This is a genomic window from Salmonella sp. SJTUF15591, assembly GCF_043356435.1.
Taxonomy (GTDB): Bacteria; Pseudomonadota; Gammaproteobacteria; order Enterobacterales; family Enterobacteriaceae; genus Salmonella; species Salmonella enterica.
In genome coordinates this window covers 1-115,343 of record NZ_JBEUJO010000004.1, presented here as the reverse complement: position 1 = coordinate 115,343, position 115,343 = coordinate 1, and the positions used below count along the sequence as shown (strand labels likewise).

At 51.1% G+C, this 115,343-nt stretch carries 97 protein-coding genes, 3 tRNA genes, 2 rRNA genes and 15 pseudogenes (1 of these 117 running past the window's edge); 30 read left to right on the top strand and 87 right to left on the bottom strand.

What is annotated here, in order from left to right; genetic code table 11:
- A protein-coding gene (gene yahO / locus ABVM99_RS10640; protein ID WP_000848026.1) for a DUF1471 family periplasmic protein YahO crosses the window boundary here: on the bottom strand, positions 1–221 show its 5' portion. The gene continues 55 nt to the left of window position 1, outside the view; only the first 221 of its 276 coding nucleotides appear in the window; it begins with the start codon at positions 219–221; its stop codon lies beyond the left edge, outside the window.
- 231 nt (positions 222–452) lie between these two features.
- On the opposite strand from yahO, the gene ABVM99_RS10635 reads away from it, so the two are divergent.
- The gene (locus ABVM99_RS10635; protein WP_000433131.1) at positions 453–1,085 is read left to right on the top strand and encodes a LysE family transporter; all 633 of its coding nucleotides are present in this window, start codon (positions 453–455) and stop codon (positions 1,083–1,085) included.
- Positions 1,086–1,125: 40 nt separating this feature from the next.
- Here ABVM99_RS10635 and foxA read toward each other — a convergent pair whose 3' ends face one another.
- The 13 genes and pseudogenes from foxA to golT form a co-directional block, all read right to left on the bottom strand.
- On the bottom strand, positions 1,126–3,234 hold the full coding sequence (gene foxA / locus ABVM99_RS10630; RefSeq protein WP_102136488.1) for a ferrioxamine B receptor FoxA: 2,109 nt from the start codon (positions 3,232–3,234) through the stop codon (positions 1,126–1,128).
- A 145-nt stretch (positions 3,235–3,379) separates the two neighbouring features.
- Complete coding sequence (gene foxR / locus ABVM99_RS10625) at positions 3,380–4,384, bottom strand: ferrioxamine uptake transcriptional regulator FoxR (protein WP_000074609.1); 1,005 nt, start codon at positions 4,382–4,384, stop codon at positions 3,380–3,382.
- 95 nt (positions 4,385–4,479) lie between these two features.
- Positions 4,480–4,672 (bottom strand): annotated as a pseudogene (locus ABVM99_RS10620) (hypothetical protein).
- Positions 4,651–4,722 (bottom strand): annotated as a pseudogene (locus ABVM99_RS10615) (DUF2474 family protein); the annotation flags it as partial. The pseudogenes ABVM99_RS10620 and ABVM99_RS10615, both read right to left, overlap by 22 nt.
- Positions 4,722–5,732, bottom strand: a complete 1,011-nt coding sequence (gene cydB / locus ABVM99_RS10610) for a cytochrome d ubiquinol oxidase subunit II (protein ID WP_000151047.1) — start codon at positions 5,730–5,732, stop codon at positions 4,722–4,724. The pseudogene ABVM99_RS10615 and the gene cydB, both read right to left, overlap by 1 nt.
- Entirely contained in the window at positions 5,729–7,132 is a 1,404-nt protein-coding gene (locus ABVM99_RS10605) for a cytochrome ubiquinol oxidase subunit I (RefSeq protein ID WP_000393711.1), read from the bottom strand. The genes cydB and ABVM99_RS10605 overlap by 4 nt, the downstream gene beginning before the upstream one ends.
- A gap of 116 nt (positions 7,133–7,248) precedes the next feature.
- Positions 7,249–7,350, bottom strand: coding sequence for a small effector SsaA (gene ssaA / locus ABVM99_RS10600; protein WP_000934834.1), 102 nt, complete (start codon positions 7,348–7,350; stop codon positions 7,249–7,251).
- A gap of 276 nt (positions 7,351–7,626) precedes the next feature.
- Entirely contained in the window at positions 7,627–10,599 is a 2,973-nt protein-coding gene (locus tag ABVM99_RS10595) for a type III restriction-modification system endonuclease (protein ID WP_077684068.1), read from the bottom strand.
- Positions 10,600–10,608: 9 nt separating this feature from the next.
- Positions 10,609–12,567: a site-specific DNA-methyltransferase gene (locus ABVM99_RS10590; RefSeq protein ID WP_023205548.1), complete on the bottom strand. Its 1,959-nt coding sequence runs from the start codon at positions 12,565–12,567 to the stop codon at positions 10,609–10,611.
- Between the two features lie 188 nt (positions 12,568–12,755).
- The gene (locus ABVM99_RS10585) at positions 12,756–14,009 is read right to left on the bottom strand and encodes an MFS transporter (RefSeq protein WP_000288503.1); all 1,254 of its coding nucleotides are present in this window, start codon (positions 14,007–14,009) and stop codon (positions 12,756–12,758) included.
- 291 nt (positions 14,010–14,300) lie between these two features.
- Positions 14,301–14,495, bottom strand: coding sequence for a gold resistance metallochaperone GolB (gene golB, locus ABVM99_RS10580; RefSeq protein ID WP_001159470.1), 195 nt, complete (start codon positions 14,493–14,495; stop codon positions 14,301–14,303).
- A gap of 77 nt (positions 14,496–14,572) precedes the next feature.
- Positions 14,573–15,037 carry an Au(I) sensor transcriptional regulator GolS gene (gene golS / locus ABVM99_RS10575; RefSeq protein ID WP_001020583.1) on the bottom strand — a complete coding sequence of 155 codons (465 nt, stop codon included), beginning with the start codon at positions 15,035–15,037 and terminating at the stop codon, positions 14,573–14,575.
- A gap of 11 nt (positions 15,038–15,048) precedes the next feature.
- Positions 15,049–17,337, bottom strand: coding sequence for a gold/copper-translocating P-type ATPase GolT (golT, locus tag ABVM99_RS10570; protein ID WP_000083312.1), 2,289 nt, complete (start codon positions 17,335–17,337; stop codon positions 15,049–15,051).
- A 276-nt stretch (positions 17,338–17,613) separates the two neighbouring features.
- On the opposite strand from golT, the gene mdsA reads away from it, so the two are divergent.
- The 3 genes from mdsA to mdsC are packed head-to-tail and all read left to right on the top strand — an operon-like array spanning position 17,614 to position 23,478.
- Positions 17,614–18,840 (top strand): multidrug efflux RND transporter periplasmic adaptor subunit MdsA, encoded by a 1,227-nt coding sequence (gene mdsA, locus ABVM99_RS10565; RefSeq protein WP_052938264.1) that lies wholly within the window; start codon positions 17,614–17,616, stop codon positions 18,838–18,840.
- Entirely contained in the window at positions 18,837–22,004 is a 3,168-nt protein-coding gene (gene mdsB / locus ABVM99_RS10560) for a multidrug efflux RND transporter permease subunit MdsB (protein WP_000673152.1), read from the top strand. Before mdsA ends, mdsB begins: the two co-directional genes overlap by 4 nt.
- Before the next feature lie 16 nt (positions 22,005–22,020).
- Complete coding sequence (mdsC, locus tag ABVM99_RS10555; protein WP_023195652.1) at positions 22,021–23,478, top strand: multidrug efflux transporter outer membrane subunit MdsC; 1,458 nt, start codon at positions 22,021–22,023, stop codon at positions 23,476–23,478.
- Positions 23,479–23,547: 69 nt separating this feature from the next.
- On the opposite strand, the gene ABVM99_RS10550 is transcribed toward mdsC, so the two are convergent.
- From ABVM99_RS10550 to ABVM99_RS10510, 9 genes and pseudogenes are all read right to left on the bottom strand, one after another.
- Positions 23,548–23,907 carry a DUF4156 domain-containing protein gene (locus ABVM99_RS10550; protein WP_000722978.1) on the bottom strand — a complete coding sequence of 120 codons (360 nt, stop codon included), beginning with the start codon at positions 23,905–23,907 and terminating at the stop codon, positions 23,548–23,550.
- Positions 23,908–23,964: 57 nt separating this feature from the next.
- Positions 23,965–24,189, bottom strand: coding sequence for a membrane protein (locus tag ABVM99_RS10545; protein WP_000737124.1), 225 nt, complete (start codon positions 24,187–24,189; stop codon positions 23,965–23,967).
- Positions 24,190–24,199: 10 nt separating this feature from the next.
- Positions 24,200–24,841 (bottom strand): helix-turn-helix transcriptional regulator, encoded by a 642-nt coding sequence (locus ABVM99_RS10540; protein WP_000610824.1) that lies wholly within the window; start codon positions 24,839–24,841, stop codon positions 24,200–24,202.
- 143 nt (positions 24,842–24,984) lie between these two features.
- Entirely contained in the window at positions 24,985–25,509 is a 525-nt protein-coding gene (locus ABVM99_RS10535) for an Ail/Lom family outer membrane beta-barrel protein (RefSeq protein ID WP_000830237.1), read from the bottom strand.
- Between the two features lie 401 nt (positions 25,510–25,910).
- Complete coding sequence (locus tag ABVM99_RS10530; RefSeq protein ID WP_023195651.1) at positions 25,911–26,399, bottom strand: hypothetical protein; 489 nt, start codon at positions 26,397–26,399, stop codon at positions 25,911–25,913.
- On the bottom strand, positions 26,372–27,115 hold the full coding sequence (locus ABVM99_RS10525) for a transcriptional regulator (RefSeq protein ID WP_000081365.1): 744 nt from the start codon (positions 27,113–27,115) through the stop codon (positions 26,372–26,374). The genes ABVM99_RS10530 and ABVM99_RS10525 overlap by 28 nt, the downstream gene beginning before the upstream one ends.
- 99 nt (positions 27,116–27,214) lie before the next feature.
- Entirely contained in the window at positions 27,215–28,789 is a 1,575-nt protein-coding gene (locus tag ABVM99_RS10520) for an EAL domain-containing protein (protein WP_072101849.1), read from the bottom strand.
- Between the two features lie 501 nt (positions 28,790–29,290).
- Positions 29,291–29,591, bottom strand: a pseudogene (locus ABVM99_RS10515) (hypothetical protein).
- Positions 29,564–30,298, bottom strand: coding sequence for a hypothetical protein (locus ABVM99_RS10510; protein WP_023195648.1), 735 nt, complete (start codon positions 30,296–30,298; stop codon positions 29,564–29,566). Before ABVM99_RS10510 ends, ABVM99_RS10515 begins: the two are co-directional and overlap by 28 nt.
- A 663-nt stretch (positions 30,299–30,961) precedes the next feature.
- Here ABVM99_RS10510 and ABVM99_RS10505 point away from each other — a divergent pair.
- From ABVM99_RS10505 to stbE, 5 genes are all read left to right on the top strand, one after another.
- Positions 30,962–31,498, top strand: a complete 537-nt coding sequence (locus ABVM99_RS10505; RefSeq protein ID WP_393926916.1) for a fimbrial protein — start codon at positions 30,962–30,964, stop codon at positions 31,496–31,498.
- Between the two features lie 61 nt (positions 31,499–31,559).
- Positions 31,560–32,321 carry a fimbrial biogenesis chaperone StbB gene (stbB, locus tag ABVM99_RS10500; protein WP_000781492.1) on the top strand — a complete coding sequence of 254 codons (762 nt, stop codon included), beginning with the start codon at positions 31,560–31,562 and terminating at the stop codon, positions 32,319–32,321.
- A complete protein-coding gene (locus tag ABVM99_RS10495; RefSeq protein WP_023195647.1) occupies positions 32,305–34,866 on the top strand; it encodes a fimbrial outer membrane usher protein in 2,562 nt (853 codons plus the stop codon). Before stbB ends, ABVM99_RS10495 begins: the two co-directional genes overlap by 17 nt.
- A gap of 4 nt (positions 34,867–34,870) precedes the next feature.
- Positions 34,871–36,196 carry a fimbrial usher protein StbD gene (gene stbD / locus ABVM99_RS10490; RefSeq protein ID WP_000899098.1) on the top strand — a complete coding sequence of 442 codons (1,326 nt, stop codon included), beginning with the start codon at positions 34,871–34,873 and terminating at the stop codon, positions 36,194–36,196.
- Entirely contained in the window at positions 36,162–36,920 is a 759-nt protein-coding gene (gene stbE, locus ABVM99_RS10485; protein WP_023195646.1) for a fimbrial biogenesis chaperone StbE, read from the top strand. The genes stbD and stbE overlap by 35 nt, the downstream gene beginning before the upstream one ends.
- Before the next feature lie 47 nt (positions 36,921–36,967).
- Here the strand turns inward: stbE and ABVM99_RS10480 are convergent.
- From ABVM99_RS10480 to proB, 4 genes and pseudogenes are all read right to left on the bottom strand, one after another.
- Positions 36,968–37,189, bottom strand: a pseudogene (locus tag ABVM99_RS10480) (hypothetical protein); the annotation flags it as partial.
- Positions 37,190–37,322: 133 nt separating this feature from the next.
- Positions 37,323–37,398 (bottom strand) — tRNA-Thr (locus ABVM99_RS10475).
- 115 nt (positions 37,399–37,513) lie between these two features.
- Entirely contained in the window at positions 37,514–38,764 is a 1,251-nt protein-coding gene (gene proA, locus ABVM99_RS10470; RefSeq protein WP_023195644.1) for a glutamate-5-semialdehyde dehydrogenase, read from the bottom strand.
- Positions 38,765–38,775: 11 nt separating this feature from the next.
- Positions 38,776–39,879, bottom strand: coding sequence for a glutamate 5-kinase (gene proB / locus ABVM99_RS10465; RefSeq protein WP_001285275.1), 1,104 nt, complete (start codon positions 39,877–39,879; stop codon positions 38,776–38,778).
- A gap of 282 nt (positions 39,880–40,161) precedes the next feature.
- On the opposite strand from proB, the gene phoE reads away from it, so the two are divergent.
- The gene (phoE, locus tag ABVM99_RS10460; RefSeq protein ID WP_052938263.1) at positions 40,162–41,214 is read left to right on the top strand and encodes a phosphoporin PhoE; all 1,053 of its coding nucleotides are present in this window, start codon (positions 40,162–40,164) and stop codon (positions 41,212–41,214) included.
- A gap of 50 nt (positions 41,215–41,264) precedes the next feature.
- On the opposite strand, the gene crl is transcribed toward phoE, so the two are convergent.
- The 3 genes from crl to gpt all read right to left on the bottom strand — a co-directional run bounded on the left by crl (position 41,265) and on the right by gpt (position 43,515).
- Positions 41,265–41,666, bottom strand: coding sequence for a sigma factor-binding protein Crl (gene crl / locus ABVM99_RS10455; protein WP_000174693.1), 402 nt, complete (start codon positions 41,664–41,666; stop codon positions 41,265–41,267).
- Between the two features lie 57 nt (positions 41,667–41,723).
- Entirely contained in the window at positions 41,724–42,968 is a 1,245-nt protein-coding gene (gene frsA, locus ABVM99_RS10450) for an esterase FrsA (protein WP_000189586.1), read from the bottom strand.
- An 88-nt stretch (positions 42,969–43,056) separates the two neighbouring features.
- On the bottom strand, positions 43,057–43,515 hold the full coding sequence (gene gpt / locus ABVM99_RS10445; RefSeq protein ID WP_001292018.1) for a xanthine phosphoribosyltransferase: 459 nt from the start codon (positions 43,513–43,515) through the stop codon (positions 43,057–43,059).
- 248 nt (positions 43,516–43,763) lie between these two features.
- Here gpt and pepD point away from each other — a divergent pair, with 248 nt between their 5' ends.
- Complete coding sequence (gene pepD / locus ABVM99_RS10440) at positions 43,764–45,221, top strand: cytosol nonspecific dipeptidase (RefSeq protein WP_001292977.1); 1,458 nt, start codon at positions 43,764–43,766, stop codon at positions 45,219–45,221.
- A 154-nt stretch (positions 45,222–45,375) separates the two neighbouring features.
- Here the strand turns inward: pepD and prfH are convergent, their stop codons facing one another.
- The 3 genes from prfH to dinB all read right to left on the bottom strand — a co-directional run bounded on the left by prfH (position 45,376) and on the right by dinB (position 48,400).
- Positions 45,376–45,990 (bottom strand): peptide chain release factor H, encoded by a 615-nt coding sequence (prfH, locus tag ABVM99_RS10435; protein WP_000602086.1) that lies wholly within the window; start codon positions 45,988–45,990, stop codon positions 45,376–45,378.
- The gene (locus ABVM99_RS10430; protein ID WP_000528898.1) at positions 45,987–47,126 is read right to left on the bottom strand and encodes an RNA ligase RtcB family protein; all 1,140 of its coding nucleotides are present in this window, start codon (positions 47,124–47,126) and stop codon (positions 45,987–45,989) included. The genes prfH and ABVM99_RS10430 overlap by 4 nt, the downstream gene beginning before the upstream one ends.
- A 218-nt stretch (positions 47,127–47,344) precedes the next feature.
- Positions 47,345–48,400, bottom strand: a complete 1,056-nt coding sequence (gene dinB / locus ABVM99_RS10425; protein ID WP_001226204.1) for a DNA polymerase IV — start codon at positions 48,398–48,400, stop codon at positions 47,345–47,347.
- Between the two features lie 249 nt (positions 48,401–48,649).
- Between dinB and dpaA the strand changes: the two genes are divergently transcribed.
- On the top strand, positions 48,650–49,390 hold the full coding sequence (dpaA, locus tag ABVM99_RS10420) for a peptidoglycan meso-diaminopimelic acid protein amidase (RefSeq protein WP_001225658.1): 741 nt from the start codon (positions 48,650–48,652) through the stop codon (positions 49,388–49,390).
- On the opposite strand, the gene ABVM99_RS10415 is transcribed toward dpaA, so the two are convergent.
- Both ABVM99_RS10415 and lpcA read right to left on the bottom strand, forming a co-directional pair.
- Positions 49,361–50,128: a class II glutamine amidotransferase gene (locus ABVM99_RS10415; RefSeq protein WP_000333387.1), complete on the bottom strand. Its 768-nt coding sequence runs from the start codon at positions 50,126–50,128 to the stop codon at positions 49,361–49,363. The genes dpaA and ABVM99_RS10415 overlap by 30 nt on opposite strands.
- 212 nt (positions 50,129–50,340) lie before the next feature.
- Positions 50,341–50,919, bottom strand: coding sequence for a D-sedoheptulose 7-phosphate isomerase (lpcA, locus tag ABVM99_RS10410; RefSeq protein WP_000284051.1), 579 nt, complete (start codon positions 50,917–50,919; stop codon positions 50,341–50,343).
- Between the two features lie 239 nt (positions 50,920–51,158).
- On the opposite strand from lpcA, the gene fadE reads away from it, so the two are divergent.
- From fadE to pagN, 4 genes are all read left to right on the top strand, one after another.
- Positions 51,159–53,603: an acyl-CoA dehydrogenase FadE gene (gene fadE, locus ABVM99_RS10405; RefSeq protein WP_000973043.1), complete on the top strand. Its 2,445-nt coding sequence runs from the start codon at positions 51,159–51,161 to the stop codon at positions 53,601–53,603.
- 108 nt (positions 53,604–53,711) lie between these two features.
- Positions 53,712–54,479 carry an amidohydrolase gene (locus ABVM99_RS10400; protein ID WP_000015789.1) on the top strand — a complete coding sequence of 256 codons (768 nt, stop codon included), beginning with the start codon at positions 53,712–53,714 and terminating at the stop codon, positions 54,477–54,479.
- Positions 54,480–54,788: 309 nt separating this feature from the next.
- On the top strand, positions 54,789–55,196 hold the full coding sequence (locus ABVM99_RS10395) for a Spy/CpxP family protein refolding chaperone (RefSeq protein WP_000788200.1): 408 nt from the start codon (positions 54,789–54,791) through the stop codon (positions 55,194–55,196).
- A 330-nt stretch (positions 55,197–55,526) separates the two neighbouring features.
- Positions 55,527–56,246, top strand: a complete 720-nt coding sequence (gene pagN / locus ABVM99_RS10390) for an adhesin/invasin protein PagN (RefSeq protein ID WP_023195642.1) — start codon at positions 55,527–55,529, stop codon at positions 56,244–56,246.
- A gap of 3 nt (positions 56,247–56,249) precedes the next feature.
- On the opposite strand, the gene ABVM99_RS10385 is transcribed toward pagN, so the two are convergent.
- Positions 56,250–56,438 (bottom strand): hypothetical protein, encoded by a 189-nt coding sequence (locus ABVM99_RS10385; protein ID WP_031603244.1) that lies wholly within the window; start codon positions 56,436–56,438, stop codon positions 56,250–56,252.
- Between the two features lie 56 nt (positions 56,439–56,494).
- Between ABVM99_RS10385 and ABVM99_RS10380 the strand changes: the two are divergent.
- A pseudogene (locus ABVM99_RS10380) lies at positions 56,495–56,607 on the top strand (hypothetical protein); the annotation flags it as partial.
- Positions 56,608–57,207: 600 nt separating this feature from the next.
- On the opposite strand, the gene tioA reads toward ABVM99_RS10380, so the two are convergent.
- From tioA to tcfA, 6 genes are all read right to left on the bottom strand, one after another.
- Positions 57,208–57,825: a protein TioA gene (gene tioA / locus ABVM99_RS10375; RefSeq protein WP_023195641.1), complete on the bottom strand. Its 618-nt coding sequence runs from the start codon at positions 57,823–57,825 to the stop codon at positions 57,208–57,210.
- 139 nt (positions 57,826–57,964) lie between these two features.
- Positions 57,965–58,420 carry an Lrp/AsnC family transcriptional regulator gene (locus ABVM99_RS10370; protein ID WP_000141547.1) on the bottom strand — a complete coding sequence of 152 codons (456 nt, stop codon included), beginning with the start codon at positions 58,418–58,420 and terminating at the stop codon, positions 57,965–57,967.
- Between the two features lie 132 nt (positions 58,421–58,552).
- Positions 58,553–59,620: a CfaE/CblD family pilus tip adhesin gene (locus ABVM99_RS10365; protein WP_023195640.1), complete on the bottom strand. Its 1,068-nt coding sequence runs from the start codon at positions 59,618–59,620 to the stop codon at positions 58,553–58,555.
- 22 nt (positions 59,621–59,642) lie between these two features.
- Entirely contained in the window at positions 59,643–62,330 is a 2,688-nt protein-coding gene (tcfC, locus tag ABVM99_RS10360) for a fimbrial outer membrane usher protein TcfC (protein WP_023195639.1), read from the bottom strand.
- Positions 62,331–62,438: 108 nt separating this feature from the next.
- Positions 62,439–62,993, bottom strand: a complete 555-nt coding sequence (gene tcfB / locus ABVM99_RS10355) for a fimbrial protein TcfB (RefSeq protein ID WP_223195309.1) — start codon at positions 62,991–62,993, stop codon at positions 62,439–62,441.
- 71 nt (positions 62,994–63,064) lie between these two features.
- A complete protein-coding gene (gene tcfA / locus ABVM99_RS10350; RefSeq protein ID WP_001009507.1) occupies positions 63,065–63,775 on the bottom strand; it encodes a fimbrial chaperone TcfA in 711 nt (236 codons plus the stop codon).
- Between the two features lie 1,005 nt (positions 63,776–64,780).
- Here tcfA and ABVM99_RS10345 point away from each other — a divergent pair.
- A pseudogene (locus tag ABVM99_RS10345) lies at positions 64,781–65,371 on the top strand (ATP-binding protein).
- 64 nt (positions 65,372–65,435) lie between these two features.
- On the opposite strand, the pseudogene ABVM99_RS10340 reads toward ABVM99_RS10345, so the two are convergent.
- Positions 65,436–65,597 (bottom strand): annotated as a pseudogene (locus ABVM99_RS10340) (transposase); the annotation flags it as partial.
- A gap of 52 nt (positions 65,598–65,649) precedes the next feature.
- Between ABVM99_RS10340 and ABVM99_RS10335 the strand changes: the two are divergent.
- Positions 65,650–65,892 (top strand): annotated as a pseudogene (locus ABVM99_RS10335) (SymE family type I addiction module toxin); the annotation flags it as partial.
- Positions 65,893–66,030: 138 nt separating this feature from the next.
- Here ABVM99_RS10335 and ABVM99_RS10330 read toward each other — a convergent pair.
- The 4 genes and pseudogenes from ABVM99_RS10330 to ABVM99_RS10315 all read right to left on the bottom strand — a co-directional run.
- Positions 66,031–66,309, bottom strand: coding sequence for a hypothetical protein (locus tag ABVM99_RS10330; RefSeq protein ID WP_077684064.1), 279 nt, complete (start codon positions 66,307–66,309; stop codon positions 66,031–66,033).
- A gap of 130 nt (positions 66,310–66,439) precedes the next feature.
- Positions 66,440–66,597: pseudogene (locus ABVM99_RS10325) on the bottom strand (RHS repeat-associated core domain-containing protein); the annotation flags it as partial.
- Positions 66,598–66,626: 29 nt separating this feature from the next.
- Positions 66,627–67,094, bottom strand: coding sequence for an exported pathogenicity island protein (locus tag ABVM99_RS10320; RefSeq protein WP_023195635.1), 468 nt, complete (start codon positions 67,092–67,094; stop codon positions 66,627–66,629).
- A gap of 1,135 nt (positions 67,095–68,229) precedes the next feature.
- Positions 68,230–68,403, bottom strand: a pseudogene (locus ABVM99_RS10315) (RHS repeat-associated core domain-containing protein); the annotation flags it as partial.
- A gap of 126 nt (positions 68,404–68,529) precedes the next feature.
- Between ABVM99_RS10315 and ABVM99_RS10310 the strand changes: the two are divergent.
- A complete protein-coding gene (locus ABVM99_RS10310; RefSeq protein ID WP_023195633.1) occupies positions 68,530–68,787 on the top strand; it encodes a SymE family type I addiction module toxin in 258 nt (85 codons plus the stop codon).
- Positions 68,788–68,853: 66 nt separating this feature from the next.
- Here the strand turns inward: ABVM99_RS10310 and ABVM99_RS10305 are convergent, their stop codons facing one another.
- The 30 genes and pseudogenes from ABVM99_RS10305 to tssH all read right to left on the bottom strand — a co-directional run bounded on the left by ABVM99_RS10305 (position 68,854) and on the right by tssH (position 98,602).
- A complete protein-coding gene (locus ABVM99_RS10305; RefSeq protein WP_023195632.1) occupies positions 68,854–69,210 on the bottom strand; it encodes a hypothetical protein in 357 nt (118 codons plus the stop codon).
- A gap of 35 nt (positions 69,211–69,245) precedes the next feature.
- Positions 69,246–70,370 (bottom strand): ISAs1 family transposase, encoded by a 1,125-nt coding sequence (locus ABVM99_RS10300; protein ID WP_023195631.1) that lies wholly within the window; start codon positions 70,368–70,370, stop codon positions 69,246–69,248.
- Positions 70,371–70,603: 233 nt separating this feature from the next.
- A pseudogene (locus tag ABVM99_RS10295) lies at positions 70,604–70,693 on the bottom strand (hypothetical protein); the annotation flags it as partial.
- A gap of 157 nt (positions 70,694–70,850) precedes the next feature.
- The gene (locus ABVM99_RS10290; RefSeq protein WP_023195630.1) at positions 70,851–71,300 is read right to left on the bottom strand and encodes a hypothetical protein; all 450 of its coding nucleotides are present in this window, start codon (positions 71,298–71,300) and stop codon (positions 70,851–70,853) included.
- Positions 71,287–75,783, bottom strand: a complete 4,497-nt coding sequence (locus tag ABVM99_RS10285) for an RHS repeat-associated core domain-containing protein (protein WP_223195304.1) — start codon at positions 75,781–75,783, stop codon at positions 71,287–71,289. The genes ABVM99_RS10290 and ABVM99_RS10285 overlap by 14 nt, the downstream gene beginning before the upstream one ends.
- 30 nt (positions 75,784–75,813) lie before the next feature.
- A complete protein-coding gene (locus ABVM99_RS10280) occupies positions 75,814–76,245 on the bottom strand; it encodes a DcrB-related protein (RefSeq protein WP_001199685.1) in 432 nt (143 codons plus the stop codon).
- 30 nt (positions 76,246–76,275) lie between these two features.
- Positions 76,276–78,480 (bottom strand): type VI secretion system Vgr family protein, encoded by a 2,205-nt coding sequence (locus ABVM99_RS10275; protein ID WP_023195628.1) that lies wholly within the window; start codon positions 78,478–78,480, stop codon positions 76,276–76,278.
- Positions 78,481–78,875: 395 nt separating this feature from the next.
- On the bottom strand, positions 78,876–79,397 hold the full coding sequence (locus ABVM99_RS10270; RefSeq protein WP_000968384.1) for a DUF2778 domain-containing protein: 522 nt from the start codon (positions 79,395–79,397) through the stop codon (positions 78,876–78,878).
- 23 nt (positions 79,398–79,420) lie between these two features.
- Complete coding sequence (locus ABVM99_RS10265) at positions 79,421–79,837, bottom strand: DUF2195 family protein (protein ID WP_000759645.1); 417 nt, start codon at positions 79,835–79,837, stop codon at positions 79,421–79,423.
- Positions 79,834–79,956: pseudogene (locus ABVM99_RS10260) on the bottom strand (cytoplasmic protein); the annotation flags it as partial. The gene ABVM99_RS10265 and the pseudogene ABVM99_RS10260, both read right to left, overlap by 4 nt.
- Before the next feature lie 8 nt (positions 79,957–79,964).
- Complete coding sequence (locus tag ABVM99_RS10255; protein ID WP_000491748.1) at positions 79,965–80,438, bottom strand: hypothetical protein; 474 nt, start codon at positions 80,436–80,438, stop codon at positions 79,965–79,967.
- Positions 80,423–80,892, bottom strand: a pseudogene (locus tag ABVM99_RS10250) (glucosaminidase domain-containing protein). The gene ABVM99_RS10255 and the pseudogene ABVM99_RS10250 overlap by 16 nt, the downstream one beginning before the upstream one ends.
- A gap of 42 nt (positions 80,893–80,934) precedes the next feature.
- Complete coding sequence (locus ABVM99_RS10245; protein ID WP_023195626.1) at positions 80,935–81,702, bottom strand: TagF domain-containing protein; 768 nt, start codon at positions 81,700–81,702, stop codon at positions 80,935–80,937.
- Entirely contained in the window at positions 81,702–85,571 is a 3,870-nt protein-coding gene (tssM, locus tag ABVM99_RS10240) for a type VI secretion system membrane subunit TssM (protein WP_052938261.1), read from the bottom strand. Before tssM ends, ABVM99_RS10245 begins: the two co-directional genes overlap by 1 nt.
- A gap of 33 nt (positions 85,572–85,604) precedes the next feature.
- Positions 85,605–86,036 carry a Shiga toxin A subunit gene (locus tag ABVM99_RS10235; protein WP_000227044.1) on the bottom strand — a complete coding sequence of 144 codons (432 nt, stop codon included), beginning with the start codon at positions 86,034–86,036 and terminating at the stop codon, positions 85,605–85,607.
- A 202-nt stretch (positions 86,037–86,238) separates the two neighbouring features.
- Positions 86,239–87,013 (bottom strand): annotated as a pseudogene (locus tag ABVM99_RS10230) (Rap1a/Tai family immunity protein).
- 4 nt (positions 87,014–87,017) lie between these two features.
- Positions 87,018–88,322 carry a type VI secretion system protein TssL, long form gene (tssL, locus tag ABVM99_RS10225; RefSeq protein ID WP_000132479.1) on the bottom strand — a complete coding sequence of 435 codons (1,305 nt, stop codon included), beginning with the start codon at positions 88,320–88,322 and terminating at the stop codon, positions 87,018–87,020.
- The gene (gene tssK, locus ABVM99_RS10220; RefSeq protein ID WP_023195623.1) at positions 88,319–89,662 is read right to left on the bottom strand and encodes a type VI secretion system baseplate subunit TssK; all 1,344 of its coding nucleotides are present in this window, start codon (positions 89,660–89,662) and stop codon (positions 88,319–88,321) included. The genes tssL and tssK overlap by 4 nt, the downstream gene beginning before the upstream one ends.
- Before the next feature lie 3 nt (positions 89,663–89,665).
- Entirely contained in the window at positions 89,666–90,202 is a 537-nt protein-coding gene (gene tssJ / locus ABVM99_RS10215) for a type VI secretion system lipoprotein TssJ (protein WP_001045935.1), read from the bottom strand.
- 66 nt (positions 90,203–90,268) lie between these two features.
- Positions 90,269–90,754, bottom strand: a complete 486-nt coding sequence (locus ABVM99_RS10210; protein WP_000119443.1) for an Hcp family type VI secretion system effector — start codon at positions 90,752–90,754, stop codon at positions 90,269–90,271.
- A 142-nt stretch (positions 90,755–90,896) separates the two neighbouring features.
- Entirely contained in the window at positions 90,897–91,280 is a 384-nt protein-coding gene (locus ABVM99_RS10205; protein ID WP_000379146.1) for a type VI secretion system amidase immunity protein Tai4, read from the bottom strand.
- Positions 91,265–91,750 (bottom strand): type VI secretion system amidase effector protein Tae4, encoded by a 486-nt coding sequence (locus ABVM99_RS10200; protein WP_023195622.1) that lies wholly within the window; start codon positions 91,748–91,750, stop codon positions 91,265–91,267. Before ABVM99_RS10200 ends, ABVM99_RS10205 begins: the two co-directional genes overlap by 16 nt.
- Before the next feature lie 42 nt (positions 91,751–91,792).
- A pseudogene (locus ABVM99_RS10195) lies at positions 91,793–91,987 on the bottom strand (type VI secretion system lipoprotein TssJ); the annotation flags it as partial.
- Between the two features lie 66 nt (positions 91,988–92,053).
- Positions 92,054–92,539 carry an Hcp family type VI secretion system effector gene (locus ABVM99_RS10190; protein WP_000312802.1) on the bottom strand — a complete coding sequence of 162 codons (486 nt, stop codon included), beginning with the start codon at positions 92,537–92,539 and terminating at the stop codon, positions 92,054–92,056.
- Between the two features lie 253 nt (positions 92,540–92,792).
- Positions 92,793–93,239 (bottom strand): STY0301 family protein, encoded by a 447-nt coding sequence (locus ABVM99_RS10185; protein ID WP_001662106.1) that lies wholly within the window; start codon positions 93,237–93,239, stop codon positions 92,793–92,795.
- 12 nt (positions 93,240–93,251) lie between these two features.
- Entirely contained in the window at positions 93,252–93,410 is a 159-nt protein-coding gene (locus tag ABVM99_RS10180) for a BPSL0067 family protein (protein ID WP_223228256.1), read from the bottom strand.
- Positions 93,411–93,424: 14 nt separating this feature from the next.
- The gene (tssC, locus tag ABVM99_RS10175) at positions 93,425–94,933 is read right to left on the bottom strand and encodes a type VI secretion system contractile sheath large subunit (protein ID WP_000013884.1); all 1,509 of its coding nucleotides are present in this window, start codon (positions 94,931–94,933) and stop codon (positions 93,425–93,427) included.
- A gap of 23 nt (positions 94,934–94,956) precedes the next feature.
- Entirely contained in the window at positions 94,957–95,499 is a 543-nt protein-coding gene (gene tssB / locus ABVM99_RS10170; RefSeq protein WP_023195620.1) for a type VI secretion system contractile sheath small subunit, read from the bottom strand.
- Positions 95,500–95,562: 63 nt separating this feature from the next.
- A complete protein-coding gene (locus ABVM99_RS10165) occupies positions 95,563–95,853 on the bottom strand; it encodes a hypothetical protein (RefSeq protein WP_023195619.1) in 291 nt (96 codons plus the stop codon).
- Between the two features lie 85 nt (positions 95,854–95,938).
- Positions 95,939–98,602: a type VI secretion system ATPase TssH gene (tssH, locus tag ABVM99_RS10160; RefSeq protein ID WP_023195618.1), complete on the bottom strand. Its 2,664-nt coding sequence runs from the start codon at positions 98,600–98,602 to the stop codon at positions 95,939–95,941.
- A 367-nt stretch (positions 98,603–98,969) separates the two neighbouring features.
- Between tssH and tagK the strand changes: the two genes are divergently transcribed.
- The 6 genes from tagK to ABVM99_RS10130 are packed head-to-tail and all read left to right on the top strand — an operon-like array spanning position 98,970 to position 105,131.
- On the top strand, positions 98,970–99,872 hold the full coding sequence (gene tagK / locus ABVM99_RS10155; RefSeq protein ID WP_001524811.1) for a type VI secretion system-associated protein TagK: 903 nt from the start codon (positions 98,970–98,972) through the stop codon (positions 99,870–99,872).
- Complete coding sequence (locus ABVM99_RS10150) at positions 99,859–100,683, top strand: type VI secretion system accessory protein TagJ (protein ID WP_023194953.1); 825 nt, start codon at positions 99,859–99,861, stop codon at positions 100,681–100,683. Before tagK ends, ABVM99_RS10150 begins: the two co-directional genes overlap by 14 nt.
- On the top strand, positions 100,680–101,174 hold the full coding sequence (gene tssE, locus ABVM99_RS10145; RefSeq protein WP_000108007.1) for a type VI secretion system baseplate subunit TssE: 495 nt from the start codon (positions 100,680–100,682) through the stop codon (positions 101,172–101,174). The genes ABVM99_RS10150 and tssE overlap by 4 nt, the downstream gene beginning before the upstream one ends.
- 15 nt (positions 101,175–101,189) lie before the next feature.
- On the top strand, positions 101,190–103,073 hold the full coding sequence (gene tssF / locus ABVM99_RS10140; protein ID WP_000371508.1) for a type VI secretion system baseplate subunit TssF: 1,884 nt from the start codon (positions 101,190–101,192) through the stop codon (positions 103,071–103,073).
- Complete coding sequence (tssG, locus tag ABVM99_RS10135) at positions 103,070–104,065, top strand: type VI secretion system baseplate subunit TssG (RefSeq protein ID WP_023194952.1); 996 nt, start codon at positions 103,070–103,072, stop codon at positions 104,063–104,065. Before tssF ends, tssG begins: the two co-directional genes overlap by 4 nt.
- Before the next feature lie 10 nt (positions 104,066–104,075).
- Entirely contained in the window at positions 104,076–105,131 is a 1,056-nt protein-coding gene (locus ABVM99_RS10130; RefSeq protein WP_023194951.1) for an ImpA family type VI secretion system protein, read from the top strand.
- 320 nt (positions 105,132–105,451) lie between these two features.
- On the opposite strand, the gene ABVM99_RS10125 is transcribed toward ABVM99_RS10130, so the two are convergent.
- Both ABVM99_RS10125 and dnaQ read right to left on the bottom strand, forming a co-directional pair.
- A tRNA-Asp gene (locus tag ABVM99_RS10125) sits at positions 105,452–105,528 on the bottom strand.
- A 133-nt stretch (positions 105,529–105,661) separates the two neighbouring features.
- A complete protein-coding gene (dnaQ, locus tag ABVM99_RS10120) occupies positions 105,662–106,393 on the bottom strand; it encodes a DNA polymerase III subunit epsilon (protein ID WP_001670675.1) in 732 nt (243 codons plus the stop codon).
- Between the two features lie 63 nt (positions 106,394–106,456).
- Here dnaQ and rnhA point away from each other — a divergent pair, with 63 nt between their 5' ends.
- Positions 106,457–106,924 carry a ribonuclease HI gene (gene rnhA / locus ABVM99_RS10115; protein ID WP_000917872.1) on the top strand — a complete coding sequence of 156 codons (468 nt, stop codon included), beginning with the start codon at positions 106,457–106,459 and terminating at the stop codon, positions 106,922–106,924.
- Here rnhA and ABVM99_RS10110 read toward each other — a convergent pair.
- Positions 106,921–107,643: a class I SAM-dependent methyltransferase gene (locus ABVM99_RS10110; protein WP_000801242.1), complete on the bottom strand. Its 723-nt coding sequence runs from the start codon at positions 107,641–107,643 to the stop codon at positions 106,921–106,923. The two genes, rnhA and ABVM99_RS10110, sit on opposite strands and share 4 nt — an antisense overlap.
- 34 nt (positions 107,644–107,677) lie before the next feature.
- Here ABVM99_RS10110 and gloB point away from each other — a divergent pair, with 34 nt between their 5' ends.
- A complete protein-coding gene (gloB, locus tag ABVM99_RS10105; protein WP_001052773.1) occupies positions 107,678–108,433 on the top strand; it encodes a hydroxyacylglutathione hydrolase in 756 nt (251 codons plus the stop codon).
- A 71-nt stretch (positions 108,434–108,504) separates the two neighbouring features.
- Positions 108,505–109,872: a murein transglycosylase D gene (gene mltD, locus ABVM99_RS10100; protein ID WP_000644706.1), complete on the top strand. Its 1,368-nt coding sequence runs from the start codon at positions 108,505–108,507 to the stop codon at positions 109,870–109,872.
- A gap of 55 nt (positions 109,873–109,927) precedes the next feature.
- Here mltD and ABVM99_RS10095 read toward each other — a convergent pair whose 3' ends face one another.
- The 3 genes from ABVM99_RS10095 to ABVM99_RS10085 form a co-directional block, all read right to left on the bottom strand.
- A complete protein-coding gene (locus tag ABVM99_RS10095; protein WP_000207236.1) occupies positions 109,928–110,698 on the bottom strand; it encodes a class I SAM-dependent methyltransferase in 771 nt (256 codons plus the stop codon).
- Positions 110,699–110,775: 77 nt separating this feature from the next.
- Positions 110,776–111,576: an endonuclease/exonuclease/phosphatase family protein gene (locus ABVM99_RS10090; protein ID WP_001230970.1), complete on the bottom strand. Its 801-nt coding sequence runs from the start codon at positions 111,574–111,576 to the stop codon at positions 110,776–110,778.
- A 131-nt stretch (positions 111,577–111,707) separates the two neighbouring features.
- Positions 111,708–112,883, bottom strand: a complete 1,176-nt coding sequence (locus tag ABVM99_RS10085) for an MFS transporter (RefSeq protein WP_001127535.1) — start codon at positions 112,881–112,883, stop codon at positions 111,708–111,710.
- Positions 112,884–112,987: 104 nt separating this feature from the next.
- On the opposite strand from ABVM99_RS10085, the gene yafC reads away from it, so the two are divergent.
- Positions 112,988–113,902 (top strand): DNA-binding transcriptional regulator YafC, encoded by a 915-nt coding sequence (gene yafC, locus ABVM99_RS10080; RefSeq protein WP_000648536.1) that lies wholly within the window; start codon positions 112,988–112,990, stop codon positions 113,900–113,902.
- 20 nt (positions 113,903–113,922) lie between these two features.
- On the opposite strand, the gene dkgB is transcribed toward yafC, so the two are convergent.
- The 4 genes from dkgB to ABVM99_RS10060 all read right to left on the bottom strand — a co-directional run.
- On the bottom strand, positions 113,923–114,726 hold the full coding sequence (gene dkgB, locus ABVM99_RS10075) for a 2,5-didehydrogluconate reductase DkgB (protein WP_023195781.1): 804 nt from the start codon (positions 114,724–114,726) through the stop codon (positions 113,923–113,925).
- Positions 114,727–114,890: 164 nt separating this feature from the next.
- Positions 114,891–114,967: transfer RNA gene (locus ABVM99_RS10070), tRNA-Asp, on the bottom strand.
- 54 nt (positions 114,968–115,021) lie between these two features.
- Positions 115,022–115,137 (bottom strand): 5S ribosomal RNA (gene rrf / locus ABVM99_RS10065).
- 103 nt (positions 115,138–115,240) lie between these two features.
- A 23S ribosomal RNA gene (locus ABVM99_RS10060) occupies positions 115,241–115,343 on the bottom strand; the annotation flags it as partial.

Sequence of the window (115,343 nt, the reverse complement as noted above, 5' to 3'; positions counted from 1 at the left end):
GACGTCAGCACCACCACATCCGCCCCTTTTTCATCCGCCTTTTTGATTAAATCTTCTCTGGCGTCCAGCGGCGACATTTCCCCGGTGGTGGAAATCGTGCCAATTTTCGTGTATTCGGAGGCGACTTTATCAAAGTCCGTTTTTTTCATGATTTCTGCGGCATAAACGTTTGTCACGACAAATGCTAATGCGCCAAGCATAACCTTGTAGCCAGTTTTCATAGCAAAACCCTCGTTTTATTATTACGCCATCATCGCTTTATCAGAACAAAAAGGCCGTTCGGACTGATTAAATAAGTAGTGTAGATTGCTGGAAAAATCCAGTCAGCCCCCGCTCTGTCGGCGTAACAACGCGGATTAAAACGCCCCTGCTTTGTGATCTCACTCGCAATCATCTGGTTTGACTATTAATAAGATGAACGTTATTTCTTGAGGCTAAGAGAAGAGTTGCCTATGGAGCCGTTTCATGCCGTTGTGCTTACCGTCAGTCTGTTTGTGTTAACCTTTTTTAATCCCGGCGCGAATCTGTTTGTGGTGGTGCAAACCAGCCTCGCATCAGGACGCCGGGCGGGAGTCATCACCGGCCTGGGCGTCGCCACGGGAGACGCCTTTTATTCCGGGCTGGGGCTTTTCGGTCTGGCGACGCTCATTACGCAATGCGAAGCGGTATTTTCTCTTATCAAAATTGTCGGCGGCGCCTATTTATTATGGTTCGCCTGGAACAGTATTCGCCACCAGGCGACGCCGCAAATGAGCACGCTCCAGACGCCGATTGCCGCCCCGTGGACGATTTTCTTTCGCCGGGGATTAATGACCGATTTATCCAATCCGCAAACCGTACTGTTTTTTATCAGTATTTTTTCCGTAACGCTTAGCGCAGAAACGCCCACATGGGCAAGGTTAATGGCCTGGGCCGGAATTGTGCTGTCATCCGTTATCTGGCGTATTTTTCTCAGCCAGGCCTTTTCGCTCCCCGCAGTCCGCCGCGCTTATGGGCGTATACAGCGCATTGCCAGCCGTGTTATCGGCGCCATTATCGGGATGTTTGCGCTCAGACTTCTCTATGAAGGCGTGACGCACCGCTAATGTTTGCCCGGTAGCCTTTGCTACCGGACGATAAGCGTTATCAAAACGCCCATGACACGCTGCCTACAATGCTACGCTCGGCGCCAAAATAACAATAAGAGAGCGAATTACAGGCAGCGACATAGCGTTTGTCCGTCAGGTTATTTACGTTGAGCTGGGCGCTCAAGCCATTTAACCCAATGCTGGATAAATCATACCCTACCACCATATCGACCAGTGTATAGGACGGCAACGTGTGGGTATTCAGGCGATCGCTGGTCACGCCGTTGACGTACCGGATGCCGGAGCCCAAAGTCAGCCCCTCTAACAGACCGCTTTTCACATCGTAGCTTAGCCAGGCGCTGGCCTGGTTCCGTGGAGCATAAACCGCGCGCTTACCCTGCTCTTGCGGGCTACTTTTCTTATAACGGATATCAGTATAGGTATACGCCGCCTGCAAACGGACGCTATCCGACAAATGGCTAATGGCCTCCAGTTCCACCCCTTTAGACTCAATTTCACCAATCGAGCGGTACGGATCGGTAGGTTCTTCTTTGGTCGCGATATTGGTCTGGTTAATACGATACACGGCGGCGCTAAACTGGCTATTCCCCCCCAGCGGTTCGTATTTTACCCCCGCCTCCCACTGCTTGCCTTTCATCGGTTCCAGCACATTGCCGTTTTCGTCGGCGAAGCTGGTCGGCGTAAACGCGGTAGAATAACTGAGATAGGGGGCGACGCCATTGTCGAACAGATAAAGCAACGCGGCACGGGTACTGACGTTGTTTTTATCGAGATCGCTGCGTGAATCATGAAGTTTGTCGATGTTAGACACGCTGACCCGATCGTAACGACCGCCCAACGTAAAGCGCCAGCGATCCCATGACATCTGATCCTGTAAATAGTATCCGGTCTGCCGCAGCTTATGTTTTTCACGGCTATACAACGTAATGTAATCCGGCTGAGCGCCATAAACAGGGTTGAAAGCGTCAATCGGCGGAAACGCGCCATAATAGCCAGTAGTATGATTACTGCGATCCTGATAATCGATCCCCACCAGCAGACGATGATTAATCGCCCCGGTATCCACGCTGCCGTCGAGCTGATTATCCAGCGCGATAGCCGACATTTTCTCCCCGGAGCCGGAATAGCCGCGATTCAGCGCCGTTTCATTCAACCAACCTGCGGCATAGACCTGATTCAACGTCACTTTGGTATGCAAATAGCGCAATTTTTGCCGTACCGACCAGCCGCTATCGAACAGATGCTCAATGTTATAACCCACCATATTTTCACGGCGATCGTATTTGTCGTAGTCATCTTCACCTTCAAAGAAAGTGTTAGAAATTTTTCCGCCGTTATAAGGTACAACCGTGCCTTGATAAGGCAGTCCGGAGTGGCTACCGCCTTCCGGATCACGGTGCAGATAGGCCATAAGATCAAGACGCGTCCGATCGGTAATTCGCCAGGTCAGGCTCGGCATCAGCGCATAACGTTCCTCTTTCAAGGGGGTAAACTGCGAATCGGCGTAACGTGTCATGCCGCTAAGACGCGCCGCCACACGTTCATTGTCATCCAGTGGGCCGGTCACATCAAAAGCCGCCCCGCGCTGGTTGTGATTGCCGGCAAACAGCTTCACCTCTCCCCCGGCATCAAACGCCGGTTTTCGCGACGTCAGCGCGACAATGCCGCCTGGCGATGAACGTCCATACAGAACGGACGCCGGGCCGCGTACCACCTCGATATCTTCCAGAAACCAGGGGTCAACCACCAACGAACTGTGCGAATTGGTGTCGCCCATCATTTTTAACCCGTCGAGATAGACGTTATCCAGACTACCGTCCGAAAAACCACGCAATACGATGTAATCAAAGCGGTTAGAGGCGCCTATCTGATTACTGTATACGCCTGGGGTGTAGCTGACCGCCTGACGCACGCTGGTTGCGCCCTGCTCTTCAAACTGCTGGCGGGTAATAATGGATACCGACTGCGGCGTTTCAATATCTGGCGTCGCCAGCTTGGTCGCGCCACTCTGAACGGGCGAGGTGACAATGACGGTATCATTTTTTGTAGTTTCCTGGGCAAAAAGAGGAAAAGTCGCGCCGCCGATAGCTCCGCCTATCAATAGCGCCATACGCGTTGTCGCAAACATGAACATCTCCAAAGGCATCTTTATTGTAAATAAGAATTATTACCTTTTAGAGATAACGGACCACTATGCGTAACGCCAGATTGCCTATGCGCAATGATAAAACATCACCCAAAACGGCAGAAAACCGGGCTAGCAGCGGATATTACCGTTCTGGCGGGGCGCGTTACGCACAGTGTCGGGACGCCGTCAGAGACGCGTCACGCAGCTCGCCGGGCGAGCAGCCATAACGCCGACGAAATGCCGTCGCAAAGTTTGTGGCATGTTGATAACCTGACATCCAGGCGGCCTGCTGCACGCTGTATCCCTCCATCAGATAACGACGCGCGCGCGCCAGGCGGCAATCGCGCAGATAATCAAACACGGTACACCCATAGGCATGGCGAAACTTGCACCGCAGGCTACTCGGACTCATTGCCGCCCGACGCGCCAGTTCGTTCAGCGTGTAGGCTTTTTCCGGCGTCTGCTCCAGTAAACGCCGAATGAGCTCCAGCCGCTGGTATTCACCGGTGACGGGAAGCCCGCGTTTTTGCGTTGCGGGCTGACATAGATTTAGCGCATAGCCCAGTAATTGCAGCATGATGCCTTCCAGCATTAACTGGCGTGACGCCGCATGAGGTCCGGGTTGCTGCGCATAACGTAACCCCGAAAGCAGAAACTCCGGCACCTGCCAGACCCTCGCCGAGGCCGCGCTACGTTCCCACTCGTCTGCCAGCGAGACAGGCAAACGCTCCCGCCATCCGCCGTCCGGGTACATTCCCAGCGACAAGGTGCGCAATTTACTGTCTGCGCCGTGATGGGCGCGTATCGTCTGCTGCTCACTCAGCTGCGAGCAAAACGCCATCCCCGCGCTCAACAAAAAGGTCTGCTCATTGACAGCCAGCGCGACGTTACCTTCCAACACCACCAGCATATACAGCGGACTGCTATGGCGAGAGGTGGTTTCATAAGGTTGTAACACGTGAACATCCGAGCGTGTAATGCAAATCCCGCCGGGAAGCGCTATCTCTTCGATATCGCCATGAAGTACGGGACTACTCTGCGTATACTGCGGTAACGCAGGGAAGCGGTAATCAATGCCATAACGCTCGCCAAACGCGATGAAGTCGCTGACGGAAAAGATCTTTTTCATCGCCGGGGCGGCGGAAGAGTGACAGGAGATCGGAGACATTATCAATACCGTTTATCTGCGTTATACCAGAGCGTTAGCCACTGTGTAACCATATCACTGCGGCCCGGGAACGACAATAAAGATGAGAATAATTATCAACCGCTATTGAGGGGAGAGATAAGGCGAGCAAAGGTGATCGATAAACGCCGATCTGTCGATAAAAACGCGCTTTCGCGAGAGACGAAAGCGCGTCCGGGGGGTATCAGTCAGGAGCGAAATCCTGCGGAGGTCATGAGCAGTCTGAACAACATTCCGACGCCCGCCAGCAGAAGCACGCTGGCGCACCATATCGCGACCATCCATACGACTCGCCGCGACCATTTTTTCACTTTAACCATCAGTGATATCCCTCACCATGTCGCACTTTTCCACGGAAGACGTAGTAGCTCCAGAAGGTATAAGCCAGAATAATCGGGATGATTATCAGCGCCCCAACCAGCATGAAGCTTTGACTTTGCGGCGGCGCGGCGGCGGCATACAGCGAAATATCCGGTGGAATAATATTCGGCCAAATACTGATGCCCAACCCGCTGAACCCCAGAAAAATCAGCCCTAGCGTGAGAATAAATGGACGCGCATGGGATTCTGGTTTTTTCACGCTGCGCCATAGCCAGACGCTAAAAGCCAACACCAGCACAGGCACCGGCAGGAAGTAGTATAAATTGGGCAGCGTGAACCAGCGCTCGGCGATGTCGTCGTGGGTGAGCGGCGTCCACACGCTGACGCCTCCCATCACCAGCAACAAGACGATCAACAACGGGCGCGACAGCGCGCACATCCGGCTATGCAGCGGATCTTCGCTTTTCATAATCAGCCAGGTAGCGCCCAGCAGCGCATAGGTGACGACCAGACCGACGCCGCAGAACAGGTTAAACGGCGTCAGCCAGTCAAGCTGCGAACCGCTAAAGGTTCGCCCTTCCACCTGAAAACCGCTCACCACCGCGCCCACCACAACTCCCTGGGCAAAGGTCGCCAGGATTGACCCGACGATAAAGGATTTATCCCAGAACGCGCGATGCGACTCGGTGGCTTTAAAACGGAATTCAAAAGCGACGCCGCGAAAGATAAGACCAAGCAGCATAACCACCAGCGGGATAGTCAGCGCGTCGGTGATGACGGCATAAGCCAACGGGAACGCGCCGAAAAGCCCGGCCCCGCCCAGCACCAGCCAGGTTTCGTTCCCGTCCCATACCGGCGCGACTGAGTTCACCATAACATCGCGATCGTGTTTATCGCGAATAAACGGAAACAGGATACCGACGCCCAGATCGAAACCATCCATCACGATATACATCAGCGTGGCGAACACGATAATAGCAAACCAGATAACCGGAAGATCGATGGTCATTCGCGTTTCTCCTGCTCAAGCGATTCTCCCACGGCAGAGATAGGACGCGCGGGTCTGCCATCGGTTTCAGCGGTCGGTGTCTCCGCCGGCTGCGGCCCTTTCTGGATAAGGCGAATCATATAAATATAGCCAACCCCAAAGACCAGGGAATAGACCACAAAGAAGGCCAGCAAACTGATGCTCATCTGCAAGGTGCTGTGCGCGGAAACCGCATCACGCGTTCGCAGCAGGCCATAGACCACCCACGGCTGACGTCCTACTTCAGTCGTCACCCATCCGGCAAGGATGGCGATAAGCCCGGACGGCCCCATCCACAGCGCAAAGTGCATAAAGGGCCGCGAATGATACAGTCGGCGTCGGTAGCGTAGCCACAGGCTGGCCAGCCCCAGGAAGATCATCAGTACGCCCATGCCCACCATCAGACGGAAAGACCAGAACACCACGGTAGAGTTGGGGCGATCCTCTTTGGGATAATCTTTTAGCGCAGGCACCTGTTTGTCCAGGCTATGCGTCAGGATCAGACTGCCCAACGCCGGGATCTCAAGCGCATAGCGGGTCCGTTCCGCCTCCATATCCGGCCAGCCTACCAGCGTAAGTGGCGTTGGCTCGCCGGGCGTATTTTCCCAGTGCCCCTCAATCGCGGCGATTTTGACCGGCTGATGCTTCAGGGTGTTAAGGCCATGCATATCGCCAATCAATGCCTGAACGGGCGCCACCACGACCGCCATCCATAACGCCATCGAGAACATACGGCGGATAGCCGGCGTATCGTTACCTTTCAGTAAATGCCAGGCAGCGGACGCGCCGACAAACATCGCGCTACTTAAAAACGCCGCAACGGACATATGCAACAGGCGATACGGGAACGACGGGTTGAAAATCACCGCGAACCAGTCCACCGGGACCACCTGACCGTTGTGAATTTCAAATCCCTGCGGGGTATGCATCCAGCTGTTAGACGCCAGAATCCAGAACGTCGACATTAACGTGCCCAACGCCACCATACAGGTAGACAAGAAATGCAGGCCCGGCCCGACTTTGTTCCAGCCAAAAAGCATCACGCCTAAGAATCCCGCTTCCAGGAAGAATGCGGTGAGCACTTCATAGGTTAATAAAGGCCCGGTGATACTGCCGGCGAACTGGGAGAAACCGCTCCAGTTCGTTCCGAACTGGTAAGCCATGACCAGACCGGAGACCACGCCCATCCCGAAGTTGACGGCAAAAATTTTGAGCCAGAACTGATAGAGCGAGCGCCAGACAGGATTACGCGTTTTTAGCCATAAACCTTCCAGTACCACCAGGTAACTAGCTAAGCCAATCGTAATCGCGGGGAAGATAATATGAAAAGAGACGGTAAAGGCAAACTGGAGTCTCGCTAAAAAGAAGGCATCAAACTCCATGTTCCCTCCCGTTTATATATAGTCACTTCGTGTAAAATATTCACTGTTCGCAACCAGGTTGAAACGAAACGGTTATTTTCCCCAAACGTAAAAACGTCGGGGAATATCCAGATAAATTACGATTTTTTTTGCGGCTGGCTGTCAGGCTTATCGCCCGACTCTGGCGCTTCGGAGGGGTCGTCTTTTTCGACAGCGAAACGGTAGTATCTATTTAGCATAACATGTCTCCCTTAGTTACATTCACTTGGCAATATCTACCTGGCCGTTATAAAAATAACGGCAAAACAAAAAAACAGCGTCTTCAAGACTATTTGCAATTTCAGCAAAATACGCGTAGCTGAAAGTTAAGAATAGACGTAAAACGATAACCTTCAAGTCAACGCGGTTTACGGGACGGGGGATTAGCACAGGGAGAATGACCGCAACGCTCGCTGCGCGGCGGCCATTTTATATGGTCTATCAAAAAGATAACCGTTAAGGTCCATTCAAACCCGTTAGTTTGCCTTCCCCTCAATCAAGCCATTGATCGTAGAAAATACCGCCGGCGCGCTGGTCGCTTCCGCAAACTCGACATTGATATTTTGCCGACGCAGCATATCGAAGAATTTACGTTGCGCATCAAGAATAACCTGATCGCCTACGCGCATATTTTCTGCTTTAGTTTCAACCAGTAAATAAACGCTGTCGGCGTCCTGACGCTCAATACGGTACACAAAATCCGGCGTAGTAGAGCCCCCCGTATATTTGGGGATCTGAATGGCCCGCTTAGGCAGTTTGCCAAACACAGAAACCTGTTGCGGATAATCGTATTTTAATAGCGGCAATTCTGGATCGACGCTGTCATAACGCAACGGCGGTATTTGATAGAGAGAACGAGGATCGTCTATCGCATTCTCATCCACATTTTTCCCCACAATTTCAGCGCTAATCTCCTCTCTGAACTGCCGTGCCGTGGAATCAAATACCGACGTTGAAGCCTGAAAATCGAGAGGCAGATAATCGTGGCGCTGCGCAAAATGCGCATTAATCCGCGTCTGTAATGCGCGGGTCATATTGTCCAACGAGATCTCGCTTAAATAGCGTGAATCTCCGTGCAAAACATCACGCAGCATCGCCATTAACACCGGGTGCAGGACGTTAACCGGCAGACTGGTGCGTAACGCCAGTTGCTTAAGAAAATGGCCATATTTCATGCCCGCCATAAATTCGCTGGCGGCTAATTCGCCTTCCCGCTGCGCCACTTCAAAACGGCCATTATCTTCATTCGATACCAGCCGTTGTTGCACCTGGCTTGGCTTCTGGCGTATATACAGCGCCGGATCGCGCAGCACCTCGGCGGCAATCTGTTCCAGAGAAGCGCCGCTACGCTCGAATTGCAGCATATAACGGCGGGAAAACTGCTCCCAGATACTGCTAAGTTGTTCCCAATTCTCTTTGCGTAACCTGACTCGCAGTCGGGAGGCGGGCTTATTGTCACGGATGCGATCCGCTCGCACCCGCGCCTGCGTCAGCTCAGGGTAGAACTCCAGTAGCCACGCAAAACCACTTTTGGTTTCCCCGTTAAGCGTGACGCTGGGTTTAAACTCATTACTCCGGTTGATCAGTTTTTTATCATCCAGATCTTCCAGCAAACGAAGCTCCGTAAACGCAGGATCGACTTTTTGCCGCTCGGTGACGATGAGTGTGATCATCGCCTCATCCAGTTTCTGCTCGTTAAGCTGAACTTTGCTGTCGCGATTAATCTCATCAACCAGCATACTGGCAAACGCTTTTTCATCATAACCAATCAGAAACGACAGTCGGGACGGCCACTCTTCCTGATGAACGCGATGGCCGTTTTCATCTACCGGTAGCCGCAGGCCGCGCCCCACTTCCTGAATTTTGCTCGACTCGCTACCGGAAGAACGTAATTTAGCAATGACAAAAACATTCGGGTTATCCCAGCCTTCGCGAAGCGTCCATTTTGAAAACAGAAAGCGGCGCGTTTCCCAGTTGCCGTGATGGTCTGAAAAACTGAGCAACTTCTCTTTATTTTTCAGAATATCATCTACCTCAGCCTGGATCGCCTCATCGCCGCTTCCGCGATCTTCGCCAAAGTAACCAGCGTGGACGTTTTGGTTATCCGAGTGCAGGCTGGCGAGCGTGGCCTGCAGAAACGACAGATACTCCACTTCTCGCGGCAGGGTCTTGCGCTGATAATCGTCAATCAGTTGCGTCAGTTTCTTTTTCAGCAAACGCTCAAAAGTGACTTTCAACCAGCCTTCGTCATCACGATAGCTTTTAATACTGTCAATAAAGAAAAGGCTTAAGGTCTTAATACGCGGGGCATTATTTTCTGGCTCATTGCTGCGTAAGAAATTTGCCTGCTCGGTATCAAAATGCTTATCGATAGCGTCCTGAATAATCAGTTCCTGGTAGCTCGCGCCAAAGGTTCCTGGCACCAGCGCCATCCCTGCCTCCAGCTCCAGATCGTTCGACAACATTTTACTGCCGGCATATTCGATACTGCCTTCAAATCCCGCATCGACATCGGCGAGATTTTCGCCCACGCCAACCTCGGCAATTTTGCTCCCCCGTCGGAGGATTAATTTCTTTGCCGTGACGCTGTCAACGATATAACGATTGTTGGCCTGTTCTTCGGGGAGATTCGGGTAATAAATATCAATACCTTTCACCAAACCATCGTTAAAACTGTCCACCGCGTTGAGATCAAACTGCGGTTGCCGGCGATAGTAATCTTTACGTACACATTTATTTTTACCCTTACCTTCGACAATATCCGGGAAGGTAGCGCCAAAGCGGACAATCATTTGCGGCTGAATAGCCTGAATCGCTCGATAAAATTTGTTATCTCGCGCAAAACGATGCGGTTCATCAATAATGACCACCGGTCGCGTCATTTGCAGCCCTTTAACAGGCGACGTCAGCCCGCCCAGTAGCGTTTGATCGTAATCGTCTCGCGTCATACTGGCGGAATTGAGCATTTGCGCATTGATCAGCAAAACCTGAATCGTATGGCTATCACGACGGCTGGCATCAGTAAAACTTAATAGCTGGGCCGGAAAATTTTTACGCCCCGACTTTACTTTAAAATCACCGGCGTTAATGGTGCAAAGTTCCATCCGCGTATTTTCGTAGAACTGTGAAAAATGCTGTCTGGCGTAATCGCTGGTGATAAAGTTCCGCGCGCCTTCTTTAATGGCTGGCGTCGGCACCACCAGCACAAATTTGAAGAGGCCGTAGTTCTGATGCAGTTCATACATCAACCGGGTATAGACATAGGTTTTGCCCGTCCCGGTCTCCATTTTAACGTCAATATTGGCCTTATCGTCGTAACGTTCCTTAATCAGCGGATTAGCATAGTGATTATGATCGGCCTGCGCGTGATCGATACCGGTGAAACTCGCCAGAATCGCCGCTAATGCCTGTTCCTGATGGGGAAGTTCTTCCAGTAAAATATTCATCATCATCCCCTCTTAATAACGCTTCACCAGGTTCACTTTTTGATCAAGCTGTTTTAAGCCGATTTCCAGTTCACGAATGGATTCAAGGTCGAAAGAGTAGCCGTAAATGACAATGGTCTGAACCGGAAGCTGGTGCGTACCAATGTGGTTGAGAAGATCGCGGGTCTGCTCTGTTCCCCATCGTTCATCAATCAGATACAGGCGCGTATTATCAACATACCTGGCGCAATAGCCGGAAAAATCAACGGTCTGTACGTCAATATCCATTTTATAACCATCGGCGACCAGCCATGTCGTTAATAAGGTCTCTTCGCCGCTTGCGCCGCCCGGCACGCCCAATCCTCTGGCGGAAAAAGGATTGATCATGTCGGTAAATCCTGACTCGGTGAAAGCGGCCAGTTGACCGCTGGTATTGATAAAATGGCCGGTAGCAATATCGAAGCTATCCAGATCGTCCAGCGTCTGCTGTGTCGGAGTGGCAAAACGATAATGTTTAAAACCGAGGTCGCTATTGGTCGTGGGATTGTTGGCGCGGATCTTCGCCGCAACGCGTGTAATTCGCTCGCGACTGATTTCATCAATAGTGTTATAACCTGCTTTTTTCGCGATAGTGTTATTGCTTAATGCCTGATCGATAGTACACAGAATAAACGTGCGCTGCCCCCCATCTTCTTCATTCAGCGCCATCACCGCATGGGCCGTAGTGCCGGAACCGGCAAAAAAGTCCAGAACGACGCCGTCTTTATCGATAGCGAGCTTGATGATTTTCTTCAATAATGCGGTCGGTTTCGGCGTATCAAAAACGTTGTCGCCGAAGAGATCCAGAATCTCCTTTTTCCCCTCTTTATTCGACGCTACGTTATCCCAGTAATTGGTCGTTGGTTGCCCTTTACTGTGATGCGCGTACATGACTCGCTGGGGAATACCGCCGTTATCTTTGCCAAAATAGACCAGATTATCGGCCACCAGTTTTTGGTAACTGGCTTCAGGATAAGCCCATAGTCTTTCGTGTACCGTACCGTTCGGCGTGGTAATTTTATAGGTATAGCCGCCGCCGCTCAGCCCTTTTGACACCGTTAACGGCACCGGGCGCCATTTCCCTTCTGGAAACTGTTCGGTCGGTTCTTTATAGGATTTCTGAATATACTCTTTAGAAAGCGGTTCTAAACGTAAAGCGCCCTGACCGGTTTTGGCGTAAACAAGAATGTATTCCCCCTGGATGGAAACGTTATCAGAGTCGTTAGAAATCTCTTTTTTGCGCTTCCACATCACATTGGTGACAAATCCGCCTTCGCCAAAAATCTCATCCATCATTAATTTAAGATTGGCGTACTCATTATCGTCGATAGAGATAAAAATAAATCCGGTATCTTTCAGGAGCTTCCTGGCCAGGAAAAGACGCGGATACATGAAAGATAACCACGCGGAGTGCGTCGATTTACCCTGAATGGATTTTAAACGTGCCAGTTCAGTATCATTAAGACCAAACATATCCTGCAACGCCCGATCGCTATATTCAAAATGATCGGGATAGACAAACCCGTCCGACCCGGTGTTATAAGGGGGATCGATATAGATCATATCGACGGTATCGGCGTAATTATTTTGCAGATGGCGTAACACATCCAGATTATCTCCGGTCAGAAAAAGATTATGGCTGTTTTTATTTTCTGCCAGAGTATTGTGTTCCACGTCAGGAACGATAACGGTAACGGATTTTTCACCCGCCTGTTTTTTTGCGTAATCTTTGCCAATAAAATCAATCTGATAACCGCTCGTCAGCTCATCAATATTACGCGCTTTCAACGCGCGCTCAAATCTGGCGAGATCAAATCCGCCTTTCGCGATCAGCTCGCCCTGCTCGTTATAGCGATCGGCGGTAAAAAATTCCGGTAATGCACGTTGTAACTCAGACAGAAAGGCGCTATTCGGGGCAACAGACTCGTTGTGTTTTTGGTTATCTTTCAACATGATATCTTCGCTCCGTTGATAATTTTAAGGTGCAGCAATCAATTTCTTATAAAGAAAAAAGTAAGCGATGATTGTAATGGTCACGAACGGCAGATGCCATCATTAACCTTTGTTGTTCGTTGAAAGGGCGTGAAAACCACGGGAGGAAGGCGTGCTCCCGGCGACAGTATGCGCCAGGAGCGTAGTGTTTACGTGCGATGACTGATGGCCGACTCCGGGAGGGCGTCGCTATCTGTACCGGAGATGACGACTCCCCGGGTCTCGCGACCAAATGCCACAAATACACAGATTAAAATAGCCACCGCGCCAGCCACGATCGCCATTGCCAACCCGTAATTGCCACCATGCGTTTCCGCGATGCGGGCCTGTAACGTCGCATTAACCGACGCCAGTAAATTACCGAGTTGGTAAACAAACCCTGGCAGTACAGCGCGCGCATTCGCCGGAACCAGCTCGTTTAGCCAGGTCGGCACGACACCCCAGGCGCCCTGCACCATAAACTGCATCAGGAACGCGCCCAGGCCAATCGTGAATGATCCGCTGGAAAATGCCCATAGCGGGAGTACCGGAAGCGCAAGAAAGGCGGCGATCATGATCGCTTTTTTACGCCCAATACGTTCCGATAGCGTACCGTAGAAAATACCGCCGAGCATGGCGGCAATGTTATAAAAAATCGCAATGATACTGATCAGATGCGGATCAAAACCATGCTGCATCTTCAGGAAGGTAGGATACAGATCCTGCGTGCCGTGACTGAAAAAGTTAAAGAACGCCATGACCAGCACCAGATACAGACACAACTTCCACTGTTTGCGCAGAACAGGAAGCAGCGCGGTATTCTCTTTACGCGCTCTGGCCGCCAGCCAGACGGGGGATTCCGGCACTTTAAACCAGATATAAGGCAGCAAGACAACAGGCAGGGCGCCAATCAGGAACATGCCGCGCCAGCCTACCATACTGTAGAAGAGGCCAAAAATAACCGAGGCGAACAGATAGCCGCAGGGATAGCCCGCCTGAAAAATGCCCGACATCAGGCCACGCGAACGATCGGGAATGGTTTCCATCGCCAGTGATGACGCGACGCCCCATATCCCGCCCATCGCCACGCCGTACATAACCCGAAAAATCAGAAATGCCATGAAGGTGGGCGACCAGGCGGAAAGCAGTTCAAACACCGTAAAGAACAGAATATTGAGCATCAGTATCGGTCGACGTCCGTACTTTTCCGCCATTCGACCAAATAGCAGCGCGCCAATGGGACGTACCGCCAGGGTCAGCATAATCGCAATGGAAACGTCCGATACGGAAGCGTGAAACCATTCGGCGAGATCGCTAAGTACAAAGACAAGGATAAAGAAATCAAACGCATCCAGCATCCAACTGGTAAAGCTGGCAAACGCCACATGTCGTTGTGTCGTCGTCCAGTTCAGGGGGGTGTACATAGGTAGTGTCCTGCATCAAAAAATAACATCAAGCTTTGAAGCGGCGAAACGCTGGAGCGCTCCCGTCGTCAAAGCGACGTAACAAGGTAGCGTTGCGCTACTTATTTGTTATCTTTTTGTATATAGCAGGTAAAATGTTAGCAAAAATAGACAAATCATTACATATTATTAACAAAGCTTACTGGCACATGATTTGTCACATTTTTTATGGGGATTATCTCACGCAAAGAAAAGCGAAGCGTGTCTAGCGTATCGCGACCGGCCTGTCGCCAGACCGATCGCCATTGACGATTACCTTTCGCGCGGCGGGAAACCGGCCTTTTGCAGGGCGGCGGCAATCTGCTCCGCGGATAGCGACGTTTCAACGTCAACCAGACGCGTCGCCGGGTCAGTTCTCACCGTCGCATTAGCATCGAGAGTCAGAATCGTCTTTTTTACCGTACTGGCGCAGCCGCCGCAGGTCATGTCATCAATATGGAACTGCATAGTGAACTCCTTTTGTGTGGGAACTGTTGCCAGTCTGGGCCTTGCCAGTGTTGGAAGGTCAAGCGTAATCTCAGGACTTACAGACGCTTTGCCAGTCCGTGGCGACGAGGACGGCGCAATACCGCTCCGGTACGCGCCTCCGGCTCGCTATCGTCAGGTTGTCCAAGCGTATGCAGAATGGGGCAATCTGGCAGCGCGTCGCCGGCGCAGCAGTGAATCAGCGCTTTGAGGGTTTGCGCCATGTGCTGCATGTTCTGGATACGTCTGTCCAGTTCATCAATGTGCGTCTGCGCCAGGCGTTTGACGTCAGCGCTTTGCCGCGACTGGTTATTCCAAAGATTCAATAAGTCGCTGATTTCAGCAACTGAAAAGCCGAGATCGCGCGCGCGGCGTATAAAATGCAATTGATTAACATCAGCCTGGGTATAGGCCCGATAGCCGGAATCCGTCCGACTTGCCGCGGGAATCAGACCAATCTGTTCATAGTAGCGAATCATTTTGGCCGAGACTTTCGATGCTTTAGCTGCTTTACCGATGTTCATGACGCTCCTCCTCATGTCGTGGATGTGTCGGATGGGGTTGCCATCGGCGCCCGGAAACGGCGCAGCCGCAAAGCGTTGCCCAGCACGAACACGCTCGACATCGCCATCGCCCCTGCGGCGAATACCGGTGACAATAATATGCCCCAGACCGGAAATAGCGCGCCTGCCGCGACAGGAATCAGCGCCGTATTGTAAGCAAAGGCCCAGAACAGATTCTGGTGGATATTGCGTATGGTCGCTTTAGACAGCGCGATGGCATTCGGCACGCCTTGCAGGTTGCCGGACATTAGTACGACGTCGGCGGATTCCACCGCCACATCGGTGCCGGTGCCAATCGCCAGCCCCACGTCGGACTCCGCCAGCGCTGGCGCATCGTTGATGCCATCGCCGACAAACGCCACCTGCCCATACGCCGCTTTCAGGCGCCGTATCGCCTCGACTTTCCCTTCCGGCAATACCTCGGCAACCACGTCATCAATCCCTAACTGTCTGGCGATAGCCTGTGCCGTGCGGGCATTATCGCCAGTGATCATGGCGACCTTAATGCCGAGCTGATGTAAAGCGTTAATTGCGGCGGGCGTACTGGGTTTGATCGGATCGGCCACGGCGATAATCGCCGCCAGTTGACCGTCAATAGCCGCATAGAGCGGCGATTTCCCTTCCTGCCCTAACCGTTCGGCGGTGGTGGCGAAGCCGCTAATATCCACGCCAATTTCGCGCATATAGCGATCGGCCCCCACGTCAACACGCGTACCGTCAACGGTAGCGTATACGCCCATCCCGGTCACCGATTCGAAGCCGCTCATGCCTGGTAGCGCGATCCCTTCCTCTTCTGCCGACACGACAATCGCACGGGCAATCGGATGCTCTGAACGCGATTCTACCGCCGCGACTTTCGCCAGCACCTCACGGCGTTCAAAGCCACTGGCCACGTCGAGATCGGTCAGTACCGGGCGGCCTTCGGTAAGCGTCCCGGTTTTGTCTACGGCCACCACCTTAGCGTCTTTGAGTAGCTGTAACGCCTCCCCCTTACGGAACAGCACGCCCATTTCAGCCCCACGACCGGTTCCCACCATAATGGAGGTCGGCGTCGCCAGGCCCATCGCGCAAGGACAGGCGATAATCAGAACCGCAACGCCATTGATCAGAGCGAAGGTCAGCGCTGGCGACGGCCCAAACGCCAGCCATACCACAAAGGTCAGCGCAGCAATAAGCATCACCATCGGGACAAACCACAGCGTCACTTTATCCACGACGGCCTGAATCGGCAGTTTTGAACCCTGCGCCTGTTCCACCAGACGAATGATTTGCGCCAGCATGGTCTGTCCGCCGACGGCGGTCGCCCGCAGCGTGAGCGCGCCTTTTTGGTTTACGGTACCGCCCACCACCGCGCTTCCTGCGGATTTCTCTACCGGTATCGGTTCGCCGGTAATCATCGACTCGTCAACGAAGCTGCGGCCTTCGGTCACTTCGCCGTCAACCGGTATCCGCTCGCCTGGCCGAACCTCCACACAGTCTCCCAGCACAACCTCGTCGACAGGGATATCCACGATGCGGCCCTCGCGTAACACATGCGCGACCCGCGCCTGTAGCCCCACCAGACGTTTAATCGCTTCGGAAGTCCGCCCCTTCGCCCTTGCCTCCAGAAAGCGCCCCAGCAGAATAAGCGCGACAATCACTGCGGCGGCCTCGTAATAGACGTTTACCGTCCCTTCAGGCAACAGGTCGGGCGTAAAGGTCGCCACCAGCGAGTAGCCGAATGCCGCTGCGGTTCCTACGGCGACCAGCGAGTTCATGTCCGGCGCCAGACGCGCCAGCGCCGGGAACCCTTTAAGGTAAAAACGGCGACCGGGGATCGTCAGCACCAACAGGGTCAGTGCAAATTGCCAGTACCAGCTTTGTTGCAGGCCAATCGTTTTTATCACCCACTCGTGCATACCAGGAATAAGGTGCGAACCCATTTCAAGCACAAAAACGGGGAGCGCCAGCACGCTGGCGAGAATCAGATCGCGCTTCAGCCTGACGCGCTCGGCCTCTTTTTTCTCTTCAGAGTCGTCTTCTCCCTGCCCCGCCGTCTCTACCGGTCGCGCCTCATACCCCGTTTTTTCAATCGCCGCGATCACCGCCTCCGCCGACGCCGTCCCGCGAACGGTGGCGCGCTCCGTCGCCAGATTCACCGTAGCGTCCGTTACGCCAGGCACAGCCTTAATACCTTTTTCAACGCGAGCGACGCACGACGCGCAGGTCATACCTTCAATAAGCAAGCTTATCGTGTCGTGACGATTTTCTGACTGACTCATGACGAGTTCCCCATCCTGACTATTCGGTATCAGAAAGCCTAAAGCTTGCCATTGTGGGAAGGTCAAGCGTATTCAGGCTGCACGGTTCGGCGAGAATGTGAGATGGCTCATAAAAGAGGATGATGCGAGACATTTACGCCACGATGCCGACCCACGCCCCGAAAAAACCCGTCAGGAACGCTTGACCTTTCCTTCGTTGTAACGCCTAGCCTTTGCCAAAAATTCTGCGGCAGCGTTGCGGAATGGCCGACACGCTGCGGTAAAGAGGGAAACGACATGCGTAGAACATTCAAAATTATGTTGATAGCCGGCGTCATCGCCGCCATCGGGGGCGTGATTTACATGGCCGGCGAAGCACTATGGGATAAAGACAACGCCGTCGGCCCCCCGGCCAGCGCGCCGCCTCCACCGTCGGTACCGGTTGCTAAAGCCCTTAGCCGTACACTCGCGCCTACGGCGGAATTCACCGGTTTTCTGGCCGCGCCGGAGACCGTGGAGCTGCGTTCGCGCGTGGGAGGAACCCTTGACGCCGTCAGCGTTCCGGAAGGACGTCTGGTAAGCCGCGGACAACTGCTGTTCCAGATCGATCCGCGCCCGTTCGAGGTCGCCCTCGACACCGCCGTCGCGCAATTACGTCAGGCTGAAGTACTGGCCCGCCAGGCGCAGGCGGATTTCGATCGCATTCAACGACTGGTCGCCAGCGGCGCCGTATCACGTAAAAACGCTGACGATGTCACCGCCACGCGTAATGCGCGACATGCGCAGATGCAATCGGCCAAAGCCGCCGTCGCCGCAGCGCGCCTTGAACTCTCCTGGACCCGTATTACCGCGCCCATTGCCGGACGCGTTGACCGCATACTGGTGACCCGGGGCAATCTGGTCAGCGGCGGCGTAGCGGGTAACGCCACGCTTCTGACGACTATCGTGTCTCACAATCCCATGTATGTGTATTTCGATATTGACGAAGCCACCTGGCTGAAGGCGTTACGACATACCCGCTCCGACAAAAATCCACCGGTAGTCAACATGGGGTTAACCACCGATAACGGGCTGCCTTACCAGGGCGTACTCGACTTTATGGGCAATCAGATGAACCGCAGCACCGGCACTATCCGGGCGCGCGCCGTGATTCCTGACCCCGACGGAATGCTTTCTCCCGGCCTGTTTGCCCGAATCAGTTTGCCCATCGGCGAGCCGCGGGAAACCGTGCTAATTGACGATCTGGCGGTGAGCGCCGATCAGGGCAAAAACTATGTGCTGATCGTCGGCAAGGAGAATCAGGTGGAGTATCGTCCGGTTGAGCTGGGACAAATGGTCGATGGACTCCGCGTCGTTACACAGGGAGTACAGCCGGGAGAAAAATTCATCCTCAAGGGGCTGGTGCGTCCTGGCATGACCGTTGCGCCGCGTCTGGTGCCGATGCGGCAGAATGTGACCGATAAACAGACCGCGACATTGACTAAAGCGGACGGCGACAGTGCGTCGAAGGCGGTGCGCCAATGAAATTCACCCACTTTTTCATCGCACGGCCCATCTTCGCCATCGTCCTGTCGCTTTTAATGCTGCTGGCTGGCGCTATCGCCTTTTTAAAACTGCCGCTGAGTGAATATCCGGCCGTTACGCCGCCCACGGTACAGGTTAGCGCCAGCTACCCCGGCGCTAACCCGCAAGTGATTGCCGATACGGTAGCCGCGCCGCTGGAACAGGTGATCAACGGCGTTGACGGCATGTTGTATATGAATACCCAGATGGCCATTGATGGTCGCATGGTTATCTCTATCGCCTTCGAACAGGGAACCGATCCTGATATGGCGCAAATTCAGGTGCAAAACCGGGTATCCCGCGCGCTGCCTCGCCTGCCCGAAGAAGTCCAGCGAATTGGCGTTGTAACGGAGAAAACGTCCCCCGATATGTTGATGGTGGTCCATCTTGTCTCGCCGCAAAAACGCTATGACTCGCTTTACCTGTCTAACTTCGCCATCCGGCAGGTTCGCGACGAGCTGGCCCGTTTACCCGGCGTCGGCGATGTTCTCGTCTGGGGCGCGGGCGAGTACGCCATGCGCGTCTGGCTGGACCCGGCGAAAATCGCCAACCGCGGTCTTACCGCCAGTGATATCGTTACGGCGTTGCGGGAACAAAACGTACAGGTCGCCGCCGGTTCCGTCGGGCAGCAGCCGGAGGCCTCCGCCGCTTTTCAGATGACGGTAAACACGCTGGGCCGCCTGACCAGCGAAGAACAGTTCGGCGAGATTGTGGTAAAAATCGGCGCTGACGGCGAGGTGACGCGTCTGCGTGATGTCGCCCGCGTCACGCTGGGCGCAGATGCCTATACGCTGCGCAGTTTACTGAATGGCGAAGCGGCGCCAGCGTTACAGATTATTCAAAGTCCGGGCGCCAATGCAATTGACGTATCTAACGCGATTCGCGGCAAAATGGATGAGTTGCAGCAAAACTTCCCGCAGGATATCGAATACCGGATTGCCTATGATCCTACGGTCTTCGTGCGCGCATCGCTACAATCGGTGGCGATTACGTTGCTGGAAGCCCTCGTGCTGGTCGTCCTTGTCGTGGTGCTGTTCCTGCAAACCTGGCGGGCGTCCATTATTCCTCTGGTGGCGGTTCCCGTTTCGCTGGTCGGCACCTTTGCCTTGATGCACCTGTTTGGCTTTTCGCTGAATACGCTTTCGCTGTTTGGTTTGGTCCTGTCGATAGGGATCGTTGTTGATGACGCCATCGTTGTGGTCGAAAACGTGGAACGGCATATCTCGCAGGGCAAAAGTCCCGGAGAGGCGGCAAAGAAGGCGATGGATGAAGTCACTGGTCCCATTCTTTCTATTACCTCGGTGCTAACGGCGGTCTTTATCCCTTCCGCATTCCTGGCGGGCCTGCAGGGTGAGTTTTATCGTCAGTTCGCGTTGACCATCGCTATTTCGACCATCCTTTCGGCCATTAACTCGCTGACGCTCTCCCCTGCGCTGGCCGCCATTTTGCTAAGACCGCACCACGATACTGCGAAGGCTGACTGGCTAACGCGGTTGATGGGCACGGTCACTGGCGGTTTTTTCCATCGCTTTAACCGTTTCTTCGACAGCGCGTCGAACCGCTATGTTAGCGCCGTCCGTCGGGCCGTGCGCGGCAGCGTCATTGTGATGGTGCTCTATGCTGGCTTTGTGGGGCTGACCTGGCTTGGCTTCCATCAGGTGCCGAACGGGTTTGTGCCTGCGCAGGATAAATACTATCTCGTCGGCATCGCCCAGCTCCCAAGCGGCGCATCGTTGGATCGCACAGAGGCGGTCGTAAAACAGATGTCCGCTATCGCGCTGGCGGAACCCGGCGTCGAAAGCGTCGTCGTCTTCCCCGGTCTGTCGGTTAACGGCCCGGTAAATGTGCCAAATTCGGCGCTGATGTTCGCCATGCTGAAACCCTTTGACGAGCGTGAAGATCCTTCGCTTTCCGCTAACGCTATCGCCGGAAAGCTAATGCACAAATTTAGCCACATTCCCGACGGGTTTATTGGCATCTTCCCGCCGCCGCCGGTTCCAGGGCTTGGCGCGACGGGCGGCTTTAAATTGCAGATTGAAGATCGTGCGGAACTGGGATTTGAAGCGATGACAAAGGTGCAAAGCGAGATTATGTCTAAGGCGATGCAGACGCCCGAACTGGCCAATATGCTGGCCAGTTTCCAGACGAATGCCCCGCAATTACAGGTGGATATCGACCGGGTAAAGGCGAAATCAATGGGGGTATCGCTCACCGACATCTTTGAAACGTTGCAAATTAACCTCGGCTCGCTTTACGTCAATGATTTCAACCGATTTGGCCGTACCTGGCGGGTGATGGCGCAGGCCGATGCGCCATTCCGTATGCAACAAGAGGATATCGGCCTGCTTAAAGTCCGCAATGCGAAGGGCGAGATGATCCCGCTTAGCGCTTTCGTCACGATTATGCGCCAGTCGGGGCCGGACAGAATCATCCATTACAACGGCTTCCCCTCGGTAGATATTAGCGGTGGACCGGCTCCGGGTTTCTCCTCCGGACAGGCGACGGACGCGATTGAAAAGATCGTGCGTGAAACGTTGCCGGAAGGGATGGTCTTCGAATGGACCGATCTGGTTTATCAGGAAAAACAGGCCGGCAATTCTGCGCTTGCTATCTTTGCGCTGGCGGTGCTGCTGGCCTTCCTGATCCTGGCGGCGCAGTACAACAGTTGGTCGCTGCCCTTCGCCGTCCTGCTTATTGCGCCTATGTCATTACTCTCAGCCATTGTCGGCGTGTGGGTATCTGGCGGAGATAACAATATCTTTACGCAGATTGGTTTCGTGGTGCTGGTCGGCCTGGCGGCCAAGAACGCCATTTTGATTGTCGAGTTTGCCCGCGCCAAAGAACACGACGGCGCAGACCCGCTGACCGCCGTACTGGAAGCGTCCCGCCTGCGTCTGCGTCCTATCCTGATGACCTCATTCGCCTTTATCGCAGGCGTAGTACCGCTGGTACTCGCGACGGGTGCCGGCGCGGAAATGCGACATGCGATGGGCATCGCCGTGTTTGCCGGAATGTTGGGCGTCACGCTCTTCGGCCTGTTATTGACGCCTGTATTTTACGTGGTGGTTCGCAGGATGGCATTAAAGCGTGAGAACCGCATTGATTCGCATGATCAGCAAGCATAATGATGGGAATGGCATAATGAAGATCACTTTTACAGGCTATCGGCAGACCGCCACGCTGGCGACGCTTGCTTTCGTCACCACGCTTGCTGGCTGTACGATGGCGCCGAAGCACGAACGCCCCGCATCGCCGACTGCGATGGTCTATCCCTACGCAACGTCAACCGTTTCTGGCGCGCCGGATGCCGCTGACATTGGCTGGCGTGATTTCTTCCACGATCCGCTTCTACAGGAACTGATTGCGATCGCGTTACGCAATAATCGGGATTTACGCAAGGCAGGGCTCAATGTTGAAGCCGCCCGGGCGTTATACCGCATTCAGCGCGCGGAGATGCTGCCGACGCTCGGCATCGCCACCGCCATGGACGCCAGTCGCACTCCCGCCGATCTCAGCGTCATGGACGAGTCTGAGATTAACCGACGCTACGAGGCGGCTGGGGCGACGACGGCCTGGGAACTGGATCTCTGGGGGCGAGTGCGAAGCCTTAGCGACCAGGCATTAGCCGCCTATATGGCGCTTGATGAGACGTACATTGCGGCGCGAATGAGCCTGGTTTCCGAAGTCGCCAGCGCCTGGCTGACGCTACGGGCTGACCGGGAGCTGCTGCGCTTAACCGAGGATACGCTGGCCGCGCAAAAAAGTTCATACACATTGACAACCCAGCTTGCCCGGACAGGCAACGCCACACAGCTCGATCTGCGTATGGCGGAGATCGCGCTGCGTTCTGCGGAAATCAATCGCGCGGCGTATACGCGACAGTTGGCGCGGGATCGTAACGCGCTGGAATTGCTGTTGGGCCAGCCGCTCACGCCTGAACTGTCGCGTCGACTAAACGAAGCGGTCACGCTTACGGAAGGCGCGATCCCGACCACACTGCCAGGCGGATTACCGTCAGATCTGCTGGTACGCCGCCCGGATATTCGCGCCGCCGAGTACAGGCTGCGCGGCGCAAACGCCCGAATAGGCGCAGCGCGCGCCGCCTTCTTCCCGACCATCAGCCTGACAGGCGCGGCGGGAACGGCCAGCGCGTCTCTTAGCGGACTCTTTGAACCGGGATCGGGAAGCTGGCGTTTTCTACCGCAAATCACCTTGCCTCTCTTTCACGGCGGCGCATTACGCGCTGACCTGGATAGGGCGCATGTCCAAAAACAGATTGAAATCGCCAGGTATGAAAACGTTATTCAGCAAGCCTTTCGCGACGTGGCGGATGGTCTGGCGGGACAGCGTACGCTGAATGACCAGGTGCAATCAGAACAACGCGCAGTTGAAGCCAGCCAAATCGCCTATGAACTGGCCGGACTCCGTTTTCAGGAAGGCGTCGATGACTACCTTACGCTGCTTGATACCCATCGTATGCTTTATGGCGCACAGCAGCGCCTGGTGCGCACACGTCTCATGCAACAGTTAAATATCATTAACCTGTATAAAGCATTAGGCGGCGGTTGGCGGGAATACAGCGAGAAAAAGCAAGGTTAGCCCAAATAGCGCCCGCGTCGCCAGTGCGGCGCGCGCGCTAAACAGGCATATATTGCCTGCAAAATAAGGTTAACGAGGGCAACGATAAACGTTCCCGCTTAACGTGACATTGGTTTGTTTGCTTGAGCCCGAACCGTGCCATGAACTTCCTGTCTGGCCTGCACGCTGGGTTAACAGGACTACCGTATTGCCGCCCATTTTATAAGCTTTGTTTTTCAGATCGTTACGGGCACCCGTTTCCAGGTTACTGTTGGAAGTCCAGCCACCGGTAAAGAAATTCCCCTGGCTGCCCGTGATATCCCCTAAGTAGCTGCATTCCTTACCTGGCTCGCTGGTCATCACCCGTACCTGTTCAGCGCCATAATTCAACGAATTAGCGCTACATGCGGTTAAAGCCAAGCCGACGAAACATACTAAGATCTTTTTCATACTAATACCTGGTCTATTAATCATTAAATAATAACGCGTTCTTGCTTCTGAACGCCGTCAAGGAACTATATTTAAGATGTAACGAATGTCTTTCATTTGCTGAAGAAAAGTCTCTGTCATGATGCTATCATGTATGCTTGAGGCTATTTCTTGTTCAGTTTTTTCAATATGCTCTCTGAGCCTTATTTTTGTTTTTTCGTCAAGCGCCGAGATAAGTATCTTAATGGCAAGCAGCAAAGTAGGATTGATGCTTTCACACTCTCTCATCGTTAACTTTTTCATCTTGTTTGCTTCAAGCCTGATCGGCGTTTTTGTCTACACGGCAAATTTTAGATGCGAAGATATGGCGACTTCTTTGGTAAATAAATAGCAAATGGAAAAAACGTTTGAAGCCATATTTACGACAGATACGCAATCTATGAATGTACAAAGTCTTACGACTCATGCCATAGCTACTGGCGATCTGACTCATCGACTTTTTATATAAAAAGTGCCATAACAACTCCTCCTCCTTTTTTGTCAACGGCGCAAGTTCACCGACCGCTACATCGTTTGCACAAGCATATTTAATGAAATGCTCAATAAAAACAGGCTTTGCCAAATCGGGATCGATATCAGGATCTCTATCGCAGCCATGTGGATAAAGTTTTCCAATATCTCTGCGCGTGAGCCAGATTCGACGAGCATGTGGATAATGCTGCATGAGCGCCTTAAAACCTTTCCAGACCCCCTGAATCAAAACTCGTCCATCAATAATAATTATGATATCTTCGCTAGCTGATATCTGACACGAATTATATTCTCCATTGAGTGGGAACATAAAGCACTTCCCATCCTCAAAGAGTGAAGCGATGCCTAAATAAGTATAATAATCATCCGTTAAAACTATACCTATCGTTTTTAACGGAAGTTGTTCCGATAGTGAATTTATCATAATTTCATCAATAGAATAACGCTACGGTGAGTGTTTTATCTTCCTCTTAAGATTACCTGAGCGCTCATAACCATCCCTATTCTGTAGCAGCGCCATATTATTTTTAATTCCTTGCCATAAACGTAACGCTTATACTTTTAATGTCAGAAGCGATAACCTACGCTGACACCAAATGTATTGGTATCCACAGCGAAGAAACGACTGGCTTCCCATGATGCATCGATAGATATACTCTTAACTGGATTAAATATTACGCCAGCGCCGTAGGCAAAGGAGTCTTCTTTTGAGTGTTTATTAAATTTCATCGTCGCTATACCCGCATTGCCGTACAGGCTCACATAGTCATTAAAACGATATGTTGGTCCAAACATCAAAGAACCGTAGTCTACAGAATCGGAACCATTTTTATGCAATTTCCCCTCTTTCCAGGTGTAGTTCTCCATTTCATTGCGCGTCGCGGTGAATGAGCCTAACATCCCCCAGGTCTCATTGAACTCGTAACGATATTTAAAATTAAAGCCTCGCAGATCTTTGCTATCGCTATTTTTCAATGAACTGAGATGAGTTTGTGCATAACCAAACGATACGGTGTGCTGATCGTTAGCCAAAGCTAAAGGTGACGCTAATAATAAACCTAAAAAAACAAGGAACGAAGACCGTCTTTTCATTAAAACCACTCCATTTTTGATATATAATTAAGGCGGTACCGGAACTTATGGCACACAAATAGCATTTAGATTAAGAACACCTAATGCGCTTATTACCAGTCATGCCAACTGCGGAGGTAATATAACCTGATATATTCGATAATGGATATGAAATCAGTCTTACAGAGTTCTTACTTTTTTATTAATAGCGGATTCATAGTTGCTTCAGACCCGATCCTGGCATCGCATCCGTCAGGCGGGCTGCGAGAGGTTATCAGCGAGTATCAGTTACCACCATGAAGAGCAAGAAATTCATAACTAATTGTTTTTAATGCGCTTTAACTGGTGATCGAGTTAACCTTTACCCTTGCGGAGGGCAAGTTCGCAACTCGCTTTCTGACGCATTCAGACAACATTCAGATCTACTGCGCGGTACAAACGTTATAAAGCTGCCGATTAAGAGAATAAAAAAAGGTTTTCTCACCCACTTTAGATATTCGAATCTCATTAGCCGCTTCCGGATGCAGAACCCGTAAATATGATAACATATCGCCAGCCGTGTCCGTGGCAAAGACTTTTACCTGGGATACTTCGAACGTATAAACACCAGGCGCTGTTCGATGTAAATTTTTCATATACACGTCCCGGTATAATATTTTTACACCGTTATCTTTTGTTTTTATTTCATATTGAAGCGTAATTCTCTTCATCTTAAAATCAAGAACAAGACTGCCATCGGCATGGATATCTTTAGGCTGTATCGTCGTTACTGTTCTTGTCGTACATAAAAATTCATTAGTATTAATAGAACTATGGTTACTGTTTCGTACCCAAACTACCATCAGTACGACTGAAACAGCCAACATACCAAACGTCGCCACGCTTAATAACGTTCTTTTATGGAAATGCATTTCGGCTCCGCTATATCAAGTTGGTTAAGACACTGGACAAAAATATTTGTATTAGGAACGCGAATGTAATAAATGATTTTTCCGTTTTGTTTATGTATTTCATTACTCATCTCAGAGTACGCTTCAACGATATCCGTCAGATGGGTTTTATCATGCCCGACACTATAAAAAGTGTATCCATCATACGAACCCTGGAGGGTAAAGTAATCAATATTTTCACCCTTAACTTTATACATCATAAAAAACATCAGAAGCGCGGCCAGGCAAAAGTAGAGCCAATCTTTTTTATTCACAGCTCCCGGTATTGGGGGGATAATAGTGTCATCGCGTCGCACTTCAACTGTCGATAATTCTGTTTCAGCAACAGCAGGCAACGGCGTATTTTGCGCCTCATCACTCAACGGTTCAATGGAAACTGAGAGTAAAACACCCACGCGAGGGCGAGTCACAACAGATGCCCCCTTAAGACCAATTTTATCAAATGACCCTCGTAGCTGGTTAATCAATTTATAATAACTGGCATCAGAGACCACGACACCTTTGCGCCCCCAGACATAGTTAATTAAATCATCTTTTTTAAAAAGGCCTTCATGAAAAGCGATAAGCAAACTGCGTTCCGATTCAGATATCGTTATCGACTCTCCGGCGCAGGAAAGCGTCATTCGTTCACAATCAAGAATAACTCTTTTGTCAATCAGATAATTGTTCTGACTCATAAAAATATCCGCCCCAGTGCTATCACGTTTCTTCACGGCATAAACATATTACCAAGATATATCGCGCTATTGAATTTTTTTCCGTAGCGAGCTCCTGTATTATTCAGCCACCAGGCCACTCGCAGATTCGTTTTCCCCCTTGAGCAAACCATTTTGCCTCTGGGCCGACTTGCCAAGCCAGCCCATAAAGTCATTAGCCTCCATCGGCCTGGCATAAAGAAATCCCTGAACGAATCCTACCCCGTGGCTTAAGATGTAACGCAATTGGTGCTGGGTACTGACCCCTTCGGCAACCACATTGAGCCTCAGTCGCTGACTCAGCGTAATGATAGTATCCAGGACAGGAACATCATTGCTGCTGGTATCAATGGTATCGATAAACGTTCTGTCTATTTTAAGAGAGTCTACAGGTAATTGTTGGAGATAGGAGAGTGAGCAATAGCCGGTCCCAAAATCATCAATCGCTATTAACACGCCTTTTTCACGGAGCGTTGAAAGTTTTTCTGCGACCTGTGAAGGTTCTACAATCAGGCTACGCTCGGTGAGCTCCAACATAAGCGTTATCGTTCCCAAACGAGTCCTGAGCGCCTCTATATCTTGTATAAAACCGTCATCCATAAGATGCGCAGGCGATATATTTACGCTGATATAGAAATCATCCGGTACAGTCCAGTTTATTACGTCATGAGCAATCAGTTCGAACAGATGACGAGAGAGTGGAATAATCATGCCTTCATTTTCTGCGGCGGTAATAAAAATATCGGGAGTTATAAAACGGCCATCCGGTTGCGGCCAGCGCATTAGCGCCTCCACGCCGCCGCAACTACCGTGTTTAACATTAAAAACAGGCTGATAATGTACCGTAAACTCATTGTGCGTTATTCCCCTGGCAATCTCCCGGGCCAGAGATAAACGTTTTAAATACCAGCGCCTGTAGAACAACATCATCCCTACAGAAAGACACAATGACAGCGGAACAAAAATAAAAAGGTTTTGTAACCAGTATGCCGATAACGTTGAGAAAGGGGTTCGCACCATCAGCTGGATAGCGTGATCGGTTGAGGTGAAGCGCTGCGTTAAAAACGCCTTACCGCGCAACGTCGCAGCGCTGGTAATCGCCTCCCCTGCGCCGAATGTCAGGCTAAAGGCTGATGCTCTCTCTGCTGCCAATATCTCTATGAGCTCCTGGACATACTGCGAATCCACAATGACGAAGGCCGCTTTATTCGCTGCTACTTTTTTCACATAAACCACAACAAGGCGATCGGGTCCTTCGGCCATACTACCGATAGATCGCAACCACCGTTCCGGATAAGAAGCAGGTAAAGAAAGCCCTGCCAGCCGGGAAAAATGATAGCGTTCGGTTCCTGTGACAAAGGAGCAAGTGATATCACCATTTTCCAGAAACCCAATGTCACGGACATAAGGAGTGAAGGCCCGCGTTCTGGACAGTTCTTTCAGCGTATCAGTGCAGGAACTCTCAGCCAGTCTGGCGGCTTTTCCGGCGACTTGCCAGGAGGCGGCAGATATATCCGCGCTAAACCGCAGCAGCGTATTGGCGCTGACGGCGATATCTCGTTTTAGCTGGAAGATACCCGCGAGTAACCCCACCAATATCATTACGATCAGTGGAACGGCAATAAACAACATCAGAAATAGCTTTCTTACTTTCAAATCATTGCCCTCTTACCGGCCTTCCTTTTGCCACTGTACGCTTTTATAGGATAACTAAAGTAACATTAATATAGAAAAGCAATATTGAGAGATAGGTTATACGTTCTTAATGATAGCAAGATGGCACTCCCTGTGCCGAAAATAGACAAGAAAATATCAATACCCAACAGGTGCAGGGTACTATCGTTAAAATAAGCGATAGCAGATATCTAAATTCAATATGTTAGCCAGATGCCAGGTTCGCTGCCTGATGAGGCATAACCATCACGGAACGAATTCCCATCAATACAGGGATTATTGGCTACAACTCAACGTTACTACTGGTGGTACACACATTATACAAATGTCGATTAAGCGAAAACATGTAGGTATTTTTCCCAACTTTGACCATCTTTAACTCATTAATCGTACCAGGCTGTAACAGTCTCAACCAGGAAAACAAATCGCCAGCAGTATCAGACTCAAAGGTCTTAACTGAATTGACTTTAAAAGTAAATGTTTTCATACCCGTTCTGCGCAGTTTGCTGATGCAGATGTCACGAAAAAAAAGCCGCTTCTCTTTCGTATCGGTAGTAACATCGTAGTGTAGGGTAATCCTGCCGGATTTAAGATCCAGCACAAGTCCACCATCCATGTACAATTTTCGTGGTTCAATATACGCTTCTGATTTTGTCGTGCATATAAGATTATTGGTTCTATAAGAGTCACGATTTACCCACTCAAGCGCTATTACCGATCCGATTGCGACAATGGCGATAAATATTACAAATATAATCAGTAACGTTCTTTTACTGTAATACATTTTGGCACCGCCATTTCAACAGGATTTAAGCATTGCAGAAAAATATTCATATTTGGCTCCCTGATATAATAAAGATGGCGTCCATTTTGCCGGTAAATTTTAATTTTTAGAGAGTTAAAAGCAAAAACTACTTCACTTAATGTGACCTTATCCTCTTTTGTTTTATAGATTGCATAATCGTTATATTCACCAAGATATGTAAAAAAACTATCAGGGCTGTTACGAACAGGCGCTTTATATATAGTAAATACACCATAGAGCAATGCCAAAAGAATGGCTCCTGTTAATACCACAAATACGCTGTGACGTTTAATTTTGTAAAATATGTTCTCCCGAGTCGGGGTGCCTTTAACGTTTTCATCACTCACCTTTAGGGAGGTGATTTTTTTTATAGGTTCAATGGCAACAGACAGCGATACCCCCACCCGAGGGCGAGTTACGATATCAGATGGCTGTAGACCGATGCTACTAAAATCATTTCTCATTTGATTAATGAGTTTATAGTAACTTGATTCTGAGACGCAGCCTCCACGATTTTCCCAAACAAAATGAATAATATCTTCTTTTTTGTAAAGACCATGCCAAAAAGCAAGAAGCAGATGGGTCTCAGCTTCTGATATTCTGATTATCTCATTACCATGCGATAAGGTCATCTTCGTACTATCAAATACAACACGCTTATCAAGTAAAAATATGCTTTCATTCATGACAATCCTAAAGGTAACTGCATCCATCATTCAGACGACATATTATCATGCTCAAAAAAGAATTCAGCCCCCTAATTAACCTGAGTTTAACTTATAAGTCTCACTTATAGTAAACAATAATTGACACAAGCATTACCTGCACATTACAAATCAAACAGTTATAGGTAAATCTGAACACTTTTCTTTACCTTAACGCAAACTCAGGAAACTTCTGAAAGGCCAAAAGTAAGAAAAAAGTAAGACTAATTATACTGTTTCAGAAGCACATTTCAGAAAATTTACCTTAATCTCACCATCGTATTATCCATCGGGAGGTTTACCTGATACGGATTTTACATAGCAAAAATGTGCAGGTTTGTATTGCAACATAGTCTATCTATTCAGACGCGGAGAGAATTGTTATCGGATTACACTCAATCAAATGATAACACTATCAGTTGTACCAATGAGATGTATGGACGAAAGCGCTTATCGCTCTATTTCATGATAAGAGAAATAAGTCTGTTTGTTTTATATCGCATTATCAATAGTCAGGAGGGTATAGCTCACATCCAAAAATAGAGTTAATAATCGTTATTTTTACCACTCCTCCATAAGCACGAAACATTCGGGCGAATTGCACTCGTCCTGAAAAAGTAAAGATTAATACAGGAACATTATCATATGTCTATGAAAAAATATTTAGCAATGATCACAGGTTCGCTTCTTGTCTCCAGCAGCGCGATGGCTGTTTCTGATAACACCATCACCTTTCAAGGGGAAGTCTCTGATGAAACATGCTCTATCGTGATTAATGGTAATCAGGCTAAACCCGTCGTGTTATTGCCAACAGTAAGTACTAAAGATTTATCAGAACAAGGGAAAACTGCGGGGCCAATAACGTTTGATATTGGGCTGTCCGGGTGTACCGGCTCTAAGGACAAAACAACAAAAATTTCCACCGTCTTTGTCGGTAATCAGGTCACCAGTAACGGTAACCTGGGTAATACTGGCAGCGCGAAAAATGTTGAAGTCCAATTACTCGACACTTCAGGGGAGCCAATCAATCTGACCGGCGGCTTTACTGGCGACGGCGACCTACAGCTGGAACCAAATGCTTCTGAAGCGAGCGCGACTTATACCGCGCGGTATTACTCTACCGGGAAAGCAGAGGCAGGGACAGTCGCTGCCACCCTACAATACGCCGTTTCGTATAAATAATCGTCGCTACGGTCTGGCGTTGAAACGCCAGACCATTTTCAATCGCCAGGGAGTTGTTGAGATGAAAATGGATACCCGACATTCCGCATTATATTACTTAATAGTTTTTCTATTGCTGGCTCTACCCGCCACAGCATCGTGGGCGAGCGTTACTATTTTGGGTAGCCGAATAATTTACCCATCAACAGCCTCCTCCGTAGATGTGCAGTTAAAAAATAATGACGCAATACCTTATATCGTACAAACCTGGTTTGACGATGGCGATATGAATACCAGCCCGGAAAATAGCAGCGCGATGCCGTTTATTGCCACGCCGCCGGTATTTCGTATTCAACCCAAAGCAGGCCAGGTGGTACGCGTAATTTATAACAACACGAAAAAATTGCCGCAGGATCGTGAGTCAGTATTCTGGTTTAACGTATTACAGGTACCACCAACGAATATTGGCAGCGACAGCGGGCAAAATAAAATGTTGGTGATGCTGCGCTCAAGAATAAAACTTTTCTATCGTCCTGACGGGCTAGGTAAACCTGATAATCTGGCGAAAAAACTACAGATTAAAACGGTAAATAAGGGTTCCGGAAAAAGCGGTATTGTTATTGTTAATCCGCAGCCCTGGTTTGCCTCTTTAAGTAACCTGAATGTAAAAGTGAACGGCGCTTCGTATAACCTGGATGCTGACATGATTGCCCCTTTCTCCAGTCAAACCTGGTGGCTGCCGGGCAAACGGTCACTCAAATCCTTCTCCGGTACAGTCACCGTTACTTTGGTTAACGACCTGGGCGCAAGGATAAGCGAGAGCTACGATGTCCCCCACCATTAATTTGAACCGCAAAAGCCTTGCGCTATTGATCGCCATAGTTTGCTCAGGCTCCGCGCAGGGTGAAGAGTATTATTTTGATCCTGCGCTACTTCAGGGGGCCACTTACGGACAAAATATTGCCCGTTTTAATGAACAGCAAACGCCTTCCGGAGACTATCTTGCCGACGTTTACGTTAATGGCACGCTGGTAACCTCGAGCACTAATATTCGATTTAATGCTGTAAAAGAGGGTCAACAGACTGAACCCTGCCTGCCCTTATCGGTGATGAAAGCAGCACAGATAAAATCACTCCCCGCGACCGACGCTGCGACCGAGTGTCGCCCGCTCAGGGAGTGGGTACCTCATGCCGGCTGGCAATTTGATAGCGCCACGCTTCGCCTGTTGCTGACGATTCCAATGACCGAACTTACGCACAAACCGCGCGGTTATATCTCCCCTTCAGAGTGGGATAGCGGCGCGCTGGCGCTGTTTTTACGCCATAACACAAACTGGACCCACACCGAAAATACCGACAGCCATTATCGCTACCAATACTTATGGAGCGGTTTAAACATGGGCGTTAACCTCGGACTTTGGCAGGTCCGTCATCAAAGTAATCTGCGCTATGCCAATAGCAACCAGGGCGGAAGCGCCTGGCGCTATAATAGCGTTCGAACCTGGGTGCAAAGACCTGTCGCGTCTATTAACAGTATCCTGTCGCTGGGCGATAGCTATACGGACTCCAGCTTATTCGGCAGTCTGTCCTTTAACGGGGCTAAGCTTGTCACCGACGAGCGGATGCGCCCGCAGGGCAAACGCGGTTATGCGCCGGAAGTTCGGGGCGTAGCGGCCAGTAGCGCGCACGTGGTAGTAAAACAACTGGGGAAAGTGATTTATGAAACCAACGATCCGCCGGGCCCATTTTATATTGACGATCTGTACAACACCCGTTATCAAGGCGATCTGGAGGTAGAGGTTATCGAGGCCAGCGGTAAAACCTCACGTTTCACCGTGCCTTATTCTTCCGTGCCGGATTCGGTACGTCCCGGTAACTGGCACTATTCGCTGGCCTTCGGCAGGGTTCGTCAGTACTACGATATTGAAAATCGTTTCTTTGAGGGAACGTTCCAGCACGGCGTTAATAACACCATTACCCTCAACCTCGGTTCACGAATTGCGCAGCGTTACCAGGCATGGCTGGCGGGCGGCGTCTGGGCCACCGGTATGGGCGCGTTCGGCCTTAACGCCACCTGGTCGAATGCGCGCGCAGAGCATAACGATCGCCAGCAAGGCTGGCGCGCGGAACTCAGTTACAGCAAAACGTTTACCACCGGCACTAACCTGGTACTGGCGGCTTATCGTTATTCAACCAACGGCTTTCGCGATCTTCAGGACGTGCTCGGCGTACGCCGGGAAGCAAAAACAGGGATTGATTACTACTCCGACACGCTGCATCAGCGCAATCGCCTGTCCGCGACGGTAAGCCAGCCGTTAGGACGGCTGGGCACGCTTAACCTCAGCGCCAGCACCGCAGACTACTACAATAACCAATCGCGTATAACACAGCTACAAATGGGGTATAGCAACCAGTGGCGGAATATAAGCTACGGGGTGAATATCGCACGACAGCGCACCACCTGGGATTACGATCGCTTTTATCACGGCGTTAACGAACCACTGGACGTGAGTAGCCGACAAAAATATACCGAAACCACAATGTCGTTTAATGTCTCTATACCGCTGGATTGGGGCGAAAACAGAACGTCTGTCGCCATGAATTATAACCAGTCCAGTCAAAGCCGTTCTTCAACCGTATCCATGACCGGCAGTAGCGGTGAAAACAGCGACCTGTCATGGTCGGTTTATGGCGGCTACGAGCGTTATCGCAATAGTAATAGCGATAGCAGCGCGCCAACGACGTTTGGCGGTAATCTACAACAGAACACCCGGTTTGGCGCACTTCGCGCCAACTATGACCAGGGTGATAACTATCGTCAGGAAGGGCTGGGCGCGTCCGGCACCCTGGTTCTTCACCCTGGCGGTCTGACGGCTGGCCCCTATACCAGCGATACCTTTGCGCTTATTCATGCCGATGGCGCGCAGGGCGCGATCGTACAAAATGGCCAGGGCGCTGTGGTTGATCGCTTTGGTTACGCCATTCTGCCTTCGTTATCTCCTTACCGCGTCAATAACGTTACGCTCGATACCCGTAAGATGCGCAGCGATGCCGAACTGACGGGAGGAAGTCAGCAGATTGTGCCCTATGCCGGCGCCATCGCGCGTGTCAATTTCGCCACTATCAGCGGCAAAGCAGTGCTGATCTCCGTGAAGATGCCGGATGGCGGCATACCGCCAATGGGCGCTGATGTTTTCAACGGTGAAGGCACAAACATCGGCATGGTCGGCCAGAGTGGGCAGATTTATGCCCGTATCGCCCATCCGTCGGGTTCTCTACTGGTGCGCTGGGGAACAGGGGCAAACCAGCGTTGCCGGGTTGCCTACCAACTCGATCTTCACACCAAAGAACCGTTTCTCTATCTGAACAAAATCTGCGAGAAGGAATAGCACAATGCTTTTTAGTTTCCGAACGCTATTGTTTATCACCAGCCTGTTCGTCAGCGCCGGAACATGGTCGTCATGTATCAAAGTCACCGATAAGAGCGCGCTCTCTGACGCGGCGATAAAAGCGGGCTACACGGCGCAAAACTGGATCGGCGCAACTGACACGAATACCGGTAATATCGGTTTGCCAACGGTGATTAGCGTCAGTAATAGTGAAACATTTCAACCCTCCGGCACGCTATTGGCCAGTGGGATCGGTAACTTCCTGACGGCCGCCACCGGCACGCCCTATTCCAGTAAACAGGTACTTTACCGCTGCGATTCCGCCGATGCCGGGAAGCTCTATGAGATGTATTCGACAAATGGCGATAGCGCTTTTGCGGGGGCATTTTTTACTCCCGAAGTAGAAGGCGCTTATTATGATGTGGAGCGTAATGTTGCTGTCCGTATGACAAACCTCAGTACCGGCGAATATTACAGCCGTTTCTGGAAAGAACGCCAACTTACCGCAGACAGTTGGTTTCAGGATGACAAATATATTTATATTCCTGCCAGCGCGTTTAGCAACGTGTTATATGAGATGTTTAAAATTGACTCAAGAAAATATTTTGCCTACCAGAATCCAATGGACCGAGATACCTGGACGCAGCCTCGGGGTTATATCGCGTTTAAAGGCCCAGGCTTGATTACCGAGCGGATCAAAGCGGGACTGGATCATGCCAGCGATTATTATGGCTGGCCCAGCTATTGGCCCGGGGCATGGAGTACATATAATAGCGTCACCTATGTTCGCGGCGCGTTATGTAAAATCACAGATTATCCTGCGATCGTGAAAATTCCCCCTGTCGCCGTCGGCATATTAGCCGCCGGAGGCAATAGTCAGGCGCCTTTCCACGTCAGCCTGGAATGTGAGTCCGGCGCAGTGTCCAGCGCCCTCCCGTCCACCAGCGCCGCTAATGTCGCAATGGGGTTTGTCGTTAATCAACCCACCGCCGTGGCGGCGGCGCGTCGCCTGGGGCTAACCACATCCGCAGGCGGTCTGTCGTGGCTACTGGACACCCATTATGGCGAACCTGGCGTAGCTTCCGGAGTGGGTATCCGCATCTATAACGATGCCGGTACGCCGATTAACCTGTTACCCGATCGGATCAAGACAGGCACTGGCAACGCCCGAGGCTGGTATGGCTATAAAGATTTAACCACACGGGTATCATCCGGTTCAGTAGAAACCTATAGCGGTGATTTTACTGCCTCGCTTGAGGCGATCGGCGGACAAACAGTAACGGCAGGAAGCGTGAATGCGCAATTACAGGCAGTGGTTAGTTTTCAGTAAAGTCATATTAACGCTACTTGGGTTGACGGGATGGTATGGCCCGGCACAAGCCGCCGTTAATATTGACAGAACCCGAATTATTTTTGCTTCAGATGATGTCGCTCAATCGTTGACATTATCCAACGATAATACAACGCCGATGCTGTTACAGGTATGGACCGACGCCGGAAACATTGACGCCTCTCCGGATAACAGCAAAACGCCGCTGGTGGCGCTGCCGCCGGTATTTAAAATGCAGCCAGGAGAACTGAGAACGCTTCGCCTGCTCCTGAGTTCCCGCCAGCAGCTTGCAACGGACCGGGAGAGTCTCTTCTGGCTAAACATTTATCAGATACCGCCACTCCCCCATGACATTAAAAACCACCCGCGAAAACTGGTATTACCGCTTCGTTTGCGGCTAAAAATTTTAATTCGCCCGACCGGATTAAAAGCGCCCACGGAAGCGGAGGAGAAAAAATTACGCTTTATTGCTAAAGAGAATACTATACGGATAGTTAACCCCACCTCGTGGTATATGAGTTTAACGTTAACGATGGATAACAAGAAAAGTATCGGCGATATCATGGTTGCGCCGAAAACAGCACTTGATGTGCCGCTAACACGCTCGCCAACGCCGGGAGCATCGATAAATTATGCAGTAATCAATGATTCCGGGAACTGGCGACAATATACCGCCATACTGGAAAAATATATTAGTGAGAGTGATTTTACTCCTGAGTTTTGATGGGAAATATTCAGGGATACGATCGTATCCCTGAGACAGGCCAGAATTCAGCATGTACCATTGTCAAAAATAGCATTAAGCTGATATTTTACTTTTTGCACGGCATCTTTGTTCTGTTGAGCTCCTTTCTCCTCAACAGACATATCCCATACGTTTTCATTATCTGATTCAACTAATGTGTAGAACGTATTATTATTACGCATCATATAACCGCGAAAATTATTTTCGATGCCCGTTGTCACAGGCTTAGCAGCCCCTGAGAATAACGAAAGGCATACCATGCAGAACGAATGCTTTCCGGACTGACGTCCTCATAGACATCTATACCATGCAAAACAAGTACGCGAGAAAGAAAATGAGAAGATTGTTATGAAAGAAAAGTTTGTAACTACTTGATTGAGATGGTGCCGATAATAGGAGTCGAACCTACGACCTTCGCATTACGAATGCGCTGCTCTACCAACTGAGCTATATCGGCCCTGAGAAGGGTGTGTTCACGCGGGTGAATCACGGGGTAGAAGGTTAAAACTAACCGGGCGGTGCGTCAATAGCCTTGCTACTCAACCGGCTATTTTTGCACCGCTCGTCATTAATTACGCACGAATCGTACCATCGCCAAAGCCGATCCACTTATAGGTGGTAAGCGCTTCAAGCCCCATCGGACCGCGGGCATGTAATTTCTGCGTGCTGACCGCCACTTCTGCGCCAAGCCCAAACTGCCCGCCGTCGGTAAAACGGGTAGAGGCGTTGACATAAACCGCAGCGGAATCCACTTCGTTCACGAAACGCGCAGCATTATGCATATCACACGTCAAAATCGCATCGGAGTGCTGAGTACCATGTTCGCGAATGTGGGCGATAGCGCCATCCATATTTTCGACCACCACAACGTTCAGATCCAGAGACAGAAACTCGTTATCCAGCTCTTCCGGTTTCAGCGGCACCAGTTTGGCAGGGCCATGCAGTACCTGCATGACGGTTTCATCCCCATGCAACGTCACGCCGCTCTCCGCCATCTGCTTGCTCAGCACAGGCAAAAAGCGTTCTGCGATGTCCTGATGCACCAGCAAGGTTTCCACCGTGTTACAGGTGCTCGGGCGCTGGGTTTTAGCGTTGACAATAATCTTCAGCGCCGGGGCGATGTCTGCGCTGCTATCGACAAAAATATGGCACACGCCAATCCCGCCGGTAATCACCGGAATGGTGGATTGCTCGCGGCACAGTTTATGCAAGCCTGCGCCGCCGCGCGGGATCAGCATATCGATGTACTTATCCATACGCAGCATTTCATTGACCAGCGAACGGTCCGGATTATCAATCGCCTGAACCGCCGCCTCCGGTAAACCGCAAGCTTTCAGCGCCTTCTGAATGACACGAACGGTTGCGGCATTCGTGCGATGCGTCTCTTTCCCACCGCGTAGAATCACCGCATTACCGGTTTTCAGACACAAAGAAGCCACATCAACGGTAACATTCGGACGCGCCTCATAGATAACGCCAACCACGCCCAACGGCACGCGGCGGCGCTCCAGACGCAGGCCGCTGTCCAGCAGACCGCCGTCGATCACCTGCCCGACCGGGTCGGCGAGATTACAGACCTGGCGCACATCGTCAGCAATCGCTTTCAGACGCGCAGGGGTCAGCGCCAGGCGGTCCAGCATCGCTTCGCTCAGGCCGTTGGCTCGCGCCTGCTCAACATCTTGTACGTTCGCGCTGAGGATACTTTCCATTTGCGCTTCCAGTTCATCGGCTATTTTTTCCAGCACGCGATTTTTTTCGCCGCTGGAGAGCAGCGCCAGCTTATACGACGCCGCTTTAGCAGCAATGCCCATTTGTTCCAGCATATGCCTGTTCCTTATCGAGTAATCATGTCATCACGATGAACAGCGACCGGGCCATATTCATAGCCCAGAATCGCATCGATTTGTTGAGAGTGGTGACCGGCTATCCGCCGCAGAGCATCACTGTTATAACGGCTGACGCCATGAGCGATATCACGCCCTTGCAGGTTACAAATTCTGATGACCTCCCCCCGCGAGAAATTGCCCGTCACGCTTTTGATGCCTTTTGGCAGAAGTGAACTGCCACGTTCCAGCATTGCCGCGGTCGCGCCTTCATCAACCGTAATTTCGCCTGCCGGCGGCGCGCCGAAGATCCAGCGTTTGCGGTTCTCCAGCGGCGAGGCTTGCGCATGAAAACGGGTGCCGACGGAAATCCCCTCCATCACATCGCCGATCACGCCCGGTTTACTGCCTGAGGCAATAATCGTATCAATACCCGCGCGACAGGCCACGTCTGCCGCCTGAAGCTTAGTGCTCATACCACCGGTCCCCAGTCCGGAAACGCTGTCTCCCGCGATAGAGCGCAGCGCATCGTCAACGCCATACACATCTTTGATAAGCTCCGCCTGCGGATTGCTACGCGGATCGGCGGTAAATAATCCTTGCTGATCGGTCAGCAGCAGCAGTTTATCCGCGCCTGCCAGGATCGCCGCCAGCGCGGAGAGGTTATCGTTATCGCCCACTTTAATTTCCGCTGTCGCAACGGCATCATTTTCATTGATAACCGGCACAATATGGTTATCCAGTAATGCACGCAGCGTATCGCGGGCGTTCAGAAAGCGCTCTCTGTCTTCCATATCCGCACGCGTCAACAGCATCTGCCCGATATGGATACCGTAAATTGAAAACAACTGCTCCCACAGTTGAATCAGGCGGCTTTGCCCTACCGCCGCCAGAAGCTGTTTAGAGGCAATTGTTGCCGGCAGTTCCGGGTAGCCAAGATGTTCACGTCCGGCGGCAATCGCGCCAGAGGTAACAATAACAATACGATGTCCTGCGGCGTGTAGCTGCGCGCACTGGCGGACAAGTTCTACGATATGGGCACGGTTCAGGCGGCGCGATCCGCCTGTTAGCACGCTGGTGCCGAGTTTTACGACCAGCGTCTGGCTGTCACTCATGATTCTCTGCCGTTCAAAATAAGAAATAAAGACCAAATGAACGTTTTAGCAGGACTGGCTCCGGTTGCCAACAACCTGTACGCGTAGCGTGAAATTTTGTTGCGCAGGATCAGCAAGCGTAGCGGCGGAATTTGACCATTTTATTACCGCAACAATTAAACATATTTTTTTAAAAAAATTCTCACTTTGTCATAAATCTTTCATTACCGAACGTTAAAAACCTTCCTGTTTTTTACCGGGTCTCCCGACAAATCATAGCGCGTAATTAAAACAGGAATGGAAATGAATAAGAGCACTCTGGCAATAGTGGTGAGTATCATCGCATCAGCATCTGTTCACGCCGCCGAGGTTTACAATAAAAACGGTAATAAGCTTGATGTGTATGGAAAAGTTAAAGCCATGCACTATATGAGCGATTATGACAGCAAAGATGGCGATCAAAGCTACGTTCGTTTTGGTTTTAAAGGCGAAACGCAAATTAACGATCAATTGACCGGCTACGGGCGCTGGGAAGCTGAGTTTGCCGGTAATAAAGCCGAAAGTGATTCGTCCCAGCAAAAAACCCGCCTGGCCTTTGCTGGCCTGAAATTAAAAGATATCGGTTCTTTTGACTATGGACGTAACCTGGGCGCGCTGTACGATGTTGAAGCCTGGACGGATATGTTTCCCGAATTCGGCGGCGACTCTTCCGCCCAGACCGATAATTTTATGACTAAACGCGCCAGCGGGCTGGCGACTTACCGCAATACCGATTTCTTCAGCATCGTTGATGGACTGGATCTTACCTTACAGTATCAGGGGAAAAACGAAGATCGCGATGTGAAAAAGCAAAACGGCGACGGCTTCGGCACATCCGTGAGCTACGATTTCGGCGGCAGTGATTTTGCCGTCAGCGGCGCTTATACTCTCTCCGATCGCACCAGGGAGCAAAATCTGCAGCGCCGCGGTACGGGCGATAAAGCCGAAGCCTGGGCTACGGGTGTTAAGTATGACGCGAATGATATTTATATTGCGACTTTCTATTCAGAAACCCGCAACATGACGCCAGTTTCCGGCGGATTTGCCAATAAAACCCAAAACTTCGAGGCAGTTATCCAGTATCAGTTTGATTTTGGTCTGCGTCCGTCATTAGGCTATGTGCTGTCAAAAGGCAAAGATATTGAGGGCGTCGGCAGTGAGGATTTGGTGAATTACATTGACGTTGGCGCAACCTATTACTTCAACAAAAATATGTCCGCGTTTGTAGATTACAAAATCAATCAGCTTGATAGCGATAACACGTTAGGCATTAATGACGATGATATTGTGGCAATAGGGTTGACCTACCAGTTCTGATAAGTCGCATTGTGCCTGATGGCGCTACGCCATCAGGCATGACAGCAGGGTTATGCCGACAGTTTTACCGGCTCGTCGTTGAAATCGTCAGACGGCTCCAGCGCCAGCTCCATAGAAATCAGCAGGTCGCGTAGCTTTTCATGAAACTCGCGTAGCGTGTATTCCAGTCGCTCCACCACTTCGGTTTCGTTAATCGGCACTGCGGTCCAGTTGCCCTCTTTATCAAACAAACCAAACTGATAACGATAAGTGAAGCGTTTCTCTTGTGCTTCCAGCTCCATCCACCAGCCCCAAAATTCACGCTTCTCTGGCGCGGGCTTCACGTTGACGCAAACTGCCAGGCAATCGAAAAAAAAACGATTGTCTTCGCACTGCCCTTCCCGGATATAGGGGCCAAGCGCGGTAAATTTCTTGATCAATCTACTTTTCGGGTGTCCACTCGGTAACGTCATTGCGATCTCCTTTAATGAAGCAACTGTTTTACCAAATCAATAGAATTTATCAATCTATTAACACAATCTATGATTAATCCAGTCGGTAATTTCTTGCAGCGCGTGGTCAAAATTGCGGTACACCGGGTTAAAAGGGATCTCTATCAGCTTACCGTCTGAAGAGGATGTTGTAATTAAGCGAGACTCTTCTTCCGGGCTGAAAGGATCGTTTTTCCAGAAGCCGGAAAGCATTGGCGTAGGACAACGTCTGCCCAGTAGCCCCTGTACTTTCAACGAATAGCGATTGAGCTCCACACGCAGCGCCTCATCCGAAGCATCATGCATACCCAGACGGCTGGCCAGCACATCCAGATACATCTCCGGCACCGTGCTCTGTCGTTGCGGATCGCTAAGTAGCGCATGGACCACCGGCCCCAGGCAAGCCACCGCTTTCAAACGCGGCGCTTCCAGATAGGCCAGACGCACCGCAACGTTGGCGCCAAAACGGAAACCAAACGCCGCAACACGGGTATGATCCACCCAGGGGACATTAGGAAGCGCTTTTAACACATGCTGGTGGAGCAAGCTGGAATCCTGGGTTAATTTCCACTTTGATGAAAACCCAACCGAAGGCATATCAAGCGTTAACATCGCGATACCGCGCGGCGCGAAATAGCGTTCATACAGGGTGTAATAGTCGGTTTGCATGGCGTCCAGGCCGCCGCACATGAGCACCGTCGGAAACGGACCATCCCCTTTCGGCATATGTAAAAACGCGGTGACAGGCGAACCGCCAGGAACGGCAAATTCCATTTCACGTAACGAGCCGGGCAACCGCTGCGCGGCCTCTTCATAGGCGCGATTCGCCAGCGCCTGCGCCTGCTCCGCCAGCTCATCGCCCTTCAAATGCGGGTAGGCGGCAATGTTATAGAGCGTTGAGGCATGAAGCCAGTAGCGTCCGCTGCGCATGGCGTCCTGTTCCTGACAGGCTTTCTGCTGCCAGTCCATCGCCTGCTTTGCCCACTCATAAATCCAGTTGCCGCCGCGGTAACCGATGACCGTATCGTATAAATCATCATCCGTTCGCTCTGCGTCGCTCATCACAATGCGCGCCTGCACATCAAGGATTTCTCGTGGATCAACGCCGCGCCAAATCCACATCAGGCGGTTTATCATGCGATACCAGTGCGGGACGTTCTTACCGTCCAGCGCGGATTGCATGGGCGGCTGCGACCCACGATTGAACCGACGGACAAGGGTAGACGTTTCAGTATGTTTAAAGCGGGGTTTGAACAGGGTTTCGCTGAGGTTAGCCTGTGTCATTCGTGCAGCCTCCTTGGATACTCATAGAGGCTTATTGTAACCAATAAAACAGCGCCCGGCATTGCCGGGCGCTCTGAAAAGCTGCTGATTAACGACCTGAAATCGGCGGTACAAATACCACACCCATATCCCAGGGCTGCTCAATCCAGGTGTTCTGAGGAATATCAATAACATAATCATCAACCAGCGGACGGCCCGCCGGTTTAGCGAAAATCGTGACGAAATGCGCTTTAGGGTACATTTCGCGAATCGCGACGGCGGTGCCGCCGGTATCGACCAGATCGTCGATGACGATAAAGCCTTCGCCGTCGCCTTCTGCACGTTTCAGCACTTTCAGTTCGCGCTGGTTATCGTGATCGTAGCTGGAGATGCATACGGTATCGACATGACGAATGCCCAATTCACGCGCCAGTAGTGCGCCCGGTACAAGGCCGCCACGACTTACGGCAATAATGCCTTTCCATTGTTCTGAAGGCATGAGGCGGCTCGCCAGTTTGCGTGCGTGAATCTGCAACATGTCCCAGGTGACGACGTATTTTTCGCTCATGTGAAGTGTCCCAGCCTGTTTATCTACGGCTTAAAAAGTGTTCGAGGGGGAAATAGTTGCGCGAGATTATAGAGACCTGACGCGCTAAAAACCAGTGTTTAGCGGAATCCACGCCTCTTTTTGTATGCTTTATACTACCCGCAGGCGGAGAAAGTGGTATTCTCAGTCGCATCTCGTAAGAGTTATCAATTCCGCTAACCCTGTGGCCTGTAAGAACGTTTTTCAGACCACCGCCAAGGAGACTTATCGTGTCTGAACTGTCTCAGTTATCACCACAACCTTTGTGGGATATTTTTGCCAAAATCTGTTCTATTCCTCACCCGTCCTATCACGAAGAGCAACTCGCGGAACATATTGTGAGTTGGGCCAAAGAGAAAGGCCTTTACGTGGATCGCGACCAGGTCGGTAATATTCTGATCCGTAAGCCCGCCACTGCAGGTATGGAAAATCGCAAGCCGGTCGTTTTACAGGCGCATCTGGATATGGTGCCGCAAAAAAATAGCGACACCGTTCACGACTTCACTACAGATCCCATCCAGCCTTATATTGATGGCGAATGGGTTAAAGCGCGCGGTACTACGCTCGGCGCCGACAATGGTATTGGAATGGCTTCTGCGTTAGCGGTACTGGCTGACGATAATGTCGTCCACGGCCCGCTGGAAGTGCTGCTGACCATGACCGAAGAAGCGGGCATGGATGGCGCGTTCGGCCTCCAGTCCGGCTGGTTGCAGGCCGACATCCTGATCAACACCGACTCTGAAGAAGAAGGTGAGATCTATATGGGCTGCGCAGGCGGTATTGATTTTACCTCTAATCTGCCGTTGACCCGTGAAGCTGTACCCGCAGGATTTGCGTGCTTTAAGCTAACCCTGAAAGGCCTGAAAGGCGGCCACTCCGGTGGTGAAATTCACCTCGGCCTTGGCAATGCTAACAAATTGCTGGCGCGTTTTCTGGCCGGGCACGCAGAAGAACTGGATCTGCGTCTGATCGATTTCAACGGCGGCACGCTGCGTAACGCGATTCCGCGCGAAGCGTTCGCTACCCTCGCCGTTGCCGCAGACAACGTAGGCGCTCTGAAAACGTTAGTGAACGCTTACCAGGATATTCTGAAAAACGAACTGGCGGAAAAAGAGAAAAACCTGACGCTGCAACTCAATGAGGTTGCCAGTGATAAAGCCGCATTGACCGCGCCGTCACGCGATACCTTTGTGCGCCTGCTGAACGCAACGCCGAACGGCGTGATCCGCAATTCAGACGTGGCGAAAGGCGTAGTGGAAACATCGCTGAACGTTGGCGTGGTCACAATGTCCGATGCGAATGTCGAAATTCACTGCCTGATTCGCTCTCTAATCGACAGCGGTAAAGATTATGTGGTGAGTATGCTGGATTCGCTGGGCAAGCTGGCTGGCGCGAAAACCGAAGCAAAAGGCAGCTATCCTGGCTGGCAGCCCGATGCGAACTCGCCGGTCATGCACCTGGTGCGTGAAACCTATCAGCGTCTGTTCAACAAGACACCGAACATCCAGATTATCCACGCCGGCCTGGAATGCGGTCTGTTTAAGAAACCCTATCCGGATATGGACATGGTTTCTATTGGGCCTACCATTACCGGACCTCACTCTCCGGATGAGCAGGTACATATCGAAAGCGTCGGCCACTACTGGACTCTGCTGACCGAATTACTGAAAGCGATTCCTGCGAAGTAAGAAAGCGCTAAAATGCCCGTCCCATTTCTGGACGGGCTATCAATATGGAATATCGGGTATCCATTGCCAGATAAGCTCTCCTGGATGCGCTGAATAGCGCTGCGGCTACACGCGAATAGCCAGACAGCCCTATAACAGCGCTGGTAGCACCGAATTATTGTGGCGTAAACGCCATTCCTTTAAATATCCGCAGCGGATTGCCGCGCTCAATCTGATGATGGAACAGACGCCTTTCAGACTTCAACGCCGCACACTCATTTTGCCGTTGCTGTTCCAGCCGCCAGGCAATCAGCAGCCGGGCCAGACGCTTATTCGCATGTTGACTGCGCTCCGACTGAACCTTCACACTAATCCCGCTCGCCAGGTGCGTGGCCCGCACTGCCGAGTCGGTTTTATTAACGTGCTGCCCACCCGGGCCGGAAGAGCGCAGAGTCTCGAAACGAATCTCATCAGACTGTATGTGCTCGTCGGCGGAAAAGCGCCCAATGCCGACGTACCAGTTTTTTCGCCCATGGTGCGGACGATACGGGCTGGTACAAATCCACAGTAACGTGCCGCACCAACGTTCACTGAAAGCCATAGCTTTTTCGCCGTCCAGCGAGACCAGCGCGGAACGCAGCGTGTCTGGTAATCGTCCCGGCTCTGTTTCAAGCCGTGTCAGCGATACCTTTTCTCTGGCGGCTTCTTTCGTCAGACAATCCAGCGCTTTTTTTACCGCCAGACAACACTCGTCCGGTCCCTGTGCGGAAGAAAGTTGCAGTAAGATCATGCGCTTTTCTCCCCTGAGGTTTTCAGCGTCAGCACCGGACGCAGGCAGGCAACCGGCGTAATCAGTCCGGCGTCTGCCAGACAATCCACAACGCTATCGATGGATTTATACGCCTGCGGCGCTTCTTCATAAATGAGCTGGCGATCGCGGCAAATCACCCGGCTACCCATCCCGGTACGGCAGAGCTGTCGCGGGGTAAATTTTGCCGATAACCGGTCTTTACACTCGGTACGCATCCATTTTCGCCCCGCACCGTGCGCCAGGGAGAAGAGGCTCTCCTCGCTGACGACGGGTTTCACCAGCCAGCTATAATCGCCGCGCGAGCCGGGGATAATCACCAGTCCCTGCCCATCTGGCGTAGCGCCTTTACGGTGCAGCCACCCCGCCTCACCCGCGACAGTACAGGGTTCAACGAAGTTATGCGCCACATCCAGCCGCGGTTCGCCCTCAGCCTTGAGTTGTTGCAGTATCCGGCGGGCAATCAGCGCGCGATTACTGCGGGCAAATGCCAGCGCATCGTCATGTTCTGCAAGGTAGCGGCGCGCATCGTCGCTATCTTCCGGCAAACCGTTATGCGAAAACGCCTCCACATGACGACGCAGGATAGCTTGCCCCAGACCGCGTGAACCACTGTGTACCAACAGTAATAACTGCGCTTTTTGCAACCCCGACAAAGCGAACGAATCAGCATCGACGATGCGATCGACCTGTTGCAGCTCGGCAAAATGATTGCCGCCGCCAATGGAACCCAGCGCAGAGCGCCACGAATGATGCTGCATTGCGGCGGGGACATTCTCCTCCAGCCACTGCGCGTCCGCCACGTCAGTCAGCGACGCCAGCCGCTTCTCCAGTTTATCGGCGTTATATTTACGCCCTAAAATATCCGTTTGCCATAACGCCATGCCGCAGCCGATATCGTTGCCGACCAGCGCCGGATAAAAGCGTCCACGCGAGAAAAAGGCTGCGCCAATAGGGTAGCCGCGCCCCGGATGCAGATCTGGCATCCCGATAACGCGTTTCATACCGGTTAACTTAGCCGTCGTATATAATTGTTGGATCGCGGAATCTTCGATCCACAGGTTATCTGATGCGATAGAAAATACCACATCTGATAAAGGACGAATATAATTGCCCATATACCATTCCATATATGAATTAAAAAATCAGGAAATGGCAGACTGCTCCAGGGCAATAAAAGAAAATTAATCCTGGAAAGGTCTGCAAAGTGCGTTCAGAGAATAAAGTGTCATGATGAACCTCCTTTGCAGTTATTGAGAATGAGAAAACGCGGGTATAGTAATACTGAAATTTAGATGGCGCAATCGTAATAGTGATAAAATCTTAATAGCCTGACTTATAACCCTAACACCAACTGTCGTTCCAACTGAGGGTCGAGCAGCGTTACGTGTAGCCCCACCAGCCGTACGCCGCGCTCGCCGCGACGCTCGTCCCAGGTTTTACGGGCGGTGGTAATTAAGTCTTCTTTATTTAATTGCGGCCAGACATGTTCCTGAGTGGTTTGCTGAAAATCATTAAATTTTAATTTAACGCCCTGTCGGGCAATCAGTAAATCGGGCTTTACTATAGCCAGACGACGTTCCAGTTCCGGATATAAATGTTCAATAATGGCCTCGCAGTCCGACCACTCATGAATATCCTCCGCCAGAGTACGCTCAACGCCTACCGATTTACGCAGCCTTTCGCTGTTAACATCACGCTCGTCAATACCCTGACTACGCTCCCATAATACCCGGCCAAATTTACCGAAGCGTTTGAGAAGCATCGCCAGATCGCACTGTTGAATATCCCCGCAGGTTCTTAACCCCATATTTTCCAGTTTGGCGGCGGAAACTTTCCCCACGCCTGGAATTTTGGCTAACGGCAACGTTTTAAGAAAGCCGGGTACATCGGCTGGCGTAATAACATATTGTCCGTTCGGTTTATTGAGATCGGAGGCGATCTTCGCCAGAAATTTCACTGGCGCAACGCCGGCGGAGGCGGTGAGTTGCAGTTCATTGAAAATAGTCTGACGAATCTCCCTGGCTATCAGCGTCGCCGAACCATAACAGTGCGGGCTGTCAGTCACATCCAGCCAGGCTTCATCCAGCGAGAGCGGTTCAATCAGTGAAGTGTAGCGGGAAAAGATGTCACGTACATGCCGCGAAGCCTCTTTATAGGCGTCAAAGCGGCCAGGCAGTAAGGTGAGATGGGGGCACAGCTTTAGCGCCATGGCGGTCGGCATCGCGCTACGTACGCCAAACTGGCGCGCAGGATAGTTGGCGGTACTGATAACGCCTCTTCGCTCACGACTCCCGCCAATGGCAATGGGAATATCGCGTAACGCCGGATTATCACGCATCTCTACCGCGGCAAAAAAACAGTCCATATCAACATGTATGATTTTGCGCATCGCTCGCCCCCACAATACTGTTTAAGTGTACAGTATGTTTTATTGCGCGCAAAGAGACATTCGCGTTAAAAATGCGACATATTCGAAGGTATGACGACGAAAGCGGCGGGAAAATTGTAAACGTACACACGGGGACTTGCGAAAAACTGCCGTGGTGCTAATGTGAGCGCTCCAAATCCAGATTACTCCGATTTGGGGACTCTTTTGCCGTTCTGGCGTGTGTAACCGTTTTATCAAGGAACAAGCAGTATGCGTAAAATCGCATTTTTTCTTGCGATGCTTCTGATGCCGTGCGTCTCGTTTGCCGGTTTGCTGAGCAGCAGCAGCCCCGTCACGCCGGTCAGTAAAGAGTATAAGCAGCAGTTAATGGGCTCACCGGTCTATATTCAGATTTTTAAAGAAGAGCGCACCCTTGATCTCTACGTCAAAATGGGTGAGCAATACCAGTTGCTTGATAGCTACAAAATTTGCAACTATTCCGGCGGGTTAGGCCCGAAACGCCGTCAGGGCGATTTTAAAAGTCCGGAAGGGTTTTACAGCGTTCAGCGCAATCAACTCAAGCCAGACAGCCGTTTTTATAAGGCCATCAACATTGGTTTTCCCAATGCCTACGATCGCGCGCATGGCTATGATGGTAAATATCTGATGATTCACGGCGCCTGTGTTTCCGTCGGCTGCTATGCCATGACCGACAGCGGCATTGATGAGATTTTCCAGTTTGTCACCGCCGCGCTGGTCTTTGGTCAGCCGAGCGTGCAGGTGAGTATTTATCCGTTCCGGATGACCGACGCCAATATGCAGCGTCATAAATATTCTTATTACAAAGATTTCTGGGCGCAGCTAAAACCCGGCTACGATTATTTTGAACAGACGCATAAGCCGCCAACTGTTTCTATCGTTGATGGACGTTACGTCGTGAGCAAACCGTTGAGTCACGAAGTTGTTCAGCCACAGCTGGCCTCAAATTATACGCTCTCCGAGGCAAAATAACGCCCATTCGCCTGGCATAATCTTTTGCCAGGTTTCATTCCCCGTTAGCGGCTGGGTAGCAATCACGGTAACCACGTCATTTGGCGTGGTCTGTGAACTGAAATCAATTTCCATGTCCTGATCCACCAACGTGGCTACGCCGAACGGCGCCCGGCGAGTGATCCAGTGCAAATGGGTTGAGCAAAACGCCATCACATATCGCCCATCTGACAGCAGCATGTTAAAAACGCCTTTTTCACGTAATACCGTCGCCAGTGTCGCAATATATTTAAATACCGCTGTCATGTTGCCCGGCGTGCGGGGATAACGCTGCGTTAATTTATGCAATAGCCAGCAAAACGCTTTTTCGCTGTCGGTTTCCCCCACCGGACGAAAATTACCGGTTTCCAGCGACTTATAACCGTTGAGCTGACCGTTATGAGCATAAGTCCAGTTGCGTCCCCATAATTCCCGGGTAAAAGGGTGTGTATTTTCCAGCGCCACTTCACCGCGATTAGCCTGACGGATATGGGCGATAACCGAGCAGGACTTGATCGGGTAATTCTGTACCAGTTTCGCAATCGGCGAATGATAGCTCGGTTGCGGATCTTTAAACGTGCGACAGCCCTTTCCTTCGTAAAAGGTAATTCCCCAGCCGTCTTTATGCGGCCCGGTTCCGCCGCCACGCTGCACCAGTCCGGTGAAGCTAAAGCAGATATCCGTCGGCACATTGGCGCTCATCCCAAGCAGTTCGCACATACATCACCTCCACAAACGCCTTAAGCGGGAAGGCGTAATTTTTACAGCCAATCAAAACTCAAAATATCAAAGAAAACAATATGCTATACCCTAAATAATTCGAGTTGCAGGAAGGCGGTAAGGGAGGAAATCCCCAGGAGCATAGATAACTATGTGACTGGGGTTTCTGAGCGCAACCAACGCACCTGCAGCTTGAAGTATGACGGGTATAGTTATTTAACCATCTCTTTTTCGATCAACTGAATCAGGATATGAATTACTTTGATATGAATTTCCTGAATACGATCGGCATAACCGAAGTGCGGTACGCGAATTTCAATATCCGCCGTTCCCGCCATTTTGCCGCCGTCTTTGCCGGTCAACGTAATCACTTTCATGCCTTTTTCACGGGCCGCGGCAATCGCTTTAATCACGTTACCAGAGTTACCCGACGTCGAGATCCCTAACAGGACATCGCCTTCGCGCCCTACCGCTTCAACGTAACGAGAGAAAATATAGTCATAGCCAAAATCATTACTGACGCAGGATATATGGCTAACATCAGAAATCGCAATTGCCGGGTAGCCCGGACGATTTTCACGATAACGACCTGTCAGCTCTTCAGCAAAGTGCATCGCATCGCAATGGGAGCCGCCGTTACCGCAGGAAAGTACCTTACCACCCGCTTTAAAACTGTCAGCCAACAGGACCGCCGCGCGCTGAATAGCGTGAATATTGGCGTCATCTTTTAAAAAATTAGCCAGCGTTTCCGCCGCTTCGTTCAGTTCGTTACGAATAAGATCCTGGTACATGAGGATATCCTTCAGCATGAATGTAAATGACAGTATGCAGTGTACCGGATAGCAGTACAGGCGAGAAGCATAAGCCGAATTAACGCCTCACGCTTTTGATTTTTCGTGCCCCCAAAAACGGCAACAATGTGAGCTTTGTTGTAATTATTTTGTAAACACATTGCTAAAAAATTTTACATCCACTACAACCTAATCATCACAAGTGGTCAGACCTCCTACAAGCAAGGGAGCTTTTCGTTATGATGATTTTGAGTATTATCGCTACGGTTGTTCTGCTCGGCGCATTGTTCTATCACCGCGTGAGTTTATTTCTCAGCAGCCTGATTCTGCTCGCCTGGACCGCCGCACTTGGCGTCGCTGGCCTGTGGTCCATCTGGCTGTTGGTTCCTCTGGCCATTATCCTCGTGCCGTTTAACCTCACACCGATGCGAAAATCAATGATTTCCGCACCGGTGTTCCGCGGCTTCCGTAAGGTCATGCCGCCGATGTCGCGCACTGAGAAAGAAGCGATTGATGCCGGTACAACCTGGTGGGAAGGCGATCTGTTCCAGGGCAAGCCTGACTGGAAAAAACTGCACAACTATCCGCAACCGCAACTCACTGCCGAAGAGCAAGCGTTTCTCGACGGTCCGGTAGAAGAAGCGTGCCGGATGGCGAACGATTTCCAGATTACCCATGAACTGGCGGATCTGCCGCCGGAACTGTGGGCTTATCTGAAAGAGCATCGTTTTTTTGCGATGATCATTAAAAAAGAGTACGGCGGGCTGGAGTTCTCCGCTTATGCGCAGTCCCGTGTACTGCAAAAACTGTCCGGCGTCTCCGGGATTCTGGCTATCACCGTCGGCGTTCCAAACTCACTCGGCCCTGGCGAGTTATTGCAGCACTATGGTACGGAAGAGCAGAAGAATCACTATCTGCCGCGACTGGCGCGCGGCCAGGAGATCCCCTGCTTTGCGCTGACCAGCCCGGAAGCAGGTTCTGATGCAGGCGCCATTCCGGATACCGGCGTGGTTTGCATGGGCGAATGGCAGGGCCAGCAGGTGCTGGGTATGCGCCTGACCTGGAACAAGCGTTACATTACGCTGGCGCCGATAGCTACCGTGTTGGGCCTGGCGTTTAAGCTTTCCGATCCGGATAGATTGTTAGGCGGAGAAGAAGAGCTGGGTATTACCTGCGCCCTGATCCCCACCTCAACGCCGGGTGTGGAAATTGGTCGTCGCCACTTCCCGCTTAACGTTCCGTTCCAGAATGGTCCAACCCGCGGTAACGATATTTTCGTGCCTATTGATTATATTATCGGCGGCCCCAAAATGGCCGGACAGGGCTGGCGTATGCTGGTGGAATGTTTGTCGGTAGGACGCGGTATTACCCTGCCGTCCAACTCCACTGGCGGGGTGAAATCCGTCGCGCTGGCAACCGGCGCCTATGCTCACATTCGTCGTCAGTTCAAAATTTCTATCGGCAAGATGGAAGGTATTGAAGAACCGCTGGCGCGTATTGCAGGTAACGCTTATGTGATGGATGCCGCCGCATCGTTAATCACCTACGGCATTATGCTGGGCGAAAAACCGGCGGTACTGTCGGCTATCGTGAAGTACCACTGCACCCACCGCGGCCAGCAGTCCATTATCGACGCGATGGATATCACTGGGGGTAAAGGCATTATGCTGGGCGAGAGCAACTTCCTGGCGCGTGCTTACCAGGGCGCGCCTATCGCGATTACCGTGGAAGGCGCGAATATCCTGACCCGTAGCATGATGATCTTTGGTCAGGGCGCCATTCGCTGCCATCCTTATGTACTGGAAGAGATGGCCGCAGCGCAGAATAATGATGTGAATGCCTTTGATAAACTGTTGTTTAAACATATTGGTCATGTCGGCAGCAATACCGTCCGCAGTTTCTGGCTTGGCCTGACCCGCGGATTAACGAGCCATACGCCAACCGGCGACGCCACGAAGCGTTATTACCAGCATCTGAACCGACTGAGCGCAAACCTGGCACTGCTGTCCGACGTGTCAATGGCGGTACTGGGCGGCAGCCTGAAACGCCGCGAGCGTATCTCCGCGCGTCTGGGCGATGTGTTGAGTCAGCTTTATCTGGCCTCAGCCGTACTGAAGCGTTACGACGACGAAGGTCGCCACGAAGCCGACCTGCCGCTGGTGCACTGGGGCGTACAGGATGCGCTGTATCGTGCTGAACAAGCGATGGACGATCTGCTGCAGAACTTCCCGAACCGCGTCGTGGCCGGATTGCTCACCGCGATGATCTTCCCGACTGGCCGTCATTATCTGGCGCCGTCTGATAAGCTGGATCACGCCGTGGCGAAGATCCTGCAGGTGCCGAACGCCACACGTTCACGCATTGGGCGCGGTCAGTATCTGACGCCCGCCGAACATAATCCGGTCGGTTTACTGGAAGAAGCGCTGCGTGATGTCATCGCTGCCGACCCTATCCACCAGCGCATCTGCAAAGAGCTGGGTAAAAATCTGCCGTTTACTCGTCTGGATGAACTGGCGCGCAATGCGCTGGCGAAAGGGCTTATAGATAAAGATGAAGCCGCCATTCTGGCGAAAGCGGAAGAGAGCCGCCTGCGCAGTATCAACGTTGATGATTTTGAACCTGAAGCGCTGGCGACCAGGCCGGTAAAGCTGCCGGAGAAAGTGCGTAAAGTCGAAGCCGCATAATCAGTCTCGTGTCTTTCCTGCCCCGCTTTCGCGGGGCTTTTTCTTGCCGCTTTTTTATTATTGCTCATGCTACAGTGTAAAGACGCTGTTCAATGAGGAGCTCCGATCGTGTCTGGTTTGAAAATTACTCTGTTGCAACAACCTTTAGTCTGGATGGACGGCCCGGCAAACCTGCGTCATTTTGACAGACAGCTAGAGCTCGTATCTGGCCGGGATGTGATTGTTCTGCCTGAAATGTTTACCACCGGCTTCGCGATGGAGGCCGCTAATAACTCACTTTCGCAAGATAGCGTGATTACGTGGATGCAGGCCAAAGCCCGACAAACTGATGCTCTGATTGCCGGCAGCGCGGCGCTACAAACTGAGCGCGGCGCCGTAAATCGCTTCTTACTGGTTGAACCGGAAGGTAAGGTTCATCTCTATGATAAGCGCCATCTGTTTCGTATGGCGGATGAACATCAACATTATGCCGCAGGCGATAAACGCATCATCGTGCAGTGGCGCGGTTGGCGCATCCTGCCGCTGATCTGTTACGATCTGCGCTTTCCGATATGGTCGCGCAACCGCAATGATTACGATCTGGCGCTGTATGTAGCGAACTGGCCCGCGCCGCGCTCGCTACACTGGCAAACATTACTGACAGCGCGCGCTATTGAAAATCAGGCTTATGTCGCAGGCTGCAACCGGGTTGGCACCGATGGCAACGGGTTACATTATCGCGGCGATAGCCGGATCATTAATCCCCAGGGTGATATTATCGCCACCGCCGAACCACACCAGGCGACACGTATCGATGCCGATCTTTCTCTCGTCGCCTTGCAGGACTATCGCGAAAAATTTCCAGCCTGGCGCGATGCCGATCCATTCACCTTGTAAGCAACCTGCCGCTCACCGCGGCGGGATTGTTTCACTCCGTAACTCTCCGTAAAACAAATTCGCGTGGCGTAATGTGGCAGGCAACGTATTCTGACTAAGAGCCTATCCCACCAGGCGTTATTGGCGCAGCCAGTTTGGACACGGACAGCGCGCAAAAACCGGAGCGTACACGTAGTACGTGAGGATTTTGAGCACTGCCCAAGTCCAAAATGGCAAGTAAAATAGCCCTAATGGGATAGGCTCTAAGATAATTGCTCGCCATTCGTGGGTAATAAAAACGGTTAATCACTCCCTTATCAGGATATCTTCATGAAAAACTTTGTACGCACAACTTTACTGGCAGCGACTCTGGCGGGCGTTTCTTTTGGCGCTTTCGCCACCGCTGTCCCCAATCCTCCCCTGCCCGCCCAGGATCCTATTGTCCAGCATCTGAAGCTGACAAACGATCAGATTACCCGGATCAAAAAACTTCACCAACAACTGGAAACCGACGTCAGTCAGATTTCTATGAAGGGAATTAAAGACGGTGCGCTGATAGAGGTGATTAAATCCGGTAAATGGGATGACGCCGCCGTAAAACAGCAGCTTGCAGCCTTCAGTAACATAGAACAACAGGCTCGCTATTATCGGGTTAAATATTATTTTGATTTAAGCAAAGTCTTAACACCAGAACAGCGTCAACAGGTACAACAAGATCTCGCCCAGGCACTTGAGTAAATATTTTTGCCCGTTATTCCTGGATAACGGGCTTTATCCAGGTCGGGTACAAATTCATCTTCATCTTTTTCTTACAGCATCGCTCTATCTAACACTACCCGTTACATAACGTAGAAGTGAAACCGTACGTGGGGCAATTTGGCGAGGAGATGGATTTCCATACCGACGATTATCGTATTGTTATTTAAAATCTTCATATCATTTTTTACCCGCTTACAGAAAACCCAGCGTTACAATAGACCGTTTTTTGGGCTTCGTTTATGTAATCGTTATATCACACCCTATACCGTGAAACTTGTCTTTTAGCCCAATATTAAGGCAGGTTCTGAAATGAAAAACTTTTTCGCAGTCTGCATCATTCCCCTTGTGGTAGCCTGGTGCGCTACTGCATCAGCAAAAGAAGGGATCTATATCACCGGGAAAGCGGGAACATCCGTAGTCAATGTCTATGGAATCAACTCAACCTTCAGCCAGGATGAGATAGTCAATGGTCATGCAACGTTACCTGACCGTACCAAAGGCGTTTTTGGCGGCGGGGTTGCTATCGGTTATGACTTTTATGATCCATTCCAGCTTCCAGTACGTTTAGAACTGGATACCACTTTCAGAGGTGAGACGGATGCTAAAGGCGGGCAGGATATTATTGCATTTGGTCAGCCAGTACACATAAATGTAAAAAATCAGGTCCGAATGACCACTTACATGGTTAATGGCTATTATGATTTTCACAATAGTACGGCGTTTACACCCTATATCAGCGCTGGCGTTGGCCTCGCTCATGTGAAGCTAAGTAATAACACCATTCCTGTTGGTTTTGGTATTAATGAAACTCTGTCTGCTTCAAAAAATAACTTTGCCTGGGGCGCAGGTATCGGTGCAAAATATGCTGTAACAGATAATATTATGATTGACGCCAGTTATAAATACATTAATGCCGGCAAAGTAAGCATTTCAAAAAATCACTATGCTGGTGATGAACATACCGCTTATGATGCAGACACAAAGGCTGCCTCCAATGACTTCATGCTCGGCATTACTTACGCCTTTTAAACACTATCGGTAAAATAGCTGGTTCTGTGGGTTCCCGAAGGCGCAATGGAGGATATCAGTAATGAATACTCCTGCGCCTTCAGAAAATCGTTGAACAGGTGCAACCTGGCGCCATTTTTCAGTACACTGCAACGTTTCTGGTATGGGCTTAACTTCCGGCTGCCCAAAAACAGCCCCGTCCTGTTGTATGATCTCTAAATGTGAATGGCACGATTATGCGAGATACTTACAAGTGTCTGGTATGAAGATATACTGCGAACGCCGATGTAAACGGCGCGCGTAACATTTTAGAGCGGGACACGCCGTGCTTGCCTGTGGAAGGAGCGTGCAGTCAGGCAGCCCGTTGGAGCAGGAACCCACGCCCTTCAGGACGTGGAGGATGTCAATGCACAAGAATTGGGGAATCTTTAGCAGAATTTATTATCTCTACAGTAGCATCTCTCTTGTTCCCGTCATAAATAACCCAATGCCTCCAGAGCTGAAACCGCCTTCAGCATGAGCACTGGCTGCAAATAACACCAAATAAAATAATAATATAACAACTACCGAGACAAAAAACACCTCTCTAAAGTATTTAGAATTCATACAGTCAGCTCATTTAAATTTAACGTCACATGCAACCATGCATGCGTAAAACAAGAACCACACTCATATTAATAATGATAGTAATGTGAGCGTGCGTATAAAGAGATACAGATGTATATTCCTTAATGTAACGGAACATCATCAATGCAAATAGCAACCATCGATATATTAAACTAAAATAATACATCTAGTGCATATATAAACCATTCGTATGGTGGCTGTAATAAAATTGTTGATAAACGGTCATCCCCTAAACTTCCAGCCTCCCCACCACACGAACAATGATGTTCTTTATATTTAATCGTAATAAAAAACAAAACAATAATTAAACAAAAAATAAATAAGATATTTTTGATTCAAATTTTCACTCCTTCTGTTATATACACCAAGTTTCATTTTTTTTATGATCCCGAAAGAAAAAACCGTCATATGACGATGGCCATTGCATTCCATACATGTAATCAACTTCGTTCTGGTACACGGCCCTCTGTTCTACATCATTTATATCCCCGACAAGAATCTTTTGGAACTTATGATAATGATAAACACTACTAATAAAATTAGAATCACGAGGCACTACGCAAGCCTGAAAAAAGAACCCAAGGTTTTTAATTTCACTGGAATAAGAATGTTTACCACAAAAATCAAACCAAACTTCCATACCATAATCTCTGCGACTCCTGATGTACTCGCTCAGAAATTTGTGGTTGTTATTAAAGTCAACAGAAACAGCAAATAACCCGACGCTATTTAATTTACTGATCCTTTCCATATGTATGAGCACAAATTCCCAGGGGATCCTGAGTATATATTTATTTAACCCATATTTATGGTTGAATAAATTAAATGACTTTTGTAACTCTTCAAAAAACATCAATGACTCAATTATGTGGTTTTCGCCTTCTTTCCAGAAGGGTTCAACGAAATAAATATCAGTAACATCATCTGTTTTAATGCGGTTTTTTGTTACATGCACGGGGTGATATTTAACCATATGATATTCCGCTATGTTATTCTGTGCCGCTTAATCTCACTACTGCTGATTAAAATCCTTGTTCAACAGCCGCAATCTGCCGTTGTTGTTCCGTAAGAAGGATAATAATGTATTAAATCAGTAAGTACACATCACACTTTCACACTGGCAGTTCGTTTGTTTCTTTTATTTGCTCAAGAACAAAGCTCGATGCAGATCCACTAATTGAAGAATTAGTTAATATTATTTTCTCATAAAAACTATAGTAATCGTTCATATCTGTAAATACTGTATGCATTAAATAATTAAATGATCCAGAAATTCGATAAAAGGCAATAACCTCAGGCATTGACTTTATTTTCTCAGAAATACTAGCGTATTGCTCCTCAGATATGTTAATCATAATAAAGACATTAAGTGAAAGACCTAGTTTTTCTTTATCCAATAAAGCGAACTGACCAATGATAACCCCCCTGTCTTTAAGTTTTTTTAAACGTTTGAAACATGGTGTGGGCGTAAGTCCAACTTTATATGCAAGTTGCCATAAAGTTTGTGCACAATCTTTTTGGATTTCTTTCAATAATTCTTTATCTTTATCATCTAAATACTCAGTCATAGGAAAGCAGAACCTCACGCATTGATTTTCATAAGTGAATAGATTCTCTTTATTAAATAAAACAAGTATATAAAGAGAACTCTGATTTAAAAAACCATATAAGAAAGATATCAATAAAATAAATAATTACTGTCAGGGGGTTTGTGTTCCCATCAGCATTGTCACTGTCAGCGTTCCCTGATATTCACCAGAACGCTTCTCCCTGATGTTAAAGGGTTGTGTTGTCAGGGTAAGGGGCACTGGCACACAACGTACCGCCTGCCGTTGCCCGGGAAGTACCACCGGACGCGTTGCTGCTTTATCCACGTTATCCAGGCTGAACTCCACGCCACGGGTGACAGGAATACTTCGTCCCCCATAATTCATACTGACCGCATAATCAATCGTATCAGCAGAATCACTCTTTATAACCTGAAATCCCGTACCTGACTTATTGCTTCCTTCTATCTTCATCTGTAATGAACGGGCTTTCACACCTCCGTCATACAGACACATATCCAGATTAGCCCTGCCCGACATTTGTGAGGCATTCATTCGGTGAAGATTCAGGTCAACACGAGGCGTTGCTGTACCAAACTGCGGAAAGTAAATAGCCGCATTTTCAGCAAAGTGGTCTGTTACATTCAGCGTGATATCTGTAGTCCAGACACCAACTTTTCCGTCTTTTCCGTCTGGCCATCTATGTACATCCAAGACCAACGTTGCTTTCCATATACCGGCTTTCGGTATTTTCGCTAGCTCTTCGGCGGAAATACCGGCCGTTACGTAGTTCGATGGATATACACAATTAATGGCTCCATTAATAGTAAAATATCCACATGGTCCTCCAGCATGAGCGTCCAGTATGAGCGTAGTTTCAGCATGACTGATTTGTTCTCTGAAACGCAGACGAATTTTTGTTACCCCCCGTTTATGCCATATCAGATTTGTATCGTCACACGCACCCTCGTTTTCATTACTATTGGATCTACATACCCATCCTAGATAATTCGTATTTATATACTGCTCAAACATGCGTTCAAAGCCTAGTACATTACTCCTGTCGTAATTCAGGTCGACGGTGCTGGTCCGGTCGTAGGTAGTCTCCGCATCGGCGACTTGTGGCAGTGTAGCGCCAGCCATCAGCAGGATTGCGCAGGCCGAACAAATTTTCGGATGTAAATAATGGTTTATCTTTGTCCACTTCATTTTATTACTCATAGTTATCGCTTTTATCTCTACGTCAGGCTTCCTGAACGGAATGGCGCAGCAGACCAGCAACGTTCAGTAAACGGATGACCCGCGGCGATATTTGCAACGCCTGTGGCAGGGCATCCACGTCACTTAATTCACACCGCACATCACCCACTACCTGCATAACATCCCGCCGTTTATGTACTGACAGCGGACAACGCAGGATCCTGTTTTTTGACAGCAGCCACAGGCTGGATTCTTTATGCTCGCTCTGCAGGCTAAATCGCCCGGAAGCTCCCAGCGACAAAAATGGATAGTTCAGTGGCTGTGCGTCCAGCAGCGGTCTGCCATCCTTGTCCAGTACGCGGCCAACGTACAGTCGGCTCATACTGGCGCTGATGTTGTGAACCAGCAGATGCCCGGGTGTCAGGAAGTAACACCTGCTTCCCCCTCCCGCTTTTACGCCTGCCATACCCTGTGAACTAACCCCTGCATCCTCAATGGTCACCTCCGTGGCGTTATAGCCTTCCATCAGCAACAGCGACTGCTGACCAAAACCGAGACTGAACGGCTGGCTGCTGCCACGAACGCTGACTACTTTCCCGCTACTGCCCTCGTCCCCCTCTGACTCCACGTTCACCGCCATGCCAGAGGCCGGTTCACCGTCCTGACCACCTCCCCAGAACAGTCCATTACGGGATAACGCCAGAGACGAGCTGTAGCCAGCGGTGAGTGAACTGGCGCTGCCCGCATTACGTTGATGGGAGTTACTGAAAGTGGCGCTCAGTTCACCCATACGGCCGCTCATGCGTCCGCCGAGACTCCCGCTCCAGCTGTCGTCGTTATAACCGGAGAAACCCACCGACAGTTCACGATACAGATCCTGCTGCCAGGATCTCACATGGTTCACATTCCAGGACGTCTGTGTTTTTTGATTCCGGCTACTGTGAATATCGGTCCCGGCTGAGGTATACCCATTACTGCCAGTCATTGTCGGTGGTTGAGAGGCATATGACACACTGACACTCATAAACAAGCCATCATCATTCACTCCGTCATTTCGGGTTCGCCATACTCCCCCATGGGTATTAATATTCATGCCAGCCATATTAAGGCTGTACGTTGCACTAGCCTGAGCAGATTCGCGGTGAGAGGCAGGGATGTATGCCTGTCGCCAGAACACATTTTCTTTGTCACTGTTATCATCATATCCCCGGTAAACCGGCCAACCTTCTGTCCTGCTGGTACTGTATCCCAGTAGGGCATACCAGTTCCCCACCGGAACCGACAGGGAGGCGTTCATCGAAGTCTGGCAGGTCATACTGGCATGCACTGACTGTGGATGACGACCACTACAGGCATCACTTTCCGTATGGTTACGCCACAGACTCGCGGAAAATCCGTCGTTGTATGTCACCTGCTCAGTGTTACCGCTCGTGCTGTCTGTCCCATGCAGTATCCCGGCAGAAAGGTCCAGCGTGCCATCCAGCACTGCATGCTGTGAATTCAGTCGGGTTTCACTGTACCAGGCCTCATGTGCCAGAGAGATACCTTCGGTCAGACTGATATTTTTCCGCAGCCCAGTTCGGAATCCGGCAGCCATGACAGTCTCACCGTCATAATGGCTGGCTTTATCCCCGGTATCTTCCTGCCCGCCCTGAATAAACCACTGGGTCTGTGCACTGAAGCTATTGCCCCCCTTACTGAAGGGCTGGGTCTCCGTTCGCCGCAGAATCCCATCCTCATACACCCGCAACGCCAGAGGATAGCTTCCCGGTGGAAGAGAATGAGTATCCAGGGTATGCATACCCGGGGTCAGGAACTGACTCCCCAGCAACTCGCTGCCACGATAAATATCAATACGGGCATTTCGGGTAACCTGAACCATAACCGGAGTGGCATTCTGGTCCACCTCATGGTTAACATAAGCTTGGGTGGTCCCGGTTCGTAATCCATCAAACCGGCTCAGGGGAAGCAGACTGAACCCAAAATCCCCCCCCGTGGCGCTGGACAGATTCCGCTGATCCATCCGACCAGCCTGGAGATAATACTGATTGCCGAGATCCTGACGGACAAACAGATTGTCAAACCAGGTCTGACTGTTATTGTAATGTTCTGACTGATTCCAGATAGCCGCCCAGTTGCCTCCCAGATAACGACCGTCACCAAGCCCCAGGGCACCGCTACCATTCAGTGTCATATTACGACTGTGGAGATCATCACTCAGATACAGCGTCTGGCGGTGAATAAATGCGCTGACACCCTCCGGGGTCGGAGTCAGCCAGCGTTTATCACGTCGTTCTTCATCCGGCAACCAGTCCCGGTTAAGAAACAAAGATAACTGACCGTTGTTCTCATCAAAAATAACCGCAACATCCTCTTTATCTGTTGCCACGTAACCACACTCGCTGCTGTCTTTTGCTTCTGAGACACCACAGACCAGATTGCTGTTACGTAGCAACGGACGGCTGAGTGCAGCCAGCGCTTTTTGCCGTTCTGCGACCGGCAACGCGGCAAGCCCACTGCTTTCAAGTACCATCAATGGGGACATGAACTGCACGGTGTCCGGTTTAACCACCACCGGAAATAATCCCAGTGAATGCCCTGGTAGCAACACTTCAATTTGCTCAGTCTGTCCTTCCAGCAGAGATTCAAATCCAGGAGGGGGAATAAGAGTTGCCTGGCTGGTAAAACTGCACAACCCCAGTAAATAATACATCCAGAAATAACGACTCACGTAAAGAGACCTAAATTGCAATGAATAATAAGATCAATACCGGATCCGGTTCAGGTACGAACGGTGACACCCCAAAACCGGATCAGATGAAGAGCTAATAACCGGTTATTAGCCGGCAGTGACAGCCTGTGAAATCACCAGACTGACCAATCCGCTGTATTCACCGGCAGGCAGGTTTTGTAAGGCTGCTCCAGCCTTCTGACCAATATCCAGGTTCAGCAGAGTTGAAGCATCGCCAGTTTTTCCGTCCGGGAACAGGGTTTTAGCTTCCAGTACAGAATTGGTGGTGGTCAGTGACCGTCCTCCCAGAGTCACTTCCATATCAATGGTTTTGGTGGGATCCAGGACGTTGATAAGTTGTGGAGCATTCAACAGTTTTACATCAACCGACTTGGTCTGATCGTTGCTGTAAAGGCGGGTCTGGAGTGATTTATGGACCAGGCCCTTACCCGGCATGAAATCCAGCTTCATAGTCGACGGGAGGGATGAACCATCGGCCTGCAGCAGTTCAAGTGTACTGTCAATATTGGCAGTGACGGTAATATCCTTCTGAACCGCAGAAACAGAAAAAGAATAAACGGTGGCCAATGCCACAGCTGCGGCAATAAAAGATGTTTTCATGTTCATAAAAAATAACCTTGCTTTGTTGTTTATTACAGTGATATATGTACACTAGGTATACATCCGCTCCCCCTGAGAATAAATGTAGGGTATAGCGTACGCTCCGTGTGTTTTTACTTTCCGGCTGCTGTTAAATCAGCAGAGATTACCGGTGAATTTGCACCCGTACGATATTCCACACGAAATGCATTACTTTTTATTCCGGCCGGAATATCAGCACTCCCGCCGGGATAAATACTTTTGTCTATATTCTGCCAGTGGCATGTGGTGTCGCAGTTGCCGGCCCGAATAAGAGAAAGCCGGGTATTTCCCGTATTCAGCAGGTGGTGACCGTTCGTTACCAGCGCAGGCCTGGGGTCTGACGGAGAAACACGCAGCAACACCCCCCAGACAAGATTCACACTTACGGATGAATTTTGCTTTCCGCCTGCCTGTGGATCATCTTCCAGTTCAGGAACAGCCTCGAAGTATACCCGCCAGGCTTCCTCTCTTTCCGGTGCCTGAGTACTGATAACACGTATTGTTTTTTTTGTTCCCGGGGAAAGGGCAAATTTCTCCGGGGAGACAACAAGTCCTGTCTCTATATCATTCCCTGCTGGTACCTCCTTCTCCTGTGGCATACCAGGGTGTTCAATACGCATGATTCTTGTTCGAATATATTGCACATGATCTGATTTAGAATAGACGAACAGCGAGGTGGCCTCTTCGCGGCTACTATTAATTTCTGCCGCCATGGGATAAACGAGCATATTCGCCCTGGCATGACCACATGCAAACATAGCGACACAGAGAAACACCCCGGGAAGAGTATCTTTAAAATTCATACCAGATTTTACCGTATAAAAGTCATCTAAATTTTAGTATTAGCATAGACAGAAAGTTATCAGCATAAAGAAGCAAATTACGATTCAGTGTTAATACATTTTGTGTGGAGGGCATCATACGGAATAAAATTTTTCGCTCAATACCTCTGTTTTTTTCAGGAAAGGAAAAATTAGTAAATAAAAGTCCACGGATTTCATTCACCAAAAGCGAACGACAGATCTGTAAGAATCGCTGAACAATTAATAACGCCGCGGTAAAAATTTTGGAAATTCTTTATAAGAAAGTTGTTACTGTGTACCTGACTTACTCAGATAAATGGAACTGTATTTTCACCCCCCTTCAAAGCAACAAATACGTAACATAACAACGTAGGACACAGAGAATCTAAAGAAAGCCCTCCAGGAGGGAGATACAATTCAGACTACAAAACCAAATAAACCTTAAACAAAGCCACAAATAGACTGATCATTATGAGGTTTTACAAAACCAGGTAAAAAAAAGTAAGCAAGGTAATTAATTTAGAAAACTAAAGTTACAGTTAGATCAGATTTACTTGCTCAATATCTGTTAAAAATATGATATCAGCAAACAAAAACTCATATACATCATATGGTTATGCTTGATGTTTACACCTCTCCAGCAAAGTGTAATCAATATAATACACTGTTTTTAGCTGAAATATTGGTTAAATACTCCATAAACAACAATAGAAAACAGAATAATTCACCATGAAAATATAATTCACCTTTTAAAACATAATGTTATAAAAAAAACACCATTCAAATTGATGCCAGTCCCTTACCTGTCAATGTTGTTTACGGTTCCTTTCCCCCTTTTGTGCGAGTAAGCAACATGAATATACAAGTCTTAACGACCAATGCCTCTGTCAGCCCAAAAATAAGTCGACATTCCTGTGCATGGCGCTGCAGCAGGAATAGAACGGCAGACATCAGCGCGGAATGGAATCCCGGCTGAAACAGGCTCGTCTGCCATGAGTCAAAACGCTGGAGCAGTTCGACTTCAGCTTCCAGCCAGGCATCGATCGTAAGGTCGTCCGGGAGTTGGCCGGTCTGGCGTTCGTGGAGCGCTGCGAGAATGTGATCCTGCTGGGGCCCCCGGAGTGGAGAAAACCCACCTGGCCGCTGCCCCCGGTGTGAAAGCGGCAGATGTGGGCCATCGGGTGTTGTTCATGCCGCAGGACAGGTTGGTAGACGCTGATGAAAGCGAAGCTGGAAAACCGCCTGGAGCGCCAGCTACAACAACTGAGCTATGCGCGGGGGCTGATCCTGGACGAAACAGGTTACCTGCCAATGACCAGCGAGGAAGCCAGTCTGTTCTTCCGACTGCTGAACCGACGGTATGAAAAAGCGAGCATTATCCTGACGTCAAACAAAGGCTTCGCAGACTGGGGAGAGATGTTCGGTGATAACGTGCTGGCAACAGCGATCCTGGATCGGCTGCTGCATCACTCAACCACACTGAATATCAAAGGAGAAAGTTACCAACTGAAGGAAAAACGCAAAGTCGGGGCGCTGACCAAAAGCGCAACGCCAATCAGTGAAGATGAAATGGCGGAAAGCGGACAGCAGAAGTGATCAAACAGCGGATATTAAAAATAGCGAAAAACGACCATAAATCCTGGCGTTGACATCCTCAAGATTTAATATCAGAAGCTTCCATGCCGCCGTATCCAGACATCCAGTTGTCCCTGGTGGCTTCAGAAATACCGGCCTCCCGGTAGACATCTTTAACAGTCCGTCCGGATTCGACTGTTCTAATCACAGCGATGATCTGGTGCGCAGTAAAACGGGCTTTACGCACAGCGATCTCCTGCGTTGGCAGATTGATTATGTCGGATGATCTCTAAATGTGAATGGCTCGATTATGCGGGATACTTACATACTCACGCGTTGAGAGACTTTCAGTTCGTTTGTACGGTGAATAGATACCGCAGGCGGGGTTTATTAACGGGATGCCCGTCAAGGTGCGGGTAATGAGGGATTGCATCGTGATCACGCCGCAGCATACCCGCGGACTCTTTGGCTGTATTGAAGGGATGGGCGTGATCCGCATTAATAAACGGAATGCAGAACAGTGGTTAAAAACATTTCTGGGGGCGCTGAACAATACCGGAGATATTCCGGTGATTAAACGTAAAAGAACGGAACAGGAGTTAATGAGCAATTGATAATAAAAAGCCGGAAAAAGATAACCCCTCCGGCTTTTACATATTATCCATCCGGCTCCAGATGTTTTATTTCAATCCTTTTGGTTTTATTTCTGGATGTTTTTCATATAATGGATTCATTATTTTAATAAGCATTTCACCCATGATAAAACCAACCGCTTCTCGATATACATTAAATTCATCCTCATCACAACGGGACTGAACAACAGCAACAGATTCATCAAGTTCCTTACCGAATCTCAACATTAAATTACTAATTAATATAGCTGTATCCTTATCGTTAACCATACCTATTCCTGTAGTAAAAACATCAACAGCATTGATTTTATTTGCATTCGTTAACACAATTCCAGAAGGCAAATCCGTTACTTTTTGTAGGTAAAGACGTAAATAAGCATTCACTAATGCAATTATTTTCAACCATTTTTCATCTTAATAACTTGCCAGAATCACCTCTATCAGCACCACAAGTAATAAGGCCAAGAGGATCACTATCTGTAATAGGATTCAGCGGAGAATGATATCGGTTCCATCCCCCTTTCAGCCCTATTGGATCTGCGTAATATACCTTCCCAGTCCCGGATTATAGAAACGGCGCTAGTTATAATACAGCCCCGATTCTTCATCGCATTGGGATAGGTTCTAACTGGAGTTATCACACATTAATGTAATTTAATTACCTCCCCATGTTTCCCCGCATCATCCGTATACATTGCTTGCAAGCATATTTTTTGTCTATCATTTTTAATATAGTTAAATTCTTCAATTAAAGAATAGTTAATATAGTCCACTCTATAATATAACTCCACGGATTTTGAATTAATGACATTACTATATTGAAGTTTTCGCCCTTTAAATTCACCGAGTATTTTCATTTTAGTTCCCATAACTGTTAAAAAATCTTTTCTCGCAGTGGCATTTTTGAAAGAGTCACATGACAAATCATATATCTCAGCATACTCCCCTTTATTATAAAGAGAAAAAAGCTTATCAACTTCTTCTTTCGCAACTTCTCGAATAGCGCTATCATTTTTAATATTCTCTCTACCTAACCATGTAAAAAATAGAATAACGAACAACACAATCAACACCATAAATAGTAACGATAGAAAAAATCTATTTCTTTTCACTTGAATTCACCTGATAACCAATCATATCCCTTATCCATCAGATCGAAAATCTCCGATAGACACCTCGAATGCCGGGAGCATGTGAGTTCCCCCTAGTCTCCAAATCCGGGTCCCATACTCACACCTTTTGTATATTTATAACTATCAGTTTGATCACAAGCATCTGTATAAGCCATTCCCGCAAGAAGTGCCTCCATAAGAATCCCCTCCAGACTCTGATATTCCTGGTGATAAATCAGCATCAGGGGCTGATAGTGTGAATAACAAACCAGCAGAAGTACCTGTACCGCTATGATCACACAATGAATAATACACACAAACCTCTCTTTCCTTTGGGGTGTGTACTCCGGCTCCAGTTGCCCCGCCATTTGCTCCGGCGTCAGCCTCCCGTAACGGTCATACCGGTACAGTTACTGCATATCTTCCATGATGCGGTTATCCGCCCATAATGATTTCCCGGCTTTTATTCAACGAAGGATTAATAATTTCATGTACAGTCTCTGATATTCTTTACTCAGAGTTATCAGCCTATCCCCCAAAATAAATCACATATTATCTTGATTATTTTTTTAAGATTATCTCTAAACATCCCTCTTTTCGATAAAGTGGCATATAATATCCATATTATCGCGATTATACTTCCAATAATAAAGATCAACATGGATATTTTATTAATCATATTCATCAAACATCAATGTCCCTATCTTTTTGATGAAATTCATTGGAGAATCCATCATGTTATGGAATTTCTCTTTATACACATCGCTAATTGATGGCTCATCTGGATCGTCAAACTGTTCACTATAAGGCAATACACCTAATAAATTTCTCCAGCACCTATCCTTGTCGGTTTCATTAAGTGATTCTGATAATCATAAATTTGCCCTGTTATATGAAGCAGTTGCTAATTTGATATTCCACGCCCCCATACCAGTGAAACATTGCCCACTGGAGACAATATAACCAATCCATCAGCAGCAATACCCATCCCGAGTTTGGCTACCCCACTTGCGTGCAATCTTGCAGAATTAGCCATATTTAAACTAGCCGTTAACATTTTTGCCGGATTAAATGGAAGACTATCCAGACTATTATTAGTCTCATCTATCATGCGACTACATAATTCACATGTAAACAATCCCAGCGGATCTGTATCTGTGACGGGATTCAACGGATAGTGGTAAGGATTTAATCCTCCTTACAGCCCTGTCGGGCCCTGACTGACGAACCTGCCACACTCCGGTGCATAATATCTGAACAGATTTTAATGCAGGCCCGTTTCATCGTCAAAATACGGCCCCGGCAGCCGGTTGCTCATCACTGGCCGGGGAGAGGGGGGCACAGTGCCAGGATGTCGCGCCCATACTCACTCACCCTGAGCTCCACAATCAGCCAGCATCCGGCGGAGAATTAAGAATTTATTTAGTCAGCAAATATGAATGCCTCCGGCGTCAGCGTCCGCCACATCAACAGCGAAACCTGTATAACCACCTGTTACTCACAAATCCCCAGCCTGCACCTTAAGGGCGACTGGCTGGAAGAAGCGGGATTTAAGACCGGGCGCGGCGTCACCGTGAAGATTTCACAGGGGTGTCTTGTGCTGATGGCGGATAATAACGAGGTGCAGGAACTGAGGGAGCAGCTTTATCAGGCTAAACAGGTGGTCAAGGGAGTGAAGGATGTGCTTGTTTAGTGCGCTGAACGAGAGTTAAATAATAAAAAGCCAGGAAGATTTTATATAATCCTCCCGGCTTTTATTTTAAATATTAAAAATAGATTTCAGGCATTTTTCTATTTCATCAATTTTGTTTTCATCTATTTTAATATTAACTATTTTAGACTTATCCCAGTAAAAGACATTTTCATCAAGAATTGTTAGTGTCAATATATTATCACTAATTGAATATTTCGCCTTTTTAGTTCTAAACCCATAGATCTGGTCATCTGCTTCTATATAAATAGAATTAGGTTCCCCCTCTAGCTCATCACGACATAACCCTATGTTATGTGGGATGATGTTGTCATCATAATTAAATACAAAACCTAATGAGAAATAGCCATCATCGCTATCTTCATTATCAATATCTGCCCTGATAGGTATATATATTTTATTCATTTTATTCCACACCCAGGGCAAGATTACGAAACCCCTCACCCCGCAAGGACTGACGCGAGGTACTCTCTGTCCATCGCTGCTCTTCTCATCTTTCTTCTCAGTCCTGCTTTGAATTCCTTATTTTCTGTCAAAATATTTACCGCAATATGCCTTATACCAGAAAATAATTCCGCTGCATTTCCTCTTCTTATTCTGCAATCATCTTCGTTCATTGCTACATCCAAACGCCAGTGCAATTTGTTTTCCACGTCCCAATGACTTCTCATCGCACTGGCAAACTTCTCTGCTGTTAAATCCGCTGAGCTTATATAATATCTCACCAATATTTCCGGTTCTTTCTTTCCACTAACTTTCTCCGAACGAAAAGATACTGCCATACATAGTTTTTTTAAATCCTTCCATTCAAATGTAAAATCAATTAACTCATCCGGAACATCACTGACAATATGAAGCCGGGTTTCCTCTCTTCCATGTCCCTTTTCGGTTGTGGCATAACTGTCATACTTCGGATTATTTAATTCTTTTAGCGGGAATTTTTCTTCAAACGCTTTTTGTAATCTACCCTGATTACCTTTTACTGAAAATAAATAGTCACCGCCCTGGCTACGGATCTTCTCTGCAATGTCTTTCTGACATCCCATTGCATCTGTCGTTATGATCTTTCCCTTGATATCCAGCATGTTAACTAACTCAGGAATAGCTGTAATCTCATTGGATTTTTCATCTGTTTTTATCTGTCCCAGCACGAGACTATTCATTGTGGAAAACGCACTTATTACATGAATCGCTCCCCGGCGACGGCTTTTATCGTAAGAATGTCGCAGTGTTTTTCCATCAATAGCGATAATATCGCCATCATCTGAAGAGTGGCAATCACGCATCCAGTTAATGAAACATTCATGGAATTTTTTAGGATTAATGCAGGCAACCACTCTGGCAATAGTATCATGGACAGGAATACCATATTCAAAGTCACCATATTGCTTTAAGAAATCAAAATGTGCATTGCCAAAATCCTCTATATCCTCCCAACCCTCAGCCCCTGAAATGACAGCACAAATAGTAAGAAGTAAAATATCCGATAATTTATGTTCTACTTTCCATGGTTGCCTGTAATCGGGAATAATTGAGATATGTTCCATTAATTTTTCAAGATTCATAATCTGTTCTCCTTATTTCTCAGGAGATATTTGATCATATACGATACCAGAAGGATAGTTGTACCGGATAAGGATTGGCTTAATTTTTAGACAGAAAATGCGAATTTATTAGTACAAAAAACATACTTTTGATGATCTTGCCCTGCACCATCCGTTTGTTGTAATACTTTAACATGATCATCAATCGTCTGATTATGACCGCTCCCTCCATGTTGAGAAGCATTACCTCCATTAGCAGCCGCTAACCCCCATGGTTCGATCCATCTTAACAGATTCGGCGCATACTGATAAAGATTTAGCTCGCCCCTTAACCCTATCGGATTAGGATACGCAATCTAGGCATCTTTCCAATTATACTGTTAATTTGATACGTACATTGGAGAAATCACAACATCATAGTACATAAACCATCGCAAAGACTTAGCAGCCTCATTGATGAACTGGGAAGAGTTTATTTTTTACCCAATTTTTCGTAATCACTTATCTAGTTACAATAAAAAAACGCTCTTCGTAAGAAAAGAGAAAATGACTATTTTGGGGAGTAATAATTATAGCCGTTTCATCTGATGGTAAAAAATAATAATTCCAATATTTTTGAAGGGTGATATATGGTGTTATACAAAGGTACTTTTCACTAAAAAATAAAAAAACAGATTGAGGATAACCAGATAACTCATAAAATTTACAAAACAATTCATCCGCAGACTCCTTTCTATCAAAATCAACATCATAATGTTCTATTTTCGAAAATATATTCATATCCATTCTCATCAAATGTTTTGCATTAGATGAGACAAACATAGACCAGAGAGTTTTGCTCTGCTCTTTATTGAACAATATAATATCTCCGCACTCAACAGCCCGCATTAGATCATAACATTCCTCAAAACGCCACATTTCAAAGAAATTTTTATCTTTAGAAAAAGACATGGCCTCTTCCTCCGCTAGATTTTCCTGATTCCCAGTCTTTCCATTTGACATGGGGTATATTATTTTCTGGTGCATTCTGTGTGTGTGACTCATTCGGATGAACTTCATACCCTTTCTTATAAGGTCCTCCCATCTCATTATAGGGGTCGTTAGGTGCGCCCTGTCTTTGCATCCGTCCCCGGCCCTGACTAATAAGATCTATAGCATCTTTTTCACTTGCCACTCTGAAGTTGGTATTCTTACCACTTCCGATAGCCTCAACTGCCAGCCGCCATTCTTTAGTTCCTGGCCGTATAACAGGTAAATTTGACGCATTGCCAACTTCATTTCCAGTCAGGCCGCATTTTAATAAACCAAGAGGATCGATCCAACTTAACGGATTATGCACATACGACTGCGTGTTCAGCCCGCCGCCCAGTTTCAGCGGGTCCTGGCTTAAATACTGCCCCGTCCATGAGTCCATGTAGCGGTGTAAATTATACCACAGCCCGCTCTCCTCGTCCCGCCACTGGCCCATAAAGCCCGCGTCACAGCTTTCACGCCCGTCAGGCGATACGTCGTTCGTCGCCGCCAGCCCCCACAGGCTTCGCTGCCGCCGCCACACCTTCCGTCCGTTCGCGCTGTACATCTCCTGCGGCGCGCCGTCCGGGCCGATGAGCATGGGATAAAAGTCGCTGGTGTCGTCGTTCGCCGCCCGCGCCTCCTTCGCCAGCAGCTCAAACCCCCCCCGGTAATGCCACTGCTCACGCAGCGCCGGACTCCCGTCCGCGTAGCGCTTCTCACTCGCCGACAGCGCCATCCCCAGCCACTGGTAACGCACCTCGCTGACGGTGTGGTGATTTTGTTTCCACGCCGCACGGATAATATTACGCTTCGCCGTTCTGCGTCCGAAAGCGTCGTAGCGGTACTGCCACACCTCACCGTCCGGCGTCCTCACCTCCCGCAGACGGTCGAAGTCATCCCAGCGGTAGCGCCATTCCTGTGGCCGGAAGCACCGTTTCTGTTCGGTGCGTTTTATCACCCGCCCGCAGGCGTCGTATTCGTAGCGGCTGTCTCCTGCCTGCGTCACACATTCATTACTGTACTGGTGCTGCGACAGAATGCCGTTTATCCGGCTTTCCGCGATTTGCTCGTTCACCGTGTAGCGGTAGCGCTCTTCCTGCGCCGGGCCGTCGGCGTTCAGCCGCAGCACGCTGGTTATCTGGTCGCGGTTGTCATAGCTGTAGCGCGTTTCCTGTTCGCTGCGCGTTTTCGACCACATCTCATGGCCCGTCAGGCGGCCCGATTTATCCCACGCGTAACGGTGCTCTCCCAGCGGTCGCCATGACGCCACGCTCTCATGGCTGCCTGCCAGTCGCTCCGCCCCCGGCCGCTGCCACGCCGTGCGGCCACAGGCATCATGGCCCTGCTCCTGGATGTAGACCGCGTGGTTCAGCGGCGTCTGTGCCAGCCAGCTTTCTTCATCCTCCGGGCGGTAGCGGCGGCTCCGCTCCTGCCCTGCCCGCGTATGACCTAACTCCATCCGGTGGCCGTTGCTGCGGTAAGCCGTTAATACGCCCGAGGCATCGTATTCCCGCTGCGTTTCGCCGTCCGCGGTTTTCGTTCCCGTCAGCCGTCCCGCTTCATCGTAGCGGTATTCCGTGCGCTGACCGTCCTGCTCTTCCGCCACCAGCCGGTGCCGGTCATCCCATTCCAGCGTGATGCGGCTGGTCAGCGTATAATCCTTCAGGGTGGCGTCGCTGCACTCATACACCTCCGCGCTCACCATCCGGTCATAACGGTCCCAGCCGTAGCGTAGTTGCTGGCGCTCACCCGTGATGGTTGCCACCCGACCGAATTCATCCCGCGCATAGCGCCACACGCTGCCGTCCGGGCGCACTTTCTCCGCCAGCCTGCCCTGTTCATCCCGGCGGTAAACCGTCCGCCGTCCCGACCAGTCATCCTCCCCCGCCAGTTGCCCCGCCGCATCATAATGCAGCCGCCAGCGCTGGTTGCCGGAGCGGGTTAACTGTGTCAGCCTCGCCGCGCCGTCATAGTCGCAGACAATGCGCTGCCCGCCTGCGTCCTCCACCTCGCGCAGCAGGTCGAATGCCCCGTGGCGGTAGCGCGTGGTCTGGCCCATTGCCCCGGTATGGACGGCGATTTTTCCCTCGCCGTCGTAGCGGAACGTTTCTGCGCCGCCGTCTGCCCGGATAACCGCGCTGACCTTCTCATGCGGGTTGCTCTCTCCCGGACGGTACTGCCAGTACGTGCTGCGCCCTTCCGCATCCGTAACGCCCGTCAGCCGCAGCCAGCGGTCTTCCGCATAATGTGTCGTCCGGCCTGCCGCATCGGTATGCGCCGTCAGGCTGCCCTGCGCGTTATAAGCCCACTGCTCGCGGCTGCCGTCCGGATAAATGACCTCCTTTATCTGGCCATCTTCGGTGTAACGGTACTGCCATTTCTGGTCATTCACTTCCCGATGAACCAGGTTGCCTTCGCTGTTATAGCGGTATGCCGCCGTGGTGCGGTGGTCCCGGTAAGCCGTTATCTGCCCGAACGCATCCCGCTGCCATTCCCGCTTGCGCCCGTCGGCATCCGTTTCGCTCAGGATGCGTCCGGCATAATCGCGTTTAATCTGTGTGACACGCCCGCCCGGCTGCCGGATGCTCACCGGATGGTCATATTCATCGCGCCCCCACTCCGTGATGCGCCCCAGCGGGTCTCGCTGTTTTATCAGCAGCCATGTTTCATCAAACCACAGCGTGGTGACGGCCCCGGTTGCATCGGTGTACTCGGTTTTGCGCTCTGCCGGGAAGTAACGGAAGGTGTCGTTATACAGCCCCTCTTCGGTGCCCGTCGCCACCACCCGCCCTTCATCGTCGTAGCGCAGGTGAAAATGTGTCGGGCCGTTGTCGCGCCAGGAACTCAGCCAGCCCTGTTCGGTGTAGGTGTAATGCAGCGTGCCGTTAAACCGTGTCTGCGCATCACGCAGCCACCACTCATCGCCGTGGTGAGTGTAGTCATAACGTACCAGCTCACTGCCGTCCGCCTCATCGCTGACGCGGTAAATCAGTCCTTCCGGGCCACACATCACCCGCAGGCGCAGGCCGCCGCTGTGTTCGACGTTTGTCAGATGGCCCACGCCGTTATAGAGAAAGCGGATTTCGTTGCGGTTACGGTCTTTGATAGCGGACAGACGCAGGCGACGTGCGCCGGGGGAAACGGGTGTGAAGATATAGCCCTGCTGCGTATGCTCATCGAAGATGACGGCCCGCCTGCGGTTACCCGTCAGGCGGTAGCGCGGCACCAGCAGGTTGCGGCAGTTGTATGGTTCCTGCACCGTGGAATAGGCCGGACATAAACCCTCAGCATCAAAATAGGTGACATTCTGCCCGTCGCTGTCGAATTCCAGGTACTGTGACCAGTTAGACAGCCAGCGAGTGCCCAGAAAGCCGCTCACGGTATGGCGGCCAGTGTAGGCGCGTTTCAACGTTAACGGCAGGATATGGGGCCAGTGGAAATCAGTACGGTAGTCCAGATATTCGCCTGTTCCCGCGTCCACCGGGTCGCTGAATCCCTGGCTGATACGCTCATTGGCTGCCCGGTTTAACTGTTTTGCGCCCCACAGAGCTGTCAGAACCTCTAAACCGGACACGACAGATTGTTCTGTAACAGACATATCCGCATTAATCGGCCCGTACTGCCCGGTAGTCTTATCCGCCGTGATGGTTTTACACCCGTCCTGAATCACTGCCGAACAGGTGATTTTATGCCCCTTACGTGCGAGCGGCAGACTGTTTACAGAAATGATTTTGCTGCCCTCAGCTATCTGCGGCAGCGGTTCGCCCGGATCGTCGCTGCAAATCACTGGATCGGTTACCCGTGCCACTGCTTTTCCTTCAAAAGTGACATTGGGCGAACCTTCATGAATTTCTCCGGTATCAGAGGCCCAGCGGGAACCAATGGCCATCGCGGCACCGCCGACAAATCCCCCCGCCAGCCCTCCGGCTCCGGCAGCAACAGTGGCAGCGAGAACCCCCAGCGCAGCCCCTCCCGTCGCAACGACCAGTGCACCAACCGCAATCCCTACAATAAGTCCGCCAATCAACCCACCAATTGCCCCCAGAAAGGAATTGTTATGAACAATATGATGTCCCACACACGCCGGTATATCTGTGGGGCCAGAAACTGCGTGATCTTTACCCCAGGTATCCATAAACCAGTCACCCGCTTTGGTACCCAGCCATCCCCCCAGCATCCCTCCCGCCAGTCCGGCAACCAGAGGGCCGCCAAATCCAGCAACAGCTTTGGCTATTCCGGCTGCACAGGTTTTGGCCGCTGCTGCTGCCAGCCCTACCTTTGCCGTTGCCCCCACCATACTGACGACCGTGATTCCGACACTGGCAACATGCCCTGTGGTGGCGATGTTTTCTACTGTTTCGGCATTACTGTCCCGCTGGTTCAGTTCCGCCAGCTTTTCCTGCGCGCTTTTTTCCGTCATCCGTTCGTCCTTACCACTGCGTCCGCCGGGTTATTTGTCCTGCGGCATCCCAAAACGAAAATGCAACAATGTCCCCCGCATCGTTTTACGATCTTCCTCTGCCAGCGCCTGCGTTGAGGAATAGGTCAGCGTCAGCACCTGACGACCGTTAAGTATCACCAGCAGTAGCTGTTGTATCGTTATTCCGTTGTTGTTCCAGCTAAACTCCCAGTATTCCGCCGGACGCTCTTCCACATGGCAGGATTCTTCCACCGTGAATGTCATCGCCTTCAGCTCAGTACGGAATTTCTTCTTCTGTACCGCCAGATAATCACTGAACTCCGCCCCTTCCGGCAGAATTTCACGCGTGACCACCAGGTTTGCGCCTGCAATGTCGCTCAGCACCGGTGTCAAAATGTTCATCGTGTTATCCTGCCAGTTTCCGGGCAGGGAAAAATGTCCTTCATTAATAAGGTATTGCATGGAGATAAATCCTATTGAATGCTGTTATTTTTACTGTGGATTGAGTGCCAGATGGGTGGGGCCGTTCAATGTGATAGTGCCGTCTGAATTCATGGTGAGTGAGCTTTTACCTACGGTTAGCGTAATCTGTGTTTTTGCCGTCAGATGAATAGCCCCGGAAATGGATGTAATAGAGATATCTTTTTCAACCGTTTCAGTACTGGTGCCAGTTTTTACCGTTACCTCCCGTATCCCTTTCTCCACAGTCAGGAGCTGATCCCCTTCCGTCACCTTGACATTGCGGTTTCCCTTAATCGTCTCAGTATGCTTACCAAAAACCTCTTCCGTGCGATCAATATGCACTTTTGTAATTTCGTTATGGATAATGGTCTTTGTCCGGTCGGCATTTACCGTATGTGTTTCATTATTCTTCACCGTGGTGTTGAGATCTTTTTCCGCGTGGAACTTCACTTCCTCCGCGCCGGTTTTGTCATCGAAGCGCAGCATGTTGCCGTTCGTTGGCCCGCCATACAGTGAGTGGCTGAAGATCCCGCTCTGCGACGCCATTCCCGGCAGTCCCCACGGCGGCATGGTGTCCTGGTTGTAGGTACGCCCCACGATGATCGGCAGATCCGGATCGCCGTTTTTGAAATCCACCAGCACTTCCTGGCCGATACGCGGGATCTGGATCATCCCGAAGCCTTTGCCCGCCCACGGGTAGCTGACGCGTATCCAGCAGGAGCTGTTTTCATCCATTTTGCCGTAGCGATCCCAGCCAAACTGTACCTTTACCCGCCCGTACTGATCCGTCCAGATTTCCTGGCCCGCCGGGCCGGTGACGATGGCACTCTGCGGCCCTTTGGTGTGGGGTTTGCTCACCGTCCGCTGCGGGCGGAACACCTCGCGGGTGGGGTGCAGTTCAAAACGGGTGGAAAAGGTAAAGTGCTGGTCCTGCCCGCTGTGCTGCGCGTTGTCCTGCACAAACAGCAAGGTCTGCATCAGCAGATATTCCTGATTGACTTCGGCGGTGGGATAGTTTTCCAGCGTGAAGGTATAACCGGTCATGAGTGTGCGGATATTCCCTCCCCCCAGCACCCGGCTGCCGGGGCTGCGCTGCGCTTCCATACGAATGCGCGTCAGCATCTCGCCTTCACTCTTGTCGAAGTAGTCTCCCGGCCACTCATAATGCTCGTAGGTGGCATGACCGGTTTCACGCGGGTTTGCCACCGTGTTTGCCAGCAATGAACGTGGCTTCGTAAAATCGAAATCATCCAGCACCCACTGGCCAGTCCGCAGGCTCTCGTTTGCCGTGATAGTGTGGATAAACTCCTTATCCAGCTTCAGCCCTTCCTGGTGCCACTCGACCAGCGGCGAGTCCGGACATGCTTTGTGGGCGCTGATGGCATCCGCCAGCACCAGCGTGTGGCTGTCCTCGCTGTGTTCAAACCACCAGTAGATGCCCCACTCCTGCATCAGTCGCTGAAGAAAATCAAAATCAGTTTCACCGTACTGTACCTGCCAGGTGCGTACCGGGTAGCTTTCCACCAGCCGCTTTTCCACCGGGTAGGGGTATTCCGCCAGAACCTCATCCAGAATATCCACCACAGTTTTATTCTGGAATGCTTTGTAGTCGCTGGTATGGGTCAGCAGTTTTACCCACGGCTCCATACGCAGCTCATAGGTAACCGAACGCCCTTCATGACCGACTACCCGCGCCGCCGTGACCAGCCCGCTGATATGCCGTTTACCGCCACCATCCAGTTCGATGTTGACGCACAGATCTTTACCCACCATCGGTTTGAGCGGCAGGTTGGCCGCCGGGGAGACATAGCCCAAATTCAGGGTGTCGGGCGTTTTTAGCTGTACCACATAGCTGAACAGTTCACTTAATGTTTCGCCGCCGTCCAGGCTGGCGAACAGTAATGCGCCCGGCGGTACGGCGCTGCCGCTGACCGTCACATTATGCGCCCCCGGCCCGCCTGCAACTGCGGAGACGATGGCCGATACCGCATCCTGCGCCATACCTGCGGCGGCGGCGGCCTGCGCCGCTGCCACCGCGGCTTTCACCAGCCCTGATGGCTCCGGCAATGCGCCAAATAGCGATCCCGCAGCCTGTTCCACAGCGGCTTCCGCCGCATCTGCCACGCTTCCGGCGACTGAATCTGCGGTGACACCGCCACTTTCTCCGGTTATCGGCGGCGTGGTTGTCGTCAGCCCTCCCATACCGGATTTATTATTTGTGGATACAAAACTCATGGTAGTGACTCCTTTAATACCGGATTAAAATAAATAGACTCACCGTCAGGAAACAGTGCCCCGCACTTTATAATGCAACCAGCCTGTTATATTTAAATATTTACCAGAAGAACAGGGTATATTGCTGACAAGAGCCATGAAAATAAAAACACAAAAATTAGCACATAACATAAATACTGAATTACATAAATAAGGAAATGAATATAACAATATTATGATTTTATTTTTATTACGCTTACCAGATTCACATTGCATTTTATAGAAATTTGATTAATAACCAGCACACCGCCAGTCATATACTTTATCATCGTGCTCATTACTTATCTGGCCACCATTGTAATGATTGTCAACCACAGCACGTCCAGACACGATAATTTCATCCGGTTTTAACGGTATTATTGTTTTGTTCCACCATTCGTTTGCTGACCAGAAACATACTTAACATTAACCGTAAATGTCTTTTCACCATTTTCTTTTTCCGTCTCCTGTTTCAGAATACGGAAAAACACCGGTTCCACTTCAATACAACCATGACTGTAACCTTTGGTGGAATCATGGATATAAAAACCACCCCGCTTGCCCCCACAGGCTTTTCGGGTCTTCTCATCCGCTGATTCCAGCCGGATACGGTTATATCCCCAGTTCGCCCAGTATATCTCACATGTTCCGGCAGCCTGGCCTCGCGGAATGGTACTCCAGCCCCATGATGGTCCCAGATCACAATCCGCAGCATTTCTTATCGGTGCCTCCCCCTGAAACTGAATAAACAATTTATAATTCCCTTCCGGTATCGCCGCATCCGGCACACACTGTTTATCTGGCCACTGTAAATCCGGTAACCCCGTGGTCGCCTTAAATATCCCGATACCAGGCCATGTCAGCTTTTGCCCGTCAAAAGTCAGTCTTACTGCCATCATCTTCTCCCTGACTATTCTGTGTATTACAGCGGTGGTGTACAACGTATCATTAGCGCCAGCTTCTGATCCCGTACAGACTGGTTATCCACCGATAATACAAAGCTGAAAGGATAACGTCCCTGCATCTTCGCCAGTGAGATATTCCCCTCCTGAAGGGAATATGCACTTCCGCGTCCGTAACCCTCAACATCCTGCGCCAGTAAGCTGGTATAGCTGATTAATGCTGAGAAACAGCCACATTCACCGGTACTTTTTTTCAGTGTGACCGTTGTTTTCAGAATGGTAAGGTTATCCATTTCCTGACGATGAACGGGATGGATATCCACACACTCCGCCAGCGGGTTATCAATGTTTACATCTGTTCCGCCCCAGGCAAATACGGGCAGGAACATTCCTGCACAGGCAGACATAAACAGAACCTCTACAGCGTACTTTTTCACAGCATCTGACCTCTATTTTCTTCATCCACCAGTCGCAGCGCATCCACATACCGCCCTTCACTGTTCTGCTGCCAGAACCAGCCTTGCCCTGGCAGGTAACGTATGCCCGGTAGATCCAACTATCCCACTATTCATCTGTACAGCCCAGCCCCCGGCGCTGTACCACTTCACTGGCAAATGTCGCGCCAGTTTTTTTCATTATTTCTTGTTGTATTTTTTGTAGCGCCGGAAATGATATTCTCTCACATGAATATTCTTCCCAGATATCTCCTGTTTTCGGACTGACGGAGAATAATCCCCAGATATCCGTAGCACCGGCAGAAGGAGAGTCATAGCCCACACCAAAGCTATAATATCCAGAATGAAATGGTTTACCCTGATCATTTTTTAAGGCCTCGTCCATAAAAACGCCAGGCAATGTAATATTATATTTTTTATTTTTTAATGATAAAACCAATAATGCCTGAGCCTGTGTCTCGGTAAGCCCTTCCTGATTTAATTTAGTCAAATCAAACACCGGGATATTTGATACAAGGACCTGGGCATAACTGCTCACGGATAAAATAGTAAACAAAAGCAATGACACTATTTTACTGAACATGCCATTCTCCGCTTAACCATACCAATCATAGCCACCAGTTCACTGGCGTATCCGGTATGCCCTCCATTACTACTTTTACCTGAATTAAATCGTGACTCAATCAATGCTTGTGCAAATTGTTTAGGGTCCTTTATCTTTCTGACTGCACTACCAAACCTGATGGCGAATGATTTCGCGCAATTTAAAAAAGACGTATAGGTGGCAACCCACACGTCGTGACTTCCCTGAGGATGAACTTTACTCAACTGCAATGGTGCCGGACCATGCATTGAAAAAAATTATTATATTCAGTTGCAATCCTTCCCTGCCCATAACGACTTTCCTTTGCTGCAACCGCCAGTATAAATTCCACTGGCACTTCAAGTTGATTAGCGATTATCTCACAATCACTCTTATATTTTTGAATAAACCTTACCGCCTCTGTGTTATTACACGCTTTATCATAATTACCCATTTCTTCATTCCTTAGCAGGTGTTTTTAAACCCACCATGTTCATTATTTCTCCGCCAGTCGCAGTGCATCCACATACCGCCCTTCACTGTTCTGCTGCCAGAACCAGCCTTGCCCCGGTGTTGCCTGCCCCAGCGTCTTACCCGGCCAGCCCGGCCACGGCAGATAACGCACGCCCGGCAGTTCTACTACCGGTGCTTCACCCGGCAGCCCGGTCAGTTCCCGGCTGCGCTGCGATGTTCGTCGTAACCCGCGCAGCCACTGCGCCCACCACGGCCCCGGCTGCCACATCGCCCATAGCTGGTCCACCTGCTCGGTCAGCCGCCCGCGCCGCATCGTGTCCGGCGTGATATGCTGCGCCGCCAGCCTCGCCAGCCAGTACAGCCAGCCCTGCGTCTCCTGCAAACTCTCGTCCAGCCACTCCCGACCGCAGCGCTGGTAAATCACCAGCGGCCACGGGCGTCCCACGCTATCCCGTGACGCCATCAGCACTCCGGTCAGCCAGTCAGTCGTCCCACCCATCGGCAAAAATCCCGGCGACATCACAAAGCTCCACGGCAGCGGATGGTGTTCCGGCGCGGGCATATCATGTTCGCCACGCGGCGACAGGTGCATCCAGCCGTCACGCTCTTCATCGGTCGTCTGGCCTTCCGGCAACACGATATGCCGCCCGCTGCCCACCCATGTCTGGCGGTTCAGCCAATCCTGCCATATTCGTCCCTCTTCAGCGCCCACCCGCCAGCGCACATAGTCGCGCTGGTCCGGCAGCCTGCCGAACATCGCCGGGGCTGATACCACCGCTGGCCGGCGCATTACAACGCCCTCGCCGGACAACTGAAGTTCTGCAACAGCTCCCGGCTGACCGGGTTAAAATCCCGCCCGGCGGTGATTTCCAGCACCACCCGGCGACCGTCAAAATCATATTCCACCAGTTGACGCCCCCGCACCGCCGTTTCCTGTACCATTCCGGCGTCCAGCAGATGAAACAGCGCCCACGGCCCGCCGGTCAGTAGCGTTGAGGTGTCCTGGCGAATACGCGGGCTGGCGGTGATTTCCGCCATCGAGCCGTTGCGCGGTCCCGGCCACGTCACTTTCAGGGGCCGGTCCGGACCATGGGCGTAGCGCAGCACCTGGCCGTCGATATCAATCACCAGTTCCGTGATGGCCGGGTCCATATCCACCACGCTAATCTGCATCGACCAGGAAAATTTTTTCCCGCCCTCGCTGTTAAAAAACACGCTGCGGATCTGCTTCGCCTGCTGAAACGGCGTCAGATCCGGCCCCTGCAATGTCATGTTGCCTTCGGTTGGTTTGTAGCGCCACGGGTCGCTGGCGGTGTCCGCCAGCGGAGCCAGTTGTTTGCTCCAGAAAGCATCCAGTACGCCGCCGCTGGCGAAGATGCGGTTAAAGTCCTCGGCGCTGACCTCCTGCGGACTGTCGGCGAACGGATAGCGCCCGTCGATGGCGTCACGGCAGTCGTCGCCCATCATCGCCTCCATCTGGGTGTTCAGCACGTCGCCGGTCCCGGCGTTGATTTTGCGCGTTCCCTGCTTCGTCAGATCCAGCAGGATGTTTTTCAGCGGCGCAGGCAGTTTCGCCGCCTCCAGTTGCAACTTGTCTGCGGCAGTAATGCGCGCTGGCAACGTCCCCGCCGCCAGCGCGCTATCAGCAATGGTCAGTTGGGTGTAATACTCGTTGAGCATGGTCAGCAGCGAAGCGATCTGCATCGTCCCACCGCCGCTCTGTCCGCCGTCCGTTCGCCCGGCAATGACCTCGCGCAGCGCGGCGAAACGGTCATCCACCAGCGTTTTTTCCAGCCGTTCTTCCGGGTGAATATCCTGGAACAGTTTTGCCGTCTGTACCACTTTCCCCGCGTTACCGGATGCGCGCTGCGCCAGTTGTTTCTGTCTGGCCTGCGGGTCCGGCGGCGGCACCAGCGTGGTCTGCTCCACCACCGCTTTTCCCAGCCGCATCAGCGGTGAGTCCGGCGACGCCAGGGTGCGCAGCACCTGTAAATCATAGGCCAGGCCGGAACTGCCCTCTTCCCCGGCACTGTTGATACTATGGATACTGTCCAGAAAATCCTGCCAGCGGCGGGCATATTCCGTCAGGTACAAACGGCGGACTTCGCGGGCGACAGACTGCTCCTGCCCCGGTATCTGGCTGCGCAGGCTGTCAGTCAGCTTTTTTGGCGTACTCTCCCGGCCCATCACCCAGCCATCGTTCGCCGTCGCCGCCGCCACAAATTCCGGTAATCGTTTGTCGAACAGCTCCCGGTAACCTTCACGGGTAAAAATACCCGGCACGCCCCGATCCAGCGGCGCGCCGTTGCTACGCACAAACACCGTTCCCGCATCCGCGCCGACGGCGCGTACCAGCGTGAACTCCTGCGGCGCTTCGCTCTCCATCGCCGCCAGCGCCCGCGCATAGATACGCTCGGTACTGGTGTGACCGTCGAGGAATGCCCGCGCCTGGCGGATCAGCGCCTCATCTTTCTCATACGGTGAATGCACCACCCGGCTGCCGTCAAACAGCGCTTCGATATGCGTCAGCACGGCGGCGCGCCCGCCGAACCCGGCCACGCTGTCGCTGTTCCCCAGATCGTTAATCACCCACGACTGGATCTCCGCCGCGTTGTATTTATCTTCGTGATCTTTATCCAGATTCAGTAGCAGATAGATGCGCAGGGCATCGTAGGCCGCTTTACTGTCCTGACGGGCAATGGCGTCCGCCAGCACATACTCCATCCGTTTCACCAGCGGCGGCAGCAGCAGTTGATCCAGCAGGCGGTTGTACAGCGACGCCACGCTGTCGGTTACCGGCGGTACGCTGTACAGGCCGTAGCGCCAGGTCAGCGGCGGCGCGTCCGGGTCCAGTTCCGGCCAGGCGGACAGTTCCCTTGCGCTGTCCAGCAGTGCCGGGACGGGAGCCATCGCCGGTTTACCGGTGTAGGCTTTCACCTCGCCGTCCAGCCGGGTCGCGCGGGCGCTGATTTCATTCAGATAGTCGCCGTTGGTCTGCTGGCTGGTCTGCATCCCCTGCCACAACAGGAATGCCAGCACCAGTACCAGCAGGTGCCCGCCGAGGCGCAGCAGGCGGTCACGCCAGGCCCACTGGAGGTTTGGCTCCACCAGGTGCGCTTCACGGAAAATAAACTGTGTCAGCAGGTCATGCAGAAAGTAGCTGCGGTTGCCGTCCGGCAGAGCGTGCGGGAGAGAGGCGGAGGATTCGCCACGGGCGGTTTTTATCGCCCGGACAAAGCGCTGCCAGATACTCAACTGGTCGGCCACGGCGTCGGCCTGCGCCTGCGCGGCACTGGTGAAAAACACCCCGCGCAGCGTGTTATTCAGTTGCGTGGCATCGAATTTTGAATCGAGGAAGATCTGTTCAATAGCCTCCAGCAACGGCTCGCCGAGGGCGGCGAACTCACGCGGGAAGGTATACAGCCGCTGGCGGCTTTTAAGGTCGTACTCTTCCTGTAACCGGGTATCCAGTCCCTGATCCAGCCGCAGCGTCAGGCGCGCCAGCTCCTGCGCGCAGGCGGCGTGCAGCGCCTGCGGGTCGCCCGCTTTTCGCCTGCGGCTGTACGGCAACGTGAAGCCCCAGATTTGTGCGCGAAGATGGCTGGTCAGCGTGCGAAAATACTCGCTGAACCCCGGCAACAAATCCATTTTGGTGACCACCAGATAGACCGGAAAGCGAATCCCCAGGGTCTCGCGCAGTTCTGCCAGTCGCGCCCGCAGAGCGGCGCAGGCCGCCAGGCGTTCCGCCGGTGACTGTGCGGTTAAATCCGCCACGTTTAGCGTCAGGATCACGCCGTTAAGCGGCGCGCCGGGGCGATGTTTACGCAGCAGACCGAGAAAGCCCTGCCACTCTCCGGCGTTACGCTGCGCGGCGCTCGCTTCACCACCGTCATCGTGGCGGGCGTAGCGTCCGGCGGTATCAATCAACACCGCTTCATTGGTAAACCACCAGTCGCAGTGTAGCGTGCCGCCACCCGGCACTGTCAGGATACGCGAGGTCTGCTCCATTTGCTCCGCCAGCGGGAACTGCAATCCGGTGTTCAGCAGGGCCGTGGTTTTGCCGTCGCCGGGACTGCCGACCACCATGAACCACGGCAGCTCATACAGAAAGCGTTTACCCTCGAAGATTTTACGCCAGCCAGGCATATCCACCCGCAACTGCCGCAGCTGCCGGATGGCCTGCGTGACAATATGGTTGACGGTGCGCAGGTCGGCTTTGATCTCGCCTGCCACCGGTACCTCTTCCCCGCGCGGATGCAGGAAGCGACGCAGCAGTTGTTCATCCATACGCAGCGCACGCCACAGCCGGTACAGGCCGTACAGCGCGTACATCAGCAGGATGAAACCAATTAATGTCAGGCGGACCCACAGCGGCGCAAACGGATGGACATCGCCCAGGGCCAGCAGCGGTGTGACGAAGCCAATCGCCAGGCACAGGACACTGATGCCGATGATACTCATCGACCAGTTGACCAGCCACAGTACCAGCAGCATCAGTAACAGGGCAATGGTCACTACCCGGCTACCCACGGAGGCCAGCGGGCGCAGGGTATCAAATGACACCAGCGGCCCGACAAACCAGACCAGCAGCGCCAGAACCAGAACGCCCACAACCGCCAGCGCGCGCCGGGAAAAAAGCAGACTAAGAAATTTTTGCATTATATTTCGACTCGCCACCCAATAATCAATATTTTAAAATTCCCTGGATAAAGTAATATAACCATTAAATCTTACAGAACACTCATCAGCATTCATGAAGCTGGATGCAATGAAAATATCTTTTTCTTTATCTTTGTTAATATAGGTATATTTTGCCACGATAGATTTAACCTGATTTTCATAATAACTATCGAAATAGGATTTTTTATCTAATATTGCCACTTTATTTTTGGCCTTATCTTTTTCATAATCCATCCTGGCCAGAGATTCTGCATAGACCTTAGATACAGGCGAGATATCAAGAATCTCTACCTTTGTTTTATCCTTTATAATAGTAGCGACATCTATATTCAGGTCATTTTTTATGGCATCAAATAATGATGACTCCATTGATGCTCCAACCGTAGCACACCCATAATCGTGCGCATAAGAAATGGCAGGAACACCCACCAACAGACAGACCATTATCTTAAACATATCAATCCCTTACTACCAAGACTTTACCACCAAGACTTTATCTGAACTGGCAGCGATAACATTATCACAGGGTATACCTGTCACATTTCAGGCTACATGTGCGCTGGCTTTACTCTCTTACCCCAGTCACGAACCAATGTATGCTCCCGGGGATTTATTTCCTTGCCGCCTTGATGCAACTTGAATGATTTTATATCTTACAGGGGTACTCTATTAATTTATTTATGATAAGTTCAGCCGCGCGAGAATTCAGTTCCTCATTGGTTTTATTTTTAAGAGAAACATAGACTAATTCATTTAATGTTAGCGTCTTAAATAAAGCGTATCCACACCACAGTTTGTTCTCTGTCGCATCCTCCACGCCGAGCAGATAGACACCCGCCCTGAGTTTATCCCGTTGATTACCAGACACCCAAAATTTAAAAAAGCCATTACCTGAAAGATTAAGCGCATCCGGAGTCAGGGATAAAATGGGAGATGACCGGGAAGCAATTTTTATGGAGGAGTCTGTCCTCTGACAGGGAAAATTTTTAACTAATGCTTCCTCTATTAGTATTGAAGCCCTTACATCAGGCTTTTTCACTGCGTGCTGTTCAAACCAGGTCAGCACAGTATGGTTTATTGTTATACTGTCAACCTGACCATATCCACACCAGGCTTTACTTTCTGTAGCATCCGCCACCCCCAGCATATACATCAGAGCATTGTCTTTTTTCTGTACGTTGTCAGTGGCATAAAATTTCAGGAAATCCCGAGTACTGAGGTTGACATTATCGGGGGAAATGAATCCTGCGTTAATCGGGGATCCGGCAAAAGCGCCACCGGATAACAGGCAACATAAGATGATCAAAAAAAACACGAACAGATCGTGTTATGTGATATGTCGCTGAGATCCGATAATAATCCCCCGTCACGCCACATACTGCCGAATGATGAGACACATCATAGGTTGATTTTTTCATCATTCATTCACTCCACTACCAGAATTTCCACCCGACGGTTTTTCGCCCGCCCGGCTTTACTGCCGTTATCCGCCACCGGCACCGTATCGCCCTTGCCGACGATATGTACCCGTCCGGCAGGTACGCCGCCGGAGGTCAGTAACGCCGCAACTTCCGCCGCCCGTTTTTCCGATAGCACCAGGTTGGATGGGAATTCAGCCGAATGAATGGGCTGGCTGTCAGTGTGACCCGTTACAGTGACTGCGCCGCCCACGCGGGCGATTTCCCGCGCCGCTTTGTTAATCACTGGCCGGATTGCGTCACTCACCGTTTTCTGTCCCGGTACAAACATGGCGTCGCCACGGAAGACCACCCTACTGTGCTGGTCATCTTCGTCCACGGTCAGCAGGCCACGGGCGATTTCGTTTGCCAGCAGGATTTTCAGCCGCAGCTTATGAACCGGCACGGGCGGCGGCGGCAGTTTTATACCAATCGCATCAATATGCTGTTGTACGGTGACGGTCTGCACATCCATCCGGTGGCTGTAAAGGCCAAACAGCGTCAGCATCGCCAACAGAGCAATCCCGGCGCTCAGCCAGACCGGCACCCGGCGCATCCGCCGCAGTCGTCCGCTTATCGCCCCCTGAAAGTCAGGCGAGAGCGCGGGCATAACCGGATCGCGACGCTGTGAAAGCTGTGTCAGCAGTTGCTGGCGAATATTGTCCAGTTGCTTACGCCCGTCTGGCTGCACGCTGTAGCGGCCTTCAAATCCCAACCCCAGCAGGTGGTAGATAACCTCCAGTACGTTGCCATGCTCCTGGAAGCTGGCCGCCAGACGCCCGATGATCTGGAAAAGTTTTATCCCGCCTTCGCTTTCACCATGAAATGTTACCAGCAGGCTTTTTCCGGCCCAGATGCCGCGCCGTCCCCAGGTTGTGTTATTGGCGGCTTCATCAAGCGCCGTACACAGGCAGTAACGTACCGCCAGTACGTGCTCGCGCCGCAGGTTCGCCTGATCGCATAATGTCTGGTACAGATGCATCTCGCGTACCAGCAGATTACGGTAAGGCTCTACCAGGGCCGCATCCAGCTTAGCGGGCATGGCTGCGAGAGCGCACAATAAAGGCCGGGCAGCGGCGAGCAACGGGTTAGCCGCCGCGCTTATTTCAGCCAGCCGAAGTTTGCTGTCCGGACCGTCTTCAACGATGACATTGAGTTCCGTGCGCTGGCTGGTGTGTACCGGCGTTTCATATTCACTGTCCTTATGCTCCGGCGTGGTGGACAAAAAGGACATCATGTCCGCCGCTGGCGGCGTCAGGGTACTGTCTGTCATTTATCGCGCACTCCCCACAGTTCTGTCTCCAGCCCCGGAAATTCCCCGGCGGTATGCATGGCCATCCCGCCGTAACGGGCAATGTGTTCCCACAATGCTCCCTCGCGGCGGATGTCGTAATAGATGTATCCGGCCTGAAACGGGATTTGGCGCGGTGGTACAGGCAGAACCTGCAAAGCCAGCCCCGGCAGATGCGAGCGGATCAGTTCCGGCAGGCGATCGGATGGCCCGATTTTAGTCTGGGCGGCAAAATGTTGCAGTAGCACATCGGTCGGCATTGAAGCCTTTATCGCCAGTACCAGCGTGCTGAAATCGGCAAGATCGGAAGGAGCCACCACCGCATTCAGGATGCCGTAAGTCCCCTCTTTCAGTTCGATGCGCTGCGCGCCCCGGATCAGTACCGCATTCAGCAGGAACTGCACCTCATCAACCAGCGATTTCAACCCGGCATAGGGCGTCAGGTGTTTGTACTCTTTGTATTCAGCGGGCCGTCGCGTTTGTGGACGCACATAGGTGGAGAGTTCCCCGGCCAGTTCGGACAGGTAGCGATACAACACTTCCGGGGCCAGCGGCATTTTCGCCAGGTGGGTCAACAGCGGCTCAAAGCGATTGAGAATTTGCAACAGCAGGTAATCGGAGACCTCTGCTGCTTCATGGCCGTGGTTGTCGCTGCCTGTCAGCCGTTCCGCCAGCGAATCGGCCCGCATCCGGATGAGATCGTTGATCCACGACAGCCAGGTACACATCAGTGAACTGGCCTGATAATTAATGATGGGCGGGATCAGGTCGTGGTCGATATCTATCCGCCCGTCAGGGTTCAACCCGGTGATGCGGGTCAACGGCAGGCCAATCCAGGCGCCCGTCACCGCCTTTTCCGGTAGCAGCCGCAGGCGCAGATGACTGAGTTGTAATAACTGCGCGCCACGTCCCAGCGAGTTGGCGTCGCGGATGTCGTGTTCATGTACCGAGAAACGCGCCAGTGATTCCGGGTTATTGTCAAACGTAGTTTCTTCGCTGTTCGGCGCGCGTACCGGTACCGCCAGACAAATCTGCTGGTTCAGGTGCTCCGGCAGGATGGTCAGCGGCGGCGGCAGCGGGGTGTGGTCCGGTGCGTTAAACGGCGTGCCGTCAGGAAAAATCCCTGATGCCTCTTTCAGTATCAGTTTACCGATGTTCAGCGCTTCGCCATCAATATTGTAGTGGCTGAATCCCCAGAAAAAGGGGGTCAGCGGCAGGCTGCGGTAATGCATGACGTGTTCCAGATAACGCTCTTGCTGCTGAAACATCTGCGGCAGTAAAAATTGTCCTTCACTCCAGACTACGCGGTCATTCCAGCTCATAATTCATTTATCCCGTTCCGTAATTACAATGGCGCTTTGTTCCAGTTCCGCCTCCAACTGCACTTTTCCTTTCCCCGGTACGAAGTTGCTGTACCAGGCTTTTTCCGGGGCTTCCGGGATTTTGTAGGTTACCCGCCAGACCGATTTGGCCAGGTTACGGTATCCGGCCAGTACGCCGATTGCCGTGGTCTGCGCATTCAGCGGGCGACGCAGTTTTTTCTCTTCGCCGGGACGCAAAATAAAGCTGTCGCGACGCACTAAATCGTCGGTAAGGACGGATTTGTCGTTGTCATGGAGCGACCAGTAATCAGCTGTCGTGAAAGCGGCGTCATTTTTTAGTTCATAAACACGTATCTCAATGGGCGCGGCCTTCTTCTGATTGTCAGGATTCACCTTATCAGAGGCTTTCACGCTCAGGTCGAGTCGCTGTGATTCGAGGTCAGGTAACGCATCGCTACTGCCGCATCCGGAAAGCAGGAGCAGTGCAAAAGGCATAGCTACCGCACATAACCGCCGAGTGGGGTTACGCCATTTATTCACTGTAAATTCCTTTAAAATCAAAACAATAAATCCGGCCAGATATAAATCTGGCCGGAAAAACAACCGTTAAATTTCTTTGTTGGCCTTGAAGTCGTAGCCTGCGGTGATGGTGCCGCCGCTGCCGCCCTGCTGGTTCTGCACCACGTATTCCTGCTTCACGGTGCTGAAAGAGAGTTCAATTGATTCGCGAGACGCAATTTCCCCTCCCTGGCTTCCGCTGGGCGATACCATTGCAATAATCAGATCTGTGAAAGTGTACTTGAGGTACTCCAGCGGATTGCCGCCAGCCTTACGCATAACCAGAATGGCCTGCGGAATGTGCTTACCGGAAGAGCAGTATTTGAACAGGTTCGGGCTGGCGCGATCGATGTAATGTTCAAATGAAAGATTAGTGACGGAGACCTTACCGGAACCGAGACCGCTACCGGCGTGCATGGTGGATTCCTGATGAATATTCCAGCGCCAGCTCAGTACTTCAATTTCATTTTTGTGTTTGTCATCCATTGACTCGCCGTCAATGCCGTCAATTTTCAGAAAAATGTCATAAGACATATCTACTATCCTTTTAACTACCTAAATTAAGCCCTGATTTATCTGCTTTATTAGGTGAACAGATTAACTATTCCTGTACAGCTCTTTCTTACCCATAAATTCATCAGAGCAAGAGAACGTATGCTTTTAATATCTTTGAATTTTACTTCTCGACACGCCTTTTAATTAATTCATTTAATTCCCTGTCATGGATAAAATCTATGCACTTCATGGTATTAAAATCTGATGATATCGAACCGTTATATTTCAACCCTGAATATTTTTTCGCAATCTCATCAATTTCATGGTAAATCTCCACAGATTGTTTACCATATTCAAGGTAAGCACTGGCCGTAGCTCTGGCATCGTTTTTAACGACATCATCTTTGTATACTAATGCCAGACAATGACTCAGCGCCCAATTTTTTAAGAGTTCCGACTGTGAATATTGTGTGGTCAATGCTTCTTGTGCAAAGGATGGCTGCCATACCAGCATTCCACTTATGCTGAAAGTAACTAATATTAACCATTTCACGGCAGTATCCACAGAGTCCCAACTTCAGGAACAAATGGTCCATTATCTGGGTCATTTAATAAGTGGCACTGATCTGAACAGATACTGCCACTCCATAATGTAACGTGTCCTCTGGCATTGCTCCAGCCATGCCCTTTTACTACGATAATTCCTTTCTTCCCTATAAAGTCACTCTGTTTCGGATTATTAACAATAAGATCAGGCTTGCCCATAGTATGAGTAAGATAATCAATCATATCATTCACGCGATAAATATAGAATTTATTATCGGCACCACTAACCTTTGCATACGGAGAGTTACGGGCTATTGGGAATCCTGTCGCATTCAAAACATAGCTCATTCGAATAGGGCAGGCATTTTGAAAATAACCACCAGTTATATTTTTCCCAACGTTTCCACCAATAATGCTACCCACATCAGCGACGAAATGATTCACCTTCCTAAAAGCTAACCACGCTTCATTGAATGAAGGTCTGTTCATTTTGCTTACCCTCTAAAAATTCTGTGTAGATCATTAATTCTCAACACGTATCTTCATGGACGCCGCTTTCTTCTGATTGTCAGAATTCACCTTGTAAAATGCTTTCACGCTCAAGCCAGGCCGCTGCGATTAGGGGTCAGGTAGCGAATCGCTACTGCCGCATCCGGAAAGCAGGAGCAGTGCAAAAGGCATAGCTACCGCACATAACCACCGAGTGGGGTTACGCCATTCATTCACTGTAAATTCCTTTAAAATCAAAATAATAAATCCGGCCAGATATAAATCTGGCCGGAAAAACAGCCGTTAAATTTCTTTGTTCGCCTTGAAGTCATAGCCTGCGGTGATGGTGCCGCCGCTGCCGCCCTGCTGGTTCTGCACCACGTATTCCTGCTTCACGGTGCTGAAGGAGAGCTCCACCGTTTCACGGGAGGCGATTTCACCATCGTGGCTGCCGCTCGGGGAAACCACGGCGACAATCAGGTCGGTGAAGGTATACTTGAGGTACTCCAGCGGATTGCCGCCAGCCTTACGCATAACCAGAATGGCCTGCGGAATGTGCTTGCCGGAGGCGCAGTATTTGAACAGGTTCGGGCTGGCGCGATCGATATAGTGATCAAAATCCAGGTTGGTGACGGAGACCTTACCGGAGCCGAGGCCGCTACCGGCGTGCATGGTGGATTCCTGATGGATATTCCAGCGCCAGCTCAGTACTTCAATTTCATTTTTGTGTTTGTCATCCATCGACTCACCGTCGATGCCGTCAATTTTCAGAAAAATGTCATAAGCCATTTTTATATCCTTATTAAGTTTTACTTAAAATAAACCTGATTTTATCTATATCTTTTTGTTTATAGATAAATCATTGCCGTACAGAATCCTTCTCCAATAACTTCAGGAGAACAGAAGACTGTATATTTTTCCGGTACCGATAATGTATTTAGTTATTTTATGAATTTGCATTGTTTAATGCATATAAATAATGCTTCATAACTTCCGATAATAAAAACCATAACCTGTACTGAAATTTTCACGTCTCAAATCGCTAATTACAGATAAAAGATACAGACTGGTCTTCTGGCGATCCCTCAAAATTACGAGTCTTACAGCGAGTAGAAGAAGCAGGTATTGGTTGCGTCAACCATATCTGTTCATGACCATAAATACACGAAACCCAATAGCGATCGGTTTCTTTATCGCTAACACGTTCTGTTTCCCATACAGACCAATTTTCACCGTTTACTTTTTTAGTCTCTGGTTTGAGATCCATCAGGTTTTCAGGTTTACCCTGCGTTACCCCAATACTACTTAACCATAAACGCGACATATATCGGGGAGAAAGCTGCCACGGCGCTGGGACATCAGACTTCAGGCTCACAGCAGAAGACTGAGTATCAATAACAGCCGGACAACTGACTTCCCAGGCTACAGCATATTGTGAAAAGAGCAGAACAATACCAGGTAACAGATGAAAAGTTGGGCTTATGGTCATAATATGTATTTCCTACTCAATGATATAAAAAGCTTCGGCATTGTTACTGGCATTCGGATATGTGTCATCATTACGTACCCCACCTTTACGAGAAAGTGGGCGAGACGAAATTCTTTTCTTCATATCCCTCTTTATATTCTCTATCTTCTCTGTCTTCACTCGCTTAAACATTCATAAAATATATATCAGGCATTGCCCTGCTTCACTGACGGCAGTTTTGTCACCAGGCGCAGCGATCCCGTCAGCCCTTCAAGCTGGAAATGCGGACGCAGGAAGAATTTCGCGTCGTAATAACCTGGATTGCCTTCCACCTCTTCCACCACTACTTCAGCGGCAGCCAGCGGACGACGGGCTTTAGTTTCTTGCGAGGAGTTCACCGGATCGGCGTCGACGTAATTCATAATCCATTCATTTAGCCAGCGCTGCATATCCTCACGCTCTTTAAAGGAACCGATTTTGTCGCGGACGATACATTTGAGGAAGTGAGCGAAGCGCGAGCAGGCGAACAGGTACGGTAGACGGGCGGACAGGTTGGCGTTGGCCGTCGCGTCCGGATCGTAGTATTCCTGTGGTTTTTGCAGCGACTGTGCGCCGATAAAGGCGGCATAGTCTGAGTTTTTACGGTGGATCAACGGGATAAAACCGTTTTTCGCCAGTTCAGCCTCGCGGCGGTCAGAGATGGCGATTTCGGTCGGGCATTTCATGTCCACGCCGCCATCGTCAGTCGGGAAGGTATGGCAGGGAAGATTTTCCACCGCACCGCCTGATTCCACACCGCGAATCAACGTACACCAGCCGTAGTGTTTGAAAGAACGGTTGATGTTTACGCCCATCGCGTAGGCCGCGTTGCTCCAGACGTATTTGGTATGGTCAGAACCATCCGCATCTTCTTCAAAATCAAACTCGTCTACCGGGTTAGTTTTTGCGCCATACGGCAGGCGGGCAAGAAAACGCGGCATCGTCAGGCCAATATAACGGGAGTCTTCGCTGGCCCGCAGGGAGTTCCACGGCGCATATTCCAGGTTCTGAGTGACGATTTTAGTCAGGTCGCGGGGATTCGCCAGCTCCTGCCAGGAGTCCATTTGCAGTACCGAGGGGGAAGCCCCGGCAATAAACGGCGCATGGGCCGACGCGGCGACTTTGGCGATAGAGCCGAGCAGATCCACATCGGGCGGTGTATGGTCGAAGTAGTAATCCGCAATGATACAGCCATAAGGTTCGCCGCCTAACTGGCCGTATTCGGCTTCATACAGTTTCTTGAACATCGGGCTTTGATCCCAGGCGATGCCCTTGTAACGCTTCATGTTGCGCCGCAATTCATCTTTTGACAGATTCATGAAGCGAATTTTCAGCTTTTCGTCGGTCTCGGTGTTGTAAACCAGATGCTCCATACCGCGCCACGAGGATTCCAGCTTCTGCCAGTCGGGATGTTGCAGGATCAGTTTGATCTGTTCGGTCAGTTTAAAGTCGATCTGCGCAATAATAGCGCTGATGCTTTTATAGGCGTCATCGCTGACGGTGATCGTGTTCGCCAGCGCCTGTTGCGCCAGCGTCTGCACCGCGGCTTCCACGGCTTTTGCCGCCTGGGTAGTCTTGGGTCGGAAGGCCTGATTCAGCAACGCATCAAATTCACCGGATGCGGAGACGGTATCCTGAGCAACCGCGTCGGTTGCCTGCATATTACTGTTTGCCATGAAAATTCCTTAAAAATTCGACATTATTCCGCTGATTCATTATCCGCTGACACACCTTGCTGGGTAGCGGCCGATTTCGGCGCATTCGCCAGCGTTTTCAGCAGAGTCGGGTCCTGCAACAGTTTATTGACCAGATTTTCCGCCCCGGCCTTGCCATCCATGTAGGTCTGGAGGTTCGCCAGTTGGGTGCGGGCTTCCAGTAACTGGTTCAGGGCGTCCACCTTGCGGGCAATCTGTGCCGGCGAAAAGTCGTCCATATTTTCCAGCGTGATATCGACCATCAACTGACCTCCACCCGTCAGCGTATTCGGCACAGCGAACGCCACGCGCGGCGCAATGGCTTTCATGCGCTCATTGAAGTTATCAATATCAATATCGAGGAATTTACGATCCGTCACCGGCGGCAGTTCTTCACGCGGTTTCCCGGCCAGATCGGCCAGCACCGCCATCACGAACGGCAGCTCGATTTTTTTCTCAGAGCCGTAAATCTCTACGTCATATTCAATCTGCACGCGCGGCGCGCGGTTGCGCGCGATGAATTTCTGCGCGCTATTGTTGATAGCCATAATCCTTCATTTCCTTTTTAGTCAACTGGTTGCCGCCAAGGGAGCGGTATACCGGTACAGTTTTTAAAAATCATACTCAGAGAGTTTTTTTATAATCTCTTTGTTTTCTTTGTACTTTTCCCGTAACCCAGGAAGTGCTTTTTTCGCCGGAGGGCACCAGGTATTAATGCCCTTTTCTATGTCTTTTTTATCCTCTTCCGGTAAAGAACTGTCCCATTCGCCGGCCAGATGCTGGCACATCTCTGCATTGCTCAGAAAATGCTGCACATCCTGTGGTAAAGGCGGTTCGCCATGAACACTGAAAGCGAACATCATTAGCAAAGGAGTCAATAACGCCAGGTAACGTAATGTCATATTTAATGCCCATCAATTGACCAGTGGGGTTTATCTGTATTTCCGCCGACAAACTTAGTCACGCCATAAACCCACTGCGCACCACTTAACTCTTTTGGCATATTCCCTCTTGCGAGGTTGTCTCAAAAACAATCTGCTCATCACCATTAACGCCGATATCAATCTGCCTGATCGCGGCTTTTTCCGTCATGGCCTGCAACCAGTAGCGCGACAGTCGTGGCAGAATGTGCTGTTCGATGTAGCCAATCAGCAACCGCGCGCCCGTTTCATGCATTGGACAGCACGCCACAATATGTGCGACCAGTTCCTCGCTATACGTCAGCGTCACGCCGTGCTGCTCACCCATCCGCGCCACCAACCGGTCAAGGTGCAAACGGGCAATCACGCCACGCGACGTTTCGTCCAGCGGCAGGTAAGGGATCACCGTCACGCGGCCCAGAAATGCCGCCGGGAAATGCTTGCGTAATTCCGGCATTAGCGCCTCTTTAAGCCCCGTAGCATCGGGCATTAAAGCCGGATCTTCACACATCTGGCTGATGAGGTCGGAACCCACGTTGGTGGTGAGTAATAGCGTGGTGTTTTTGAAATCGACATGTGTTCCCTCACCGTCCTCCATCCCGCCCTTGTCAAACACCTGATAGAAGAGTTCATGGACGTCATGGTGCGCTTTTTCGATCTCGTCGAGCAGCACTACGCTCCAGGGGTGGCGACGCACCGCTTCCGTCAGTACACCACCCTCGCCATAGCCCACATAGCCGGGGGGCGCGCCTTTCAGCGTGGAAACGGTGTGAGCCTCCTGGAACTCGCTCATATTGATGGTAATCAGGTTCTGCTCACCGCCGTAGATAGCCTCCGCCAGCGCCAGCGCGGTTTCGGTTTTACCGACACCAGACGGCCCGGCCAGCATAAACACGCCCACCGGTTTGCGTGGATCGCCCAGTCCCGCCCTGGCGGTCTGAATACGTTCACCAATCTGCGCCAGCGCGCCGTCTTGCCCGGTAACGCGTTGCGCCAGTCGGGCAGGCAGTTCCAGCACCTGGCTGGCCTCATCTTTCACCATGCGCCCGGCAGGAATACCGGTCCAGTCGGCGACAATCGCCGCGACCACCGCCGCGCTGACTTCCGGGAACACCACCGGCGCGTCGCCCTGCCACTCCCTTAGCGCCGTTTCGGCCTGTTGCAGCGTGGTTTTGTCATCAGCATCAGACTCTGCGACACGCAGTTCCTGCAACGTATGTACCAGTTCCAGCTCCCGCTGCCAGCGGGAGCTGGATGCAGTCAGTTCATTGTTGAGCGAGAAAATTCGCGCCGTCAGCGCATCGCGCCGCTCATCTGACTGAATCCCCATTTTTTCCTGCTTCTGCAACAGCGACCGTTCCATTTCCGCCGCTTTTAGCTGCTGGCGCAGGAACTGTACGCTGGCAGGCGGCGTGTGCAGCGTCAGCGCCACGCGGGCCGCGGCGGTATCCAGCAGGCTGATGGCCTTATCCGGCAACTGCCGGGCGGGAATGTAGCGGTGAGAAAGCTGTACCGCCGCACGTACCGCCTCATCCAGAATCAGTACGTTATGGTGTTTTTCCAGCGTATCCACCAAACCACGTACCATTTCCATTGCGGGGATCTCTTCCGGTTCGGCAATCTGCAACACCTGAAAACGCCGGGTCAGCGCCGGATCTTTCTCAATATGGCGCTTGTATTCGCTCCAGGTGGTGGCGCCGATAGTCCGCAGGGTGCCGCGCGCCAGCGCCGGTTTCAGCAGGTTAGCGGCATCGCCCGTGCCGGATGCGCCGCCCGCGCCCACCAGAGTGTGAACTTCATCGACAAACAGAATAACCGGCTGCGGCGAGCGCCCGGCCTCTTCCAGTAACCCTTTCAGACGCGATTCAAACTCGCCTTTCATGCTGGCTCCGGCCAACAGAGCGCCAACGTCCAGCGCCAGCAGCCGTACTTCCCGCAGCGCGGGCGGCACTTCCCCCTGCGCAATCGCGAGGGCAAAACCTTCGACGACCGCCGTCTTTCCGACGCCCGCCTCACCAGTCAGTAGTGGATTATTCTGGCGACGGCGCAGCAGAATATCCGTCATGGTGCGGATTTCATGCTCACGCCCCGTCACCGGGTCGATTTTGCCGTCGCGCGCCTGTGCCGTCATGTCCTGACAGTATTTCGCCAGCGCGGATTTACCGTCCTGCCCGCCGTTGGGAATCGCCTGACTGCTTTCACCGGGAATGGCTGATGCCAGACCGGAGCCGTCGTAAGGGCGCTCCTGCGCTTCCGGCGATGTTTCGATCAACGAGGGCAGTATTTCAGTCAGTTCATCAACCGGAAGCGTGGCCAGCGGCGCGCAGATACTGCTCAGTACCCGACGCAGTTCTGGCGTGGTCAACAAGGCCAGCAGCAACCAGCCGCTGCGAATTTTGTTATCGCCGTAACGGACGCTCGCCAGCATCCAGGCCTTTTCAACGCTGAGATCGATATGGTGAGAAAAATCACTAATGGCGCTGGCCCCGGCGGGCAGCATATCCAGTTGCCGGAGTAACGCTTTCTCCACATCAGTAAGAGGGATCTGGTAATGCCGAAGAACGTGGAGAATATCGTTATCGGGCTGCTGTGTTAACTGGTGCAGCCAGTGAGTCAGCTCAACCCAGGGATTAGAGCGTAGTTTGCAAAATGCCGTTGCCGATTCCAGCGACCGGAATAGTGGGCCGGCCAGTTTTCCATACAACGCACTGCGTGAAACAGGAGTTTCCATGTGTTATGCCTTGTGACATAAAAATTCATAAAAATAATGCATCAATGCACATAAATATATAAACAATTCTTTATTGATAGCCTCGAAAAAATATCGAAACAAAACAATGATACAGATCAGGGACTAATTAGCAACTAAGCCGTTAATATTAAATAATCAATGAACAGCAAGATAAAAATCGCAATTGCAGAATTAAAAGAAATAATATTTCAAAAAAGACATCTATGCATACAACAATGCATTCACGACGAAAATAATAAAAAGGGTGTCATCAATAATGACTCCCTATGAATTTAGTTAAAATTATTTATGAATTAAAACTCCCTAAACGTTTCCTCCAGAAAAATAAATACATTTAAGGGACATAATGAAACAAGACATGTGGGAATTACGGAAAATACAGTCGCAGGGTATAACGGATAACGCACAGTATCCCGCAGGGACATACATCGTATTTACTGCCGCCGCCCCCTACATTCCGCTTTTTGAGCAACATGGGAAAGACGATATCGCGCTCAGTCTTGTTCGCCACGAAGAGGCGTGGTGGATTGTTAATCACTCTGATGAACTGTGCTGTGCCGTCAATGAGCAGGTGATGGAACCTCATCACCGTATGCGGCTGAATGATGGAGATACGATTGAATGGGGTCTGTCATCCTGGTGCCTTGCCCGCACCAATGATGAGTCCCGTCCCGATGTTTCGTTTCCTCAGTTGGTTCAGTCATCTGAATCCGTTGCTGAGTACCTGGATCTGGACTGGTTTAAACAACAACAGCTCAATCCGCAGAACCCGTTCGATATTATTCCCGTCCGGGAAACCGCGTCCTCTTACACCGGCCATGAAGCGGATAGCACGCTACACCAGCTTTACCAGGAATATCAGCAGGCATTGCGGCCCTCCGGGCAGGAAAAGCCCCTCCGTCCTAAACCGTTTCCTCGAAATGAAGACGCTGTCACCCAGGATTTGACGTCGTTATACGATAAAAAGGGCGACACCGACACGTTACAGGATATGGTGGCAGGCGCGCCCGGTATTGATGCCATTCTGGATACGCTGGACACGACCGGTGAGGGTGAAATGCACTGGCTGGCGATGGAATCAATGCCCGATATCCTGCAACTGCTCTCGCCGGAACAGGCGGGGAAAACCGCACATAGCGAGATACTGCCCGATCTGACCCGCCGCGAGCATCGTATTATTGGCATCGACAGCCACTACCGAATCACTCCGACACAGAAAAATGGAAATACCGCCCATGAAAAAAACTGACACGCTTCCTGCTACCCTGTCCGCGCTGATACAGGAATACTCTATTGCGGAGGGGATTCAGATGGCGGAGCAGCAGGTTCGGGAAAATCCGGCGAAAGCGCTCTGCCGCCACAGCCTGTTTCAGTTGCTGTGTGTGGCCGGAGACTGGTCGCGGGCGCTACACCAGCTTCAGCTATGCGCCAGGATGGAGGCCAATTATACCCAGGAGGCCCGGCTGTACCGGGAGCTGGTTCGCTGCGAAATGTTCCGCCACACCGTTTTTCAGGGTGAACAACGACCCGGTTTTCTTCTGCCGCAGCCCGTTTGGGTGGAGTCACTGCTGGCGGCACTCGCCTGTCATGACGATACCGGTGAGATTGATAAACACCGTAATACCGCACTGGAAGCCATAACAGACACGGGCGGGCAGTGGAGCGGCGGCGCATTTGACTGGGCGAGCGACAGCGATTCCCGCCTTGGCCCGGTACTTGAGCTGGTCACCGGCGGCGTGTATATCTGGCTGCCGTTTTCGCAAATATGCTCGCTGGAATCGCCGCAACCGGCGCGCCTGACCGATCTGCTGTGGAAACCCGTTAATATCACCCTGGTGAATGGTGATACGCACGGCGCCTGGCTCTTTACCCGTTACAGCGGTTCGGAAAGTGCATCCGACGCCCTGCGTTTGTGCCGGGAAACCGCCTGGCAGGACGGCCCCGGCGAAACCACCGTGCGGGCGCTGGGGCAGAAAGTGTGGCTGACCAGCCACGGCGATATCAGCCTGCTGGACATGGCCCATTGTACCTTTCATGCTCAGGAAAACGATGGCGCATGAGCACGTCTCGTTTTACACCCGCTAACCACCTGCTGCCCACCCTATTTGATCGGCTGTGTGACAATGCTCCGTATCAGAAAATTGACCGGGATATCAGCGTCACGCCGGTACAACTGAAGGAGATCATTCGCCGGGATCTCTCCTTTTTGCTCAATACCATTAGCCACGAGGGTGACATCGACGCCCGGCGCTATCCGCAGGCGGCGGCGTCAGTGCTCAACTATGGCCTGCCGCCGCTGGCGGGCAGCTTTATGTATGAGCATAAGTGGGACGATATCAGCGAGGCGATCCGGCGCGCCATTATCCGTTTCGAACCCCGGCTGAACGCCGCCACACTCAGGGTCACGCCATTGCTCGATAAAACCCGGCAGGGTAGCTATAACACGCTACAGTTTGAAATTCGCGGACAAATTCTGACGCAGCCGTATCCCACGGAGTTTCTGGTACGCAGCGCGCTGGATATGGAGCTGAGCCGCATTACGTTCTTTTAATACAGGGCATTATTCATGGATCCACGGCTACTGGAGTATTACAACCGCGAACTCAGCTACCTGCGGGAGACCGGTGCTGAGTTCGCCACCCTCCATCCCAAAATTGCCGCCCGACTGGGGATGCAGGGAACCGATATTGCCGACCCGTATGTGGAACGCATGATCGAGGCGTTCAGCTTTCTGAGCGCCCGCACTCAGCTAAAAATTGACGCCGAGTTTCCCCGCTTCACACAGCGGTTACTGGAAGTCGTCAGCCCCAATTACGTCACCCCCACGCCATCGATGGCAGTGGTAAAGCTGTATCCCGATACGCAGGAAGGCGACCTGGCGAAAGGGGTCACCGTGCCGCGCGATACCGCGTTCGTTTCCCCCATCCCGGAAGGCGAAAATACCGCCTGCCAGTTTCGCAGCAGCCAGGACGTCACGCTGTGGCCGCTGTCCATCGAGGAGGTACGCCTGACCGCCGCGCCGCCGGATATGCCCGCCCTGCACCGCTATCTGCCGCCTAATATTCATGTCGCCGGGGCATTGCGCATCACCCTGCGAACCTTCGGGGAACTGACTTTCAGCGAGCTGGCCGGTCCGGCACGGCTGCCCTTTTACCTCTGCGGCGAAGAACGCATTGCGTCACACCTGTTTGAGCTGCTACATACCAGCGCCGTCGCCACACTGGCCGGAGAACCCGGTCACTTTGACGGCGAACTGAATGTGAATCTTCAACACCCGGTGGCGCACGAAGGGCTGGAGCCAGGGCAGGGGCTGCTGCCGCTCGCCTGGAACGTGTTTCATGGGCATAATCTACTGCATGAATTTTTCGCCTGTCCGGAACGGTTTTACTTCTTCACCCCGACCGGATTGTCTGCCGGGTTACAAAAGGTGCAGGGCAATGTGGCGGAAATTGTCATACTGCTTAACCGCCTGCCGCCGGACTGGCTGATTCATCAGACGGACGCTGCACAGTTCAGCCTGTTCTGTACGCCGGTGATCAACCTGTTTCCTCGCACCACCACCCGGATTGAAGTCACTCACAGCGTGACGGAACAGCATCTGGTGGTGGATCGTACCCGTCCGCTGGATTACGAGGTGTTTTCTGTTCAGGAAGTCGAAGGCCTGGAAGCGGAAACCACACGGAAGATGATTTTTCGTCCGCTGTATCACACCCGTAATAATGACGAAGGCAACCACGGGCGTTATTTTTCACTGCGTCGTGAACCGCGCCGCTCGTCAGAAAACGCCCGCCGCTATGGCACCCGAACCCCCTATACCGGCTCGGAAGTCTTCCTCTCGCTGGTTGATCAGCATGAAGCGCCCTACCCGGAAAATCTGCGCCATATCACCGTCACGGCAATGGTGACTAACCGCGATCTGCCCTGCCTTATTCCACGTAATGGCCGGGATGATCTGACCGTAGATGCGGCGATTCCGGTGGCGGGCGTGGGTCTTATCAGACCGCCGCGCCCGCCGCAGCCGCCGCTGGCTGAACGCGAAATGGCCTGGCGGCTGATCCGGCAGTTGTCGTTTAATTATCTGCCGCTGGCCGATCTGGATCACCGTACCGGCGGTCAGGCGCTGCGCGATCTGCTGAATCTGTTTATTCCGGCTCACGACAGCCCGCAGTCGCGCCAGGTGCGCAGCCTGATTGGCTGCAAAACCACCCCGGTGACCCGCCGCCTGCCCGGCTCCGGCCTGTTAGTCTATGGCCGGGGCGTCAGTTGCGAACTGACCGTGGACGAAGAAGGATTTTCCGGTATCAGTCCTTACCTGTTCGGTCTGGTGCTGGAACACTATATTGCCCGCCATGTTTCCATTAATACCTTCTCGCAGATGACGCTGCACTCGATGCAACGCGGGCATGTCATGACCTGGCCGGTCAGAACCGGGCAACGGGGGAGCGTATGACCGGCGCTCTCAACCAGGCGCAGAAAACCCCCTGGCGTTACGGATTCCTGAACCTGATGCGGCGCGTGGATGCCCAGCTCTGTGATACTCCGGCAGGCAGTACCTGGCAGCCACGGATGGAAAAATTCCGTCTGGGACAGACGCCGACGATGACCTTTGCGCCACGGGAAATCGCCCAGGTCAGCTGGCAGGATGGACGCCTGCACCTGAGCCTGTACAGCCTCGGACTATGGGGGCCAAACGGCCCGTTGCCGCTGCACTATACCGAGCTGGCACTAAACCGCTCAGAGAGCCGTCACGATCCGACGCTGGTTCATTTTTCCAATATTTTTCACCACCGCTGGCTGACGCAGTTCTGGCAGGCATGGCGCAGCGCCCAGTCCGCTGGTGGCGGGCTGGACAAACCGGAACACGACCGTTTTGCGTTTTATATCGCCAGTCTCAGCGGGCAGGATCTACGGGAAAGCGCCGAAAGCCCGCTGTCAGATCATGTTCGCCTGGCAGCCTCCGCCCATCTGGTACGCGAATCGCGCAATCCTGACGGGCTGGCCGCCACGCTGGCACACTATTTCAGCGTACCTTTTGCGGTGAAAGAGTTCGCCCTGCACTGGATAACGGTGGCGAACGATGAAATCACCCGTCTGGGCACGCCCGCGCAGTCTTCGGTGCTGGGCAACGGGGCGCTTATCGGCCAGACCGTACCGGATATGCAGTACAAATTCCGGCTAATTATCGGCCCGCTCACGCTGGAGGATTACCTGCGTTTTCTGCCCGGCGGCAACAATCTGCCCGTGCTGACAGAACTGGTGCGTACGTTCATCGGTTTTGAATATTGCTGGGAAATTGAGCTGCAGTTGAAGCCTCATGCCGCACCGCCTGCGGTGATCGGCGGCGCGCAGCGGCTTGGCTGGACGGCCTGGGCAGGTAAAGCCATGCATGACCGTCCGGTGACAGGCATGATTTTTGAACCTGAACACGGCTTAACCCACTGAGAGTAATGATATGGACATGTCCCTGACTAAACCGGTAAGCGCGGCACAACCCTGCGGCCCCGATCCGGAGTACGACCCGGAATACCTGCTGCTGTTCAGTCGCGCCGCCCCCCAGGCGGAGGCGCAATATGGTGATTTTGTCAGTACGCCGGAAGCCGTGAACTGGCCGGAAATTGAGCGTGATGCGCGCCGTCTGCTCACGCGCAGTAAGGATATCCGGGTGTTGATCCTGCTGCTGCGCAGTCGCATCCAGCAGGCTGGCGCACAGGGACTTGCGGAAATGCTCACGCAACTGGCAGAACTGAGCGTAATCTGGTCCGATGCACTCCATCCACAGCTGCTTACCGGCGAAGGCGCATCCGCAGAATCTATTGAAGATGCGGCGCTGGCGCGCAGTAATGCCCTGGCGGCGCTGCTGGATCACGAAGGCGTGATGGCAGACATTCGCGGTATCACGCTGTCAAACAGCGCCGCCCTGCGCCTGCAGGTACGGGATGTCGAGCGCGCGTTATCCGCTCCCCGCCCGGCTGATGCGCTGGCCCCCGAATCTGTCCGCCAGCAACTGGCCGACCTCGAAGCCCGTGGGGCATTACCGCTGGCGGCGTTTCGCGAAGCGCAGGAAAGCGCAGAACGCCTGCAAGTGTGGGCGCGTGAGACATTAGGCGATCTGGCTCCAGATTTTTCACGCCTGCGGCAGTTGTTAGCGCTGCTGCCTGACGTGGTACAGACAACCACACCGGAAATCCCTCCGTCGCCAGCGCCAGTGCCAGACCCCGCAGGCACGGTTATGGATAATGCCGTTCCGGCACGGGCAGAGGATGTGCCGCCTGTCAACGCGCCACCCGGTATATCCCTCCCACACAATGCTGAACCGGGGCCAATTCGCGATCGTAATGATGCGCTGGAGCGCCTGCGGTGCATTCGTCGCTGGTTTGAGAGCAGTGAACCCAGTAGCCCGACCATCCCACTGTTACGCCAGGCTGAAAGACTGGTGGGAAAACGGTTCTCGGAGGTGATCAATGAGATCCCGGTGGAGTTGCTGGAGAAGTGGGATGCCCTGGAATGATGATGCGCATGTCTGGCGGTTCTCCGTGATTATCTGAGTGACATCAACATTACGCAGTCTGCTTCTGCGCTGAACATGTCCCGATCCCGGTTAAGCACCGCCATGAGGCCGCGCCTTAAATGCCAGTGGGATCAAAATAGCCATGACAGTGAAAGAAGTGGCGGTAATATCCTGTTCGTCATCCAGGCGTAGGCCCATTTGCGTCAGATTCCACGATAGGCGGTGGCACTGCTGAAGACGAAAAAAAACCGCATCCTTTTTACAGTGATGCGGTTTTTTTTACTTCACAGGATGTATAAAAACACCCTGAGATTTGTATCTGGCGGAACGGACGGGACTCGAACCCGCGACCCCCTGCGTGACAGGCAGGTATTCTAACCAACTGAACTACCGCTCCGTGATGTTCCCGCTGGGAACGAGGCGAATATTACGGTTTGCGGTGTCGCCCGTCAACGCTTTTTCTCACCTTTTGAATCAGTTGCTGCAAAAATCGCCCGAAGGATGATTTTTATAGCCTAAAAAGGAATAAATTACGCCCGCCAAAGGCAACTTCCGCCCTTTTTCTGCACCAGATCAAGCCGCGATTCATGCGCAGCCAGCTCTTCCTCAGAGGCAAAAACGACCCGTAACCGGCTGGCCTGGCGAACGATTCGCTGAATGGTCGCCTCACCTTGCTGCCGTTGCGTCTCTCCTTCCATCGCAAACGTCATGGACGTTTGTCCGCCCGTCATCGCCAGATACACTTCGGCAAGGATCTGGGCATCGAGCAACGCGCCGTGCAAAGTACGTTTGCTATTATCTATCTCATAACGCGAACACAGCGCATCAAGGCTGTTACGCTTGCCGGGGAACATTTTCCGCGCCAACGCCAGGCTGTCGGTAACTTTGCAGAAAGTATTGGTTTTAGGAATATCGCGTTTAAGCAGACCAAACTCATAATCCATAAAGCCAATATCGAACGATGCGTTATGGATGACCAGCTCCGCGCCGCGGATATAATCGAGAAACTCATCGACCACATCAGCAAAAACCGGCTTATCCAGCAGAAACTCATCGGCGATGCCGTGTACGCCAAAAGCCTCCGGATCCACCAGCCGATCCGGCTTCAGGTAAACGTGGAAGTTATTACCGGTCAGACGACGGTTTATCACCTCAACCGCACCGATCTCAATAATCTTGTGACCTTCATAGTGCGCGCCTATCTGGTTCATACCGGTGGTTTCGGTATCGAGGACAATCTGTCGTGTAATTGCAGTGCTCATATCGGTCATTTATGTCAGACTTGCGTTTTGTTATCGATTTCAATTACAGGAAGTCTACCAGAGATGCTTAAACAGGTAGAAATTTTCACCGATGGCTCTTGCCTGGGGAATCCAGGGCCTGGTGGTTATGGCGCTATCTTACGCTATCGCGGTCATGAAAAAACGTTTAGTGAAGGTTACACGCTGACCACCAATAACCGTATGGAACTGATGGCGGCGATCGTCGCGCTTGAAGCGTTAAAAGAACATTGCGAAGTGACATTGAGCACCGACAGCCAATATGTGCGGCAAGGAATTACCCAATGGATTCATAACTGGAAGAAACGCGGCTGGAAAACAGCGGAAAAGAAACCCGTAAAAAATGTCGATCTCTGGAAACGTCTCGATGCTGCGTTAGGTCAGCATCAGATCAAATGGGTATGGGTCAAAGGCCATGCAGGCCATCCCGAAAACGAGCGTTGTGATGAACTGGCGCGCGCCGCGGCAATGAACCCCACGCAGGAAGATAGTGGCTACCAGGCGGAGGCTTAGCCATCCGGTTTGCGATATTGCCGGGTGGCGCCAACGGTCTGGCGGATAGGGGTTTTACTTTTATTATGTCGCAGCGGATTAAGCGTAAGCGGGATGGTCCGCTTACGGGCCACAATAAGCTGTAAACAGCCCAGCGCCGGGATATGCGTATTTAAAAGCCGCCCCCCCTGCTTTTTCCAGGGTAAGACATGAAAACGGCTATAATGTAGCACTTCAAAATTGAGTAAAGACAGCCAGTCCAGTTGCCGCATAAGGGTAAACATCCGACTATTATAGGGCGGTGTTTTACGTAAAACGGGTACCAGTTTACGTAACCCCATCAAACTCAGCGGGTTAAATCCACTGATGACCAGCCAACCGTCATCAATCAATACGCGGTCGGCTTCCCGCAATAAACGGTGCGGGTCGGTACACCACGGCAAAGTATGCGCCAGCAGACAAACATCGACGGATTTATCCGCAAAAGGAAGGTGTAGCGGATCGGCCAGAACCTGCATCGGTGAGCCCTGCGATGAAACATTCACCTGATGGGAGACCGCGCACGCTTCGGAATTGATTTCTGCGCTTAAATTACCGATTTTAAGCAAATGGAAACCATACATTTTTGCAAGCCACGGATTTAGCTGCTGTTCCAGCGCCTCACGGTAGTAATTGCCCCAGGGCAACTCACCCCAACATCCGGGCGCAACGACAGTTTGAGAGAGCCTTGCCGGTTTCATCGCAACCTTCCGCTAATTATTTGAGAGGTAATATATGAATCTTAACAGTATTCCCGCGTTTCAGGACAATTACATCTGGGTGCTGACCAATGATGAAGGCCGCTGTGTGATTGTTGATCCCGGCGAAGCGGCCCCCGTCTTAAAGGCCATTGCTGAACATAAGTGGATGCCGGAGGCGATTTTTCTGACGCATCACCATCACGACCATGTTGGCGGAGTCAAAGAGCTGTTGCAACACTTCCCGCAAATGACGGTTTATGGACCGGCGGAAACGCAAGACAAGGGAGCAACCCATCTTGTTGGCGATGGCGATACTATTCGCGTTTTAGGCGAGAAATTTACTCTTTTTGCCACGCCGGGCCACACGTTAGGACACGTCTGTTACTTTAGCCATCCTTACTTATTCTGCGGCGACACGCTGTTTTCCGGCGGCTGTGGTCGACTGTTTGAAGGCACGCCATCACAGATGTATCAGTCACTTATGAAAATTAATTCTCTGCCTGACGACACGCTCATTTGCTGCGCTCACGAATACACTTTAGCTAACATTAAGTTCGCATTGAGCATACTTCCGCACGATTCGTTCATAAATGAATATTATCGTAAAGTTAAAGAGTTACGTGTAAAAAAACAAATGACATTACCCGTTATTCTTAAAAATGAGCGTAAGATTAATCTTTTTTTAAGAACTGAAGATATTGATTTAATTAACGAAATAAACAAAGAAACAATATTGCAACAACCAGAAGCGCGTTTTGCATGGTTAAGGTCAAAGAAAGACACGTTCTGATAATTCTTACTTGTCATTCGCTAACTTCGCCGTTATGATCGGTCGTCTTTTAAGCAACTATTGACACACACATGAAGGCAAAAGCGATATTACTCGCCTCTGTCCTGCTTGTGGGGTGCCAGACGTCTCAGAACACTGGCAACGTCCAACAGCACGCACAGAGCCTTTCTGCAGCTGGTCAAGGGGAAGCAGGAAAGTTTACGAGTCAGGCACGATGGATGGACGACGGAACGTCTATCGCGCCAGATCAGGACTTGTGGGCTTTCATTGGCGACGAGCTAAAGATGGGAATTCCGGAAAACAGCCGGATTCGCGAACAGAAACAGAAGTATTTACGCAATAAGAGCTATCTCCACGATGTAACTTTACGGGCAGAGCCGTATATGTACTGGATAGCGGGGCAGGTTAAGAAACGTAACATGCCTATGGAGCTGGTACTACTACCCATAGTGGAGAGCGCTTTTGATCCTCACGCAACGTCTGGCGCCAATGCCGCAGGCATCTGGCAGATCATACCGAGCACAGGGCGCAATTATGGTTTAAAGCAGACCCGTAATTATGACGCGCGTCGCGATGTTGTAGCCTCTACGACCGCCGCGTTAGACATGATGCAGCGTCTGAACAAAATGTTTGACGGCGACTGGCTGTTAACCGTTGCAGCGTATAACAGCGGCGAAGGCCGTGTTATGCGGGCAATTAAAGCAAACAAAGCGCGTGGAAAACCGACGGATTTCTGGTCGCTTTCTTTGCCCAGAGAAACGAAACTCTACGTACCTAAGATGCTGGCATTGAGTGAAATTCTCAAAAACAGCAAACGCTACGGCGTACGTCTGCCAACAACAGATGAAAGCCGAGCGCTGGCACGAGTTCGTTTAAACAGTCCAGTTGAAATGGCGCAGGTTGCGGATATGGCGGGCATGTCTATCAGCAAGCTGAAGACGTTTAATGCCGGTGTAAAAGGGTCTACCTTAGGCGTAAGCGGTCCGCAATATGTTATGGTGCCCAAAAAGCATGCCGAGCAGTTGCGTGAGTCGCTGGCTTCCGGTGAGATTGACGCCGTTCAGTCCCAACTGATCGCCGACAATACGCCGTTGAATAGCCGTAGCTATAAGGTGCGCTCTGGCGATACGCTTTCCGGTATTGCTTCGCGGCTTGGCGTAAGCACGAAGGACTTGCAGCAGTGGAACAACCTGCGTGGTTCGCGCCTGAAAATCGGGCAAAGCCTGACCGTAGGCGCTGGCAGCAGCGCGCAACGACTGGCAAACAATAGCGATAGCATTACCTATCGTGTCCGTAAAGGCGATTCGCTTTCCAGTATCGCCAGACGTCACGGGGTGAATATCAAAGATGTGATGCGCTGGAACCATGATACGGATAATCTACAACCGGGCGATCAGCTTACGTTGTTTGTGAAGGACAATAGCACGCCAGACTCCTGATATTGTCCAACGAAAAAGCCAAAAGGCGCCGCTTCCCCCGGCGCCTTTTAAATTGCTATACCGCTTTATGCGCTTCCAGCATGATAGTATCGCTGCTAAACGAGCCGTCATCCTGCAACTCAAAATAACGCTTCACCTCTACCGGGGCGCTCGCCTGATATAATCGAATCGCCTCAACCAACGGCGCTGGCGTACGCATCCGCGTTACCCATGAGCGAAATTCCAGCGATAAACGATCGGTTATCACGGTATTCGTTACCAGCATCGCATTATTGACCATCGCCAGCCATTCACCACTGGAATAGTTACGGACATGCGACGTGTCGCGTAACGCCTCCACCGTTTGCAGCCAGATATCGCGTACAGGATGTCCAGGCGACATGACATCCATGATAATCAGCACGCCGCCGGGTTTTAATACACGATAAACCTCACGCAATGCCTGACCAACGTCGTGCCAGTGATGCGCGGAATAGCGGCTAATCACCACCTCAAACGATGCATCTTCAAAGGGCAGTTTTTCGGCATAGCCTTGGCGGAGAGTAATATTACTTAAATGTCTTTCTTCCGCCGCTCCAGCGACAACCTCAAGCATGCTGGCGGATAAATCGTATGCCACGACCGAGTTGGCATGTTGCGCAGCGACAAAACTCGCGTGTCCAGCTCCACATCCCATATCCAGTACGTTCGCGTGGGAAAAATCAGACAGCCTTTGCGCCAGCCGCGCTAAGTCACGACCCGATGCGTGAACGGCGCTATGTAAATAGGCGTTCGCCTGTGAACCAAACTGCTTTTCAACATTGTCATGATGGGAATGCGTTGTCATGGTAGTGCCCTTCTGTTATGAGAAAAATAGAGGGCAGCACCCGAAGAGGCCTGCCCCACGGCAGACCTGACGCACCTTTATTGCTCAGGTTTGCCGGGACTGAATTCAACGAGTAGCGGATTGTGATCGGAAGCGCGCGTCACCAGTACGGAGGCTTCATTCACGTTTAAACCACGATAAAAAACAAAATCCAGCGGTCGTCCAAACGCACGACGGCGCTGATCGTCAGTGAAACGCACCTGGCGCAGCGACATCTCACGTGCAAAGCGGTACAACGCATTCATACGTGGGCGGCTCCAGGCATTAAAATCACCCGCCATAATGACAGGGCCGCTATGGTGCGCAATCTGGTCGCCGATCGGAAGTAACTGCTTACTGTATACGTCCACGCCCAGACTAAAATTTACCGCATGAACATTTACTACCATTAATAAACGGGTATCCGGCAAGGGATATACCGTCACCAGGGCTGATTTCGCCAAACGTAAAATTGGTTCTCTTTCCCGTAAAGGGCAGCAGTAAACAGGATGGGCGGCAGAAAGCGTCATGACGCCAGACGGATGCTGAGGTAATACAAAAGCGGGAACCTGGTCGGCGGCAAGATAGTTAGCGGTGGCAAACTGTACCAGTTCAGGCGTCGTCTGTGCCTCCTGCAACAGGACCAGATGCGCATCTTTGCCGTAGTTCTTCAGCACCGATAACCATTCGGCTCGCTGCTGCTTGAATATATTCCACACGAGGATACGGATCCGCTCTTCACTGCTTAGCGGTTCCCCGGCGGGCAATGCCTGGCCAATGCTCGCAAACGACCCTGGCGGCAAAATCCGCTCGGCGGGCTGTCCGGCAACATAGCGCATCGCATAGGTGTTTTTTCGCACTTTTGACTTTCAAACCTCTGTAACGTCAACCAGTCCTCAACCGGACTGGTTCTTCTGTTATAGGGATTTTAGCACTCACTTTCAACGAACAATTGCAGTTTGTTTTGTAAGTAGGCGCTTACATCAATAATTTACTCCAGAGCAATGCGTACAGGTTTATCAAGACGTCCGCTGACGCCCATCAGCAGGAAAGCCACCAGAACAATGAGGGCGCCAATCCACGGCGTCTGCGCCAAACCGTAATGCGCCACCGTTTGTCCGCCAATCACGGAACCCAGCGCAATACCAATGTTAAACGCCGCAATGTTCAGACCTGACGCCACATCTACTGCATTAGGCGTGAATTGTTCCGCTTTCTGTACCACGTAGACCTGCAACCCCGGTACGTTACCGAAGGCAAAGATCCCCATCACCAGAATGGTAGCCAGCGCGGCATACTGCGTGGAGGCCGTCACCTGGAAGACCATCAGCAGAACAAACAGCGCGGCGAAAATGAATTTCAGCGCCGGCACGGCGCCATGCTTATCCGCCAGTTTACCACCCCAGATATTGCCGATAGCCACAGATACGCCATAACCCAGTAGGATCCAGCTTACTGCTGCCGGGGAGAATCCCGCCAGATCCTGCATCATTGGCGCCAGGAAGGTGAATGCCGTGAATACCCCGCCGTAGCCCAGCGCCGTAACGGCGTAAATCAGCAACAGACGAGGATGAGTCAGTACTTTCACCTGGTCACGAATGCTGGCGGCCGCCCGACCGGGAATATTGGCAGGGATCAGCAGTTGACTGCTCATCAGCGCAATCACCCCTAACAGTGATACCGCAAGGAAGGTCTCACGCCAGCCAAAATGCTGACCGATAAATGTGCCCAGCGGAACGCCCGTGACCAGCGCTACCGTTAAACCACCAAACATAATAGCGATCGCAGAAGCCGCTTTCTCTTTTGGCACCAGACTTGTCGCGATGGTAGATCCAATCGAGAAGAACACGCCGTGCGCCAGGCCCGTCAGCAGACGGGCGACGATTAATGTCATATAGCCCGGTGCCTGCCATGCCAGCAAATTCCCCGCCGTAAACAAGACCATCAGCGCGACCAGTAACTGTTTACGCGGCAGGCGTCCGGTCAGCGCGGTCAGCACCGGCGCGCCAATAGCCACACCCAGCGCATAGATTGAAACCAGCATTCCGGCGGAAGGTAACGAGATAGCCAGTTGTTGAGCAATGGTCGGCACCAGGCCGACAATCACAAACTCAGTCGTACCGATAGCGAAAGCACTTATTGTCAGTGCAAATAAAGCGAGAGGCATACATAACTCCATAACAGCAGTAATCAGATGACACGCAGTATGCCTGGATGTTTTAATGACAAAAATAGCCAAAATATCAATTTAATTTTGCTTCAGGAGCAAAAATGAAAGCCACCTCCGAAGAACTCGCAATTTTTGTCGCTGTCGTGGAAAGCGGCAGCTTCAGCCGGGCGGCAGAGCAGCTTGGACAGGCCAATTCCGCTGTCAGCCGGGCAGTTAAAAAGCTGGAGATGAAGCTCGGCGTCAGTCTGCTTAATCGTACGACCCGACAGCTGAGCCTGACTGAAGAAGGAGAGCGATACTTCAGGCGTGTGCAGCAGATACTGCAAGAAATGGCCGCCGCAGAAACGGAAATCATGGAGTCGCGTAATACCCCACGCGGCTTACTGCGTATCGATGCGGCAACGCCGGTAATGCTGCATTTCCTGATGCCGCTGATTAAACCTTTTCGTGAACGGTATCCGGAAATAACGTTGTCTCTTGTCTCCTCCGAAACGTTCATCAATCTTATTGAACGAAAAGTGGATGTTGCGATACGCGCAGGCACGTTGACAGATTCAAGTCTGCGCGCGCGTCCGTTATTTACCAGTTATCGTAAGATTATCGCTTCACCGGATTATATTGCCCGTTTTGGCAAGCCAGAGACCGTTGAAGAGTTAAAACGGCATCTGTGCCTGGGGTTCTCAGAACCTGTTTCGCTCAATACCTGGCCAATAGCCTGTAGCGATGGGCAGCTCCATGAGGTTGAATGTGGGATTTCTTCCAATAGCGGGGAAACGTTAAAACAACTTTGCCTGAACGGTAACGGCATTGCATGTCTTTCAGATTATATGATTGATAAAGAGATCGCGCGGGGAGAACTGGTGGAACTGCTGGCCGATAAACGTCTGCCGGTAGAAATGCCTTTCAGCGCCGTTTACTACAGCGATCGCGCCGTCAGCACACGCATTCGGGCATTTATCGACTTTTTGAGCGAATATATAAGAACAGCCCCCGCAGGAGCTGTGAAAGAGGGGTAAAGGTACAAAGGATCGGGTAATTAATCCCAGGCAGGAGCCAGTCCTTCCGGGCTAACCAGACGATCGTTGCAATCCAGTGCCGCGATCGCATTTTTATCTTCGGCATCCAGATGCAGGTCCTGCGCCAGCAAGTTGCTTGCCAGGTTTTCACGCCTGGTGGATGAAGGGATCACGGAGTAACCTTCACCCATTGCCCATGCCAGAATAACCTGCGCCGGGGTCGCATTATGTTTAGCCGCAATGCGCGCAATCACTTCATCTTTCAGCGCCTTACCGTATGCCAGCGTCATATAAGAGGTGATATGGATACCGTGCGCTTTCGCCCAGTCAACCACCTTACGATTCTGAAGATACGGAGATAGCTCAATCTGGTTGGTGGCGATATGGTCTGCGCCCACCGCGGCAATAGCCTTTTTCATCAACGGAATGGTGAAGTTTGAAATGCCAATTTCGCGAGTCAGCCCTTGTTTTTTAGCTTCCAGCAATGCCTGCATAAATTCTTCGACAGACACGGCATCACCCGGAGATGGCCAGTGGATCAGCGTCAGATCGACATATTCGGTACGCAGTTTTTTCAGGCTCTCTTTCAGGCTTGGGATTAGCTTGTCTTTGCTAAGGTTTTCAATCCAGATCTTGGTGGTGATGTACAGCTCGCTACGCGGTACGCCGCTCTCAGCAATCGCCTGTCCAACAGCCGCTTCATTATCATAGATCTGTGCAGTGTCGACAGCACGGTAGCCCAGTTCAAGCGCCGTTTTAACAGAAGCGATAACCACGTCGTCTTTCAGGCGAAAAGTACCTAAACCGAATGCAGGGATAGTCATAGAATTCCTCTTTTTAATCACTATGTTCGTTAACTGAGGGGATTATGACCTTCAGCGCTTTGCAGAAAAAGAGCGAGAAATGCAGAGGATTTTTGCGAATTGAGCAATAATTAAATGACATGCAAAGAAAAAGCCCTGAGCTAATGCTCAGGGCTCTTAATAAGTGGCGGAACGGACGGGACTCGAACCCGCGACCCCCTGCGTGACAGGCAGGTATTCTAACCAACTGAACTACCGCTCCACCGAATTCTTTTACAACCACTGATTTTTACATCAGTTTACTGCTTAATTTGATGCCTGGCAGTTCCCTACTCTCGCATGGGGAGACCCCACACTACCATCGGCGCTACGGCGTTTCACTTCTGAGTTCGGCATGGGGTCAGGTGGGACCACCGCGCTAGTGCCGCCAGGCAAATTCTGTTGCCGGAAACGAATCTTTTATCTTTCGTTCCCGAAAATCCGGAATCAGTGCTGAAAATCGTCTTCTCATCCGCCAAAACATCTTCGGCGTTGTAAGGTTAAGCCTCACGGTTCATTAGTACCGGTTAGCTCAACGCATCGCTGCGCTTACACACCCGGCCTATCAACGTCGTCGTCTTCAACGTTCCTTCAGGAGA

What these genes read in the sequence shown, in the direction of transcription:
- ABVM99_RS10635 (WP_000433131.1), top strand. Translation starts at nt 453, where the DNA reads ATGGAGCCGTTTCATGCCGTTGTGCTTACCGTCAGTCTGTTTGTGTTA.
- foxA (WP_102136488.1), bottom strand. Translation starts at nt 3,234, where the DNA reads ATGCCTTTGGAGATGTTCATGTTTGCGACAACGCGTATGGCGCTATTG.
- foxR (WP_000074609.1), bottom strand. Translation starts at nt 4,384, where the DNA reads ATGTCTCCGATCTCCTGTCACTCTTCCGCCGCCCCGGCGATGAAAAAG.
- cydB (WP_000151047.1), bottom strand. Translation starts at nt 5,732, where the DNA reads ATGACCATCGATCTTCCGGTTATCTGGTTTGCTATTATCGTGTTCGCC.
- ABVM99_RS10605 (WP_000393711.1), bottom strand. Translation starts at nt 7,132, where the DNA reads ATGGAGTTTGATGCCTTCTTTTTAGCGAGACTCCAGTTTGCCTTTACC.
- ssaA (WP_000934834.1), bottom strand. Translation starts at nt 7,350, where the DNA reads ATGCTAAATAGATACTACCGTTTCGCTGTCGAAAAAGACGACCCCTCC.
- ABVM99_RS10595 (WP_077684068.1), bottom strand. Translation starts at nt 10,599, where the DNA reads ATGATGAATATTTTACTGGAAGAACTTCCCCATCAGGAACAGGCATTA.
- ABVM99_RS10590 (WP_023205548.1), bottom strand. Translation starts at nt 12,567, where the DNA reads ATGTTGAAAGATAACCAAAAACACAACGAGTCTGTTGCCCCGAATAGC.
- ABVM99_RS10585 (WP_000288503.1), bottom strand. Translation starts at nt 14,009, where the DNA reads ATGTACACCCCCCTGAACTGGACGACGACACAACGACATGTGGCGTTT.
- golB (WP_001159470.1), bottom strand. Translation starts at nt 14,495, where the DNA reads ATGCAGTTCCATATTGATGACATGACCTGCGGCGGCTGCGCCAGTACG.
- golS (WP_001020583.1), bottom strand. Translation starts at nt 15,037, where the DNA reads ATGAACATCGGTAAAGCAGCTAAAGCATCGAAAGTCTCGGCCAAAATG.
- golT (WP_000083312.1), bottom strand. Translation starts at nt 17,337, where the DNA reads ATGAGTCAGTCAGAAAATCGTCACGACACGATAAGCTTGCTTATTGAA.
- mdsA (WP_052938264.1), top strand. Translation starts at nt 17,614, where the DNA reads ATGCGTAGAACATTCAAAATTATGTTGATAGCCGGCGTCATCGCCGCC.
- mdsB (WP_000673152.1), top strand. Translation starts at nt 18,837, where the DNA reads ATGAAATTCACCCACTTTTTCATCGCACGGCCCATCTTCGCCATCGTC.
- mdsC (WP_023195652.1), top strand. Translation starts at nt 22,021, where the DNA reads ATGAAGATCACTTTTACAGGCTATCGGCAGACCGCCACGCTGGCGACG.
- ABVM99_RS10550 (WP_000722978.1), bottom strand. Translation starts at nt 23,907, where the DNA reads ATGAAAAAGATCTTAGTATGTTTCGTCGGCTTGGCTTTAACCGCATGT.
- ABVM99_RS10545 (WP_000737124.1), bottom strand. Translation starts at nt 24,189, where the DNA reads ATGAAAAAGTTAACGATGAGAGAGTGTGAAAGCATCAATCCTACTTTG.
- ABVM99_RS10540 (WP_000610824.1), bottom strand. Translation starts at nt 24,841, where the DNA reads ATGATAAATTCACTATCGGAACAACTTCCGTTAAAAACGATAGGTATA.
- ABVM99_RS10535 (WP_000830237.1), bottom strand. Translation starts at nt 25,509, where the DNA reads ATGAAAAGACGGTCTTCGTTCCTTGTTTTTTTAGGTTTATTATTAGCG.
- ABVM99_RS10530 (WP_023195651.1), bottom strand. Translation starts at nt 26,399, where the DNA reads ATGCATTTCCATAAAAGAACGTTATTAAGCGTGGCGACGTTTGGTATG.
- ABVM99_RS10525 (WP_000081365.1), bottom strand. Translation starts at nt 27,115, where the DNA reads ATGAGTCAGAACAATTATCTGATTGACAAAAGAGTTATTCTTGATTGT.
- ABVM99_RS10510 (WP_023195648.1), bottom strand. Translation starts at nt 30,298, where the DNA reads ATGAATGAAAGCATATTTTTACTTGATAAGCGTGTTGTATTTGATAGT.
- ABVM99_RS10505 (WP_393926916.1), top strand. Translation starts at nt 30,962, where the DNA reads ATGTCTATGAAAAAATATTTAGCAATGATCACAGGTTCGCTTCTTGTC.
- stbB (WP_000781492.1), top strand. Translation starts at nt 31,560, where the DNA reads ATGAAAATGGATACCCGACATTCCGCATTATATTACTTAATAGTTTTT.
- ABVM99_RS10495 (WP_023195647.1), top strand. Translation starts at nt 32,305, where the DNA reads ATGTCCCCCACCATTAATTTGAACCGCAAAAGCCTTGCGCTATTGATC.
- stbD (WP_000899098.1), top strand. Translation starts at nt 34,871, where the DNA reads ATGCTTTTTAGTTTCCGAACGCTATTGTTTATCACCAGCCTGTTCGTC.
- stbE (WP_023195646.1), top strand. Translation starts at nt 36,162, where the DNA reads ATGCGCAATTACAGGCAGTGGTTAGTTTTCAGTAAAGTCATATTAACG.
- proA (WP_023195644.1), bottom strand. Translation starts at nt 38,764, where the DNA reads ATGCTGGAACAAATGGGCATTGCTGCTAAAGCGGCGTCGTATAAGCTG.
- proB (WP_001285275.1), bottom strand. Translation starts at nt 39,879, where the DNA reads ATGAGTGACAGCCAGACGCTGGTCGTAAAACTCGGCACCAGCGTGCTA.
- phoE (WP_052938263.1), top strand. Translation starts at nt 40,162, where the DNA reads ATGAATAAGAGCACTCTGGCAATAGTGGTGAGTATCATCGCATCAGCA.
- crl (WP_000174693.1), bottom strand. Translation starts at nt 41,666, where the DNA reads ATGACGTTACCGAGTGGACACCCGAAAAGTAGATTGATCAAGAAATTT.
- frsA (WP_000189586.1), bottom strand. Translation starts at nt 42,968, where the DNA reads ATGACACAGGCTAACCTCAGCGAAACCCTGTTCAAACCCCGCTTTAAA.
- gpt (WP_001292018.1), bottom strand. Translation starts at nt 43,515, where the DNA reads ATGAGCGAAAAATACGTCGTCACCTGGGACATGTTGCAGATTCACGCA.
- prfH (WP_000602086.1), bottom strand. Translation starts at nt 45,990, where the DNA reads ATGATCTTACTGCAACTTTCTTCCGCACAGGGACCGGACGAGTGTTGT.
- ABVM99_RS10430 (WP_000528898.1), bottom strand. Translation starts at nt 47,126, where the DNA reads ATGGGCAATTATATTCGTCCTTTATCAGATGTGGTATTTTCTATCGCA.
- dinB (WP_001226204.1), bottom strand. Translation starts at nt 48,400, where the DNA reads ATGCGCAAAATCATACATGTTGATATGGACTGTTTTTTTGCCGCGGTA.
- dpaA (WP_001225658.1), top strand. Translation starts at nt 48,650, where the DNA reads ATGCGTAAAATCGCATTTTTTCTTGCGATGCTTCTGATGCCGTGCGTC.
- ABVM99_RS10415 (WP_000333387.1), bottom strand. Translation starts at nt 50,128, where the DNA reads ATGTGCGAACTGCTTGGGATGAGCGCCAATGTGCCGACGGATATCTGC.
- lpcA (WP_000284051.1), bottom strand. Translation starts at nt 50,919, where the DNA reads ATGTACCAGGATCTTATTCGTAACGAACTGAACGAAGCGGCGGAAACG.
- fadE (WP_000973043.1), top strand. Translation starts at nt 51,159, where the DNA reads ATGATGATTTTGAGTATTATCGCTACGGTTGTTCTGCTCGGCGCATTG.
- ABVM99_RS10395 (WP_000788200.1), top strand. Translation starts at nt 54,789, where the DNA reads ATGAAAAACTTTGTACGCACAACTTTACTGGCAGCGACTCTGGCGGGC.
- pagN (WP_023195642.1), top strand. Translation starts at nt 55,527, where the DNA reads ATGAAAAACTTTTTCGCAGTCTGCATCATTCCCCTTGTGGTAGCCTGG.
- tioA (WP_023195641.1), bottom strand. Translation starts at nt 57,825, where the DNA reads ATGGTTAAATATCACCCCGTGCATGTAACAAAAAACCGCATTAAAACA.
- ABVM99_RS10370 (WP_000141547.1), bottom strand. Translation starts at nt 58,420, where the DNA reads ATGACTGAGTATTTAGATGATAAAGATAAAGAATTATTGAAAGAAATC.
- ABVM99_RS10365 (WP_023195640.1), bottom strand. Translation starts at nt 59,620, where the DNA reads ATGAGTAATAAAATGAAGTGGACAAAGATAAACCATTATTTACATCCG.
- tcfA (WP_001009507.1), bottom strand. Translation starts at nt 63,775, where the DNA reads ATGAATTTTAAAGATACTCTTCCCGGGGTGTTTCTCTGTGTCGCTATG.
- ABVM99_RS10310 (WP_023195633.1), top strand. Translation starts at nt 68,530, where the DNA reads ATGAATGCCTCCGGCGTCAGCGTCCGCCACATCAACAGCGAAACCTGT.
- ABVM99_RS10305 (WP_023195632.1), bottom strand. Translation starts at nt 69,210, where the DNA reads ATGAATAAAATATATATACCTATCAGGGCAGATATTGATAATGAAGAT.
- ABVM99_RS10300 (WP_023195631.1), bottom strand. Translation starts at nt 70,370, where the DNA reads ATGAATCTTGAAAAATTAATGGAACATATCTCAATTATTCCCGATTAC.
- ABVM99_RS10290 (WP_023195630.1), bottom strand. Translation starts at nt 71,300, where the DNA reads ATGTCTTTTTCTAAAGATAAAAATTTCTTTGAAATGTGGCGTTTTGAG.
- ABVM99_RS10285 (WP_223195304.1), bottom strand. Translation starts at nt 75,783, where the DNA reads ATGACGGAAAAAAGCGCGCAGGAAAAGCTGGCGGAACTGAACCAGCGG.
- ABVM99_RS10280 (WP_001199685.1), bottom strand. Translation starts at nt 76,245, where the DNA reads ATGCAATACCTTATTAATGAAGGACATTTTTCCCTGCCCGGAAACTGG.
- ABVM99_RS10275 (WP_023195628.1), bottom strand. Translation starts at nt 78,480, where the DNA reads ATGAGTTTTGTATCCACAAATAATAAATCCGGTATGGGAGGGCTGACG.
- ABVM99_RS10270 (WP_000968384.1), bottom strand. Translation starts at nt 79,397, where the DNA reads ATGATGGCAGTAAGACTGACTTTTGACGGGCAAAAGCTGACATGGCCT.
- ABVM99_RS10255 (WP_000491748.1), bottom strand. Translation starts at nt 80,438, where the DNA reads ATGTTCAGTAAAATAGTGTCATTGCTTTTGTTTACTATTTTATCCGTG.
- ABVM99_RS10245 (WP_023195626.1), bottom strand. Translation starts at nt 81,702, where the DNA reads ATGCGCCGGCCAGCGGTGGTATCAGCCCCGGCGATGTTCGGCAGGCTG.
- tssM (WP_052938261.1), bottom strand. Translation starts at nt 85,571, where the DNA reads ATGCAAAAATTTCTTAGTCTGCTTTTTTCCCGGCGCGCGCTGGCGGTT.
- ABVM99_RS10235 (WP_000227044.1), bottom strand. Translation starts at nt 86,036, where the DNA reads ATGGTCTGTCTGTTGGTGGGTGTTCCTGCCATTTCTTATGCGCACGAT.
- tssL (WP_000132479.1), bottom strand. Translation starts at nt 88,322, where the DNA reads ATGACAGACAGTACCCTGACGCCGCCAGCGGCGGACATGATGTCCTTT.
- tssK (WP_023195623.1), bottom strand. Translation starts at nt 89,662, where the DNA reads ATGAGCTGGAATGACCGCGTAGTCTGGAGTGAAGGACAATTTTTACTG.
- ABVM99_RS10210 (WP_000119443.1), bottom strand. Translation starts at nt 90,754, where the DNA reads ATGTCTTATGACATTTTTCTGAAAATTGACGGCATTGACGGCGAGTCA.
- ABVM99_RS10200 (WP_023195622.1), bottom strand. Translation starts at nt 91,750, where the DNA reads ATGAACAGACCTTCATTCAATGAAGCGTGGTTAGCTTTTAGGAAGGTG.
- ABVM99_RS10190 (WP_000312802.1), bottom strand. Translation starts at nt 92,539, where the DNA reads ATGGCTTATGACATTTTTCTGAAAATTGACGGCATCGACGGTGAGTCG.
- ABVM99_RS10185 (WP_001662106.1), bottom strand. Translation starts at nt 93,239, where the DNA reads ATGACCATAAGCCCAACTTTTCATCTGTTACCTGGTATTGTTCTGCTC.
- ABVM99_RS10180 (WP_223228256.1), bottom strand. Translation starts at nt 93,410, where the DNA reads ATGTTTAAGCGAGTGAAGACAGAGAAGATAGAGAATATAAAGAGGGAT.
- tssC (WP_000013884.1), bottom strand. Translation starts at nt 94,933, where the DNA reads ATGGCAAACAGTAATATGCAGGCAACCGACGCGGTTGCTCAGGATACC.
- tssB (WP_023195620.1), bottom strand. Translation starts at nt 95,499, where the DNA reads ATGGCTATCAACAATAGCGCGCAGAAATTCATCGCGCGCAACCGCGCG.
- ABVM99_RS10165 (WP_023195619.1), bottom strand. Translation starts at nt 95,853, where the DNA reads ATGACATTACGTTACCTGGCGTTATTGACTCCTTTGCTAATGATGTTC.
- tssH (WP_023195618.1), bottom strand. Translation starts at nt 98,602, where the DNA reads ATGGAAACTCCTGTTTCACGCAGTGCGTTGTATGGAAAACTGGCCGGC.
- tagK (WP_001524811.1), top strand. Translation starts at nt 98,970, where the DNA reads ATGAAACAAGACATGTGGGAATTACGGAAAATACAGTCGCAGGGTATA.
- ABVM99_RS10150 (WP_023194953.1), top strand. Translation starts at nt 99,859, where the DNA reads ATGAAAAAAACTGACACGCTTCCTGCTACCCTGTCCGCGCTGATACAG.
- tssE (WP_000108007.1), top strand. Translation starts at nt 100,680, where the DNA reads ATGAGCACGTCTCGTTTTACACCCGCTAACCACCTGCTGCCCACCCTA.
- tssF (WP_000371508.1), top strand. Translation starts at nt 101,190, where the DNA reads ATGGATCCACGGCTACTGGAGTATTACAACCGCGAACTCAGCTACCTG.
- tssG (WP_023194952.1), top strand. Translation starts at nt 103,070, where the DNA reads ATGACCGGCGCTCTCAACCAGGCGCAGAAAACCCCCTGGCGTTACGGA.
- ABVM99_RS10130 (WP_023194951.1), top strand. Translation starts at nt 104,076, where the DNA reads ATGGACATGTCCCTGACTAAACCGGTAAGCGCGGCACAACCCTGCGGC.
- dnaQ (WP_001670675.1), bottom strand. Translation starts at nt 106,393, where the DNA reads ATGAGCACTGCAATTACACGACAGATTGTCCTCGATACCGAAACCACC.
- rnhA (WP_000917872.1), top strand. Translation starts at nt 106,457, where the DNA reads ATGCTTAAACAGGTAGAAATTTTCACCGATGGCTCTTGCCTGGGGAAT.
- ABVM99_RS10110 (WP_000801242.1), bottom strand. Translation starts at nt 107,643, where the DNA reads ATGAAACCGGCAAGGCTCTCTCAAACTGTCGTTGCGCCCGGATGTTGG.
- gloB (WP_001052773.1), top strand. Translation starts at nt 107,678, where the DNA reads ATGAATCTTAACAGTATTCCCGCGTTTCAGGACAATTACATCTGGGTG.
- mltD (WP_000644706.1), top strand. Translation starts at nt 108,505, where the DNA reads ATGAAGGCAAAAGCGATATTACTCGCCTCTGTCCTGCTTGTGGGGTGC.
- ABVM99_RS10095 (WP_000207236.1), bottom strand. Translation starts at nt 110,698, where the DNA reads ATGACAACGCATTCCCATCATGACAATGTTGAAAAGCAGTTTGGTTCA.
- ABVM99_RS10085 (WP_001127535.1), bottom strand. Translation starts at nt 112,883, where the DNA reads ATGCCTCTCGCTTTATTTGCACTGACAATAAGTGCTTTCGCTATCGGT.
- yafC (WP_000648536.1), top strand. Translation starts at nt 112,988, where the DNA reads ATGAAAGCCACCTCCGAAGAACTCGCAATTTTTGTCGCTGTCGTGGAA.
- dkgB (WP_023195781.1), bottom strand. Translation starts at nt 114,726, where the DNA reads ATGACTATCCCTGCATTCGGTTTAGGTACTTTTCGCCTGAAAGACGAC.